Below are 115,343 nucleotides of genomic sequence, written 5' to 3' on the forward strand. Positions count from 1 at the left end.
GGGCGTCGCCACCATGATGGTCAACTCCGGCCAGACCTGCAGCGCCGGATCGCGCATGCTCGTTCCCAGCGAGCGCATGGCAGAAGCCATCGATGTCGCGGCGCAGACGCTGTCGCAGATCACCGTGGGCGACCCCGAGGGCGATTTCTCGATCGGGCCGGTGGTGTCCGAGGCACAGTTCGACAAGATCCAGTCGCTGATCCAGAAGGGCATCGACGAGGGCGCGACTCTCGTCGGCGGCGGTGTCGGGCGTCCGGACGGACTGAGCGTCGGGTACTACGTGCAGCCCACCGTCTTCGCGGACGTCAAGAACGACATGACGATCGCACGCGAAGAGATCTTCGGGCCGGTGCTCACGATCCTCGGCTACGACAGCATCGATCACGCCGTCGATATCGCCAACGACACCGACTACGGCCTCGCCGCATTCGTGGCCGGCGCGGACCTCGAGCAGGCCCGCAGCGTCGCACGTCGAATCCGCGCAGGCAACATCACCATCAACGGCGCATTCGATTTCGGTGCTCCGTTCGGTGGCTACAAGAAGAGCGGGAACGGGCGCGAGTGGGGCGAATTCGGCTTCCACGACTACCTCGAGATCAAGGCCGTGATCGGCTACGCGTCCGAGGACGGCCCGGAGTGAGCGAAGACCCCGACCTCGACGTGCTTCTCGCACACCATCGGGTCCGTGCGCGCGTCGTCGGACTCGCGCGCGGCGAGGATCGCCGAGACGGTGAGTCCGTCCGCGCCGCCTTCTGGCCGGACGCGACCGTGGATTTCGGCATCTTCGCGGGGTCGTTCGACGACTACCTCGCATGGGTCGTTCCGGGCTCGCCCGCCGTTCTGGTGACACAGCATCTGCTCGGCCAGACCCACATCGAACCGGCTGGTGATGCGTTGCTCGCTGAAACCCATGTCGTCGCCTACCACCGCGTCGACATGGGCACCGAGGAACGCGACACCGTCCTCGGCGGCCGCTACCTCGATCGATTCGCGCAGCGCGACGGACAGTGGCGGATCGCGGAACGCACGATGCTCTACGACTGGTTCCGCGACGACGGCGTCTCGGTCGACTGGTCGCAGGGCGTCATGGGCACGCCGTTCAGCGACGACCGGTTCACGGGCAAGGCCGCCGGAGATCACAGCGAAGCGTTCTTCGCCGCCGGCGACCTCGCCACACGGAAGTAGCTCGCCACAGCGGTAAGGAGTTGGAATGGGTGCGTTGTCGGGCAAAGTCGCTGTCGTCACCGGCGCCAGCCGCGGTATCGGCAAGGGTATCGCCCTGGCGCTGGCAGGCCAGGGTGCGACGGTGTACGTCACCGGCCGCACGAAAGCGCCCGGCACGCACCCACTTCCCGGCACCATCGGGGAGACGGCCGCGGAATGCGATCGACGTGGGGGCCGCGGCGTCGCCGTCCAGGTCGACCACGCGGACGACCAGCAGGTCGCCGGCCTCTTCGAGCGCGTCGGCAACGAACAGGGTCGCCTCGACATCCTCGTCAACAACGCGTTCTCGCTTCCCGACGATCTGACGGACCCCGATCCCTTCTGGGAGAAACCGTTGTCGAACTGGGAGATGGTGGATGTGGGGGTGCGATCGAACTTCGTGGCCGCCCGGCACGCCGCAACACTGATGGTTCCTCGAAGGTCCGGGCTCATCGTGGCGGTGTCCGGTTATACCGGCGTCGCCTATACCTACGGGGTCGTCTTCGGGACGGCCAAGTCCGCGGTGGACCGGATGGCCCGCGACATGGCGGTCGAACTCCAACCCCACGACGTGGCGTCGGTCTCGCTCTGGCAGGGGCTCACCTTCACCGAACGCGCGGAACGCAATCTTGCCGCCGTCCCGGGACTGGCGACGGGTTCCGCGACGCGTCCGGAAAACGGCTGTTCGCCGGAGTTTCCCGGTCTGGTAGTCGCGGCTCTGGCGAACGACCCGGCGGTGATGACCCACTCGGGCGGCACCTTCATCACCGCCGAACTCGCACAGCACTACGGCATCACAGACATCGACGGCAGAGAGATCCCGTCTCTCCGGGCGACGCGCGGCGAACCCATCTGGTCACCGATCGCGACGTCCGACTCCTCCCCCCGAATGCAACGGAGCGCACCATGACCACGCCGGTGACAGGACTTTCCGCAGACAGGATCGCCAGACTCGAGTCGGTCCTCGACCGCCAGGACATTCTCGATACGCTGACCCGATTCAGCCGGGCGATGGATCGCTTCGACCGCGATCTCTTCCTCTCCGCCTTCCACCCCGACGCGATCATCGCCGCGGGCAGCTTCGTCGGCGGACCGGTGGACCTGTACGACTGGTCCACCGACATGCACGCCCGGGGCCAGAAGGCCACCCACCACAATCTGCTCAACACACGTGCGATATCGACGGCGACACCGCACACACCGAGACCTACTACCTGTTCGCCGCCCGGAACCTCGACGACAGCAACTGGATTGCCGGCGGACGCTACATCGACCGGCTGGAACGCCGCGACGGCCAGTGGCGTATCGCTCTGCGCACCAACGCGATCGAGTGGTCGGGAATGGTTCCGTCGATGGAGATCCCGTTCGCCGACGTGCCCGGTGTCCACGACAACGGCGCACCGTCCCGCAGTACGAGCGACCCTTCGTACACCCGTCCGCTGACCAACGTCCGGGAGCCGAACATCCCGGGCTGACAGCAGGATTCGAATCTGCCGACGGTACCTGTCCGCGAACCCATGATCACAAGCGAGGAATGACGGATGCGCACACTCACCATAGAAAAGCTGAGCGAGAATGTCGGGGCCGAGATCCTCGACGTCGACGTCGATCGACTGCTCCACGACGAGGACTTGCCCGGCGCATGCCTGGACGCGCTCGAGCAGTACGGCGTCCTGTTGTTCCGCGAGCTGCACGCCGACGACGACGCGCAAGTGGAGTTCGGCCGTAAGCTCGGCCCCCTGCGCGCATTCCCTCATCTGCCTCCGGCAGCGGAGGAAGTCATGGAAATCAGTTTCGATCCCGCCAATGGGAACGCGGAGTACCTCGCCGCCAACGTCTTCTGGCATATCGACGGCCTGACCGACGACGTTGCCTCGAAAGCGTCGATGCTGAGCGCGCGAGTCATTCCCGGTGAAGGCGGTGAGACCGAGTTCGCCAGCACGTACGCCGCGTACGACGCGCTCACCGACGACGAGAAGGAGCGATTGGCCGGTCTTCACGCCGTCTACACCTTCGAAGCCATCCAGCGCCGGTCCTACCCGAACCCGACGCAGGCACAGCTGGACGAGTGGGCGTCGCGGACTCCGCGGGAGCACCCCTTGGTCTGGGAACACGATTCCGGGCGCCGCTCGCTGGTGATCGGGGCGTTCGCATCGCACATCGTGGGGATGGACTTCGAGGAGGGTCGGGCGTTGCTCGAGGATCTCGAGAAGCGTGCAACGACCCCCGATCGGGTGTATCGACACACCTGGTCGGTCGGTGACCTGGTTGTCTGGGACAACCACGGCCTGCTGCACCGAGCCTGCGCCTTCGACAGGTCGCAGCCGCGCGTGATGCACCGCTCGACCATCGCCGGACGGGAGCCGATCAAATGAGCAACCGCATCGCGATCGTGACCGGCGGAGGTTCCGGGATCGGCCGGGCCATCGGCCTGCGTCTCGCGTCCGACGGGAACATGGTGGCGATCTTCGATCTCGACGGCGATGCCGCAGCCGCCACGGCCGACACGATCGTCGAGGCCGGAGGAAAAGCACTCGGTGTGCAGGTCGATGTCACCGACCGAGCGAACATCGACGCCGGTGTCGCCGAGGTGCGCTCCCGTCTGGGCCGGCCGACCGTTCTCGTGAACAACGCCGGGCTTTCCCTCGACTCTCCTTTCCTCGACATCACCGCCGAGTTGTGGCAGAAGTCGCTGGCGGTCAACCTCACCGGCACATTCGACTGCTGCCAGGCCGTGCTTCCCGACATGCTCGACGAAGGCTGGGGCCGCATCGTCAACATCTCCTCCTCGAGTTTCCACAGCGGCTCCCCCGAGCTTGCGGGCTACGTGTCCGCCAAGTCCGGTGTCGTCGGACTGACCAAGGTGCTGGCCCTGGAATTCGGCAAGCACGGTGTCACCGTCAACACGATTCCACCCGGCTTCATCGACACACCCATGTTGCGCCGGACGGTCGAGAAGGGATTCGTCGACCTCGATCAGCAAACCGCGAAGACGCCCGTCGGGCGGATCGGGCAGCCCGAGGACATTGCGGCGACCTGTGCGTTCCTCGTCAGCGAGGAGGCCGGCTACATCACCGGCCAGGTCATCGGCGTCAACGGCGGACGCAACACCTGAGATCGGGCTCTGCCGAGCACTCATCTTCCCGACGAAAGGACACCGAACACGATGGTCCGGATTTCTCCTGCTCCCCAAGAGGATTGGACAGAGGAGATAGCAGCGTACGTCACCGGGTTCCGTTCCGCCGTCGCGAGCAACGCGCCCGAAGAGGACCGGCAACCGGGAACCAACCTGCTCGGCACGCTGGCCCGCCACCCGTCGCTGGCGATGGCGTTTCTGAGCTTCAACCGGCATTTGCTGGCGCAGTCCACACTGTCGATCCGGCAGCGGGAACTGATGGTTCTCCGAGTCGCCATACTCCGCCATTCCGACTACGAATGGGCCCAGCACGTCATCCTCGCGGACCGTGCCGGCATCGCGGCCGACGAGATCGCCCGCATCGCCGAAGGTCCCGCAGCGCCGGGCTGGTCCGATATCGACCGCGCACTGCTGGCGGCCACCGACGAACTGATCGGTGACGGCGCGGTGTCCGACGAAACGTGGCGTGTGCTCTCCGGCGAGTTCGGAGAGCAGCAACTCATGGACATCGTGTTCACGGTGGGGTGTTACGCGATGCTGGCGACCGCGTTGCGCTCGTTCGACGTGCAGCCCGAACCCGGCCTCGTGCCGTACCTCCCCGAACACACACTCGTCGCCCGATCTCTCACTTCCCGCGACTGATTCGAGAAAGTGGCACACCAATGAAGAAGCTCCACATCGGTGCGATCGCAGCAGTGGCCGCACTCACCGTGTCGGCGTGCGGTTCGAGCGGCAGCGAGGGGTCCGGAGACTCTGCCGCACCCACCGGCGCCCCCATCGTCATCGGCGCACAGGCACCGATCAAGGGTGCAACCGCCTACCCGCAAACCGCGTACGGGCTCGAAGCCGGTGTCCAGTACGTCAACGAAGTGCTCGGAGGCATCAACGGCCGTCCACTCGAAGTGGATGTGTGCGGCGGTGACGGCAGCCCCGAGACGGCCATCAACTGCGCCAACGGTTTCGTCTCGAAGAATGTGCCGCTCGTGATCGACGCGGTCGATCAGAGCATGGGAGCCGCAGTACCGATTCTCGGTTCGGCGGGCATCCCCATCATCGGAACGCTCGCCGGATCGTTCGTCGCCGACGCCGCCGAATACGGGCAGGCGTTCTACTTCACCGGCCCGGTGTCGTTCGCAGCGCTCGCCAGCATGTCGGCGCTCGACACCATGGGGAAGACGACAGCGTCTCTCGCGGTCAACGAATCGCCCACCTCCCATGCCTACGTCGACGATCTGATCATGCCGATCGCCGAGGGAATGGGGATCGATGTCAGCGTGCAGTATCCCCCGGCCTCGGGCGCGAATCTGAATGTCGTTGCCGCGACACAGCTTGCGGACAACCCCGACATGGCCGGTGTGATCGCTCTGCCCGAAGACGGCTGCACGAGCCTGTTCCAGGCCTTGCGCCGGCAAGGCTACGAGGACACCATCCTCGCGGGGTCGTGTTCCCAGTTCATCGACGATATGGGATCCGACGCCGCCGGTATCGTCACACAGCCGCGGTTGTGGGTGCCGCTGGCCAAGGAGTCGGCGCCCGCCGAGGTCCAGGAACAACTCGACGTCTTCGCCGACGCGATGGACGCGGTCGGTTACGGGGACGAACTGTCGTCACGGTCGATCTACACGTTCGCCGCGATCGTCAACATCGCGCAGATCCTGTCCGAACACGGCGGAGAGATCACAGCGGGCACGGTCACGGACGCGTTCAAGGCCGTGAAGGACTTCCCCTCGTTCGCAGGACCCACGGTGACGTGCGACGGGCAGCAATGGCCCGGGGTCGCCACCACCTGCAACGCGCAGGCCATCTTCTTCGAGGTCCAGGAGGACGGGACTCTCCGCTCGGTGGACGAAAGCGGATACATCGACCTCGATCCGTCGCTGATGCCCGCGTCCTGACGATCACCACATGACGACTGAGACGCACCGGAGCACACCATGAGCACCTACCTGCAGTTCATCGTCTTGGGGTTCGGCCTCGCAGCGGTGTACATCGGGCTGTCGGGCGGCCTGCTGCTCGTCTACCGGTCGACCGGCATCATCAACTTCGCCCAGGGCGCGACCGCGATGTGGGGGGCGTACGTCTTCGCGCAGTTGCGCCGCGACGGAACACTGGTTCTGCCGATCGGAAGTCTGGAGTTCGACGAGAAGCCGTCCACCCCGGTGGCGCTGGCCATCGGGCTGCTCATGGCACTGCTGCTCGGCCTTCTCACGCACTACCTGGTGTTCCGGCCCGTCCGGCGGGCACCGGCACTCGCGCAGGTGGTCGTCTCGGTCGCATTGATGCTCACCATCCAGGCGCTGGTGGTGCTTCGGTTCGGCCCGAACAACATTCCGATCGAGGCGATCGTCCCGGACGGCTCCCTCGACGTCTTCGGCACCACCGTCTCGTCCGCCGAGTTGATGATGGCGGGGATCATGGTGGTGCTCTCCGCACTGATCTGGGCATACTTCCGCTTCACGCGGGCCGGTGCGGCCACCCGGGCGGCCGCCGAGAACGAGCGGGGGGCGACGCTCATGGGATTCTCGGCGGACCGCCTCGCCGCACTCGCGATGGTGATGGCGTCGTTCGTCAGCACGATGGGTGTCGTCCTGGGAGCAAGTCTGACCGGGTTGAATCCGCTCAACTATTCGCTGCTCGTCGTGCCCGCTCTCGCGGTGCTCCTCGTCGCCCGGATGGAGTCCGTCGCGACGATCGTGATCGCCTCGCTCGCCCTCGGAGCATTCCAATCGGTGCTCAACCTTCTCACCGGTGAGAGCTGGTGGCCGGTGTGGGCGCAATCCGGCGTCGACCAGGTTGTGCCGTTCCTCGTGATCATCGTGATCCTCTTCGCGTTCGGCGGACGGATACCGTCCCGCGGTTCGCTCCAGACGGTCAAGCTGCCCGATGTGCGGATTCCGCGCTTCCGGCCGATCACCGCCACCGTAGTGGTCGTCGCGGCCGGGGTACTGCTGGCGGTCACCTCCGGCACGTACCGTTTCGGGTTGACCTATTCGGTCATCCTGATGCTGCTCGCCCTGTCGTACGTGGTGATCACCGGTTACCTCGGACAGATCTCGTTGGCGCAGGCGGCATTCGCCGGTGCGGCAGGTTTCATGCTGTCGAAGGTGACCACCGGCTGGGGTCTGCCTTTTCCGGTGGCACTGGTGTTCTGCTCACTCGTCGCGGCGGGGCTGGGAATGCTGGTCGCGTTGCCCGCCTTCAGAATTCGGGGCGCGCAACTCGCGATCGTCACCATCGCGGCCGCCCTGGCCATCGAACGGTTCGTCTTCAACAATTACAGCCTGACCCCTCCGTCGGGAAATCCCATCGCCAACCCCACGCTCTTCGGGATGAATCTCGGTGTGCGCGAAGGCAGCGAAATCGCGCGGCTGTCGTTCTCGCTCACCGTCCTGGTCGTCGCGGCCCTGGTCGTCTGGGGATTCATCCGGCTCGCGTCCGGCGACACGGGCCGGACGTTTCTGGCCGTGCGCGCCAACGAGCGCGCCGCCGCCGCGAGCGGCATCAACGTGCGGCTGACCAAGCTCGTCGGCTTCGGTCTCTCCGCCTTCATCGCCGGTGTCGCCGGTTGCCTCATCGGATACAGCGCAGGCCAGCTGTCGGCGGAGTCCTTCACGGTCTTCGTGGGATTGCAGGTGCTGGCGGTCGCGTACCTGGGCGGTATCACCTCGGTCGGCGGCGCGGTGATCGCCGGCGTGATCGGGCCGCTGGGCATCGTCTACGTGTTGTTGCACAACGTGTTCGATTTCGGTGACTACTACGCCCTGATCTCCGGACTGGCGCTGATCGCCACCGCGATCCTCAACCCCGTCGGCGTGGCGGGAGAAGCATCCCGGATAGGCGATCTCGTCCGCACCCGCCGGTCGCGGCCACCGGCCCCGGCGGGGAGCGACTCCGCTCCGAACGCCGATGACAGAAAGGTTGCGGTGAGTGATGCCGGATGAGAAGCCCGCGCGGTTGTCCGCGCGGAACGTGACCGTGACCTACGGAGGCGTCGTCGCCAACGACGACGTGTCGGTGACGGTGGACGCCGGAGAGATCGTCGGGCTGATCGGGCCGAACGGTGCGGGCAAGACCACGTTCGTCGACGCAGTCACGGGCTTCACCGAATACAGCGGTGAGATCACTCTCGGCGACACACGGCTCGACGGACGTGCGCCGCATCTGCGCAGACGCGCCGGACTCTCCCGCACATGGCAATCCGGTGAGCTCTTCGGCAACCTCACCGTTGCGCAGAATGTCGTCGCGGCGCTGCGTCCCGGCGGACCGGCCACGCTGTGGCGGGATCTGTTCGGCCGCCGCAAGACCGGCACGGACGAACTCGTAGCCTCGACGCTGCTCGCGGTGGGCCTCGGCGACCTCGGTGAGACCACGGCGCGCGATCTCACCCTCGGACAACAGAAACTCGTCGGCGTCGCACGTGCCCTCGTCGGGAACTGCCGCGTGCTCCTGCTCGACGAGCCCGCCGCAGGCCTCGACAGCCAGGAGAGCCTCGACTTCGCCGAGCGCATCCGCGCCGTGGCGCGGGGTGGCCCCGGGGTGTTGCTCATCGACCACGACATGTCGCTGGTTCTCGGTGTGTGCGACCGCATCTACGTCATGGAGTTCGGGAAGGTGATCTTTTCGGGCACACCGGAACAAGCGAGAAAGGACCCCGCCGTGATCGCTGCGTACCTCGGCACACCGATGGAGACCACTCATGGCTGACGTGGTGCTCACCGCCGAATCCATGACGTCCGGTTACAACGGTGTCGCCGCGGTCTCCGATGTGAACCTGACGGTCTCCGCCGGCGAGGTCGTCTCGATCCTGGGTTCCAACGGCGCGGGCAAAACCACAACGCTGCTGACACTCGCGGGACTGCTTCCGGCGATGGGCGGGCAGGTCACCGCCCTCGGTGCCCCGGTCGACCACCGGAAGCCGTACCGGATGGCGCGGCGCGGTGTCCGGCTCGTCTCCGACGACCGCGGACTGTTTTCGGCCATGACCGTGCGCGACCATTTTCGTCTCGCCCGACGTAAACCCGACCACGCACGGGAAGAACTTGTGCTCGACAGGTTTCCGGCTCTGGCCCGGTTGCAGTCGCGCACAGTCGGTCTCCTGTCCGGCGGTGAACAGCAGATGCTCGCGATCGCGGTCGCACTGCTGGCGGAACCGCGAATCCTCATGGTCGACGAGATGAGCCTCGGGCTGGCACCGCTCGTCGTGGAACAGATGCTGCCCGCCCTCCGGGATCTCGCTCGCGACGAGGACATCGCCGTCGTGCTGGTCGAGCAGCATGTCGAACTCGCGCTCGCCGTCTCGGACCGCGCGATCGTGCTCGGGCACGGCCGGGTGGTTCTCCAGGGCGACGCGGCGACATTGCTGGCCGACCGGGATCGCCTCGAGGCCGCGTACTTCGGCGCCGCGGACCTCGAGGCCGAGCGCCAGGATCGAGCAGTCTGAGCCGGCGGGGCGAGGAACAGCGCGGTGGACGTCGCACCGACAGCCACCGCGCCGTACTCGCGTGACGTTCCGGTATCAGCCTTCGGCAGCGAGCTGCCCGCACGCCGCGGCAATCTCCTGGCCGCGGGTGTCACGCACCGTGCACGAGACGCCCTGGGCCTGTACGCGCCGCACGAACTCGCGTTCGACGTGCTTGGGGCTTGCGTCCCACTCACTGCCCGGCGTCGGGTTGAGCGGAATCAGGTTGACGTGCACCAGCGCGCCGAGTGCCTTGTGCAGCTTCTTGCCCAGCAGGTCGGCACGCCACGGCTGATCGTTCACATCGCGAATCAGCGCGTACTCGATGGAAACCCGGCGACCGGTCTTGTCGGCGTAGTAACGCGCGGCGTCGAGCACCTCCTTCACCGACCAGCGGTTGTTCACCGGCACGAGGGTGTCGCGCAGCTCGTCGTCCGGGGTGTGCAGCGACACGGCAAGCGTCACGCTCAGCCCTTCGTCGGCCAGCTTGCGGATCGCGGGAGCCAATCCGACCGTCGAGACCGTGACCGAGCGCTGGGACAAACCGAGACCGTCGGGTGCCGGCGAGGTGATGCGACGGACCGCCGCGACGACCCGCTTGTAGTTCGCGAGCGGTTCGCCCATGCCCATGAACACGACGTTGGACAGTCGCCCCGGCCCGCCGGCCACGTCACCGTCGCGAAGCGCCGCCGCGGCCGCACGCACCTGGTCGACGATCTCCGCCGTCGTCAGGTTGCGGTCGAGACCGCCCTGGCCGGTCGCGCAGAAGGGGCACGCCATCCCGCATCCGGCCTGGCTCGAGATGCAGAGTGTCGCGCGGTCGGGGTAGCGCATCAGCACACTTTCGAGGAGTGTGCCGTCGTGGGCGCGCCACAGCGTCTTGCGGGTCTCGCCCTTGTCGCAGGCGATGTGCTTGACCGCGGTGAGCAGAGGCGGGAACAGTGCCGTGCCCACCGTGTCCCGCACCGTGGCGGGCAGGTCGGTCATCTTGGCCGGGTCCGCCTCGAGTCGCCCGTAGTACTGGCGAGCGAGTTGGTCGGCGCGAAACGCCGGCAGACCCAGCTCACGCACCGCCTCGCGTCGCTGCTCGGAATCGAGGTCGGCGAGGTGCCGCGGCGGCATGCCGCGCTTGGGTGCGTCGAATACCAGGGGCAGAGAAGAAGCCATAATGATCCATTCTCCCATGAACCGGAGCGGGCCGGACTCGTCGTTGCTGTGATGCTCGCCTACCGGCGGGGGACGATGGCTGTATGGCGGACGCCGTATGTCAACGCGGCGTCGAGTCCCAGCGCCGAGGACGTCGGATGGGCACGCCAGGTGATCGACGAACTGGACGAGGACGGCCACGGTGTGCACGACGGCAGCGACCTGCCCACACTGGCGAAAGCGAAGAAGATCACCGAACTGGCGAGGGCGTTCCACGTCGGCGTGTCGCGCTGAACGGGCACGACGCGGTCCGGCTCAGCGTATTTCGACGCCCGCCGGTTTGCGGCGGACGTGGAGGCGATAGCGAACGGTCAATGTCGTGCCGGGTGTTTCCCTGATCGCCCGGGACGCCACCTCGGGTCCGAATTCGATACCCAGCACGCGCTCGAGGGCTGCGCGGTCCGGAAAAACCCAATCCGTGTCGACGCGTCGCAGGTCGAATCCCTGGGCTCGGAAGAAGGCTTCGACGGCGGGAGGATCGTAGTGCGGGAGGTCGGCGCGCATCCACTCTCCGTACGGATGGGCGGTCGCGTCGAGATCGACGACGGCGAGCGCTCCCCCGGGCCGCAGCACGCGCATGGCCTCGAGGATGCCGGCCCCGCATCCGGGGCCGAAGAAGTAGGCGGTGCGGGCGTGGACGAGATCGGCGGAGCCGTCCGGCAACGGCAGGGCCGCGGCGGATCCTCGCAGAACCCGGACGGTCGACAGATTCTCGACGCGGCGCCGTGCTGCCGCCACGAGCGGCGGGTGGGGTTCCACACCGGTCACCGTGCGCGCCGCCCGGGCGAACATCGGCAGGTGGTAGCCGCTGCCGCATCCGACGTCGACGACATCACGGCCGGTCCAGTCGACCGACTCCCGCAGCGCCGCATAGACGGCGCCGCGGGAGTCCTGGGCCCGGTTCTCCTCTTCGTAGACCGCAGGCCAGCGCCAGATGTTGGGGCTCGCTATCACGCCCCGGCCCCGGCCGCTGTTGCCGACAGCCACTAGATGAAGGCGGTAAGGATCAGCCAGGTGACGAATGCGGACGGCAGGATCGAATCCAGCCGGTCCATGATGCCGCCGTGGCCCGGCAGGAGTGTGCCCATGTCCTTGATGCCGAGTTCCCGCTTGACCTGGGATTCGATCAGGTCGCCGGCCGTGGCCGTGAAGACCAGGACCACGCCGAGGACGGCACCGACCCACCACGGGCCTTCGAGCAGGAAGGTGACGGTGAGGATTCCCACCGCCACACAGGCGACCAGCGAACCTCCGAATCCTTCCCAGGACTTCTTCGGGCTGATTGCCGGGGCCATCGTGTGCTTACCGAACAGCACGCCCGCCGCGTAGCCCCCGATATCGGACGCCACGCACACCAGCATCAGGCAGAAGACGCGGGCGGCACCCTGATCTTCGAGAACCATCAACGTCGCGAACGAGGCGAGCAACGGCAACCACGCCGCGGTGAACACCGCTACCGCGGTGTCCCGGAGATAGTTGTGTGGCTGCGCCGCCAAGCCGCGATCGAACAGTCGCCACAGCATGGTGACCACCACGGTGCCCGCGAAGGCACCGAGTACGCCGGTGGTGCCGTACGGCCACCCCAGCCAGATGATCGCCTGCCCACCGAGGAGGAGAGGCACGCGCGGAACCGACACGTCGGCTTCACGGAGGCGCTTGGTGACCTCCCACGTTGCTATGGCGATCGCCGCCGCGACCACCGCAAGCCAGGCAGTCGGGGCGAACAGCAGAATTACGATGACAAGTCCGCCGAGCCCGGACCCCACCGCGATCGCGGCAGGGAGGTCTCGACCGGCACGGGAGGCCGGCTTCGCGGGTGCGGTACCGGATGTCGAGTCCGAGACTGCGGGGGTGGCACCGGAGTCGCCTGCGGCACCGAGTGGAAGCTGCGGGGTTGAAGACCCGTCGGCTCTGCCCACCGTCAGACCTCCATCAACTCGGCTTCCTTGTGCTTGATCAGTTCGTCGATCTGCGCCACGTACTTGGCCGTGGTCTTGTCGAGTTCCTTCTCCGCGCGGTTGACTTCGTCCTCGCCGGCTTCGCCGTCCTTCTGGATGCGCCCGAGTTCTTCCATCGCCTTGCGCCGGACGTTGCGCACGGCAACCTTCGCGTCCTCGCCTTTCGACTTGGACTGCTTGACGAGTTCGCGGCGACGTTCCTCGGTGAGCTGCGGCACCGAGATACGGATGATGTGCCCGTCGTTGCTCGGGTTCACGCCGAGATCGGAGTTGCGGATCGCAGTTTCGATCGCGCCGAGCTGCGACTGCTCGTACGGCTTGACGATGACCATGCGTGCCTCGGGCACACTGATGCTGGCAATCTGCGTGACAGGCGTCGGCGAGCCGTAATAGTCCACCACGATGCGGTTGAACATGCCGGGATTCGCGCGTCCGGTGCGGATGCCCCCGAGCTCGTCCTTGGCCACCGTGACGGCCTTGTCCATCTTCTCCTCGGCTTCGAAGAGGGCTTCATCGATCACGGCAGTTCCTCCATGTTCCGTTGTCCGTTCATGACCGTACGAGCGTTCCGATCTTCTCACCGTTGACGGCCCGGGCGATATTGCCCTTGGTCAGCAGGTTGAAGACCATGATCGGCATGGAGTTGTCCATGCACAGGCTGAAAGCGGTCGCGTCCGCGACCTTGAGGTCCTTCTCGATGACCTCGCGATGGGTGATCTCCTCGAACATCACCGCATCGGGAACCACCCGCGGGTCGGCGGAATAGACGCCGTCGACGGCTTTCGCCATCAGCACGACATCCGCTCCGATCTCGAGCGCGCGCTGCGCGGCGGTGGTGTCGGTCGAGAAGTACGGCATGCCCATGCCCGCACCGAAGATGACGACGCGACCCTTCTCGAGGTGCCGGCGGGCGCGAAGCGGGAGATACGGCTCGGCGACCTGACCCATCGTGATGGCGGTCTGCACGCGGGTGTCGATGCCCTGCTTTTCCAGGAAGTCCTGCAGAGCAAGGGAATTCATGACCGTGCCGAGCATGCCCATGTAGTCGGAGCGAGCGCGTTCGAGCCCGCGCTGTTGCAGTTCCGCGCCGCGGAAGAAGTTTCCGCCGCCGATCACCACGGCAACTTCCACACCGCTGCGCACGACCTCGGCGATCTGCTCTGCCACTGTGGTCACGACGTCGGGATCCAGCCCCACCTTGCCGGTGCCGCCGCCGAACATCTCGCCGCCGAGCTTGAGGAGCACCCGGCGGAAACCGGGCCGTTCGTGGGCGTGTTCGGACATGACTCTCCTCTGGTTGCGCATGAATCGGCCCTTTCATCCTGCCTCATCGACCCGGTAGAACCGAGACCGGGCGCGAGACGACACGCCTTGTTGTGTCCGTTCGCGCAGCGGCGGACCGTCCGTGCGGCGGCCGTGCGCGTGCCGGTGGGCGTGCCCTGACACACCTCGACCCCGCCGGCAGAGAGCCGGCGGGGTCGAGAAGCGGACATTCTAGCTGGCGCCGACCTCGAACCGCACGAAGCGGACGACGGTGGCTCCGGCCTCGTCGAGGATCGCCTTGACGGTCTTCTTCGAGTCGGTGACGGAGGCCTGCTCGGTGAGCACGACATCCTTGAAGAACCCGTTGACGCGGCCTTCGACGATCTTCGGGAGCGCACCCTCGGGCTTGCCCTCGGCCTTCGCGGTCTCCTCGGCGATACGACGCTCGTTGGCGACGATGTCCTCGGGGACCTCGTCACGGGTGACGTACTTGGCCTTGAGCGCAGCGATCTGCATCGCGGCGGCACGCGCGGCCTCGGCGGCTGCGTCGCCCTCACCGGTGTACTCGACGAGCACGCCGACCGACGGCGGCAGGTCCGACGCACGCTTGTGCAGGTAAACAGCCGACTGGCCGTCGAATGCAGCGACGCGGCGCAGTTCGAGCTTCTCACCGATCTTGGCGGACATCTCCTGCACGAGCGCGTCGACCGTCTTGCCGTCGACCTCGACGGCCTTGAGGGCGTCGACGTCGGCGGGACGCGCCTGCGCAGCCGCAGTGACGATCGTGTCGGCGAGAGCCTTGAACTCGTCGTTCTTGGCGACGAAGTCGGTCTCGGAGTTCAGCTCGACCAGCACGCCGTCCTTGGCCACGACGAGGCCCTCGGCGGTGGAGCGCTCGGCGCGCTTGCCCACGTCCTTGGCACCCTTGATGCGCAGCTGCTCGACGGCCTTGTCGAAGTCGCCGTCGTTGTCGGCGAGAGCATTCTTGCAGTCGAGCATTCCGGAGCCGGTGAGCTCACGGAGACGCTTGACGTCGGCGGCGGTGTAGTTCGCCATGGAAGCGAGCCTCCTGTGTCTGTGATGGAAAGTCTCGGAGTGCGGGCGGCGCAGCACATGTCCGGGCCGCTCGCGAACAGACGGCCCCGACCATGGATCTTGCGATCTACCGGTCGGGGCCGTCCATCGGGATCAGGCCTCGGGCGTTGCGTCCGCGGCAGGTGCCTCGGCGGCGGGAGCTTCCGCGGCGGGAGCCTCTGCAGCAGGGGCCTCGGCCTCGGCCTCGGCGGCCGGGGTGGCCTGCGAGAGCAGTTCCTGCTCCCACTCGGCGAGCGGCTCGGCGCCGGCCTCGGGCTTGGCGTCGGCGTCCGTGCTCTTGCCGGCGCGGGCCTGGAGGCCCTCGGCGACGGCGGAAGCGACAACCTTGGTCAGAAGCGCAGCCGAACGGATCGCGTCGTCGTTACCCGGGATCGGGTAGTCGACGAGGTCGGGATCGCAGTTCGTGTCCAGGATCGCGATGACCGGGATGTTGAGCTTGCGAGCCTCACCGACGGCGATGTGCTCCTTGTTGGTGTCGACGATCCACACGGCCGACGGAACCTTGGCCATATCGCGGATACCACCGAGGGTGCGATCCAGCTTGTTCATCTCACGCGTGAGCATGAGGATTTCCTTCTTGGTGCGACCCTCGAAGCCACCGGTCTGCTCCATGGCCTCCAGCTCCTTCAGGCGCTGCAGGCGCTTGTGGACGGTGGAGAAGTTGGTGAGCATGCCGCCGAGCCAGCGCTGGTTCACGTACGGCATTCCGACGCGAGTGGCCTCTTCGGCGATGGATTCCTGCGCCTGCTTCTTGGTGCCGACGAACAGGATCGTGCCACCGTGGGCGACGGTCTCCTTGACGAATTCGTACGCCTTGTCGATGTACGTCAGCGTCTGCTGCAAGTCGATGATGTAGATGCCGTTGCGGTCGGTGAAGATGAACCGCTTCATCTTCGGGTTCCAGCGTCGAGTCTGGTGACCGAAGTGGGCGCCGCTGTCGAGCAGCTGCCTCATGGTTACGACAGCCATGGCTGTTGTCTCTCTTTCGTGTCGGTTGATGCGGGCGATCTTTCGATCCCCGCCCTGGCGTCCACATGCCCGTCGAACCCTTGCGGGACCGAACGACGGCCATCGGGTGTACACCGTACGAACGGGTGACACCGTGCGCGGACGCGCGAAGTCGATCTGCGAACACAGACCGCCCGACAAGTGTACGTGCCCAGGTGCCGGATCACTAAACTCGCATGTCGTCCCTGTGGAGCAGTCCCGCTTTGTCCACAGGCCCCGGACCGGGTCTGTCGCGATGGCGGCGTCGGGCGGCACTCTTCCTGCATGAGAATCGCGACCGCCCGCCGGATCGTGTCCCGGAGCGCCTGCCTCGCGGTGCTGGTGTTCACCGCGGGGACCCTCCCGGCACACGGCGGCCCCCTCCAGACCGACCGGTCGCACGCCGGCCAGTCGTTCGGCTGGCCCCTCGATCCCCGACCCGCCGTCACTCGCGCCTTCGACCCGCCCGACCGGAATTGGCTGCCCGGTCACCGCGGCGTCGACCTGGCCGCGTCTCCCGGACAGGACGTCCAGTCGGCTGGTGACGGTGTGGTGGTGTTCGCAGGCACTGTCGCGGGGAAGCCTGTCGTGTCCGTCGACCATCCCGGTGGGCTGCGCACGACGTACGAACCCGTGGTCGCCGCGGTGGTGTCCGGGCGGCGCATCGGGCGCGGCGATCCGATCGGCACCGTCGAGAGCGGTCACGAGGGGTGCCCGGTCGCGGCGTGCCTGCATTGGGGACTGCGCCGGGACCGGGACGATTATCTCGATCCCCTCCCCCTCGTGGAGCGTCCGGTTATCCGCCTCCATCCGGTGTGACCGGTATAGAGGACGAGCAGTAGCCGGGAGCACCGCTGCCGATTCACCGATCATCGCCCGGGTAGATGCCGCAGACTCGGCCTATGCCTTCCGCGTCGACGGAACCATCCCCGATGCTGGCGCCCCTCGGCGTGTTGCCGGGGACGGCTGGGCCTTCGAGATGAAATGGGACGGAGTCGCTCGACGCCAAAGGAACTCCTGTTGCCGGCCTGAACCAGCAGCATGTCGACGCCTACCTCGACACGAGCCCCGCCAATCTCAACGCGTTGTTCACCTTCATCTCATGGATGGGCGCGCGCGGCCTCGTCGCCGGTATCGATATCGTCCGTCCCAAAAACTCTCTCCCACAAGAATTTCAGGGTGAGTAAGACCACGCCGAACAGCTGCGGCGATGCCTCACCGATGACTCTCTGCCGCTCGAGATTCGAGTAGTCGGCGCTCTGATCAGGCTCTATGCACTACCTGTAGTTCGCATCGTCGAACTCACCACCGACCGATTCCGTCGTGAGGATTCCGCGGCGTACCTGACGGTTGACGAGAATGCTGTCATAGTCCCGCCTTCGCCGGCTGTACTCATCGATGAACGAACTCCGAAAATCGACGGACAATGTTCGAAGCAGCAATACTCGGCACCCCGTCTACCTGTTTCCGGGGAGGACGCCGAGTCGACCCCGAAGTACCCAACTTCTGTGGCATCAGTTGAAACAAAACGGGTTGCCTACCCGCGCTGCCCGGAACACGGCCATGATCGCCAACGTCACCCATCTCGACGCCGTCGTGGTCAGCGATCTCTTCGGTGTTGCCCCTGAGACGGCACATAAATGGGCTCGGTATGCGAGCACCAGTTGGGCCACGTACCTAGCGGCGCAGGACAAGTCCAGGTAAGCAATCGAATTCGGCTATCAGCAGGGAGTCGATCGAAACACCTGGTTGCGCTTTCACAGACTTAGCCGACAAATGGGAGCGGGGTGAAAGGTCATGGCGAACGGCGCGGCGCGTTGTGGATTCGGGAACTAGCAGCTTCGAGGGCGAGTCGGCGAACCTCAACGATGGCTCGTTCGAGTATTACGGTTCCGATGAGCATCGTCTCGACGGCGGATGTCCGATCCTGCATGGCTCGGGCGTACTCCACTTCGATATGCGCAGTGCGCTCGATCATATCGGCGACACTGTCGAAGTCGGTGAGGGTTGTCGGGAAATCGAACCGGCGCAGCGTAGCGACAAGTTCGGCCAGCCGATGCGGCGCGGGAGCGTCCGGATCGATGTCCCAGCTCCTGGACGAAAGCCATTCCTGCACTTCGTCGTAGGCCGTCTGGATGTCGGTGGGCCGGGTCTCGGTGGGCACCTCGTCGAGGCCATGCATTACCGCCCCGAATGCGTCGTGCATGGGCGTCGATTCATCGTCAACCGCTGCGAGTGTGGCACGCACATGTGAAATCGAGAGGCCGCCGATATCGATCAGGGAGCGGATCAGCCGCAGTCGCCGAATGTGCTGTTCGCTGTACACGGCCTGGTTGGTGGCCGTCTGCACACCGCCTGTCAGCAGGCCCTCACGCAGGTAGTACTTGATGGAGGAAACCGACACCCCGCTGCGCTGACTGAGTTCAGAAACCTTCACTCGTCGTTCCTTGACTTCACAAGTAGATAGTAGCACTATCCACTATGGATAGGAGCACTATCCATACCGTGAATCGATCACGGGACCGACAACGAAGGGGGCGCTCCGATGGCCCGAAGTCGAGTCCAGACCGGCCGCTACACCGCAGAGATCGATGACGACTTCGTCGTCTTCCTCATCGGCATCCGCATCAACAAACTCTGGAAGATCCACAAGTGGATCGGCCCATTCTTCTCGATGCCTCGAATGCTGCGCGAGCTGCGCCGGCACCCAGACAAAGGCCTGTTAGGGGCTCGAATAGCGCTGGGCGGACGCACTTTCACCGTGGTGCAGTACTGGCGCAGCTTCGACCAACTCGAAGCGTTCGCAAAGAATCCGAACGATCCACACCTGCCGGCATGGAAAGCCTTCAACAAGAAGGTCGGCGCCAGCGGCGACGTCGGGGTCTACCACGAGACCTACCGCGTCGGCGCCGGTCAGCACGAGTCGATCTACTCGAATATGCCCGTCATGGGACTGGCCGCAGCCGGCAGGTCTGTCGTAGTGGGTAAGCGCAGCGAAACAGCGAGAGCCCGTATCGCGAGGCAATGAACCGAGCAGCGGGTTTGGGAGATCTCCGCACGTTGCGACTTGGCGAATCTCGGGCTGACTTTCGCTAGGTTCACCGCAGACGTCCGACGACGATCGCGAATCTCTACAGCCACGATGATCTGCGGTGTTTCTCGTAGGAGCAGGTGGCAGGGGTGATGCCCCGATAACGGCAAAGATTGAACGAATAGCGCAAGGTTCGAGTACCTACCGCCCACCGGTTTACGCAGGCGGGAGCCTTCGCCATCCGAGCTGGCAAGGACTACGGACCGACAAGTCACCGGCCGAGGTCGAGCTACCGGGCAAGCACTGAGGACGCGCCGCCACCCCTCGGCCGGCCCGGAAACGCCCGGATCGTCAGCCGCGGCCGGCATGCCGGCCGGACAACGGTGGAAAGTCGTCCGCCACGATCGCGGCGAGCTCGACGAAGGCGCGCCGGGTCGCAGGCCGTAACCGCTCGAGGTCGATCTCGGCTCCCTCCGCCAGATGTTCGTCGAACGGGACAACATGCAGTGCGCGGCACCGCGCCAGGAAATGCCGAGTCAGCGCATCCATGTCGATGGTCGACGTGCCCGGACGCGGCGCGCTGATCACCACGACCGTGCGGTCGACCAGATCGTGGTACCCGTGGGCCTGCAACCAGTCGAGGGTCGCGGCAGCGCTCCGCGCGCCGTCGAGCGCGGGCGACCCCACCAGCACGAGGGCATTCGCCAGATCGAGCACCCCTCGCATCGCGGAATGCATGATGCCGGTACCGCAGTCGGTGAGGATGATGTTGTAGAAGACCTGGAGGATGTCGACGACAGCGCGGTAGTCGTCCTCGCTGAACGCCTCCGACACCGCCGGGTCGCGTTCGCTCGCCAGCACCTCGAGCCGGCTCGGCGCCTGGGAGGTGTGCGCCCGGACATCGGAATAGCGCCGGATCGTGGGCGCTGCCGCGAGCAGGTCCCGGACGGTGGCGTCGATCTGCTGCGGGATGCGCTGCGCGAGCGTGCCGAAATCCGGATTCGCGTCGACAGCCACGACACAGTCGCCGCGCAACGAGGCGAATGTGGAGCCGAGTCCGATCGTCGTGGTCGTCTTGCCCACCCCGCCTTTGAGGGACAGCACCGCGATGCGGTAATCCCCCGAGATCGGTTGCCGGATCCGTTCCACGAGATGCTCGTGGCGAGCGCTCCCCGCGGGGTCGCCGGTCTCGAGGAGTCCCTTCGCGAACCGATGTACACCGCGGCGCCACCCGGCCGACGAAGAACGACGGGATCGTCGGACCAGCACGTCCGACGCGAGATCGACAGTGGACGGTTGGTGCTCGAACGCGTGCGGGAGGAACGCCGACGGATCGTGTTCACCGGCCTGGGGCGGCACCCACGGTTCCTCGGCCTCGATCACCGGATCGGGGTCGTCCTCGTCGGCCGCGTCCACCGGGGATGGATCGGAATCCGTGACGGCGGGCTCGGTCTCCTCGGCGCGCGTCTCCTCGGAGCGGGTGTCCTCGGAGCGTGGCGCTCCGGGCGCCCGGCCCGGCTTCTCTCCTGCGTCATCCGCCGAACCGGCCGGGGGCAGGAGTGGTGTTCCGAACGGGACCGACGCGACGGGGTGCTCGGCCGACTGCACAACGGTGGCAGCTGTCTCGAGCGTCTCACTCTTCGTTTCGGAGCCTGTCCCCTCCTGCCGGACCACCCGGCGGAAAGCCTTCCGTGCCGGTGGTGGCTCACTTGCGGCAGGTGGCTGGTCCCGCAGCCACGCGGGCAGAGCATGGCCCGGTTCGTCGCGTCTCATCTGATCCCCCCGAATTCGATGGTGCGGCGCGCACGCTATCAATCCGGGCGGGACTGTGCACGTCCGCACCGCTCGAACCCGTGCGCAGAGGACACTTCGCGCGGGCGACGAGGGCCGACGTTCCAGTCGTCAGGCCCGCGGGTGTGCTTGTTCGTGCACGGCACGCAGCCGCGCGACGGAGACGTGCGTGTAGAGCTGTGTGGTTGCGAGGCTCGAATGCCCGAGCACCTCCTGGACCACTCTCAGATCGGCGCCGCCCTCGAGGAGATGGGTCGCGGCACTGTGCCGGAGTCCGTGCGGTGCAAGATCGGGGGCTCCGGGTATCGCCGACACCGCGTCGTGCACGACCGTGCGGACCTGGCGCTGGTCGATGCGTCCGCCGCGCTTGCCGAGGAGCAGCGCATCGCCGGACGACGGCCGCACCAGATGCGGGCGGCCGTGACGGAGCCAGGCATCGAGCGCGTCGGCTGCCGGAACGCCGTAGGGCACCACCCGCTCCTTGTCACCCTTCCCGAGCACACGCAGTACGCGCCGGTCGTCGTCGACGTCGCCGAGGTCCATCCCGCACAGTTCGCCGACCCGAATGCCCGTCGCGTACAGGATCTCGAGGATGACCCGGTCGCGGAGTGCCATCGGATCGAGTTCCTGCGCACCCGATTTTGCGGCCTCCATGACCTCGATCGCCTGCTCGTCGTGCAGCACGGTGGGCAGGGTGCGATGTGCCCGCGCCGACGCGAGGCGCACTGCCGGATCATGGTCGAGCCGCCCGGTCCGAACCAGCCAGGCCGTGAACGCCCGCGCCGTCGACGTGCGTCTCGCGATCGTGGTCCGTGCCGCGCCGGCCTTGACCTGCCCCGCGAGCCACGATCGCAGCGTCTCGAGGTCGAGGTCCGTGATACGAGCGTTCGGGTTCGTTACAGCCAGGTGGGCGAGCAGGGAACGGACATCGGCGGAGTAGGCGCGGACGGTGTGGGCGGAGCGGTTGTTCTCGAGGGCGAGATGGTCGGCGAAATCGTCGAGGTGCACGGCGAGCGTGGGCGGCAGTTCTCTCGGACCGTCGGTTCGCATGCGTCTACCGTGCGCGGAGTCACCGCAGGGCGCAACGAGCCACGCCGTTACAGTTCGTTAGTGAGTAAAACAATCCCGTTGTCGATGCTCTGCGCGCTCGCGCTGCTGTCGGCGATCGCACCGCTTTCCACGGATATGTATCTTCCCGGCCTGCCCATCATGTCGGAGAGCCTCGGCACGACCACGGTCGGTGTGCAGCTCACCCTGACGACGTTCATGGCCGGTCTCGGTCTGGGACAACTCCTGATCGGTCCGCTCTCCGACGGCTGGGGACGACGCCGACTGCTGATCATCGGCACGCTCGTCCTGGTGGCGAGCAGCGCACTGTGCGCGCTGGCGCCGACGGTGGAGGTGCTGATCGCCGCGCGTCTGGTCCAGGGATTCAGCGGCGGAATCGGAATCGTCCTGGCGCGTGCGGTCATCGCCGACCGCGCGAGGGGCGACCAGGCTGCCAAGCTTTTCAGCATCATGATGATCATCGGCGGTATCGCGCCGGTGGCCGCGCCCCTGCTCGGCGGCGCGCTGCTCGGTCCGATCGGGTGGCGTGGCATCTTCTGGGTTCTCACGGCGCTGGCAGTCGCGATGACCGTCGCGGTGTTGTTCTTCGTCCCGGAAACCTTGCCGCCGGAGAAGCGGCATGGCGGTGGGTTCTCTGCCATGGCCGGCAACTTCGGGTACGTGCTGTCGCAGCGGCGGTTCGTCGGCTACGCCGCGACCTTCGCTCTCAGTTTCGGGGCGATGTTCTCCTATATCTCGGCGTCGCCGTTCGTGACGCAGGAGATCCTCGGACTCAGCCCGGGGCAGTTCTCGCTCGTCTTCGCCGTGAACTCGGTGGGTCTCGTCGGTGGCAACATCGTCAACAGCCGGCTGATCGGACGTTTCCCGACCCGGTCGCTGCTGCGCGCCGGCGTCACCACCCTTTTCTGCGGTGGAACACTCCTGCTGCTGTCGATCCTGGTCGTCGGGTACGCACCGTGGCTGATCCTCCCGCTGATGTTCGTGTGCGTCAGCAGCCTCAGCTTCATCCTGGGCAACGCCACCGCACTCGCCCAGTCGCAGGTCCCCAAGGCAGCCGGCACCGGTTCGGCGGTGATCGGCGCGTCCCAGTTCGGGCTCGCGGCACTGGTGTCGCCCCTCGTCGGACTCGGCGGCGAGGACACCGCGGTACCGATGGCGATCTCGATCCTCGTGTGCGGGGCCCTCGCGCTGACCGCGTTCACCGTGCTGACCAGGGAATCCCGCGTCGAGTCCGCCCGCGAGCCCGCGCACTGACGCGGGCGCACCCCGTCGTGACCGCGAGTGCGGCCCGGCTCCCTCACCGGGGATCCGGGCCGCACTCGTCGTGGATGCCGCTAGGACGCTTCGGTGGTCGCCAATTCCTGCTTCCAGGTGCGGAAGCCTTCTTCGGTACGACCACGACGCCAGTACCCGGAGATGGAGGCGCGCGCAGGACTCACGCCCCGGTCCTTTCGCAGGTACGGACGAAGATGCTTCATCACCGTCTCCGCCTCACCGTGCACGAACACGTGTACGTCCCCGGCCGGCCACGGAAGCGACTCGACCGCTGCGACGAGCGGAGCGTCACCGTCGATCCGGTCCTGCGGTGCGTCGCCCGCGGCCATCCCACGATGCACCCAGTGCACCTCGACACCCGCCGGAGCAGACAAGGGCAATTCGTCGGATGCGCCCGCCACCTCGACAAATACCGCGCCCCGAGCGTCGTCGGGCAGCGACTCGAGCGCAGCAGCGATCGCCGGGAGCGCCGTCTCGTCGCCCGCGAGCAGGTGAAAATCCGCAGCGGGATCGGGCCGGTATCCACCGCCCGGTCCGCGCACCACCACGTTGGTCCCGGGCTGCACGCTGCGCGCCCACGGTCCGGCGACACCCTCGTCGCCGTGCACGACGAAGTCGATCCAGATCTCGCGGGCAGCCTCGTCGACCCTGCGCACCGTGTAGGTGCGGACCGCTGTGTCCTCCCCCGCGGGAAGCTCGATCTTGACGTAGCTGTCGGTGTCGGCTCGCGCAGCGAAGTCGCCGAAGCCGTCCCCGCCGAGGACCACCCGGACGAAGTGTTCGGCGATCGTCTCCGTGCGCAGCACGGTGAGGGTCGTCGATGACGGAGATTTCCGGGCCACTGCGCCTCCTGGTAAGGGTTACCTATTTCGGCGCAACCGTACTCCGCGACGGGTCCAGCGGGGACGTCACCCCTCGGGACGCTCTAGGCTCGATACCCATGAGCACCACCGCGACCGAGATCGCCACCTGGATGACCGACATCATCACCACGGAACACAAGGTCACCCAGACCGACATGGTCGACGCGATCGAGGCCAAGTTCGGCCCCGAGTGGACCTACGTCAACGACAACGGTCACGTGTCGATCGATCGGGCAGTTCTCCGGGAGTTCCGCAAGGCCCACCGCGGTGGCGTGAAGTGGGACCGGGAGGATCGCGCCTGGTACGTGGACGACGCCGCCTCCGGTACCGAGGATGCCGGCACGGAGACGACCGAAGACTGAACGACGCCGCCCCGGCGAAGCACACCCGCCTGGGCTGATTCCGAGATACGTCGACTCCGGGACCGGCCGAAACGTCCGAACGACGACGCACGACAGACTCCGGTCGCCATACTGCCGAGTGTGGATCCTTCTCGATCGCCTGCGTTCGATCCCTTCACGGCCGCGCCGCTACGGTGCGGCCGGCGGTCGTAGCCACCCACCGGCCCTGGAGAGCGCATGGCGGAATCACGCGACGAAACGGACGAGCCGCCCGCAGTCGCGCGCGAACTCGCGATCGTCTGCCTGGTCGCTGCTGTTGCCGGCGCGCTCATCGGCTTCGTCGGAGGAGCGTTCCGCTGGTGTCTGCTGAGGGCTGACGCAGCACGGATCGATCTTCTGGGCTGGGCGCACGAGTTGCCCGGACCGGGATGGTTGATCCCGATGGCGGTGACCGCCGTCTGTGCCGCGATCGCGGCGGTGATAGTCCGCTGGGTGCCGTTTGCCTCCGGTAGCGGTATTCAGCATGTCGAGGCCGTCTCTCGCGGCGAGGTCGACCCACCGCAGTTCCGGATATTGCCTGCGACGTTGGTGGGTGGCGTCCTCAGCATCGGGTCGGGTCTCGTGCTCGGACGTGAAGGCCCCATCGTGCACATGGGCGCAGTCGCGGGGGCCGAGACTGCTCGCCGCGCGGGGATGGACGTCGATCACCAGCGACTCCTGCAGACGTCGGTATCCGGCGCGGGACTGGCGGTCGCGTTCAATGCGCCCATCGGTGGCGCGCTGTTCGTCTTCGAGGAAGTCATGCACTCGTTCCGGCTCCGGACTGTGGTGCCGGTTCTGGTGTCTGTCGCCGTCGGGGTCGCGTGCTCCCGTCTGATCGTCGGAGATTCGCCTGACTTCTCGGTCGGCCCGGTCGATCCCCCCTCGATCACCCTGCTCCCGGTGTTCGTCGTCTTCGGTCTCCTCACCGGAGTTCTCGGCGCTGCCTACAACCGTGCGGTGATGGGTTCACTCGCCGTCGTGGACGCTCTCCGCTCGGTCCCTTCGGTGGTGAAGGCCGCTGCGATCGGTGGCGCCATCGGCTTGCTCTCCGCGGCCTCACTTCCTGCTACCGGTGGTGGCGACTCCCTGGTGCAGCACGTGCTGTCGGGTGGTGCACTCGCGCTGCCGCTCGTCGCGTTGTACGTCGCACTGCGCTTCGCCACAGGGCCCGTCTCGTATGCCGCGGGCACTCCGGGAGGTCTGTTCGCTCCACTACTCGCGCTCGGTGCCCTGTGGGGCGTGCTCTACGCCGGGATCTGCCACGCAGTGATTCCCGGAATCGATTCCTCTGTTGCGGTGCCGATGGCAATCGTGGGAATGGCCTCGATGTTCAGTGCGACGGTGCGCGCACCCGTCACCGGCGCGGTCCTCGTCATGGAGATGACCGCGACGACCAGCGTCACCGTCCCGATGCTCGCAGCCGTCGCCGGGGCATTCGCCATCGCGCAGTTGATGGGATCCTCGCCGATCTACGACAGCCTGCGAGAACGCATGCTCGCGCAACTGCACCACCACCCGCGCGGAGGCTGACACCCGGACCTCGGGAGTTTCACGCCCGCCGCCACCCACCGTCCGTCAGGACAACGAGTCCGTCCAGTTCGAGAAGCGTCAACGCCGCCCGCACCTGCTCGACCGGAACCCCCGCCGACTCCGCCAAGACCGACGGCGTACAGGTACCCGAGGCCGGAAATGCCTCGTACACAATCGAACTCTCCCTCGACAGATCATCGAGATCTCGGTGGAACAATGCATCACGGCCGTCGTCGCGGGCAAGCAACGGACCGCATTCCTCCACGACCTCGTGCGCACTGCCCACCAGACGCGCCTCACCCTCCCGGATCATCCGGTGGCACCCCTGCGACGATGCGGAGGTCACCGGTCCCGGCACCGCCATCACGGGCTTACCGAGCCGTCGAGCCCACGTCGCCGTGTTGCGGGCACCGCTGCGCCATCCTGCTTCGACCACGACCGTGCCGGCAGAGAGCGCCGCGATCAGCCGATTACGCGCCAGGAATCGGTAGCGGGCAGGCGTGGTTCCCGGTGGATACTCGCTCACGACGAGGCCCGTTTCCGAGATCGAGCGCAGCAGCGCGGAGTGCGCTGCGGGATAAGCGCGGTCGACTCCACACGCGAGGACCGCGAGCGTCGTTCCCCCGACCCCCAGCGCCGCTCGGTGCGCTGCAGCATCGACTCCGAACGCCGCACCGGACACCACTGTCCACCCGTCGACAGCGAGATCCCCGGCGATCTGCGCGGTCACGTGTTCGCCGTACCCGCTCGCCGCGCGGGTACCCACGATGCCCACGGACCGGTCGGTCAGTTCGTCGATTCTCCGCTGCCCCCACACCCACAGCGCGAGAGGCGGCGCATCGGTGTCGGCGGTGGTGGTCAGCGACTCGAATCCGAGTAGGTGCCACGCCTGCCACTCCTCGTCGTCAGGTGTGACCAGGCGCCCTCCCGATCGAGCGAGCCTGTCGAGATCCTCCGCCGCCGTGTCGAGATGGACCCGCGCGGCAAGCCGGGACGACAGCCGTCCTCCGGTGGCGCCCTGTCGAACGGCCTCGGCCATCTCGACCACGCCGTGTTCCGCGATCGCCGCGGACAACGATCGGGACGCGCCCTGCGCCACCGTGGACAGATATGCCCAGGCGAGGCGTCTCTCATCCGCGGCGGTCACACCAGCCCCCTGTCGCGGAACTGCAACGCTGTGGCAACGTGGACCTCCGACGGCGAGGTCGCGCCCGCGAGATCGGCGAGCGACCACGCGACGCGCAAAGCCCTGTCGGCTCCTCTGGCGGTGATCGCACCCTTCCGCAGCGCTCGTTCGACGGGCCGCAGCGCCGTCGGAGCGAGCCGGAACTTCTGCCGCAGAGCAGGTCCGGGAACCTCCGCATTGGTGGACCACCCGTAGTCCGCCCACCGCTCCCGAGCGGCATCACGTGCGTTCGCGACCCGGGCGCGCACCTCGTCGGTACTCTCACCCGTCTCGTCCATCAACGCGCTCGTCGCGACGGATTCCATGCGGATGCGTAGGTCCACGCGGTCGAGCAACGGACCCGAAAGCCTCCCGAGATACCGGCGTCGCGCCGTGGGAGCACAGACGCAGTCGGCGTCGCGTGCGGGTGCGCACGGGCACGGATTTGCCGCCAGGATCAACTGGAACCGCGCCGGGTACCGTGCCACGCCGTCCCGCCGCGCAATCCGGACTTCACCGTCCTCGAGGGGCGTTCGCAGCGCTTCGAGTGTTTTCGTGCCCATCTCGGCGACTTCGTCGAGGAAGAGGATTCCGCGGTGCGCTCGGCTTACCGCACCCGGCTTCGCCATCCCCGTCCCACCCCCGATCAGCGAACTCACCGAGGCGGTGTGGTGCGGGGCGATGAAGGGAGGTTCCGTCACCAGAGGACGGTCGGCGGTGAGGGTACCTGCCACCGAGTGAATCGCGGTCACTTCGAGGGCGTGCTTTTCGGTGAGCACGGGAAGGATGCCCGGAAGCCGCTGCGCGAGCATCGTTTTCCCGATGCCCGGTGGACCGGTGAGCATGATGTGGTGCGCTCCCGCCGCGGCCACTTCGAGAGCCCGGCGTGCCTCGTACTGCCCGACGACTTCGCTCAGGTCCCCGCGCACCACACGTGGAGGGGCACGACGCTCGCCCGGACGCTCGAGGGCACCGTCACCCTGCAACCAGCGCACGAGGTCCGCGAGGGTATCGGCGCCGTAGATCTCGATCCCCTCCACCAGCGCGGCTTCGATCATCGTCGCGGTGGGCACCACCACCCTCCGCCACCCGTGGTTCATCGCGGTCACGACCGCCGGCAGCACTCCCCGGATCGGCCGCAGCCTGCCGTCGAGTGCGAGTTCACCGAGAAGGATGGTCTTCTCGAGCAGATCGAGGGGGACGACGTCGGCGGCGTTGAGCACCGCACACGCAAGACCCACGTCGTAGACGCTGCCCACTTTCGGCAGAGTCGCGGGCGACAACGCCAGCACGACTTTCGAATCCGGCCATGCGGCACCCGAATTGGACACCGCGGCTCGCACCCGATCGCGCGACTCCTGGAGTGCGGTGTCGGGCAGACCCACCATGGTCACGCCGGGTAGTCCCCGGCCGATATCCGCTTCTATCTCGACGACCTGCCCGTCGACACCCGAGACCGCCACCGACCAGGCTCTCCCCAGCGCCATCACAGCACCTGCCGCAAGTGGGTGATGACGGGCGCGTAGCCGCGCTGGAGCAGCACTGTCACGACATCCACCCGGATATGCGTCCACCGCCTGCTCTGCGCGGCGAGCCACATGCCCGCGAGACGCCGGATCCGTTCGGTTTTACCTCGGGTGACGGCTTCGGCGGGTGTCCCGTACCCGAGACCCGACCGGGTCTTGACCTCCACGAATACGAGGACCGCACCGTCCTGCGCGATCAGATCGAGTTCCCCGTACCGCGTGCGCCAATTACGTTCGAGCACCACCATTCCGGCGGACTCGAGGAATTCTGCGGCGAGGTCTTCGCCGCGTATCCCCAGATCCCGATTACGTCCCATGCCCGCTCCTCCCCTGCGTGCACCTACTGTGCAGCGGGGAGGTCGCGGGGCAACGGAAACAGAGGCGCCTCGGCGTGATCTGTGGATGAGGACGGGCCTTGTGGACAGACCGCCTCGGGCCGGCTATCCCAGCTTGTCGGGCAGCCTCAACTCAGGCTTGTCGAGTTCTTCGATGTTGACGTCCTTGAAGGTGATCACCCGGACGTGCTTGACGAACCGCGCGGGGCGGTACATGTCCCAGACCCAGGCGTCGGACATGCGTACCTCGAAGTACACCTCACCGCTCGCATTGTGCGGGAGCAACTCGACCGCGTTGGCGAGATAGAACCGTCGCTCGGTCTCCACGACGTACGCGAACTGACCGACGATGTCCCGATACTCCCGGTACAGCGAGAGCTCCATCTCGGTTTCGTACTTTTCGAGATCCTCGGCACTCATCGCTTTCGGTGTCCTCCCAGTCCGGTGTGTCCTGTCATCATCCCGCATCTGCCTCGTCGATGAACAATCGCCGCCGGAACGGGGTGTCGCCGGACACCGCCGCGACGTTTGCCCACGACCGTCGATGCTCGTGGCACGGGCCGCGTTCTCGCAGCGCCGCGATGTGGGCGGGTGTGTTGTAGCCCTTGTGTACCGCGAAACCGTACCCCGGTATCTCGCGATCGAGGTCCACCATGATCCGATCTCGCGTGACCTTGGCGAGAATACTGGCCGCCGCGATACACGCGGCCGCACCGTCTCCGCCGATGACCGGAAGCGATGGAACCGGCAGACCGGGCACCCGGAATCCGTCGGTGAGCACATAGCCGGGTGCAAGGGACAGGCCCGCGACGGCGCGTCGCATGCCTTCGATGTTGGCCACGTGAATACCGATCGCGTCGATCTCCGCGGCCGGCACCTCGACCACGTTCCACGCGAGGGCCCTGCGCGTGATGACCGCGTACAGCTCCTCGCGAGTCTTCTCGGTGAGCTTCTTCGAGTCGTCGAGCCGATCGAGCGACGGGTGCGGTTTCGGGCCGAGAATGCAGGCCGCGATGACCAGCGGGCCGGCGCATGGACCTCGCCCGGCCTCGTCGACGCCCGCCACGGGGCCGAGTCCGCACCGCACGAGGGCGGATTCCATCGTCCGCAGGCCTGCGGACCTGCGGATCACCGGCCGCGGGGGCCAATTGTCCAGAACGGTCACGAGGGAAGTATCTCCGGTGAATCGATCAGGCCCCACCGTCCGGGGGGCAGCACAATGAACTGGGCCTTGCCGATCACGTTGTCCAGGGGAACGGCGCCCTGGTATTCGTCGCCGACGTGATACCGAGAGTCTGCGGAGTTGCTGCGGTTGTCGCCCATGACCCATACCGCGTCCTCGGGGACGGTGATCGGTCCGAAGCAGCGGCCGGACGGTACTTCGGTGTCGCAGTCGACCACACCGGGCGTGAACGGGTAGTCCATCTGCACATAGGGCTCGTCGAGTGGTTTTCCGTCGACGAGGACGCGGCCCTGGTCGTCGCAGCACTCGACCGTCTGACCCCCGACTGCGATGACGCGCTTGACGAGATCGTTCTCGTCGGGCGGCACGACACCGATCAGTGAGCCGACCTCTTGGAGACCGCGGAGGACGACATTGTCGGAGCGGGTGGAGGTGTATCCCGCCGACCACGAGTCGGGTCCCTTGAACACGATGACGTCGCCCGGCCGGGGATCGGTGAAGCGGTAGCTGATCTTTTCGACGACGATCCGGTCGCCGGTGCACCCCGGGCATCCGTGGAGCGTGGGTTCCATCGACTCGGACGGGATGAGGTAGACGCGGGCGACGAAAGTCTGGAGCAGGAAGCTCAGTGCCAGCGCGACCACGATGAGGATCGGGAGTTCGCGCCAGAAGGACTTTTCCTTCTTCGTGTCCGTGTTGTCGTCCTTGCGGGAGAATCCACCGCCCGGATCGGTGTCGTCGCGCCGGTGGTGTGCACCGGAGGTTCGGTGGTTGCGGGCGACGGCGTCGTCGCTGTAACGGTGCGCACCCGGACCGGCCGGATCGTGCGGGGAATCTGCCACCACGACAGCCTAGCGTCTGTCCCCACGCTCTCCGAACGGCGACAACCCGGCACGGACGAATGTCCGTACCGGGTTGTCGAACGCTTGGTTCAGCGCGTGGAGATCAGCGCTTTTCCTTGATCTTCGCAGCCTTGCCGCGCAGGTCGCGCAGGTAGTACAGCTTGGCGCGGCGCACGTCACCGCGGGTGAGGACGTCGATCTTCGCAATGTTGGGGCTGTGTACCGGGAAGGTGCGCTCGACACCGACGCCGAACGACACCTTGCGCACGGTGAAGGTCTCGCGGACGCCGCCGCCCTGACGCCGGATCACGACGCCCTTGAAGACCTGCACGCGCTCCTTGGAGCCCTCGATAACCTTGACGTGCACGTCGAGCGTGTCGCCGGGACGGAAGTCCGGGATGTCGTCGCGCAGCGACTTTGCGTCCAGAAAGTCCAGGGTGTTCATCGGTTACATCCTCTTTTTTGCTCGAGCAGAGGAACCTGGCGGCGACCACCGTGAGGCGGGCTCGACCGGTTCATACCCAGGTCAGGTAGGCGTGCCCTAACGGGGCAACCCGTCAATTGTGCCAGACGACGCCGCCGGAGGCGAAATCGACGGCGGCGGCAGCGCAGGATGGACCTCCCGGTCGAGGACCTCCTCCTCGGCCACGACCTTCGAATTCTCCATGCTTCCGCGCACCGTCTCGAGTGTCGGAGCCCCCGCCACGTGGTTCTGCACGACGATCTTCGCGCGGATGATGGGGCGACGTACTTTCCGTTCCCGCGCGAGCGACCGAGTCATCTTGCGCGAGTCGGGCGCGTACCGCGTCCGTGCCCACGGTGCCGACGGACGCGACAACCGGAGCGCACCCACCCACAGCAGCGGAGCGAAGAACAACCCCACCGGCCCCGTCCAGATCTTCCCTTTGGACAGGACGACCATCGCCAGCAGCAGGTCGATCACCGCACCCACCACCAGCAGCCCGCGGCTGATCAGGTCGCCGGTGTCTTCGAAGTTGGCAGCGTCGCCGAGGTCAAGCGGCCGGAGTCCGACGAGCAACATGCCCGTGACGGCGACCGCAACGAACACCGCATCGACCGAGACGCGGCCTTCCTCATCCCAATAGACATCGTTGAGGTAGAAGATCAGCGCGAACTCGTCCAGGGTCAACGCGGCGCCGATCCCGAACAGTGTTGCGAACACGACACCGACTGCCCGGTTGCCGTCCTCGTAGAAGGCGATCAGGCCACCGCCGGCGATCACCATGGTCATCGCAGGTGCGGGGCCACGCCGCGGAACAACGTGACCCCGCACCGGGATACGAACTACTTTCCGAATCCGGCTCGTCGCAGCGCGTCGGCCATGGATCCCGTGGTGGGACTCTCGGATCGACGGCCCGCCGACTGCCCGTCGCGGTTCCGGCCGCCCTGTCCGTTGCCCCGGGGCTGGTTGTCGCCCTTGCCCTGGTTGTTGCCCCGGCCCTGGGCGCCGGCCGGTCCCCCGCGGCGTGCGCCGCCGCGGGACGGACGCCCGTCGGACGCATCGGGCGTGGTCGACGGCAGTTCGTCGTCGAGGCGGAGGGTCAGGGCGATGCGCTGTCTCGGCACATCGACCTCGAGGACCTTCACCTTGACCACTTCGCCGGATTTGACGACGTCGTGCGGATCCTTGACGAAGCTGCGCGACATCGCCGACACGTGCACCAGACCGTCCTGGTGCACTCCGACGTCGACGAACGCACCGAACGCGGCGACGTTGGTGACGACTCCTTCGAGCACCATCCCGGGCTTCAGGTCGCCCACCTTCTCGACGCCCACCGCGAAGGTGGCGGTCTTGAACTCCGGGCGGGGGTCGCGTCCGGGCTTTTCGAGTTCCCCGATGATATCGGTGACCGTCGGCAGCCCGAACTTGTCGTCGACGAAGTCGTCGGGACGCACTGCACGGAGCGTCGCGGTGTTGCCCAGCAGGTCGCGCACGGCTGTCCCACTGCGCTCGGCGATCCGTCGCACCACTGGGTAGGCCTCGGGGTGCACGGCGGACGCGTCGAGCGGGTCGTCACCGTTAGGGATGCGGAGGAATCCGGCGCACTGCTCGAACGCCTTGGGACCGAGCCGCGCGACGTCCTTGAGCGCCCTGCGGCTGGGGAAAGGACCGTTCTGGTCGCGGTGGGCCACGATGCTCTCGGCGAGCGACGACGTGACACCCGAGACGCGCGAGAGCAGCGGCACCGACGCCGTGTTGACATCGACCCCCACCGCGTTCACCGCATCTTCGACAACCGCTCCGAGGGACCGGGCGAGCATCGTCTCCGAGACGTCGTGCTGGTACTGCCCCACGCCAATGGACTTCGGATCGATCTTGACCAGTTCGGCGAGCGGATCCTGCAGCCGCCGGGCGATCGACACCGCACCGCGGATCGACACGTCGAGGTCGGGCAGTTCCTGTGAGGCGTACGCGGAGGCCGAGTACACCGAAGCCCCTGCCTCGGACACCACGATCTTCGTGAGGCCGGGCGTGCCGAGCTTCGCGATCAGTTCGGTGGCGAGCGCGTCGGTCTCCCGCGACGCCGTGCCGTTGCCGATCGCGATCAGTTCGACGCCGTGCTTCGCGACGAGTTGGGCGAGGGTCGCCAGCGACTGGTCCCGCTTGTTGTGGGGCTGGTGCGGGTAGATCGTGGCATGGTCGACGACCTTGCCGGTGGCGTCGACCACCGCGACCTTGGTGCCGGTGCGGAAGCCGGGGTCCAGGCCCATGGTGGGACGGGATCCGGCGGGGGCGGCGAGCAGAAGGTCCTTGAGGTTCGCAGCGAAGACGTCGACGGCGTCCTTCTCGGCGGACTGCTTGAGCCGCATCCGGAGGTCGACACCGAGCGAGACCTGCAGGCGGGTGCGCCACGCCCAGCGCACGGTGTCGAGCAACCAGCGGTCGGCTGCCCGGCCGCGGTCGGCGATTCCGAATCGTGCGGCGATGCGGCCCTCGAAGTACGACGGCTCCCCCGGCTCGGGTTCGTCGGCGTCGGGAACGAGCGTGAGAGAGAGCACCTCTTCCTTCTCGCCGCGCAGCATCGCGAGGATGCGGTGGGACGGGAGCTGGGTGAACGGCTCGGAGAATTCGAAGTAGTCCGCGAACTTCGCGCCGTCGGTCTCCTTGCCCGGGCGGACGGCCGCTTTCATGCAGCCGCGGCTCCACATCGCCTCGCGAAGTTCGCCGACGAGGTCGGGGTCCTCCGCGAAACGCTCGACGAGGATGGCACGTGCACCGTCGAGTTGCTCGGCGGAGAACCCGGTGGGATCGGTGGTCGGGTCCGAGTAGAGGGCATCGGCGACGGGTTCGTGGCCGGCTTCCCGGGCGATCTGCGCTTTCGTGCGCCGCTTGGGCTTGTAGGGCAGGTAGATGTCCTCGAGCCTGGCCTTGGTGTCCGCGAGGCGGATCTGGGCCCGCAGGTCGTCGTCGAGTTTGCCTTGTGCCTCGATCGATTCGAGGATCGCGGTGCGGCGCTCGTCGAGCTCACGCAGGTACCGCAGTCGCTCTTCGAGCGTGCGGAGCTGGGCATCGTCGAGTCCGCCGGTCGCTTCCTTGCGGTAGCGCGCGACGAACGGAACGGTCGCGCCGCCGTCGAGCAATCCCACCGCCGCAGCCACCTGGTGTTCGCGGACGTCGAGTTCGTCGGCGATTCGCCGGATCACGGTGTCGGGTTCGGTTGTCACGACGATCGACCCTACATTTATCCTTGCGAAGCTCCCCGGGCGCCACATCGGGTTCCGGACGACGGAGCATCGACGGCGGACGCGTGGACGCATGGTGCTGCGCGCCGCACAATGGCCTACAGGAGCAAACGATGAATCGGGGTCGCCGGACCGGTGCTCGGTCGTACGCAACGGTGCTGCTTGCAGCGGCAACGGTAGCTGCGTGCGGATCGCAGTCCGACGGGTCGAAAGAGATCGTGCCGGCTCTTGCCGCGCTGAACCCGGGTGTCACGGTTACCGACGGTGACGGGTACGCGGACCTCGCCCTGCAGATGGGTTCGTCCTCGCTCGACGTGGAGTCGCTCACCGACCGCATCGAAGCAGCGGCAACCCTCGCGGAACGCCGGGGTGCCCGGATGACCATCGCCGTGCTGGATCGCACCACCGGCGCACGCACGGTGGGCGGCATCGACGAACCCGTGGAAACCGCATCGGTGGTGAAACTGTTTCTCGCCGACGACCTGCTGTTCCGCGAGTCGACCGGCGAGGTGACACTCACCGAGGACGACTACGACCTCATCGAGAACATGCTCCGCTCGTCCGACGACACGGCCGCGAGTCTTCTGTGGGCGCAGCACGGTGGTTCGGAGATGGTCTTGCGGGTCGCGGAGCGGCACAACCTCACCGGGACCACGCCGCCGTTCTCATCGTGGTGGTGGAACACGACGACCACGGCATCGGACCTGCTCACCTGGTACGCCGATGTGCTCGGTGGTCGCGGCGGGCTCGACGACGAGGCGCGCGCCCGGATCATCGGATATCTGACCGATTTCACACCGACAGGATCGGACGGGTACGACCAGACGTTCGGCCTGCCCGAAGGGCTGCCGGGCATGACCGGTCTCGGGGTCAAGCAAGGCTGGATGTGCTGCCTCGACGGCGAGTGGGTGCACCTGTCCACCGGCTTCTTCGGCGAAGACCATCGTTATGTGGTCGCTGTGACGTCACAGGAAGAGGTCACCTACGAGGAGGGTGATCCCGAGTTCGGCACGGGAATCCTGCCGGATACGGCCCTCTACGATGTGACCTACGACGGAAGCGCCCGTCATGCGCGCGAGACGGTGTCGATGGCGGTGGAGACGATGCTGGGCAGCAGCGCCGACCGCTGAGCGGCACCGGGCAGGGCGGTCAGCTCTCGTCGGGCAGCAGGTCGGGTCGGCGTTCCCGGGTGCGGGCGAGCGATTGCTCTCGGCGCCAGGCGGCGACCTTCGCGTGGTCGCCCGAGAGCAGCACCGCCGGTACGTCCAGTCCACGCCAACTGGCGGGCCGCGTGTAGCTCGGTCCCTCGAGGAGTCCGTCGGAGAACGAATCCTCCTGGTGCGACTGCTGATTGCCGAGGACGCCGGGGAGCAACCTGACGACGGCCTCGACCATGACGAGTACCGCGACTTCCCCGCCGATCAGTACGTAGTCCCCGATGCTCACTTCCTCCACGCGCACGCGGCGGGCAGCGTCGTCGAAGACGCGTTGGTCGATACCTTCGTACCTCCCGCACGCGAAGACGATGCGCTTCTCCTGCGACCAGCGCTGGGCAGTGGCCTGGTCGAACGGCCGCCCCGCGGGGGTGGGGACGACGAGCAGGACGTCGGGGTCGGTGTCGCCGTCGGGACCGGCGAGCACATCGTCGAGGGCAGGCCCCCAGACGGTGGGTTTCATCACCATGCCGGGACCCCCGCCGTACGGCGAGTCGTCGACGGCCTTGTGGACGTCGTGCGTCCAGTCTCGGAGGTTGTGGATGTCCACGGAGATCAGGCCTTTGTCTATGGCCTTGCCGAGGAGGGCTGCACGCATCGGTGCAAGATATTCGGGAAAGATGGTGACGACATCGAGTCGCACGGAACTACCTGTCTCCCTTGCTGTTCCGCTGCGACGCCTTCGACGGCGGCTCCCCGAAGTCGGGGTCGAGCAGCCCTTCGGGCGGATCGATCTCGATGACACCGTCCGCGAGAGACACGGTCGGCACGATTGCGGTCACGAACGGGATCAGCAGTTCTGCGCGCTCGTCGTCGGCGGGACGGAGCGAGAGCAGTTCACCGGCGGCCGTGTGCAGCACCTCGCGCACGGTGCCCACCACGGTGCCGCCGTCGGGCCGGCCGGCGACGATGCGCACCGACAGCCCTTCGAGTTCGTGATCGTAGAATTCGTCGGGATCGTCGGAGGGCCCTAGGTCGTCGCTGTCGACGACGAACAGGGTTCCGCGCAGCGCGTCCGCCGTGCTGCGATCGTCCACCCCGTTCAAGCGCAGCAGAAGCCGCCCGGAATGCTCCCGGGCGGCTTCCACCGTGTAGTCCTGCAGGTTCTTCTCGCGGGGTTTGCGGCCACGCAGGACCGCACCCACAGCAAAGCGTTCCTCGGGTTCGTCGGTGCGAACCTCGACGACCACCTCACCCTTGATGCCGTGCGACTTCGCCACCCGGCCCACCACGAGCTCCACCTGCATGCGCCTATCGGTCGGTGTCGACGACGTCGACGCGAATGCCCCGGCCACCGATGCCCGTGACGAGGGTCCGCAGCGCGGTGGCGGTACGCCCACCACGGCCGATCACCTTGCCGAGATCGTCGGGGTTGACGTGAACCTCGACGGTGCGTCCCCGTCGGCCTGTGATCAGGTCGACGCGGACGTCATCGGGGTTGGCGACGATTCCACGAACAAGATGCTCGACGGCGTCGGCGACCACGGTGCTCATTACTCGGCGGCCTCGGTGGACTCGGCCTCGGTGGCCTCTTCCTTGGCAGCCTTCTTCTTCTTCGGGGTGGTCGCTGCGGCGGCCGGCTCGTTCTCGGCCTGCGCGAGAGCGGCCTGGAACAGCTCGAGCTTGGACGGCTTGGGCTCTGCGGTCTTCAGGGTGCCCTCGGTGCCCGGCAGGCCCTTGAACTTCTGCCAGTCACCGGTGATCTTCAGAAGGTTGAGGACGGGCTCGGTCGGCTGTGCGCCGACGCTCAGCCAGTACTGCGCGCGCTCCGAATCGATCTGGATCAGCGACGGCTCTTCCTTGGGGTGGTACTTACCGATCGTCTCGATCGCCCGGCCGTTGCGACGGGTACGCGAGTCCGCGATGACCACGCGGTACTGCGGGTTGCGAATCTTGCCGAGACGGGTGAGCTTGATCTTCACAGCCATGGCTGAGTTCTCCTTCGAAGCGCACAAGGCGCATGTCACGTGCAATTCGGACGGCGCACCCTTTTGGCACGCCCGGTTTTGCCTCTAACCTGTGACCGTCGCGCGGTACGTAACCGGATGCGACGACAGCGGTCCATTCTGCCAGATCGCCGAGCCAGGACGAAACCGGAGGTCACGCGAGTGACGCACTCCGCGTGACGACCGCACCGCGGAGGACGACGAGATCCGGACGTGCTGCTGCCGGGTCCCGGCGCGGGTCCTCGGCGTAGACGATGAAGTCGGCGGGAGTGCCCGGTTCGAGGCTGGGGTGCCCGAGCCACGCCCGGGCCGCCGACCCGGCCGCGGCGAACGCCTCGGTCGGGTCCAGACCCACCCGGCCGAGTGCCGCGATCTCGTCCGCGATCCGGCCGTGCCGGACGTGCCCACCGGCGTCCGTGCCGGCATAGATGGGGACCCCGGCGTCGTGGGCCGCGCCGATGGTGTCGGCGACGCGGGCGTGCAGGTCCCGCATATGCGCGGCGTACACCGGGAAACGCGTTGCGGAATCGGCGATTTCGGGAAAGTTGTCGATGTTGACCAACGTGGGGACAAGCGCGGTGCCCGCTGCCGCCATGATCGCGATCGTCTCGTCGGTCAGGCCGGTGCCGTGCTCGATGCAGTCGATCCCCGCGGCGAGCAGACCGGGCAACGCGTCTTCACCGAACACGTGCGCGGTGACGCGTGCGCCCTCGCGGTGTGCCGCGGCGATCGCCTCGGCGAGGATGGCATCGCTCCACAACGGCGCCAGGTCGCCGGTCCCCCGGTCGATCCAGTCGCCGATCAGTTTGACCCAGCCGTCACCGGCGCGCGCCTGCCTCACCACCTCCGCGGGAAGTTGCGATTCGTCGTCGAGTTCGACCGGCAGACCCCGGATGTACCGCTTCGGGAGTGCGATGTGACGGCCGGCGCGGACGATGCGCGGCAGAGCCGGATCGTCGTCGAAGCTGCGCGTGTCGGCGGGAGACCCGGCGTCGCGGAGCAGGAGGACCCCCGCGTCCCGTTCGACGATCGCCTGCGCACGTGCACCGGCGGCGTCTTCGATTCCCCCGCCGTAGCGAATGCCGACGTGGCAGTGCGCGTCGACGAGCCCGGGCAGAATCCAGCCGTCGGCCGAGATCGTCTCCGCGCCGGGTATCGGCTCGGACTCAAACATGCCATCCGAGCCGACCCACAGGTCGACGGGCTCACCGTCGAGCGTCTTTCCCCGAACCGCGAATGCCTCGGCGGTCCCCCCTGCCATCGGTCGCTACTTCTTCGGCATCTTGAACTGCGAGAAGTCGAATCCTTCGAGGCCCGGAGGCAGCTCGTCGAGCCCCTTCGGCATCTTCGACAGGTCGGGCATGCCACCCGGGAGCCCACCGGGCAGGCCTGGGAAGCCTCCGGGCAAGCCGCCCCGCAACTTCGGCTGGGTGGGGCCGCGTCCGCCCTTCTTGCCCTTCTTGCCCTTCTTCGACCGCTGGTTCTTGCGAGAACCCATGCCCATCTGCCCGGCCATCGCCGTCATCATCTTGCGGGCTTCGAAGAAGCGGTCGACCAGCTGGTTGACGTCGGAGACCTTCACGCCGGAACCGTTGGCGATGCGGAGACGACGCGAACCGTTGATGATCTTCGGGTTCGCCCGCTCGGCCGGGGTCATGCCGCGGATGATCGCCTGGATCCGGTCGAGCTGCTTCTCGTCGACGTTGGCCAGCGCGTCCTTCATCTGACCCGCGCCGGGCAGCATGCCCAGGAGGTTCGCGATCGGCCCCATCTTGCGGACGGCCATCATCTGGTCGAGGAAGTCCTCGAGCGTGAGCTCTCCCGAACCGATCCGGTTGGCGGTGGCTTCGGCCTGCTCGGCGTCGAAGACCTGCTCGGCCTGCTCGATGAGGGTGAGTACGTCGCCCATGCCGAGGATGCGGCTCGCCATGCGCTCGGGGTGGAAGACGTCGAAGTCTTCGAGCTTCTCACCGGTCGACGCGAACATGATCGGCCGGCCGGTCAGCTCGCGGACGCTCAGTGCGGCGCCACCGCGCGCATCGCCGTCCAGCTTGGTCAGCACGACGCCACTGAATCCGACGCCGGCGCGGAAGGCCTCGGCGGTGCTGACGGCATCCTGGCCGATCATCGCGTCGAGGACGAACAGCACCTCGTCGGGATTCACCGCGTCGCGGATCCCGGCGGCCTGAGCCATCAGTTCCTCGTCGATACCGAGACGACCGGCGGTGTCGACGATCACGACGTCGTACTGCTTGCTCCTCGCTTCGGCGATGCCCTGTTCGGCCACCGCGACGGGGTCCGCCGCCGTGATGCCCAGAGCGTTCTCGCCACCGCCGATGGACGTTCCCGGGTGGGGCGCGAACACCGAGACCCCGGCGCGTTCACCGACCACCTGAAGCTGCGTCACGGCACCGGGCCGCTGCAGGTCGCAGGCGACGAGCAGTGGCGTGTGGCCCTGATCCTTCAGCCACTTCGCCAGCTTGCCGGCGAGCGTCGTCTTACCGGCACCCTGCAGACCGGCGAGCATGATGACCGTCGGAGGGGTCTTCGCGAAGCGCAGCCGGCGCGTCTCACCGCCGAGGATCGTGACGAGTTCCTCGTTGACGATCTTGACGACCTGCTGCGCGGGGTTGAGCGCGCCGTGCACCTCGGCACCCTTGGCGCGTTCCTTGATCTTCTTGACGAACTCGCGCACAACGGGAAGGGCGACGTCGGCCTCGAGAAGCGCGAGGCGGATCTCGCGGCACGTCGTGTCGATGTCTGCGTCGGACAGGCGTCCCTTGCCCCGCAGGTCCTTCAGGACCCCTGTCAACCTGTCGGAAAGGGATTCGAACACCGAATGCGCTCCTGGGCTATGACGAAGATGCGGACAATTCTGCGAACCAGGGTAGCCGCTCCCGATACACGAGCATCGAGTGCGGCCACCCAGTCGGCAGGATCACGGTCGTTCAGGACTCCGTTGCGGGCTTCTTCGGCTCGGCCGTAGGCAGGACGGCGAGGAGTTCGCGCTCGAGGCGCTCCCGCGACGCTCGCGTGTCGAGCCCGGTCAGGTCCACTCCGAAGGCGTCGACCACGGTCGTGCCGAGCGTGGTCACCCGCGCCCAGAGCACGTCGGCGCCGACCCGTTCGAACACATCGGCCAGCCTGCACAACAGTCCGAGGCGGTCCTCCGCGCGCAGTTCGAGCACAACCTGTCCGGGCTCGGACGCGTCGAACCAGATCAAGCGCGGTGGCGCCTGCGCGTACATGCCGGGCACGGCGTGCTCGGCCCGCTCCGGAGTCCGCCCTTCCCTCGCGGCGCGGTCTTTCGCGTCCAGTTCGGAGAGCAGATCCAGGTCTCCGGATCGAGCTCGGCCGAGTTCCTGCCGGAGCAGGCTCGCCTCCGGTGGTCCACCGAATCGGGGCACCACCACGAAGGTGTTGACCGTGCTGCCGGCATGGCTGCCGATCGACGCGGACAGCACCCGGAGTCCGTGCAGGGCAAGGACACCCGCCTCGTCCGACAACACACCTCGTTCATCGGGAGCGATGAAGGTGGCCTCGTAGCTGCGGCCGTCCTCGCGCGGATCGAGCGCGACGTGCGTGGCGCCCTCCGCGGCCAGCGCCGCCAGTTCCGGATCGATGGGATCGGGAACGGGAAGCTCCTCACCGGCCATCATCATGCGGCACCGCCGCACCAGTTCCCGCATCAGCGACGCCTTCCAGTCACCCCACACCCCGGGGCCGGTGGCCTGTGAATCGGCTTCCGCAAGCGCGTGGAGCAGTTCGAGCAGGACGGGGTCACCGTCGAGTGCCTCGACCACAGACGCCACCGTCTCGGGGTCGTCGAGGTCACGCCGGGTCGCGGTGTGCGGCAGCAGCAGATGGTGCCGCACCATCGCGGTGAGCATGCCGAGATCCGACGGCCACAATCCCATGCGCCGGCCGATCTGTTGGGCCAATTCGGCCCCGACGACGCTGTGGTCGCCACCCCTTCCCTTCCCGATGTCGTGGAGGAGGGCGCCGAGGACGAGCAGGTCGGGACGCGCGACGCGCGTCGTCAGTTCGCTCGCGTACACCGCGGTTTCGACGAGGTGCCGGTCGACCGTCCACGTGTGGATCGCGTCGCGCGGCGGCAGATCGCGCACCGCGCCCCATTCGGGCAGCAGCCGGCCCCACAGACCCGTCCGGTCGAGCGACTCGATCACGTCCACGGCGCGTCGCCCGGAACCGAGCAGCACCAGCAGGTCGTTGAGCGCTTCCCGCGGCCACGGTTCACGGAGCTCGGGTGCGTTGTCCGCGAGCCTGGTCAGGGTGGCCGCGGAGATCGGCAGGCCGGACTGCGCCGCTGCGGCAGCGACCCGCGTGATCAGTCCCGGGTCGCGTCGCGGGTGTGCGTCCCGCGCGAGAGCCACCTCTCCCCCGTGCTCGACGACGCCCTCGTCGAGTGGCCTGCGCACCGGTCCGCGCCTCAACCTCGACAAGCCCTTCCGGGGCAGCGAGTTCGCGGCGGTCCGGAGCCCGACGTCCACCGAATAGCTCACCGTCCGTGCGGATTCGGTGAGTACACGCGCGAGGTCGAAGCGGTCGCCGATGCGGAGCGCCGCCCCGATCTCGTCGGCGTCCTGCGCGCGGAGCTGGTCGCGGCCGCGTGCCGCGACGCGGTGGAGTTCGGTACGCACGTCGAGGAGCCGGCGGTGCGCGGCGGCGAGACCACCGCCGGGCACGTCCGGACCGAGTCCCGGCATGCCGTCGGTGAGCTGCGCGACGGACAGGGCATTGAGCAGCTGTACGTCCCGCAGCCCTCCGCGACCGCTCTTGAGGTCGGGTTCGGCGCGGTGCGCGATCTGCCCGCTGCGCCGCCATCGGGTCTCTGTCATCTCGAGCAGCTCGTCGAAGCGGGAGCGGATCCCGGTACGCCACTGGCGCCGCACCCCGCCGATCAGCAGGTTGCTCAGCTCGACGTCACCGGCGATGTGCCGGGCCTCGAGCATCCCCAGCGCTGCCGTCAGGTCCGAGGAGAACACCTGCAGTGCCTGCGGGACCGTGCGCACACTGTGGTCGAGTTTGATGTGGGCGTCCCACAGCGGGTACCAGAGCTTGTCGGCGACCTGGGACACCACGGCGCTGTCCATGTCGTCGTGAAGGAGGATCAGGTCCAGATCCGAGTACGGCAGCATCTCGCGCCGGCCCAGACCACCCACCGCGACGATCGCGAATCCACAGTCGTGCTTGATGCCGAGCTCGGCACCCTTCGTGGTCAACCAGAATTCGTGCAGGTCGACCAGTGCGTGCCGGAGTGCGGGCGTATCGAGGCGCCGGTTTCGGGAGGTGCCGGCCAGGAGGGCATCGCGGGCGGCGGCGAGGTCGGCCGCTCCGGAATGTGTGGTGTTGTGGCCCGAAGACACCGAGGGCCCCGGTCCCGCCGCCGAAGCGGCGGGGCCAGGGCCTCGAGTTCCGGACCCGTTGGGGTCAGAGTGCATCCGTTCCTCGTTCTCCGGTACGAACTCGGACCACCGACTCGACGGGGGTGATCCACACCTTGCCGTCGCCGATCTTGCCGGTGCGAGAGGCCTCGACGATGGTCTCGACGACCTTCTCGACCGCCGAGTCGTCCACGACAACCTCGACGCGCACCTTGGGCACGAAATCCACGGAGTACTCGGCGCCGCGGTACACCTCGGTGTGACCCTTCTGGCGCCCGTATCCCTGCACCTCGCTGACGGTCATGCCGAGCACGCCCGCCTGTTCGAGACCCGCTTTGACATCCTCGAGCGTGAACGGCTTGATGATTGCCGTGATCAGCTTCATATCCTCATCCTTCCCAGTGCCCACTGGCTACTGCGATCACTGCCCGCTGTCTTGGTCTTCTTATCACTTCGGTGCGTTGGAGAAGTCGTTCACTTCAACGCGGTGGCGAAGTCGTATGCGGATTCCGCATGCTCGGCTTCGTCGATTCCGCGGGCTTCTTCCTCGTCCGTCACACGCCAGCCGAGCGGCTTGAGGGCGTATGCAATCACGAGCGTGACGACACCGGTGAACACCAGGGCGACGACCGCGATGACGATCTGGACCACGAGCTGCTTGTAGTCGCCACCGTAGAACAGGCCGGTCTCGGTTCCCAGGAATCCGATGGCGACGGTGCCCCACAGGCCGGAGACGAGGTGCACGCCGACGACGTCGAGCGAGTCGTCGTACCCGAACTTGTACTTCAGGCCGACGGCCAGAGCGGACAGCACACCGGCGATGACACCGAGGGCGATCGAGCCGACCGGGCTCAGCGAGCCGGCTGCCGGAGTGATGGCGACCAGGCCGGCGACGGCACCCGACGCGGCACCGAGGCTGGTGGCCTTGCCGTCACGCAGTCGTTCGGTGAGGAGCCAGCCGAGGATCGCGGCGGCGGTGGCGGTGGTGGTGTTGACCCAGGCGAGACCCGCGGTTCCGTCTGCGGCGAATGCCGAACCCGCGTTGAAGCCGAACCAGCCGAACCACAGCAGGGCGGCGCCGAGCATGACGAACGGGAGGTTGTGCGGGCGGAACGCGGTGCGTCCGAAGCCGGCGCGCTTGCCGACCACCAGCGCCAGCACGAGGGCTGCGACACCGGCGTTGATGTGGACCACGGTGCCACCGGCGAAGTCGATCGGGGAGACCGTGGCAACGAGCCCACCTTCACCGTCGTCCGACGTGCCGAACAACTTGGCCGCGAGTCCGTCTTCCGAACCGGAGAGCAGGCCGCCACCCCACACCATGTGGGCGAGCGGGAAGTAGGCGCAGGTGACCCAGATCGCCGCGAACGCCATCCAGGTACCGAACTTGACGCGCTCGGACAGAGCGCCGCTGATCAGCGCGGTGGTGATGATCGCGAAGGTCACCTGGAAGCCGATGTCGATGATCTGCGGGTAGTTGCCGAGACCGGGCAGGAACTCGCCGCTCTCGTCGTAGATCGCGCCCTGCAGACCGAAGTGCTGGAACGGGTTCGCGAAGATGCCGGCGATGTCTTGCGAGCCGTAGGACATCGACCAGCCCCACAGGACGTAGATGACGCCGATCACGGCCATCGCCCCGAACGACATCATCATCATGTTCAGGACGGATTTCGCCCGGGACATTCCGCCGTAGAAGAACGCCAGGCCCGGTGTCATCAACAGCACGAGCGACGCTGCCATCAGCATCCATGCTGCGTCCCCGGTGTTCACCACTTCCTCCACTTGCAACCTCCCTGTTGGTCGCGCCGGACGGCGCGTCGTCATCGAGGGAAAGCTTGGCGGCGACATGTTTCATCGGAAGCGCCGCACTGTTTCGGAGGTGTGAACGACGAACTGGACTGTGTTTCGTCTGTGTTTCGCCCGCGGAGAACAGCGGTGCGCGCATGGCAAATTCGCTTGTTTCGTCCGATTCACGCGCGGACGTGATATGCGAGTGGCCGCTCCCCTCTGTCGAGGGAAGCGGCCACATCGAGCGTCGCGGCGGTACCGTCAGCCGAGCAGAGCGTCCACGAATGCCTCCGGCTCGAACGGCGCGAGGTCGTCGGCGCCCTCTCCGAGACCGACGAGCTTGACCGGCACACCCAGCTCGTGCTGAACCTGGAACACGATGCCACCCTTGGCGGTGCCGTCCAGTTTGGTGAGGACGACACCGGTGATGTCGACGACGTCGGCGAACACCCGGGCCTGCATGAGACCGTTCTGGCCGATGGTCGCGTCGAGCACGAGCAATACCTCGTCGACCGCGGCCTTCTTCTCCACGACTCGCTTGACCTTGCCGAGCTCGTCCATCAGGCCGACCTTGGTGTGCAGGCGCCCCGCGGTGTCGATCAGGACCGCGTCGACACCGTTCTCGATCCCCTTCGCCACCGCATCGAACGCGACGGCGGCAGGGTCGGCGGAATCCTTGCCGCGCACCACTTCGGCGCCCACGCGTTCCGCCCAGGTCTGCAACTGATCTGCCGCAGCGGCACGGAAGGTGTCTGCGGCGCCGAGAAGCACCCGGCGGCCGTCGGCGACGAGCACGCGGGCGAGCTTGCCGGTGGTGGTCGTCTTTCCGGTGCCGTTGACGCCCACCACGAGCAGCACGGCCGGATGGTCCTTGTGCGGCAATGCGCGGATCGACCGGTCGAGTTCGGGCCGCAACTCGTCGACGAGGACGCTGCGCAGCAGGGCGCGCGCCTCCGCCTCGGTACGGACCGTGTTCAGTGCGATCTGTTCGCGCAGACGGTCGACGATCTTGGTCGTGGTCGCGGCACCGAGGTCTGCGACGAGCAGCGTGTCCTCGATCTCCTCCCACGAGTCCTCGTCGAGGTCGCCGCCGCCGAGCAGCCCGAGCAGGCTCTTGCCGACCGCGGACTGCGAGCGGGCGAGGCGTCCGCGCAGGCGGACGAGCCGTCCCGCGGTGGGTTCGATCTCGTCCAGGTCGGGCGCGGCCGGTGCGGCGGGCTCGACCGGTGCCGGCGCCAACTCCGTCTCGACGGTCGTCTCGGTCGTCGGCTGCGTCACGACGACGGGTGCGACGGGCTCCGTGGTCTCGGGAGCTGCCTCGGGCGCGGGAGCGGTCTCGGGCGCCGTCTCGGATGCGGGAGCAGTCTCGGGTGCGGGAGCAGTGTCGGGCGCAGTCTCAGGTGCGGGTGCGGTCTCGGGAGCTACTGCGGGCTCGGCCGGACCGGTTTCCGGCGGGGCGGCCGGCGGGGTCGGCTGCGCCGGAGCTTCGGTGACCTCCTCCGGCAACGGCACGGTGCGCGGTGCGGGTGCCTTGTCGGGCGCCGGCCGCTCGACAGGCTGTGGCGGCGCTGTGGCCGTGGGCCCCTGGGTGAAACTGAACCCGCTCTGCGCCGTGTAACCGCCGGAGCGGTCCTTGGTGTCGGCGGTGTCGAGCTCAGGCGTGTCCTTCACCTGGAGCGACACCTGTCGACGCCGGTACAGCGTCAGACCGACGACGAGCGCAACGAGAACAACCGCCAGGGCGGCCGCGATGATTATCCAAGCTCCGGTACTCACGCCCCCATACTGTCAGGCTTGCGCCTCTTCCTCCGGTCCGGGGACGGGTGTCGGGACGTTCTGGCCGCGCATGCGCTGGGAGATGACACGGGTGATGCCGTCGCCGCGCATGCTGACGCCGTAGAGCGCGTCGGCCACTTCCATCGTGGCCTTCTGGTGCGTGATCACGATCAACTGGGATTTCTCCCGCAACTGCTCGAACAGTCCGATCAGCCGCCGGAGATTGGTGTCGTCCAGTGCGGCCTCGACCTCGTCCATGACATAGAACGGGGACGGTCGGGCCCGGAAGATCGCGACGAGCATCGCCACCGCGGTCAGCGACTTCTCGCCACCGGACAGCAGCGACAACCGCTTGACCTTCTTGCCCGGGGGCCGTGCCTCGACCTCGATCCCCGTGGTGAGCATGTTGCCGGGCTCGGTGAGCACCAGCCGGCCTTCACCGCCGGGAAACAGCTTCGCGAACACCTGCTCGAATTCGCGTTCGACGTCCACCCACGCCTCGGTGAAGATCTGCAGGATCCGGGCGTCCACCTCGTCGACGACGGCCAAGAGGTCCTTGCGGGCGTTCTTGACGTCCTCGAGCTGAGTGGCCAGGAAGTTGTACCGCTCTTCGAGGGCGGCGAACTCTTCGAGTGCGAGGGGATTGACCTTGCCCAGCGTGGTGAGATCCTTCTCCGCGCGCTTGGCTCGCCGCTCCTGGGTCGTCCGGTCGTAGGGCATGGGTTGAGGCGCGACCACCTGCTCCCCCCGCTCACGAGCTTGCTCGTACTCCGCGATCTCCACCTCGCTCGGAGGCAGCGGCACATGGGGTCCGTATTCCGCGACCAGATCGTCGAGCGCGATGCCGTACTGCTCGAGAATCGTCTGCTCGAGCTGCTCGATCCGCAGCGCCGCCTGAGCACGGGCCACCTCGTCGCGGTGAACGGAGTCGGTGAGCTGATCGCGCTGCGTGGTGAGCTCCCGCACGAGTGCACGCGCGTGTTCCAGTTTCTCGGTGCATTCGGTGCGCAGGCGCGTGAGTTCCTCGCGGTGGGCGAGTGCCTCTGCGACAACTGTCCCGAGATGCGCCGAGACCCGGCCTCCCGCTTCCGCGACCGCCGCGGCGACCGCAGCGGCCTGTCGCCGGCTCCGGCGGGCACGCTCGGCCCGGGCGCGGGCCTCCCGTTCGGCCTGTGCGGCGCGCCGCAGAGAATCGGCTTTACCGCGAAGGGATTCCGCGCGTTCCTCGGCCGTACGAGCCGCGAGCCTGGCTTCGACCTCGACTGCACGCACCTCGGCCAGGGCCGCAGCAGTCATCTCACGCTCGGCCGCGGTCGAGTCGGTGCCGCTGCCGTCTCCAGTGCCGGACTGTTCGTCTTCTGCGAGCCGCAGCCGTTCTTCGAGCTCGACGAGTTTCTCCCGCGCGGTGTCGCGTTCCTTCTCTGCCGCCGAACGCTGAGCGGAGAGCCGTTCCGATTCGGCGTGCGCATTCCGCGCCACCTGCCCGAGCCGCCCCAGCTGCTCGTACACCGCCGACATCGCGGCATCCGACTCGTTGAGTGCGGCGAGGGTCTGCTCGACGTGCTCGGCGCGATCTTTCTGTTCGGTGAGCGCTCCGGCGAGCGCCGCCGCAAGTTCTTCGGACCGCCGGACCGCGCGGTCGAGACCGTCGCGAGAAGTATCGATCGCGGCCTGGATCTCGAGGGTGCTCGGCGCACGATCCGATCCGCCGATCACCCAGCCGGAACCGGCGAGATCTCCCCCGCGGGTCACCGCGCGCAGGTCGGGGCATTGAGCACACACCTCTGCCGCTGCGTCGAGATCGTCGACGACGACGGTGCGGGCAAGCAGTGCGTCGAGCGCTCCACGCAGGTCCGAGGGGCAGTCGACGACGTCCCGGACCCAGCGCGCGCCGCTCGGTGGGTCGCCCGCATCGCCGGGGCCGGACGCGTCCGCGGCGACAAACGCAACCCGTCCTTGGTCGGCTGCCGCGAGGGCGGCCACCGCATCGTTCGCGGACCGCACCGACGCCACCGCGAGGGCATCGGCGGCGGGTCCGAGCGCGGCCGCGACCGTGGCCTCGTACCCGGGCGTCACCCGCAAGCGCTCGGCGAGAGATCCGAGCAGTGCTCCTCCGGTGTCGTTGCCGAGCAACCAGGCAGCGCCGTCCTTACGTTCGAGTCCCATCGACAGTGCGTCGATGCGGGCCTCGAGCGAGGCGACCTCCTTGCCGGCTGCGCGTTCGGCTTCCTGCAGTTCGGTGACCCGCGCGTCGGCGAGGCGCTGCGCAGCGACCGCCCGTTCGTGTTGTGCGTCCGCGTCGATCTCCCCCGCGTCGAGGTCGGCGATACTGCGTTGCGCGGTTTCGAACTCCGCCTGAGCCTCGACGCCACGCAAGCGTGCTTCTTCGATCGCGACGGTCAGGCGCGCGATCTCCGAGTCGACGGAGTCGGCGCGGGTGCGGAACGTGTCGACCTGCCCGGCGAGGCGTGCGAGCCCCTCGCGCCGGTCGGCGATGGCACGCACCGCCGCCATGTGTGCCCGTTCGGCGGCGACTGCGAGTTCTTCCTGCGCGGCGAGTTGTTCCCGCGCGGCCTCGAGCGTTCCGTGCGCGATCTCGACAGCTTCGACGAGTTCGGCCTCCTCGGCGGCGATCCGGTCGGCGCGGGCCTCCATCTCGTCGGGGTCCTGCCCGGAGCGGTCCTCGGGTTCGCTGTGCAGGTGGCGGGCACGCTCCTGCGCGACCCGCACTGTCGCCGACACCCGTTCGGCGAGTGCGGACAGCCGGAACCAGGCCTGGGACGCGGCCTCCGCGCCCGGAGTGAGCTGCGCCAGCGACTGCTCGTGGTGGGCGAGTTCGATATTGGCGTCGTCGAGGGCGGCCAGGATGTGGTCGAGGCGTTCCCGGATCGTGCGTTCCTGCTCGTCCTGGCCGGCGAGTTCCGCGCGGCGGGTGACGAGGTCGTCGGCGGCGAGCCGCAGCCGCGCGTCGCGCAGATCGGCCTGGATGCTCTGTGCACGGCGTGCGACCTCCGCCTGCCGGCCCAGCGGTTTGAGCTGGCGGCGCAGTTCCGCGGTGAGGTCGGTGAGCCGGGCGAGGTTGGCCTGCATCGAGTCGAGCTTGCGGACGGCCTTTTCCTTGCGGCGGCGGTGTTTGAGAACACCGGCAGCCTCTTCGATGAAGGCGCGGCGATCTTCCGGGCGCGACTCGAGGATCGCGGCGAGGCGTCCCTGTCCGACGATGACATGCATCTCTCGCCCGATGCCGGAGTCGGAGAGCAATTCCTGCACGTCCATGAGGCGGCACGAGCTGCCGTTGATCTCGTATTCGCCGGCGCCGTCGCGGAACATGCGCCGGGTGATGGAGACTTCGGAGTATTCGATGGGAAGTGCGCCGTCGGCGTTGTCGATCGTGAGGGTCACTTCGGCGCGGCCGAGTGCCTGCCTGCCCGCGGTGCCCGCGAAGATGACGTCCTGCATCTTGCCGCCGCGAAGCGCCTTCGCGCCCTGCTCCCCCATGACCCAGGTCAGGGCATCGACGACGTTGGATTTGCCGGAGCCGTTCGGTCCGACGACGCAGGTGATACCGGGCTCGAAGCGCAGAGTCGTCGACGACGCGAAAGACTTGAAGCCCTTCAGCGTCAGACTCTTCAAGTGCATGGGAGAGAACCTTACCGGCGACTCAGCGCTCGACGAACCCGGTCAGCCCGCCCCGCGCAGGTTCCCAACTCTCGACGACAAGCCGGACCTCGCCCGGCGTCCCCGGCGAGCGGAGCAGATCGAGGAGGCGTTCCAGGTCTGCGAGCGGACCTTCGGCGATGACGAGGACCCGCCCGTCGGGGTGATTGGTGGCGTGACCGACCAGACCGAGTTCGAGTGCGCGCGCCCGCGTCCACCAGCGGAATCCGACGCCTTGCACGCGTCCGTGCACCCACGCGGTCAGGCGCTGCGGTGTCTCGGTCACGGTGCCCCTATGCGTCCGGAGTGATGGTCAGCGTCACCTGGGTGCCCCGCTCGAGAGTACGGCCGACGGTGCACACCTTGGCGATGGAACGCTCGACGAGTGCGATCAGTCGTTGCTGCGCGTCGGCGTCGAGTTCGGACATATCGACCTCGAGGTTCTCCGCCAGGTGCGGGTAGACCTCGTTCTCACGATCGGCGGCACCTGCGACGCGGATGGTGGCGTCGTAGTCGTCGCCGAGCCTGCGGGAGAGCGGAAAGTCCGAACTCATTCCCGAGCATGCGGCGAGTGCGATCTTGAGCAGTTCTCCGGGAGTGAACACACCTTCGACGCCCTCGGAACCGATGGCCACTTCGGCGCCGCGTGAACTGCGGCCGGTGTAGCGACGGGTGCCGGTGCGCTCCACCCACAACTCGGTGGGCGCGGTATCAGGAGTCGGGTCAGCCATACCGGGAATCCTGCCATGCGGGGCCGACACGGACCGCACGCAGGACCGCGTATCCGCTCACCGCCCGGCGCGCGGCCGCGGTTGGCACTTGGGGCAACTGTACGAAGAGCGGTTCATGAACTTCTCGCGCCGGATGGGCGCCCCGCACCGCCTGCACGGCAGGTTCTCCTGGCCGTACACGTTGAGCGACCGCTCGAAGTAGCCCGATTCACCGTTCACGTTGACGTACAGCGCATCGAAGGAGGTACCGCCCTGGTCGAGCGCCTCCCCCATCACTTCTCGCGCGGCTTCGAGGACCGACCTCAGTTTCGGTCCGGACAGGCTGTCGGTGAGGCGGTTGCCGTGGATCTTCGCGCGCCACAGCGCTTCGTCGGCGTAGATGTTCCCGATTCCGGACACCACCGTTTGATCGAGCAGTGCTCGCTTGATCTCGGTGTGCTTGCCGCGCAACACTTTTACGACCGCAGCCGGATCGAACCGCGGATCCATGGGGTCGCGCGCGATGTGCGCGACCGGCAGCGGGAGACGTTCTCCGTCGACGTCGAGCAGCGGCGCGAGCGCCCATCCCCCGAACGTGCGCTGGTCGACGAAGCGCAGTTCTGCACCGTTGTCGAGGACCGCCCGGATGCGTAAATGCTTCTCCTGCGGCACCGTCGGGGGTTGCACGAGCATCTGACCGCTCATCCCGAGGTGTACGACGAGTGCGATGTCGCCGGGCTCGAGCACGAGCCACATGTACTTACCGCGCCGCTCCGCCGCGGCGATGTGCTGCCCGGTCAGTTGCAGCGCGAGATCGCGCGGTCCCGGTTCGTGCCGGCGCACCGCGCGTGGATGCAGAACCTGAACGGACTCGATCGTCGCGCCGAGGACGTGCGCCTCGAGGCCCCGACGGACCACTTCCACCTCGGGGAGTTCGGGCACGTACTCAGGCGTCCTCGGAAGAAGCGTCCGTCTCTGCGGTCTCGCCGGTGGACTGATCGGAAAGGGCCTGCCACGCCGTGGCGGCCGCCTTCTGCTCGGCTTCCTTCTTGGTCCTGCCTGTGCCGACACCGAGCGGGGTACCGCCGATGATCGCGGTGGCGGTGAATTCCTTGTCGTGATCGGGGCCGGTCGCGGTGATCTCGTACACCGGAACACCGAGGCCTCGCTCCGCAGTGAGTTCCTGCAGGCTCGTCTTCCAGTCGAGACCGGCACCCAGACGCGGGCCGCGCTCGAGGAGATCACTGAACAGACGCAGCACCACCTCGCGGGCCACGTCGATGCCGTGCTGCAGATGCACGGCGCCGAGCAGGGATTCCATGCCGTCGGCGAGAATGCTCGCCTTGTCCTTGCCTCCGGTGAGTTCTTCACCCTTGCCGAGAAGCAGGTGTGCGCCGAGTCCGCCGGGGCCGAGCTTGCGCGCGACCTCCGCGAGAGCGTGCATGTTGACGACGCTCGCACGGATCTTCGCGAGCTCACCTTCGGACTTGTCCGGGTGGGTCAGATACAGCTTTTCCGTGACGGCGAGTCCGAGGACCGCGTCGCCGAGAAACTCGAGACGTTCGTTGGTGGGAAGACCGCCGTTCTCGTACGCGTACGAGCGGTGTGTCAACGCCAGGATCAATAATTCGGGTTCCAAAGTCACGCCGAGGGCGACGAGGAGAGGTGTGTACTCTTCCTCGTCGCCCACGGGTGGTGTATTGGTCGACTTGCTCGTCACGTGAATACCGTTACTAGACGGGCGCGGTCACCTGACGGCCGTTGTACGTACCGCACGACGGGCACGCCACGTGGGGCAGCTTCTTCTCGCCGCAGCCACGGTTCGGGCAGGTAACGAGCGTCGGCGCAGTGGTGTTCCACTGGCTGCGCCGCGACCGGGTATTGGAACGCGACATTCTGCGCTTGGGGACGGCCACGTCTACTTCTCCTCGTTGTTCATGCTGACGATTTCACTGCTGGATTTTTCGGAGCCTGCACCGAACTTGGCTGCCAACCCAGCCCAGCGAGGATCCATTATCTCATGCCCGTGCCCGGATTCCGCAATCGCCAGGCGAATGCCGCATTCGGGACACAAGCCCGCACAGTCGTCGCTGCACAGCGGCTGGAGCGGAAGCTCCAGACCCACCGCATCGACGAGGACGGGTTCGAGGTCGATCAGGTCGTCTTCGACCCGGTAGACCTCATCTTCGGCGGAAGTCTGATCCGTGATGCTGTTCGGGTAGGCGAACAACTCGGTGAGAAACAGATCGACAGGTTCGGTGAACTCCTCGAGACAACGCGAGCAGTCACCGACAGCCTCGGATCGAACTGTACCCGTGACCAGAACACCTTCGGACACCGCCTCCATCCGAAGATCGAGTGCGATATCGGTTCCGGGCTCGATCGCGATCAGATCGAGCCCGATCCGAGAGGGAGACGGAACGACGCGCTCTACCGTACGCATGGAGCCGGGGCGCCTGCCCAGGGAGAGCGTATCCAGAACCAGACCGCCCTCTCGATCGCGACGAGAAGCGTTGGTATGGCGGGAGGACACGAAAACTCACTTTCGGATAGACGGCACTGCCAAGTGATTGGGCAACCGTTCTATAATACGCGATCACGCCCTCGGCAGGAAACCGTCGGATACTCCGGTTCGCTACACCGGTCAGCGCCGGCGCACAGCGCGATGATCGGCTTCCGCGTAGTCGGGAACGCCGGAGGTACGCAACTGCTGACGTCCGCGGCCTACCGACCGCAGCGTGCCTCCGAGGAGTTCTTCGAACTCCGCGAGCTTGCTGTCGATGTACTCGTCGCATTCGGTGCGCAACCGGTCCGACTCGGCGTGGGCGGAGTCGATGACCCGGGCCGACTCCGCGTGCGCGGCCTGCACAACTTCGGTCTGCGACACCAGGCGTGCCTTCTCCGCCTCACCGTCGGCCACCGACCGCTCGTACGAGGCCTGCCCGGCCTCGGCCATACGTTCGGCGTCGGCGCGTGCCCTGCCGGTGAGAAGTTCGTACTGCTGCTTGCCGTCGGTGATGAGATCGTCCGCTTCGACCCGCGCGTCCTGCACCAGTTCGTCGGCGTGCGCACGCGCCTCCCCAACCATGCGATCGGCCTGTGCCTTCGCGTCCGCGAGCATCCGGTCGGCGTCGGCACGCGCGTTCTCGAGGAGGGTGCGGGCCTCCTCGTCGGCGTCGCCGACGGTCTTGTCGGCTTGCGCACGCGCGTCGTCGATCAGCTTGTCGCGATGGTCGAGGACGTCCTGTGCGTCGTCGAGTTCGGGCGGTAGTGCGTCGCGGACGTCGTCGAGAAGCTCGAGTACGTCACCGCGGGGAACCACACAGCTCGCGGTCATCGGGACGCTGCGCGCCTCTTCGACGATCGCGACCAGTTCGTCGAGTGCCTCGAATACCCGGTACACGTTCTACCCCAATCACTCGCTTCACCCGGCCGCTGCGACCGTGCTGCATCCAGTCTGCCGCAGCGCGGCCCCAGGCCGTGTTCCCGCGCCGGTGTGTCGAGAAACCACGAGAAACGGAAGAGAGTGTGAGAAGTCTCGCTCAGCGGCCGCCGTTGCGGGCAGCGGCCCGTTCGGCGATGCGGGCGAGCAGCCGTTCGTGGACGGTCGCCGGCAGCATGTCGTGCACGTCTCCCCCGTACGTCGCGACCTCTTTCACCAGTGAACTCGAGAGGTAACCGAACGCGGGATTGGTCGCCACGAACAGGGTGTCTACACCGGTGAGCTTGTGGTTCATCTGAGCCATCTGCAACTCGTAGTCGAAGTCGTTGGCGCCGCGCAGGCCCTTGACGATCGCGGAGATGTCGTTCGCTTTCGCGTAGTCGACGAGCAGGCCCTGCCACGAATCGACCGTCACGTTCCCCAGATGCGATGTCGCTTCGGCCAGCATGTCGAGTCGCTCCGGAACCGTGAACATCCCCTGTTTGTTCGGGTTGATCACCACCGTCACCACGACCTCGTCGAACTGGAGGGAAGTCCGTCCGATGACGTCGAGGTGCCCGTTGGTCACCGGGTCGAAGGATCCTGGGCAGACCGCGCGGCTCATGACCCAGCACCGTAGCAGGTAGCGATCTCGATCCTGCTCTCCCCATATCTGCGTGTACGTCCGGGCTCGAATGCGTCCGGCCACACCGTTTCCGGTGATCGTGACGACCGCTCGAGCACCACGACGGAGTCCTCCCCCACCCAGCCGCCGGCAAGGAGCGCGTCCAGTATCGCGGCGATCTGCTGCTCGTCCACGGCGTAGGGCGGGTCGGCGAGCACGAGGTCGTACACCCGATCGGCGGGAGCGGCGAGCACCGCCGCCACCGGTGCCGTACGCAAAACGGCTCCCGGCACCCGCACGGTCGCGATGTTCTCCCGGATCACAGCGGCCGCTTTCGCATCCGATTCGACGAGCAGGGCATGGGCAGCGCCCCTCGACAGTGCCTCGAGGCCGAGTGCGCCCGACCCGGCGAACAGGTCCAGCACCGCGGCGCCGTCGAGGTCCATTCGTGCTTCCAGCGAACTGAAAAGGGCCTCGCGCACCCGTTCCGAGGTGGGCCGGGTCCCGCGGGGCGGCACCTTCAGGCGCCGCCCCCCGGCCGTTCCGGCAACGATGCGTGTCACTCGGCGCTGTCCGCGGTGGACACCTCCACGAGCAGGTCGCCGCCTTCGACCTGCTGCACGGCACCGATCGAGACCCGCGCGACGCGGCCTCCACGAGGAGCGGTGATCGCCGCTTCCATCTTCATCGCCTCGATGGTCGCGACGGTGTCGCCGGCCGAGACGGTCTGGCCTTCGGACACCACCAGGGTCACCATTCCGGCGAACGGCGCCGCGACATGACCCGGGTGGGTCCGGTCGGCCTTCTCCGCCGCGGGCACGTCGGACGCGACGGAGCGGTCACGCACCGACACCGGGCGCAACTGCCCGTTGAGGATGCACATCACCGTGCGGAAACCGCGCTCGTCGGCGTCCGAGATCGCCTCGAGTCCGATGAGCAGTTCGACGCCCTTGTCCAGGCGCACCCGGTGTTCGTCACCCTGCCGCAGGCCGTAGAAGAACTGGTTCGCCGACAACTCGGTGGTGTCGCCGTACTGCTCGCGGTGGTTCTCGAACTCCTTGGCGGGGCCGGGGAACAGCAGCCTGTTGAGCGTGCGACGGCGTTCGGACGACGATCCGAGCAGGCCTTTTTCTTCGTCCGCGGTCAACGGCGTTTCCGGTTTCGCGTCGGCGCGGCCCGCCAGCGCCTTGCTGCGGAACGGCTCGGGCCATCCGCCCGCCGGCGTGCCCAGATCGCCGCGCAGGAATCCGATCACCGAATCCGGGATATCGAACTTGCCCGGGTCCGCCGCGAACTCGTCGACCGACACTCCCGCGCCGACGAGGTGCAGCGCGAGGTCGCCCACGACCTTCGACGACGGCGTGACCTTGATGAGCCGCCCGAGCAGGCGGTCGGCTCCGGCGTACGCCGCCTCGATGTCTTCGAAGCGGTCGCCCAGCCCCAGCGCGATCGCCTGCTGGCGCAGGTTCGACAGCTGACCGCCCGGAATCTCGTGTGTGTAGACGCGACCGGTCGGTGCCGGAAGGCCCGACTCGAACGGCTTGTAGACCTTGCGCAGCGCCTCCCAGTACGGCTCGAGGTCGCACACGGCCTGCAAATCCAGACCTGTGTCGAACTCGCTGTTCGCCGCCGCGGCCACGATCGCCGACAACGCCGGCTGGCTCGTGGTTCCGGCCAGGGCCGCCGACGCACCGTCGACCGCGTCGGCACCCGCGTGCCACGCCGCGAGGTAGGTCGCCAGCTGGCCACCCGCGGTGTCGTGGGTGTGCACCTGCACCGGCAGGTCGAAATTCTTGCGCAATGCCGACACCAGCGTGGCCGCGGCGGGTGCGCGCAGCAGTCCGGCCATGTCCTTGATGGCGAGCACGTGCGCGCCGGCCTCGACGATCTGCTCGGCCAGCTTCAGGTAGTAATCGAGGGTGTAGATCGTCTCGTTCGGGTTCGACAGATCACCGGTGTACGACAGGGCGACCTCGGCGATCGTCGTGCCGGTCTCCCGGACCGCGTCGATCGCGGGGCGCATCTGATCGACGTTGTTGAGTGCGTCGAAGATGCGGAAGATGTCGATGCCGGTGGCCGCGGCTTCCTGCACGAAGGCGCGGGTCACAGCCTCGGGGTACGGGGTGTAGCCGACCGTGTTGCGGCCCCGCAGGAGCATCTGGAGATTGATGTTCGGGATCGCTTCGCGCAGTGCGGCGAGCCGTTCCCACGGATCCTCGTGCAGGAAGCGCAGCGCCACGTCGTAGGTCGCGCCGCCCCAGGCCTCGATCGAGAGCAGCTCGGGCGTCATGCGGGCGACGTGCCCCGCAACGGTGAGCAGGTCCTTGCTGCGGACCCGCGTCGCGAGCAGCGACTGGTGCGCATCGCGGAAGGTGGTGTCGGTGACGCCGACCGCCTTCTGCTCACGCAGGGCGCGTGCGAACCCTTCCGGGCCGAGTTCGAGAAGCCGTTGCCGCGAGCCTGCCGGCGGCGGGGTGCTCAGATCGATGTCCGGCAGCTTGTCGTGCGGGTAGACCGTCGTCGGCCGCTCACCGTGCGGTTTGTTGACCGTGACATCGGCCAGGTAGGTGAGGATCTTCGTTCCGCGGTCCGCCGACGAGCGCAACGTCAGAAGCTGTGGGCGCTGCTCGATGAACGAGGTGTTGACACGTCCCGCCCGGAAGTCCTCGTCGACGAGGACGGCCTGGAGGAACGGAATGTTGGTGGAGACTCCGCGGATACGGAACTCGGCGACCGCGCGTCGGGCACGGGCCACTGCCGCGTCGAAATCGCGGCCCCGGCAGGTGAGCTTGACGAGCATGGAGTCGAAGTGCGCCGAGATCTCGGCGCCCACCGAGGTACCGCCGTCGAGGCGGATGCCCGCGCCGCCTGGTGTGCGGTACCCGGTGATGCGGCCGGTGTCGGGCCGGAACCCGTTGGCCGGATCCTCGGTGGTGATGCGGCACTGGAGGGCAGCACCCCGGATGGTGATCGAGTCCTGGCTCAGTCCGAGGTCTTCGAGGGATTCGCCGGCGGCGATGCGCAACTGCGCCTGCACCAGATCGACGTCGGTGATCTCCTCGGTGACCGTGTGCTCGACCTGGATGCGCGGGTTCATCTCGATGAACACGTGGTTGCCGCGCTCGTCGACGAGGAATTCGACCGTGCCGGCGCACTGGTAACCGATCTCCCTTGCGAACGCGACCGCGTCCGCACAGATGCGATCGCGGAGGGCGGGGTCGAGGTTCGGCGCGGGCGCCAACTCGATCACCTTCTGGTGGCGGCGCTGAAGCGAGCAGTCGCGCTCGTAGAGATGGATGACGTTGCCGTACTTGTCGGCGAGGATCTGCACCTCGATGTGCCGGGGGTTGATCACGGCCTGCTCGAGGAACACGGTCGGATCGCCGAAGGCGGCGTCGGCTTCACGCGACGCGGCTTCGATGGACTCCCGTAACTGCTCCGGCTCGGCGACGCGGCGCATGCCTCGTCCGCCACCACCGGCGACGGCCTTGACGAAGATCGGGAAATGCATGTTCTCGGACGCGACCACCAGTGCGTCGACGTCCGCGGACGGTTCCGACGACGCCAGCACCGGCAGACCGGCGGCTTTCGCCGCTTCGATCGCGCGCGCCTTGTTGCCGGTCAGCTCGAGGATCTCGGCGGGCGGGCCGACGAACGTGATGCCGGCGTTCGCACATGCCGCTGCCAGTTCGGGGTTCTCCGAGAGGAAGCCGTAACCGGGATAGATCGCGTCGGCACCGGCCGACACGGCGACGTCGACGATCCGGTCCACGGACAGGTACGTCCGGACGGGATGGCCTTCCTCGCCGATCTGGTACGCCTCGTCGGCTTTCAGACGGTGGAGCGAATTGCGGTCTTCGTACGGAAACACCGCGACAGTTCCGGCGCCCAGTTCGTAGGCGGCACGGAACGCCCGGATCGCGATCTCGCCACGGTTGGCGACAAGCACTTTGGAGAACATTGGACGACGGTACCGCGACGTAACAATCGATTCGCTGCCCCGGTTCCATATCCTGGGAAAGTGTGGCTACCTGTGACGACTGGAACAATTCAGACGTCTCAGAGGTAACACGCCGGCAATCCCCGCGGCCCTCTCGCCGTAACCTCTCGGCCGGCTGCCGGAGACGGTGCGCGAAACGTAACACCGGGATTCCGGCTCAGGACTTGTCCAGATACTCGATGCGCTCGGTGTCGAGCGCGGCCGTCACCATGCTCGCCAGACCCGGGTGCTCCCGTAGTCCCGGGTCCTGATCGGTGACGGTCCGCGCGAACGCCCGGGCGGCTTCGATGACGTCCGCGTCGTCGACGAGGGAAAGCAGGCGCAGCGTGGTCACCGTGCCCGACTGCGCCTTGCCCAGCACATCGCCCTCGCGGCGCAACTGCAAGTCGAGTTGCGCGAGTTCGAACCCGTCGGTTGTTCCCGCGACCGCCTGGAGGCGGGTCATCGTCGGGGATCCCGGCTTCGTGTCCGTCACCAGCAGGCACAAGCCCTGGTGACCGCCTCGGCCGACGCGTCCTCGCAGCTGGTGCAACTGGCTCACGCCGAATCGGTCGGCATCGACGATCACCATCACGGTCGCGTTCGGCACGTCGACGCCGACCTCGACGACGGTGGTGCAGACGAGCACGTCGACGGCACCGTCGTTGAACTCGCGCATGACGGCGTCCTTGTCGTCGGCGGGCAACCGGCCGTGGAGGAGCCCGACGTTCAGTTCGCGGAGTGGGCCCGCGGAGAGCATCTCGTGCAGGTCGAGCACGGAGGTCGTCTCGGGGGGCTCCTGCGCACCGGACGCGCGTGTGCGCTTGCCGGCCGGTGCGGTGCTCTGCTCGGCCGGGTCGACGGGAAGGTCCTCGTCGGTATCTCCGTCGCCGATCCTCGAGCACACCACGTAGGCCTGCCGGCCTTCCGCGACCTCTTCCCGGATGCGTTCCCAGGCACGATCGACCCACGTCGGATGCACTTTCGCCGGCACCACCCGGCTCACGATCGGTGAACGACCGCGCGGCAGTTCCCGGAGAGTGGAGACCTCGAGGTCGCCGAGAACCGTCATCGCGATGGTGCGCGGGATCGGTGTCGCCGTCATCACGAGCACGTGCGGGGACGCGCCGTCACGCCCGCGGGAACGCAGCGAATCACGCTGTTCGACGCCGAAGCGATGTTGCTCGTCGACGACCACCAGCCCCAGGTCGAAGAAGTTCACACCGTCCTGGATCAGCGCGTGCGTGCCGATGACGATCCCGGCGTCGCCGGTGACCGCCTCGTTGAGCGCCTTCCGCTTCCGGGCCGTGCTCATCGAGCCGGTCAGAAGAGTCACGCGGGTCGCGAGGTCGTGAGCTCCGAGTTCTCCGGCCGACGCCAGATCGCCGAGCATGGTGGTCAGTGACCGGGCGTGCTGCGCCGCGAGCACCTCGGTGGGTGCGAGCAACGCACACTGGTGTCCCGCGTCGATCACCTGCAGCATTGCCCGCAGCGCCACGATCGTCTTGCCGGAACCCACCTCGCCCTGTAGCAACCGGTTCATGGGGTGCGGACGCGACACGTCGGCGGAGATCTCTTCGGCGACGGCGAGCTGGCCCGCGGTCAGTTCGAAGGGCAGACGCCGATCGAACTCCTCGGCCAGTCCCCCGTCGCGGCGCGCGCACACCGGTGCCGAGCGCACCTCCACGTCGTGGCGTCGTTGCGCCAGCACCAGCTGCACGGCCGCGGCTTCGTCGAACTTGAGCCGGTCACGGGCGCGGTCGACCTCGTCCTTGGTGTCGGGAAGATGGATCGAGCGCAGCGCCTCGTCGAGGCCGATGAAACCCTGGGCGGCCAGCACCCAGTCGGGCAACGGATCCTCCACGGGATCGAGCTGGTCGAGGACTTGGCGCACACAGCGCATCACCGTCCACGACTCGACGTCGCGGGTCGCGGGGTACATCGGGATCAACGCGCGGTCGAACACCGACATGTCGACACCCGCCGCGTCCTGCGCGGTACGTGCGAGGTCGGCGAGCGCACCGGCACCGCGAACGCGCGCGGGGGCTGCGGAGACGAGGTCGTCGGCGGTGCGAGGTTCGGGCAGAACCACGTAGCTGGGGTGGGTCAGGCTCCACTTGTCGCGGAAGTACTTGACGGTGCCGGAGAACATCGCCCGGACGCCCGGTTTGATGTTGTGCTTGACCTTGTGGGGGTTGAAGAACGTGACGTCGATGGTGTGCCGGTCGGATCGCAGCCGGACCGCGAGTCGTTTGCCCGCGCGCGACTTCATCGGCACTTCCTGCGCGGATTCGACACGCGCGATGATCGTGATGTGCTGGCCTTCGACGGGCCGGCTCTCGCCCAGTTCCGCTCCCTGCGTTGCGTAACGGTGCGGGTAGTGCCGCAACAGATCCTCGACCGTGGTCATCCCGAACGCCTCGGACAGGGCATCCGCCGTCTTACGCCCGAGGAGATGATCGAGCCGGTCCGCGAGTGTCGCCACTGCCGTCCCTTCCGCATTCCGTGTGGTGGCCCTCGCGGCGCACCGACTACTCGACGCCGAGCTGCAGCAAGTCGCTGCACTGGCCGCCCCGGTACACCACAACCTCCAGCGCGGGATGACGGCGATCGAGGTGCTCGGTCAGCTGCTCGGCGAGCCCGTCGGGAGCGTCGGAGCCGACCAGCATCGTCACGAGCTCTCCGCCCGCGGCGAGGATCTTGTCGAGCAGAGACACTCCCGCTGCCACCAGATCATGCTCGATGACTACGACATCATGTCCCGACAAGCCGAGGCTGTCGCCCGGCTCGCACGTTCCCACCCAGGTCAGAGCCCGTTCCTCTGCTATTCGCAACGAACCCCACCGGACGGCGGCCGCGGCTTCGGACATCGCGAACGCGTCGTCGACCGTCGCGCGCCCGGGATCGTGGACGGCCAGCGCCGCCAGCCCCTGCACCATCGACGAACTCGGCAGGAACATCACGTTCCGGTTCTCGGACCGAGCCTGCACACCCACGGCGACGACGTCCTGCGCCGACAGTGAACCGTTCGGCAGCACGAGCACGTCACCGCTGGGCAGGGCGCGGATCGCCTCGAGGAGGAGCCGCGGACCGAAGTCCGTGTCCGCGTGCAACACCGAGGCACCTTCGGATTCGAACAATTCCCTCGTGCCGTGGCCGGCCACCACAGCGAGCACAGCCCGCGCCTCGGTACCCGCCGTCTCGAGCGGCACCACCGTGGCGGGAGTACCGGGCTGCGCCGAGCACGCGTGCCCTGTCGCGGCGTCCAGCGCGAAGCACGTGATGTCGATGCGGATCAGGGAACCGGCGGCGAGCCCGGCCTCCACCGCAGCGCCGGGATCACAGCAGTGCACATGGACCGACCAGGACCCGGCGCCGTCCCCGACGACCGCCACCGAGTCTCCGAGTGCGTCGAGCCGGACCCGGAGGACGTCGATGTCCTCGGTGTCGGCGCGCTCGACGACGTACATCACTTCGTAGTCCTGCTGCGTCTCGGTCCGCGGTGCACCGGACCGTTCGGACGCGGAACTCGCGGCCACCCGCACAGGTGGTCCGGTGACCTGGAAACGACGGCGGGGCCGCTGCCCGGTGGTGACTTCGACCAGGCAGTCGAGCAATATCACCAGTCCGAGGCCGCCGGCATCGACGACTCCTGCTTCGGCCAGAACGTCGAGTTGGGCGGGGGTGCGCTGCAGGGCGTCCGCCGCAGCGTCGGCGGCGGCGACCGTGACGTCGCAGACCGTGGCACCGGTGTCACGAGCCGCCCGTTCCGCACCTTCCGCCGCGGCGTCGAGGACGCTGACGATGGTGCCTTCGGCGGGCGTGCTCAGCGCTTTGATCACGAGTGTCGATGCCCGCGCCAGTGCGTCCGCGAGTCCGCGGCCGTCGACGGTGGTGTGCCCGGACACGGCGTCGGCGACTCCTCGCAGGGCCTGCGCGACGATGACTCCCGAGTTTCCCCGGGCGCCCAGGAATGCGCCGCGTGCCAAGCGCTCCGACACGTCCGAGGCGGTGAGCGCACCGTCGACGGGTCCACCGATGTTCTCGACGGCGGATTGGAGAGTCAGCACGAGGTTGGTGCCGGTATCGCCGTCCGGAACAGGGAAGACGTTGAGGGTGTTGATCTCGTGGCGGCGCTCTTCGAGGGCTTCGAGCGCGATCTCGGCCCATCGCCGCAGCGCGCGCCCGCCGACCGTGTCCCCGACCTCGAGCACCAGCTCACACCCCTCTACGTCGCTGTTCATCCTCTGCCCGAAAGAGTAACCGGGGGTCGTGCATACGTCCGGTTTGGTCATCCGCCGTAGAGTTCGCTAAGCTGATTGGGTTGCCTCGCACGGGTGACCCTGTTCCCCGTGTTTGTAGGACGCGAAGCAAGACCAGAGAAGATGCATTATCCACTAGACACACAAGGAGTTCGCGACATGGCTGCCGTCTGCGACGTATGCGCCAAGGGCCCCGGCTTCGGGAAGTCGGTCTCGCACTCGCACCGGCGTACCAATCGTCGCTGGAACCCGAACATCCAGAGCGTCCGCGCTCAGGTTGCCCCGGGCAACACCCGCAAGATCAACGTGTGCACCTCCTGCCTGAAGGCCGGCAAGGTTACGCGCTGACCTAGGTCGAGCTGCAGACGAAGGCCCCCGGCGCGAAAGCGCAGGGGGCCTTCGTCGTTCGCGTCGGGTGCCGGATAGTGTGCCGGAATGAGCGAAAACAATCAGTCCCTCGTGCAGATCGAGGACGGCGTGCTGCGGATCGCCGTGGCCACCGCCGAGCACGGCACTTCCCTGTCCCCCGCGGGGATGGAACAGGGCACCGCGGCTCTCCGGGCCGCCGGTCCCGAGATCGGTGCAGTCCTGCTCGTCGGTGAGGGCAGCAATTTCTGCGCGGGCGGCAACGTCCGTGGCTTCGCGGGTGCCGAGGACCGGGGCGCGCATCTGTTCGACATCGCGAACCTGTTCCACGATTTCATCCGGGAGATCGACGCGATCGGCGTTCCGGTCGTCGCAGCTGTGCACGGCTGGGCTGCCGGCGCCGGGATGAGCATCGTCCTGCATGCCGACATCGCGCTCGCCGGGCCCGGAACCAAGATGCGTGCCGCCTACCCGTCGATCGGGTTCTCCCCCGACGGCGGCATGTCGTGGACCTTGCCCCGGATCGTCGGTCCTGCACGCGCGCGGGAGATCATCATGACCGACGCGGTGATCAACGCCGATGAAGGTGTCCGGCTCGGACTGCTCAGCAGGTTGGTGGCCGACGACGAGATCGGGAGCGAGGCGCTTCGTATCGCCCGGACCCTCGCGCACGGTCCGACCCAGTCGTACGCGTCCATCCGGAAACTCGTCGCCGAGTCCGATTCCCGGTCGCTCTCCGATCACCTCGACGCCGAAGCCGCTGCTATCTCGGCAGCCGCGACCACACCCACGGGCATCGAAGGCGTGGACTCGTTCGTCGAGAAGCGCCGCCCCGACTGGTCCGCTGTGCGCGCTCGCTCCTGAGGCCGTGCGGTGCCGAGCCGGTGGTCAGGCCAGTCGCCAGTCCACCGGCTCCGCGCCCTGTTCGACGAGCAGCGCGTTGGCACGGCTGAACGGCCGCGATCCGAAGAATCCCCGCGACGCCGACAGCGGCGACGGATGCGCCGACTGCACCGTGGGCACATCGCCGAGCATCGGGACGAGAGTCCCGGCGTCGCGGCCCCACAGGATGGCGACGAGCGGTGCCCGACGAGCAACCAGTGCGCGGATCGCTTGCTCGGTGACTTTTTCCCAGCCCTTGCCCCGGTGTGAGGCGGCTTGTCCCGGAGCCACGGTGAGAACCCGATTGAGCAGCAGCACGCCGCGTTCGGTCCACGGTGAGAGATCACCGTTCGGGGGTAGCGGCAATCCGAGATCCTCGGTGTACTCGCGATAGATATTGGTCAGACTGCGCGGAATGGGCCGGACCGCCGGATCCACCGAAAAGCTCAGCCCCACAGCATGTCCCGGAGTCGGATACGGATCCTGTCCGACGATGAGCACGCGCACCTCGTCGAAGGGCTGGGTGAACGCCCGCAAGACATCGGCGCCGGCCGGAAGGTAGGAGCGCCCCGCTGCCAGTTCCGCCCGCAGGAACTGTCCCATCGAGGCGATGTCGTCGGCGACCGGAGCGAGCGCCTGCGCCCAGCCGGGCTCGATGATCTCGGACAACGGCTTGCTCACTCGGGCGGCCTGCTCTGTCACGTTCTCCTGCTCCTGATTCGTGCTGTTGTCGCGGGTCGTGCACTGCGGGATCCCGGACACGGGTTCCCCTGACACGACGGTGGCACCGGATCCTCCGGTCAGTCGAGTCGACGCAGCGCGGTGCGGTAGTACTCGGCGTTGGCCGCATACATCTTCGCGTTCGCGTCGAAGTGGCCCTCCGGGATCTCGACTCCGTCGCGGACCTTCGCGGGCACGCCCATGGCCATCCGGCGGGCGGGCAACTCGAATCGCGGTGGGATCAGTGCGCCGGCCGCGACCTGGGCACCCGCGCCGATCACCGAGCCGTTGAGCACGAGCGACCCGGATCCGATGAGCGCACCGTCACCGATGGTTGCGCCTTCGATGTGCACGTTGTGCCCCACCACGCATCGCGCGCCGATGACGGTGGCCTCGATTGCCGTGCAGTGGATGATCGTTCCGTCCTGGATGTTGGTTTCCTCACCGATGGTGATCGTCCCGTAATCCGCGCGCAGGACAGCGGTGGGCCATACCGACGCGCGGGGGCCGAGTGTCACGTTCCCGATCACGACTGCATCGGGATGAATCCAGGCATCGGGGTGGATATCGGGAACGCGATCACCGAGTGCATAGAGAGCCATGTCGCCCAACCTATCTCGAGGTACCGGGCGAAAAGCTGTGCCACCCTCCGGGACCGGCCGGAGGCCTGCCGTCGACGGTCACCCCGCGCCCCTGCCGCACTGTTCCGATGCGCCGCCAGCCGCTGGGCAGCACCACGTCGGGCGGGAAGCACGCTGCGAGCGCGTGATCCTCGCCGCCTGCGAGGACCCATTCCCACGGGTCCGCGCCCAACTCTGCCCCGGCAGCGAGGAGACGCTCGTCGGGCGCGATCGCCGCGCGATCCACATCGATCGCAACTTCCGACGCGGTGGCGATGTGCCCGAGGTCGGCGACGAGACCGTCGGAGATGTCGGTGCCCGCGCGGGCACCGGCATCGGCGGCGGCGGGGCCGGCGTCGTACGGGGGTGAGGGCACCCGATGCGCGTCGACGAGATCCCGATAGCCGTCGCGGCCGGCGACGAGCACGGCCAGACCTGCTGCCGACCGCCCCACATTCCCGGCGAGAGCCACGACGTCCCCGGGGCGGGCACCCGAGCGCAGCAGCGGCGCGCGCCCCTCCAGGTCACCGAGGACCGTGACCGACACGATCACCTCGCGCGCCTGGACGAGATCACCGCCGACGACTCCTGCTCCGAGCGCTTCGGCTGCTTCACCGAGACCTGCGGAGATCTCGTCGAGCACGGCGGCGGGCGTCTCCGGCGGGCAGCCGAGTCCCACGACGAACGCGACCGGCCGGGCCCCGATCGCGGCGACATCGGCACCGTTCTGCGCGACGGCTTTGCGTCCCACGTCGTGCGGACTCGACCAGTCGAAACGAAAGTGGCGGCCCTCCACGAGCATGTCGGTGGATACCGCGATTCTCCCGTCGGTCGCGGCGACGACCGCAGAGTCGTGGCCCGGTCCTACCAGGGTGGTACGGGGTTGCCTGCGCCCCGCGATCGCACGGGCGATGGCGGGAAACTCCCCGATGTCGGAGACGGTGGGGCCGGTCTGGTCTGCCACGGTGATGGGCGCCTCTTTCTCGGTCGGCAGCGGATACGGGCCGGTACGCCCCCTGCTACGTTCGTTCCACGCTACCGTTGCCGACATCATCCCTCCGACGCTGGACACCATGAACAACACACATTCTTCCGAGCAGGAACCCGGCGACCAGGGTCCTGACGAGCAGGAACCCGCCGACACCGCCGGGTCCGAGCAGACGACGACCCCCTCCGAACCGCGTCGCCATCCCGCGCTGATCGCGACTGCGATCGCGCTGCCGGTGGCACTGCTGGTGGGCGTGGTGGTTGCCGCCGTGTTCGTCGCGCGCACCCCGGTCAACTCTCCGGTCGGGCTGGGCCCCGTGCCCGCCCCCGACGCCGAGTCGGAATCCTGCACTTCATTGCTCGGCGCGCTGCCCGAGGACCTCGGCGACTACACGCGCGCCGAACTCGCCGATCCCGCACCGGTCGGCGCCGCAGCGTGGCAGTCCGCAGACGGCGGGGAGGTCGTGTTGCGATGCGGACTCGAGCGGCCCGCCGAATTCGATCAGGCCGCGGCGCTGCAGGTCATCGACCAGGTCCAGTGGTTCGAGATCTCGGGTGCGCAGCAGGGCATCGACGCGAGCACGTGGTTCGCCGTCGACCGTCCCGTCTACATCGCACTGACGGTACCCAACGGGTCGGGACCGACACCGCTGCAGGATATTTCGGCATCCATCGCCGAGACGCTCCCCCAGCAGGAGATCGATCCCGCCCCGATCGGCGGGCCCTGAACCGCCACCGGCTACCCGCGCGGCGGTGCCGTTACTGCTCGGCGCCGGCGCGCATGGTGCCGGTGCGCTGGAACCGGCTGTGGAACGAGAACGCCTCGTCGAGAAGATGCGGGGTCTGACCGGCCCCGGGCAACGCCTCGGCCCGATCGACGTAGTCGTGTAGTTCTGCCCGGAAATCGGGATGGGCACAACGCTCGATGACCACCCGGGACCGCCGGCGCGGCGACAGGCCGCGCACGTCGGCGAGGCCCTGTTCGGTGACGATCACCTGGACATCGTGTTCGGTGTGGTCGACGTGCGGCACCATCGGCACGATCGAGGAGATCGCACCGTTACGCGCGGTCGACGGGCTGAGGAACATCGAGAGGTAACCGTTGCGGGTGAAGTCACCCGAGCCGCCGATGCCGTTCATGATGCGCGTACCCATGACGTGGGTGGAGTTGACGTTGCCGTAGATGTCGGCCTCGAGCATCCCGTTCATGGCGATGATGCCGAGTCTGCGCACGATCTCGGGGTGGTTGCTGATCTCCTGGGGGCGCAGCACGATGTGGTTGCGGTAGAAGTCGATGTTGCGCACGAACTCGTCGAGGCCCGCCTCGGAGAGCGCGAGCGCGGTGGACGACGCGTAGCGCACCGTCCCGTTCGCGATGAGTTCCAGCATGCCGTCCTGGATGACTTCCGAGTAGCAGGTCAGCCCGCGGTACGGCCCGCTGGAGAGTCCGGCAAGGACCGCGTTGGCGACGTTGCCGACACCGGACTGCAGTGGCAGCAGAGTGTCGGCGGGGAGGCGCCCGGCCGCCACCTCGTGCGCGAAGAAGTCGAGCACGTGGCCGGCGATGGCCTGGCTGGTCGCGTCCGGCGCGGTCAGCGGGTTCGCGCTGTCGGACACATCGGTCTCGACCACCGCGACCACGCGCGCCGGGTCGACCCGGAAGGTCTGCTGCCCGATCCGGTCCTCGACATCGGTGAGGTGGATCGGGGTGCGGTGCGGCGGGAGCGCGGTGCCGTAGTAGATGTCGTGGACACCGGACATGGCGTCGGGGATCCAGGAATTGACCTCGAGCACGATCTTCTCGGCGACATCGAGCCACGTCTTGTTGTTTCCGACGGAGGTGGCCGGGATCAGTTCACCGGACTCGGTGATGCCGGAGACTTCGACGACCGCCACGTCGACGTGACCGTAGTAGCCCTCCCACACCTGCTGTGCCACGTGGGACAGGTGGATGTCGACGTAATCCATGCGGCCGTCGTTGATGCGTCCGCGCGCGGTGGGCTCGGCCTGGTACGGCATGCGCAGAGCGATGCCGTCCGCCTCGGCGAGCAACCGTTCGGTCTCGGTCGACACCGAGGCTCCGGTGAGAAGATTGATCGTGAAGTCGTCCCCGCCCGCCCGAGCGCGGCGGATGTGCTCGGCAAGTGCCGGGGTGACCCGCTTGGGGGTACCCGCGCTCGCGAAGCCACTGATCGCGACGGTGTCGCCGGAGCGAATGTGCCGCACCGCCTCCTCGGCGGAAACGATCTTGCGCCTGAAGGATTCGTTGCGGATGCGGCCCGCGGAGACGACTCCGGCGACTGTCTCCGCCTTCGACGGCGCAGAGGAGAGGGTGGATGCGTGCATGGCGATGAGAATAGAGGGGTCGAAAGGATCGCCGATCACACTCGCCGAACGGGCGCGATCCCGATCACGTTGCGGTCCGTGCCCCACGTCGTATCGTTTTACGCCACCTCGACGGGTAAAATACTGCGCGACAGTAGTTTTCAGATTTCCGAAGCACAGCTCCGAGGCGTCGCGAGCCGCGCGGACGGTGGCGCAGCGCAATCGACCGGAGGACAACCGTTGGGTGCGTTCGTCGCTCACTCTGCACCGCTCACCGAACGAACGCGCCACTCGTCGCGAAAAAACGTGTACCGGACCCGCCGACGGTGGGCTGCTCCGATCCGCAGTGCCACCGTACGAGTCGGTACCGTCGGGCACGATGGGGCAATGAGCATCCCCACCGAAGGTCTGCGCGACGACGCCGAACACCTCCTCCGAGAGCTTGCCGGACCGAACGCACGCTTGCGCGACGACCAGTGGACCGCGATCGAGGCGCTCGTCGTCCATCGCCGCCGGGCACTCGTGGTCCAGCGCACCGGCTGGGGAAAATCCGCCGTCTATTTCATCTCCGCCAAACTCCTGCGGGCGCACGGACACGGCCCCACGGTGATCGTGTCCCCACTGCTGGCACTGATGCGCAACCAGGTCGCCGCCGCCGAACGAGCAGGCGTGCGGGCCGCGACGATCAACTCCGGCAACATGACCGAGTGGGACGAGATCCACGAACGGATCCGGTCCGGTGACGTCGACGTCCTGCTGGTCAGTCCGGAACGGCTCAACAACCCCGACTTCCGCGATCAGGTGCTCCCCGCTCTCGCGCGCGACGCGGGTCTCGTCGTCGTCGACGAAGCGCATTGCGTATCCGACTGGGGTCACGATTTCCGTCCCGACTACCGGCGCATCCGCACACTCGTCGCCGACCTCGGCGACGGAGTGCCGGTACTGGCCACCACCGCGACCGCCAACGATCGAGTGGTCGCCGACGTCGCCGCGCAACTGGGGGTCGGCGGTCCCGCGCGGTCCGGTGCACCCGGAGAACCGGCGTCCTCGTCCGATGGAACGCTCGTCCTGCGTGGCGGGCTGGACCGGCCGTCACTGCACCTGTCGGTGGTCCGCATCGACGAGCCCGCTCGTCGCGCAGCCTGGCTTGCCCAGCATCTGGACGAGCTTCCGGGTTCGGGCATCGTCTACACGCTGACGGTGTCGGCCGCACGCGACCTCGCGGCACTGCTGTCGGACCACGGCTACGCCGTCGCCGCGTACACCGGTCAGACCGACCCGGCCGAGCGGGAGCAGCTCGAGTCGGACCTTCTGGCCAACCGCGTCAAGGCGCTGGTGGCCACGTCGGCGCTGGGCATGGGGTTCGACAAACCCGATCTGGGCTTCGTCGTCCACCTCGGGGCGCCGTCCTCGCCCATCTCCTATTACCAGCAGGTCGGCCGGGCCGGCCGCTCGACGGACCGCGCGGAGGTCGTGCTTCTCCCAGGCCCCGAGGACCGGCAGATCTGGCAGTGGTTCGCGTCCGTGGCCTTCCCGGAAGAGCCGCTGGTGCGTCGGGTCATCGACGCGCTCGACCCGGAGCGGCCGCTGTCGACCCAGGCATTGGAGCCGCGTGTCGATCTCAACCGGTCGCGTCTCGAGATGGTGCTCAAGGTGCTCGACGTGGACGGAGCGGTCCGCCGTGTGAAGGGTGGCTGGATCGCGACGGGACAACCGTGGGTGTACGACGCCGAGCGGTATGCCCGCCTCGAAGAAGCACGCACCGCCGAGCAGAACGCGATGATCGAATACGAGCGCACTGCCGAGTGCCGCATGGTGTTCCTTCGCTGCCAGCTCGACGATCCGGAACTCGCCGCAGACACCCCGGGGTGCGGACGGTGCGACAACTGCACGGGGTCGCGATGGTCCGACGCGGTGGACGAGGCAGAGGTGGCCAGGACGAAGGCTCGCCTCGAGCGCCCCGGCGTCGACCTCCCGCCGCGACGGCAATGGCCGACGGGCATGGCGACGCTCGGCGTGAAGCTCTCGGGGCGCATCACCGACGGCCCCGAGCCCGGGCGCGTTCTGGGAAGACTGTCCGATCTGGGCTGGGGTCCCCGCCTGCGTGCGCTCCTCGACGCACCGGACGGTCCCGCTCCCGACGCGGTGGTGCAGGCGTCGGTGGCGGTGCTCGCGTCGTGGGACTGGGCGCAACGACCCACCGCGGTGATGGCCGTCGAGTCCCCGGACCATCCGGTTCTCACCGCCTCGCTCGCGTCGCGTCTGTCACAACTGGGCCGACTTCAGGATTTAGGTGTATTACGGCGCCGAACGGGGCATCCCTCCGCGACGGCCGCGAATTCGGCATACCGGATCGCCGCGCTCGTCGATGCGTGGGAGACGCCCGACCTCAGCGGAGTGCGCGGTCCGATCCTTCTCGTCGATTCGGTGACCGACACCGGCTGGACGCTCACGATGGCGGCGAGGACTCTCGTCGCCGCGGGAGCCGACGCGGTGCTGCCGTTCGCGCTCGCGAGCCCGAAGTAATCGCTACGAGGAGACCAGACGCTACATGTTCGTGACCGGTATCACACCATATGCCCTACCTGCACGAAGCGCGGACTTTAGCACCCGAGCCAGGCGAAACGGGTGAATTCGACATCAAATCTTGTTAAGTTACGAGGACTTATGAAGCCCGTTACGGAGAGTAGTACCCCATCTGTAGAGCCGGCTGAATTGAGTTTCCGGAGTCCGCGCATCGCCGACGGAAAAAGGCTGTGGCAGATCGCCCGCGACTCCCAGGTACTCGATGTCAATTCCGGTTACGCGTATGTGTTGTGGTGCCGTGATTTCGCCGAATCTTCCGTGGTCGCCACCGACGAGCACGACCGCGCCGTCGGTTTCGTGACCGGATACCTGCGACCCGAGTCGCCACAGACGTTGTTCGTGTGGCAGGTCGCTGTCGACGCCGATCAGCGCGGTCGTGGCGTCGCAGGCCGCATGCTGGACACGCTGCTCGACAGGCTCGCGCCCCTCGGCGTCACCCGCCTCGAGACCACGGTGAGTCCCGACAACGCCGCGTCGATCGCGATGTTCACCGCATTGGCTCGCCGCCGCGGAACCCATATCACCCGGAGCGATTTGTTCGCGCCCGACGATTTTCCGGATTCTCATCTGGCTGAGGATCTTTACACGATCGGAGAGTGATCACCCGAGATTCGGGTATCGATCACTTCGAGTTTCTTATATATCGCAGGAGGACCACCACATGACCATCCTGGAACACAAGCCCGGCACGACGGGCGATACGGATATCTTCACGCATCTCGAGTCGGAAGTGCGCAGCTACAGCCGCACCTGGCCCACCGTATTCGAAAAGGCGTCCGGATCCTGGCTCCGCAGTGAAAGCGGCAAGGATTATCTCGACTTCTTCGCAGGCGCCGGCGCCCTCAATTACGGCCACAACAACCCGGTCCTCAAGTCCGCGCTCGTGGACTACATCATGAGCGACGGCATCACCCACGGCCTCGACATGAACACCGTCGCGAAGCGGCGACTGCTCGAGACGTTCGAACAGCTCGTGCTCAAGCCCCGAGGGCTCGACTACAAGGTCCAGTTCCCCGGTCCTACCGGCACGAACTCGGTCGAGGCCGCACTCAAGCTGGCCCGCAAGGTGACCGGGCGTGAGTCGGTCATCAACTTCACCAACGCCTTCCACGGTATGACGCTCGGTGCGCTGTCGGTTACGGGCAACTCCATGAAGCGCGCGGGTGCCGGTGTTCCGCTGGTGCACGCGACCCCGATGCCGTTCGACAACTACTTCAACGGAGTCACCGAGGACTTCCAGTGGTTCTCCCGCGTGCTCGACGACGCCGGCAGCGGACTCAACCGCCCCGCCGCGGTCATCGTCGAGACCGTTCAGGGTGAAGGCGGCGTCAATATCGCCCGGCCCGAATGGCTTCGCGCGCTAGCGGATCTGTGCCAGGAACGCGACATCCTGCTGATCGTCGACGACGTGCAGATGGGCTGCGGCCGCACCGGCCCGTTCTTCTCCTTCGAGATCGCAGGGATCACCCCCGACATCGTCACGTTGTCGAAGTCGATCGGTGGCTACGGCCTGCCTTTGGCACTGACACTGTTCAAGCGCGAACTCGACGTCTGGGGTCCCGGCGAGCACAACGGCACCTTCCGCGGGAACAACCCGGCGTTCGTCACCGCTACCGCTGCCCTCGAGCACTACTGGGCCGACGACAAGCTCGAGCGCGAAACGCTGCGCAAGGGCGAGCGCATCCGGCAGACATTCATGAACCTGTCCGACATGTTCGACGGCGTCTCCACGCGCGGTCGCGGTCTCGTCCAGGGACTGGTGTTCGAGAAGCACGAGAACGCACAGAAGGTCTGCGCGCTCGCCTTCGAGGAAGGTCTTCTCGCCGAGACCTCGGGACCGTCCGACGAGGTGGTCAAGCTCCTTCCGCCGCTGACCATCAGTGACGACGAACTGGAGTTCGGACTGAACATCCTCGCCGAGGCCACCGCCAAGGTGCAGGCCTGAGCGCAGTCCGCTCCCCTTCCCGAGAAACCCTCACCCTTAAGGATTTTCGACACCCATGATCGTTCGTACGACTGAAGAGATCACCGGTACCGATCGCGACGTCACGTCCGAAGACGGCAACTGGACCAGCAAGCGGATCGTGCTCGCCGGCGACAAGGTCGGTTTCTCGTTCCACGAGACCACCATCAAGGCGGGCACCGTCAACGAATTCCACTACGCGAACCACATCGAGGCGGTGTGGCTGGTGGAAGGCGAGGGCACCCTCCAGGATCTGGACAACGACGTGGAGTACGAGCTGGGTCCGGGTTCGATGTACCTGCTCAACGGCCACGAACGCCACCGCGTCCTGCCGCGCACGACGATGCGGATGATGTGCGTATTCAATCCCCCGGTGACGGGTCGCGAGGTCCACGACGAGAACGGTGTCTACCCGCTCGTCGAGGAACCTGCCTGATACCCACCGGGGTGGTCGCCGCGCGCGACGCGAGCACGTGACCAATTGCGGGGCGGACGCTTAGAGTCGGATCATGACTTTCGAGCGTTCGCCCCGCATTGCTGTCGGTCCGGCACCGGACGAGCGTTTCGTCCGGGCCGTCACCAGCGGCGGTGGGATCGTGTGCGGTCTCGAGGATGCTCCCGATGCGCTCGTCTGGACCGGAGACCCCGACTCGTTCCCCGACTCGCTCCCCCCGTCGGTGCGCTGGGTTCAGCTACCGGCCGCCGGGGTCGAGCGGTGGCTCTCGGAAGGGATCATCCGCGCCCATCCGCAGGTGACCTGGACCTCGGCTGCGGGTGCATATTCGGCCGCCGTGGCCGAGCACGCGCTCATGCTGCTGCTCGCCGGGGCGCGGGCACTGCCGGCTCACCTTGCGGCAACCTCCTGGAAGTCCGAGGCCTTCTTTCCCACGCTCGGGACGTTGCGAGGGTCCACCATCGGCATCATCGGTGCCGGTGGCATCGGCCGGGCGCTGATCCCCATGCTCGCGGCACTGGGCGCACGCGCCCTGGCCGTGACCCGCAGCGGCCGTCCCGTACCCGGCGCTGTCGAAACCTACCCCGTCGAGAGGATCGACGAGATCTGGCACCTCGCAGATCATTTCGTCGTCGCCGCACCGTCCACCACCGAGACGGAACAACTCGTCGGCGCCTCGGAACTCGCCGCCATGAAACCCACTGCGTGGGTGATCAACGTCGCCCGGGGACGCCTCATCGATACCGATGCACTGGTGGAGGCGCTACGACAGGGCACCATCGCGGGAGTGGGTCTGGATGTCACCGACCCGGAACCTCTCCCCGACGGTCACCCCCTCTGGTCGATGCCGAACGCGATGATCACGCCCCACGACTCCAACCCCCCGGCGGTACGCATCCCCGCCTACCTCGAGCACGTCACGGAGAACGTCACACGGTTCGCGTCCGGGCTCGATCTCGTCGCCGTGATCGACCCGAGCGCCGGGTACTGAGCGCCACCGACCGGTGCGGGTTCACGAACCGGCGCGACCGATGTTCCCGTTCTCTGCCTCGTCCCGGTCGGCCCATTCGAGAAGAGCGTCGAGCGAGAAGACGGCGTCGTCGATCCCCGCGTGCAGGTCCCCGTATTTCGCGAACCGGTCCGGGACGGTCGCGACGGTGAATTCCCGGGGGTCGACGTCGGGCACTTCGTCCCAGCTGACCGGCGTCGAGACACGGGCGTCGGCCACACCACGAATCGAATACGCGCTCGCGAGGGTGTGGTCGCGCGCGTTCTGGTTGTAATCGACGAACACGGCCGACTGGTCGCGGTCCTTACGCCACCACGTGGTCGTCACGTCCCGGGGCGCACGTCGTTCTACTTCGCGCGCGAATGCCCATGCGGCCCGGCGTACGTCGTCGAACCCCCATCGGGGCTCGATCCGGACGTAGACGTGCAGTCCCCGACCACCCGACGTCTTCGGCCAGCCGACCGCGCCCAGTTCGCCGAGGACTTCCTGTACCACCCCGGCCACGCGCACCACGCGATCGAATCCGCAGTCGGGCATCGGGTCCAGGTCGATACGCCACTCGTCGGGACGTTCGACATCGGCGCGGCGCGAGTTCCAGGGATGGAACTCGACCGTGGACATCTGGACGGCCCACACGACGTCGGCGACGCGGGTGACGCACAACTCGTCTGCATCGCGGTTGTAGCGCGGGAAGTGGACCCGGACGGTGTCCACCCAGTCCGGCGCGCCATGTGGAAGCCGCTTCTGATGCACCTTCTCCCCCTCGATGCCGGAGGGGAACCGATGCAGCATGCACGGCCGTTCCCGCAATGCGCGGACGACGCCGTCGCCCACGGCCAGGTAATAGTTCGCGATGTCGAGCTTGGTGACACCGACTTCGGGGAAATACACGCGCTCAGGATGCGACAGCCGAACCGCACGCCCGTCCACTTCGAGTTCGACGGCCTCCGACGAGTCCTTCCCCATGCGGTCCCTCCTCGTGTACCCACGGGCCACCGCGTGCGGCCCGCCGGCGTGCACCCATCCTCGCGCGCCGGACACCACGCCGCAGCACTTTCCGGTGCCGTGATCCCTGCCGCGCGTTACCGTCGAGCTGTGCTGCTCGAGAGCGTGGTCGAGACATCGAACGCAGTGGCGGGGACCCGGTCACGGCGCGCGAAGACCGAGGCGTTGCGCGCATTGCTCGTGCGCGCCGATCCGGCCGAAGTCGAATCGGTGGTGTCGTGGCTGTCCGGGGAGCTGGCCCAGGGACGGATCGGAGTCGGATTCCGCACGCTCGCGGGCCTCGATCTGTCGCCGGCCACCACGGCCACGCTCGAGGTCTCCGAGGTGGCCGCGACCCTCGACTCTCTCGCGACGATGTCGGGCCCGGGTTCGGCTGCGACACGTCGAGCACAGCTCGACGAGTTGTTCTCACGCGCAACCGCCGGCGAACAGCATTTCCTCGTTCGTCTACTCGGCGGCGATCTACGCCAGGGGGCGCTCGAAGGGGTGATGACCGATGCCGTGGCCGCGGCAGCAGGACTGCCCGTCGACGCGGTGCGGCGCGCCTTCATGCTCTCCGGACGGCTCAGCGGTACGGCGGCGGCCGCCTTCGAGGGCGGGCTCGACGCCCTCGCCGCGTTCCGGATCGAGGTGGGCCGACCGGTACGGCCCATGCTCGCCTCGCCGGCCGAGTCCCTCACCTCGGCGCTCACCGAACTCGGTGGCGAGGTGAGTGTGGAGTACAAACTCGACGGCGCACGGATCCAGGTGCATCGTGCGGGAGACGAGGTACGGGTCTTCACGCGTACGTTGCGCGATATCACCGGGTCCGTACCGGAACTGGTCGACCTCGTCGCGGGCCTGCCGTGCACCAGTGTGGTACTCGATGGGGAGACGCTCGCCCTGACCGATTCCGGCCGCCCCCGCCCCTTCCAGGAGACCATGAGCCGATTCGGCGCACGCAGCGAACGCGAACTGCTGCTGCATCCGTACTTCTTCGACTGCCTGCACCTCGACGGAGACGACCTTCTCGACGCTCCCCTGTCCGAACGACTCGCCGCCCTCGACCGCGTGGCCGCAGGACACCGGATACCTGCGGTGACGGCGCCCGACCCGGAGCGTGCGCAGGCGCACCTCGCGGCGTCGCTCGATCACGGGCACGAAGGCGTCATGGTGAAGTCCCTCACGTCGCCCTACAACGCGGGTCGACGCGGACGCGCGTGGCAGAAGGTCAAACCCGAGCACACACTCGATCTGGTGGTGCTGGCCGCCGAATGGGGTTATGGGCGCCGGACCGGATACCTGTCGAACCTGCATCTGGGCGCGCGCGATCCCGGCGGCGGCCCGCCGATCATGGTGGGAAAGACGTTCAAGGGTCTCACCGACGAGTTGCTGCGGTGGCAGACAGCCGAATTCCCGCTGCACGAGTCGCACCGGGACGAGCACACCGTCTATCTCGAACCGCGACTGGTGGTGGAGATCGAACTCGACGGGGCCCAGGTCAGCACGCGCTATCCGGGCGGGGTGGCGCTCAGATTCGCGCGGGTACTGCGTTACCGCCCGGACAAGTCCCCGGCAGAGGCAGACACGATCGACGCGGTGCGTGCACTGCTCCCCCGCTCGCCGGTCGGCAACGACGGCCTACCGTAGAAGGGGTGATCGACGTTCGACCTTCCCTCGACTCGCTGTGGTCCCTGGTGGACGGCAGACGGGTCGCCGTGCTCACCGGCGCCGGCGTCTCCACCGACTCGGGCATTCCGGACTACCGCGGGCCGGATTCTCCGCCGCGTAACCCGATGACGATCCAGCAGTTCGTCGGAGACCCGGTGTTCCGGCGCCGCTACTGGGCACGCAACCACGTGGGCTGGAAGCATATGGACGCGGCCCGCCCCAACCACGGTCACCGCGCTCTGGCTGCGCTCGAGCGCGCCGGGTGCGTCACCGGCGTGATCACCCAGAATGTCGATCTCCTGCACACCAAGGCGGGCAGTCGCCGCGTCATCGATCTGCACGGCACCTATGCCCAGGTTCGCTGCCTGGCCTGTCAGCACCGCATCTCCCGATTCACCCTCCACGAACGCCTCACGGGCGCCAACCCGGGTTTTGCCGAACGCGCCCGCGCGATCACGGGACTCGAGGTGGCGCCCGACGCGGACGCGGTCGTCGCCGACACCGACGGCTTCGTCGTGGTCGACTGCGAACGATGTGGCGGGATGCTGAAACCGGACATCGTGTACTTCGGCGAGATCGTGCCCCGGCCACGAGTTGACGACGCCTTCCAGGTGATCGATGAGGCCGACGCACTCGTCGTCGCCGGCAGTTCCCTGACCGTGCAGTCCGGGTTGCGGTTCGTGCGGCACGCCGTTGCACGCGACATTCCCGTGGTGATCATCAACCGGGGACCCACACGCGGCGACTCTCTCGCCGCACTCAAGATCGAGGCCGGAACGTCGGAATCGCTCGCGGCGTTGACATCCCGCGTCACCGAGCCGACACCGACTGCGTAACAGCTAGATTCGCACCAGATCGTCCGCGTGCACCACGGGACGATGCAAATCGGCCGGCAGGTTTCGGGTGGAGAAACCGATCATGAAATCGAGTTCGGCAACGTCGTAGGCGACCACGCCGCGGGCCACGGTGCGGCCGTCCGGAGCAATGAGGGCGACAACATCGCCGGCGTGGAAATTGCCACTGGTACCGGTGATTCCGGCGGGGAGCAACGACCTGCGGCGATCGACGACCGCACGGACCGCTCCCTCGTCGAGATGCAGCGCTCCGTGCGTGTCGGCGGCGTGCCGCACCCAGAACAGTCGAGCAGACAGACGATCGGGACGCGCCGAGAACGCCGTCCCGACATCCGCGGTGGTCAGTGCGCGGGCGGCGTCCGACGCCGCGGCAAGCAGCACCGGCACACCGGAGTCCGCGGCGAGCCGCGCAGCGGACAGCTTGGAGGCCATTCCCCCGGTGCCGAGTGCGCCGCCCGACCCCGCGACGACACCGTCGAGGTCTTCCGGACTGGTGACCTCCGGAATGAAGTGGGCCTCGCCCTTCCGTGGATCACCGTCGTACAGTCCGTCGACGTCGGACAACAGGATGAGCGCGTCCGCACCGACGAGATGCGCGACGAGAGCCGCGAGCCGGTCGTTGTCACCGAACCGCAGTTCCGCGGTCGCGACGGTGTCGTTCTCGTTCACGATCGGCACGGCCCCGAGGGCGCGCAGGCGATCGAGGGTGCGCTGGGCGTTCCGGTGCTGGGTGCGGCGGGCGATGTCGTCCGCGGTAAGAAGCACCTGCCCGACGGTCCGGTCGTACCGGGCGAACGACGTGCCCCACGCGTGAGCGAGGGCGAGCTGTCCGACGCTGGCCGCCGCCTGCTTCGTGGCCAGATCGCGGGGCCGCGTGGTGAGTCCCAGCGGCGCGAGCCCGGCACCGACTGCACCCGACGACACCACCACCACGCTCGAACCCGACCGCATCCGCGACTCGATCGCGTCGGCGAGCCGGTCGAGCCTGCCACGATCGAGGCCGCCCACCAGACTGGTGATCGCCGACGAGCCGATCTTGACCACCACGCTGCGTGCGTCGGAGATGACCTCTCGCGTGTCGCTCACAACTCTCCTCGAAAAGATCAGAAGTCGTCGTCGTCGGAAGCGAGACCCCGACGGACCTTCTTGGCATGGCGGCGTTCTTCGGCGCCGACACGATCGACCTGGTCCAGGCGGGCGTCGGTGCCTCGGCCGGTGCGCACGACGTCGACGCCGGCCGCGGTCTGCGGTTCCCAGTCGAAGCTGACGTCACCGATGGTGACCGAGGCTCCGGGCTCCGCACCCATCTTGACCAGCTTGGCCTCGACGCCGAGCCGTGCCAGCCGGTCGGCGAGATAGCCCACGGCTTCGTCGTTGTCGAATGCCGTCTGGCGGACCCAGCGCTCGGGGCGCTCGCCGCGGACGATGAATCCACCGGGAACTTCAGGATCGGGAACGACGGTGAAGCCGGTCTCGTTGCGCGCGATCGGGCGGAGCACCGGACGGGTGGGCTCCGCGGGCGGATGCGCCTCGCGGTATTCCTCGACCATCTTCGCCAGCGCGAACGTGAGGGGCCGCAGACCCTCGTGGGTCACCGCGGACACGGTGAACACCGGCCAGCCGCGCTTCTCGAACTCGGGCAGGACGAACTCGGCGAGTTCGGCGGCGTCGGGAACATCGGCCTTGTTGAGGACGACGATGCGGGGCCGATCCGCGAGGTCACCGAGGCTGTTGTCGCCGGACAGGGCGGGCTGGTACGCCGCGAGTTCGGCTTCGAGAGCATCGACGTCGGAGATCGGATCGCGGCCCGGGTCCATGGTCGCGCAGTCCACGACGTGCGCGAGCACCGCGCAGCGCTCGATGTGCCGGAGGAAATCGAGGCCGAGACCGCGGCCCTGGCTTGCGCCCGGGATCAGTCCGGGCACATCGGCGACGGTGAAGGTGGTGTCGCCGGACTGGACCACACCGAGGTTCGGAACGAGCGTGGTGAACGGGTAGTCGGCGATCTTGGGCTTGGCCGCGGACAGCACGGACACGAGCGACGACTTGCCTGCCGACGGGAACCCGACCAGACCGACATCCGCGACGGACTTCAGTTCCAGGACGAGTTCACGTTCTTCGCCCTCCTCGCCGAGCAGCGCGAAGCCGGGGGCCTTGCGTGCCTTGGAGGCCAGGGACGCGTTACCCAGGCCGCCCCGGCCGCCCTGCGCGGCGATGAACCGGCTGCCGACACCGACGAGGTCGGCGAGGACGTTGCCGTCGGTATCGAGCACGACGGTGCCGTCCGGGACCTCGAGCACCAAATCGTTGCCGTTGGCACCGCTGCGGTTGCCGCCGGCACCCTGCGTGCCGGCGGTGGCCTTCGCGTGCTGGTGGAAGTGGAAGTCGAGCAGCGTGTGGACGTTGCCGCTCACCTCGAGGACGACATCACCGCCGTTTCCTCCGTTGCCGCCGTCCGGGCCGCCGAGGGGCTTGAACTTCTCGCGATGGACGGAGGCACAACCGTTGCCACCCTTACCGGCGCTGACGTGCAGCACAACCCGGTCGATGAAGCGGGACATGGATGGACCTCTTTCCGTGCGAGAACTGGCGAAGCTTCCCGATAAGTACTGGCGAAACGTGCTGTGTGGAAAACCAACAAGGGCGGGACAGGGTGTGTGCGACCCTGGCCCGCCCCTATTGGGAGTATGTCGCGAGGAAACCCTCGCAGTGTCCTGTTCGGACGGCAGATCAGGCGTCTGCCGCGACCGGGACGATGTTGACCGTCTTGCGTCCACGCTTGGTGCCGAACTCGACAGCACCCGCCTCGAGGGCGAACAGCGTGTCGTCGCCGCCGCGTCCCACGTTCACACCGGGGTGGAAGTGGGTGCCGCGCTGACGCACCAGGATCTCACCGGCGCTGACGGACTGGCCGCCGAAACGCTTGACGCCGAGGCGCTGGGCGTTCGAATCGCGACCGTTACGGGAGCTTGATGCACCCTTCTTGTGTGCCATGACGAACCCTCCTGGGGGTTGAAGCTCGAAGCTCGAGTTACTTGATGCCGGTGACCTTGACGACCGTCAGCTTCTGACGGTGGCCCTGGCGCTTGTGGTACCCGGTCTTGTTCTTGAACTTGTGGATGTGGATCTTCGGGCCCTTGGTTTGCTCGACGATCTCGGCGGTGACCGATACCTTCGCCAGCTTGTCGGCGTCGGTGGTCAGCTCGGATCCGTCGACGACGAGGACCGGAGCAAGCGAGACAGCAGCGCCGGGCTCACCCTCGATCTTCTCGACCTTGACGAGGTCGCCTTCAGCGACCTTGTACTGCTTACCGCCGGTCTTGACGATCGCGTACGTTGCCATCGGACGGCTACCCCTTGCTTCTTCGAACGTGCTCGCGCCACAGTCTTGCGGTCGCGACTGGTCTGTATGGTGCTTACTCGGTCCCGCCGCCATCCTGAATCCAGGCGCGGCTGGGCAGTATCGCCGAGTAGCGACTGAACAAGATTACGGGAAAGTGGCGGCCAGGGTCAAACCGGGCCGAGCTCCCCGGACCGGCATCGGCCGGTCCGGGGAGTCCCGTCATGCTTCCGCGTCTACGGGCGGACCCGCAGGGCGTCCCGCAGCCCGCCGTGAACGTGTCCTGCGGACCACCTTGACGGCCGGTTCGTCGGCGCTCGGAGACGCGTCCTCGGGCGCGGACACCGGCGCGGCAGCCGGAGGTGTCACCGGCGTCGAGTCGGCGGCCGGGGCCGGCAGGACGATCACCGTCGCAGCGGCGTCCGCGTCCCCCGCAGGTGCTGCCGCGCGTGCCACACGGCGCGCACGACGACGACGGGGAGCGGGCTCCGTGTCCGATTCCGGTGCGGAAACCTTCTCCGCCTCAACGCTCTTCGGGGTCGCCTTCTCGACCGCAGCCTCGGCGGCAGCGATCTCCTCAGCGATCTCCTCCGGCTCGTCCGCAGGGGTCGTGACCGTGGTCGCGTCCTCTCCGGTGCCGGATTCGCTCCGGGCGACGTCGGCGATCCGGCCGGGATCGGCTGCCCGCAACGGCTCGGAGATCTTCACCGGGTCGGCATCCTGGTCGGCCGGTGTCTTCGCCGCCGGAGCGTCTGCTCCCCCGGTCGTCGCGTACTCGGCGACAGGAGCGTCCGCGGAGTCGGCGACAGGAGCGTCGGCGACAGGAGCGTCGGCGGACTCGGAATCGCTGTGCTCCGGATGGTGCGCGGCCATGGCGAGCGCCACAGGATGAGCCGCGCGCCTGGCCAGTTCCTCCTGCGAGGGTGCCGGGGCCGTGGTCTCTTCCACAACAACCTCGACGACGGGTTCCGGAGCACTCTTGTCGCGCCCACGCTTGCGCCGCGAACCACCGCTCTGCGAACGCGTCGATTCCTCGTGCGGCTTGGACTCGATCGGCTCCGAGTGCACGATGATGCCGCGTCCGTTGCAATGCTCACAGGTGGTGGAGAACGCCTCGACCAAACCGGTACCGAGACGCTTGCGCGTCATCTGCACCAGTCCCAGCGAGGTGACTTCCGACACCTGATGTCGGGTGCGGTCCCGTCCGAGGGCTTCGGTGAGACGGCGCAGCACCAGGTCGCGGTTGGACTCGAGGACCATGTCGATGAAGTCGACCACGATCATGCCGCCGATGTCGCGCAGCCGCATCTGGCGGACGACCTCTTCCGCCGCTTCGATGTTGTTGCGGGTGACGGTTTCCTCGAGGTTGCCGCCCGAGCCGGTGAACTTGCCCGTGTTGACGTCGACGACGGTCATTGCTTCGGTGCGGTCGATCACGAGCGTGCCGCCCGAGGGCAACCACACCTTGCGGTCGAGCGCCTTCGCCAGCTGTTCGTCGATGCGGTGGGCACCGAACACGTCCACCGAGTTGTTGGAGCGGTACCGCTCCGCGCGCGGCAGCAGGTCGGGTGCGACCGTGCGGATGTAGGACTCGACCGTGTTCCAGGCGTTGTCGCCCTCGATGACCAGCTTCGAGAAGTCCTCGTTGAACAGGTCGCGGACGACCTTCACAAGAAGGTCGGGCTCCTCGTACAGGGCCTTCGGCTGCCCGGAGGCTTCGGCCTGCACCTTGTCGGCCTGGGCGCTGATCGTGTCCCACTGCGACTGCAGACGGGTCACGTCGTGCGCCAGTTCGTCCTCGCTGACGCCTTCCGCAGCGGTGCGGATGATGACCCCGGCTTCTGCCGGAACGATCTCGCGGAGGATGTCCTTGAGCCGCTTGCGCTCGGTGTCCGGTAGCTTCCGGCTGATCCCGGTCGACGATCCACCCGGGACGTAGACGAGGAATCGGCCGGCCAGGCTGATCTGGGTGGTCAGACGCGCGCCCTTGTGGCCGACGGGGTCCTTGCTGACCTGGACCACCACCATGTCGCCCGGCTTGAGCGCCTGCTCGATCTTGCGGGAGTTTCCTCCCAGGCCGGCAGCCTCCCAGTTGACCTCACCGGCATAGAGCACGCCGTTGCGGCCGCGTCCGATGTCGATGAACGCCGCCTCCATGGACGGCAGCACGTTCTGCACGCGGCCGAGGTAGATGTTGCCGACCATCGACGCCGACCCGGAGGTCGTGACGAAGTGCTCGACGAGGATGCCGTCTTCGAGCACGGCGACCTGCGTCATTCCCGCATGGGCACCGGAGGTGCGCTCGCGCACCACCATGACCCGGTCCACGGACTCACGGCGTGCCAGGAACTCCGACTCGGTGAGGATCGGGGGACGGCGACGTCCGGCTTCCCGACCGTCCCGGCGACGCTGCCGCTTGGCTTCGAGGCGCGTCGAGCCGCTGATGCCCTGCACCTCGTCCTTGACGCGCGCCTTGGGCCGCGGCTCCCGCTCGTGCACGACGGTGGGAACTGCATCGTCGTCGTTGGGCGTGTCGGTGTCGGAATCGGCCGATCCGCGGCGACGCCGGCGGCGGCGACGACGACGCGACGTGCCGTCGCTGTGCTCGTCGTCATCGGAGTCGTCGTCCGAGTCGGCGTGGTCCGACTTGCTCTGGTCCGACTTGCTCTGGTCCGACGGCTCCTCGTCGGCCGCGGCCGGCTTGCCGTTCCGGTCGTCGTCCGAGTCGGCCGCGGGGCCGGTCTCGGTCCGGTCGTCGTCCTTGCCGCTCTTGTCCTCGTGCTCGGAGGAGGTGTCGTCGTGCTGATCGTTCTCGCCGCTGTCACCGCGTCCGCGGCCACGGCCCCGACGTCCACGGCGGCGGCGACGCGGATGCTCGTCCTGGTCGTCGTCGTCCGGACCCTGGGCCCGGCCGCCATCGGAGCCCGTGTCACCCGCGGGGACCTCGTCGGCCTGCTCGGCCGGCGCCTCGGCTCCGGCGACCTTGTCGGATGTGGTCTCGGGCGTCTTCCGGGAAGTCTTCTCAGCGGTTTTCTCGACGGTCTGCTCGTCGATGTCCTTCGCCGCTGCGCCTCGGCGGGCGCGGCGGCGGCGCGGACGGACCGGTTCGTCGTCGGCGTCCTCGTCCGCAGGCGCGGGTACGACCGGCTGCAGGAACAGCGGTGCGGCGACCGTGTCGGCTACCGGCTCCGGCGGCGCGAACAACGGGGTGTGCTGCTCCGGGGACGTGAACAGACCGGTGGGTCCACCGATCGACGTCTCCTGGACGGGCTCGTCCTTCTCCGCGACCTTCGGCTCCGGGGAGAGCACCGGCTCTGCGGTGTGAGCGAGGGTTGTGTCGTCCGGCGGCTCGGCGGCCGGAGCCTCGGGTGCGTGAGCCTCGGTGCGTCCCTCAGGAGCGGCCGGAGCGGCAGGCTCGGAAGCGCCGCTCAGTGCGGCGTACACCTCTCGGGCGACGTCGCGGTGCAGCGTGGCGTGCGCGCTGCTGAGGGCGGTCCCGAGCTCGGTGGCTTTCGCGATCACCTGCTTGCTGGTGAGTCCCAGCATCTTGGCGAGCGCGTGCACGCGAATTTTCGCGGGCAGGTTCGGTGCCTCGGTGCCGTCGGCGACGACGTCCGCGGATTCGATGGAATTGTTCTCCGGCGGCTCTTGATCGGCCACGTAAGTCTCCTAAGCCCCCGGGCGCGTCCATCACCGACTCGTGCGATGTGAGCGGCCACGCGAGGGCGCTGCTTGTATGCCCGCGCCTGGGGGCGCGAGATCATCCGGTCTCGCATCGCACGGTCGTCCGGTGCCCGTTATCACTGCACGGCCGAGCGATGCCTGGCTTGATCGCGGTTCGAGCGCCGGAACATCCAGCATGTCGCGGAGCGAGGTGGTTCCTTCGTCCTCGGCCACAGCGATGTCGGGCATCGATCCGTGATGTCGTTCGGTCGCCCCGGACGGGTTTCGCACGGTGCAACCTTCCCCAGTATCCCACACAGGGGTGCGCGGATACGCCAACGGCGCCCCGCGGGGCGCCGTCGGTCGATATCGGGAACGTTGATTCGTGTCGTCGCGGACGGTTTCCGCACGACACCGGGGCGGCAGCGGGACGGCCCGCCACCCGTCGGTGGGCTAGTTACCGGCGAGGGCCGGGAACCACAGTGCGATCTCGCGTTCGGCCGACTCGACGGAGTCGGATCCGTGGACGAGGTTCTCGCCCGGATCGAGACCGAGATCTCCCCGGATCGAGCCCGGAACAGCCTTCTCCACCGGATCGGTTCCGCCGGCGAGCTGACGGAACGCCGCGATTGCACGCGGGCCCTCGAGTACCGCGGCCACGAGAGGTCCGCCGGTGATGAACTCGATCAGCGAGTCGTAGAAGGGCTTGCCCTCGTGCTCCGCATAGTGGGCCGCCGCGACCTCGACAGGGGCGACACGCAGCTCGAGAGCCACGATGTCCAGTCCCTTGCGCTCGATTCGCGACAGGATTTCTCCGACGTGACGGCGGGCAACGCCGTCGGGCTTGATCAGTACCAGGGTGCGCTCAGTCACGCGACAAGCGTAGAGGTCAGCCTCGCTGGCCCGGCAGCAGACCCCTCGATTCGCGATCCTTGATGTCCTTGCGCAGGTAGAGCAGGTAGGCCCAGACCACACCGAAGAGCACGCCGACCGCGCCGAGCGCCGGATCGAGGAGGAAACCGAGCAGGACGAGACCTTGCAGCGTGAGGTTGAACGGAATCGCCCACGAGCGTCCCTGCACTCCCGCCCCGAGGATCATGAGCACCGCGAGCCCGACGACGTACCCGCCCGACAGCGCGGTCAGGCCGCCGCCGAGGGTCGCGATCACCGGAAGCACCAGCAGTACGACGATCGCTTCGAGAACGAGGGTCCCGGCCATCACGCCCCGGAAACCCTTCCAGGGGTCCTTGGTCGGCGGTCCGAACTCCGGTTCCGCCGGGTTCTGGTTGGTCACGCGGGTTCCTTTCCGAACAGACTGCGGGCAGCACCTGCGGTCACCACCGAGCCGGTCACCACGACGCCCGCACCCGATACTGCCTCACCGGGTTCGCCGACTTCCTCGGCGATCGCGATTGCGGTCTCGATCGCGTCGGGCAGTGTCCCCGCGGTCACGACCCGTTCGTCGCCGAACCGCGCGACAGCGATGTTCGCGAGATCCTCGACGTCCATCGCCCGGGGCGAGCCGTTGTGGGTGACGACGATTTCGTCGAAGACCGGCTCGAGCGCCTCGATGAGACCTGCCACATCCTTGTCGGCCATGACGCTGACCACGCCGACCAGTTTGCGGAAGTCGAACTCGTCGGCGAGCGCGGCCGCGAGCGCCTTCGCGCCGTGCGGATTGTGGGCCGCGTCGAGGAAGACGGTCGGTGCGTTGCGCACGCGCTCGAGGCGTCCGGGATTGACGACCGAGGCGAAGGCCTCGCGCACCGCCTCGACGTCGAGTTGCTTCTGCGGGCCGGCGCCGAAGAACGCTTCGACGGCAGCCAAGGCCACCACGGCGTTGTGCGCCTGGTGCTCACCGTGGAGCGGCAGAAAGATGTCGGTGTAGACCCCGCCGAGCCCCTGGAGGTCGAGTTGCTGTCCTCCCACGGCCACGGCACGTCGCGCCACCGCGAACTCGGAGCCTTCGCGAGCAACGGCGGCATCTGCTTCGACGGCCTGCCGGAGCAGGACGTCCATCGCCTCGGGCTCCTGTTGCGCGATGACGGCGACAGTGTCGCGCGGGACCAGATCGTCGCTCCGGGCCTTCTTGATGATTCCGGCCTTCTCCCCCGCGATCTCGGTGAGCGTCTCGCCGAGGTATCCGGTGTGGTCGATTCCGATCGGGGTGATCACCGCGACCTGACCGGTGACCACGTTGGTCGCGTCCCAGCGTCCCCCGAGGCCCACCTCCACGACCGCAACGTCGACCGGTGCGTCCGCGAACGCCGCGAACGCCATCGCGGTGGTCACCTCGAACTTGCTCATCTTGGGTCCGCCGGCCGCCTCGGATTGCTCGTCGACCATGCGCACATACGGTTCGATGTCGCGGTAGGTGTCGACATAGGTGCGCGGTGACACCGGCGCGCCGTCGATACTGATCCGCTCCGTCGCGAGTTGCAGGTGCGGGCTCGTAGTGCGGCCCACACGATGATGCATCCGGGTCAGCAGAGCGTCGATCATCCGGGCGACGGACGTTTTGCCGTTGGTGCCCGCCACGTGGATCGACGGATAGTTGTTCTGCGGCGAACCGAGAATGTCCATCAGCGCCGCGATCCGCGCCAGCGACGGTTCGATCTTGGTCTCGGGCCAGCGCTGGTCGAGTTCCGCCTCGACCAGCGCCAGTTCGGCGACGTCGACCGGGGACTGTCCCCCGGAATTGTCGGTGGTCACGCCTGGCCCAACTCCTTCAGTCGCGCGTCGATGCGAGCGATCTCTTCCTCGGCGACCTGCTTGCGCGCACGGATCTTCGCAACGACAGGCTCGGGCGCTTTCGCAAGGAACGCATCGTTGGACAGCTTGCCGGAGGTGGCCGCGAGATCCTTTTCCGCCGCGGCGAGATCCTTACGCAGACGTGCGATTTCGGCTCCGATGTCGATGCTGCCCGAGGTGTCGAGCTCGACGGTGACGGTCGCACGGGACAGACGGACCTCGATGGACGCCGTCGCTGCGAATCCGTCCTCGGGATCGGTGAGACGCGCCAGCGACCGCACCGCGGGAACCTGGGCGACGAGGTCCGCGCCGTCGATCCCCTCGAGCCTGGCCGCGACCTTCTGCGACGGCTTGAGGCCCTGGTCGCTGCGGAACCGGCGGATCTCCGTGATGAGCTTCTGCATGTCCTCGACGCGGCGCAGTGCGTCCGCGTCGGCGGGCACGCCACTCGCGACCGGCCAGGATGCGATCACCAGCGACTCGCCGCCGGTGAGCACCTTCCACAGTGTTTCGGTGACGAACGGGATGACCGGGTGCAGCATCCGCAGCAACTGGTCGAGCACGGTTCCGAGCACGGCCTTGGTGTGTGCGCTTCTGACGTCACCGTCCACGAACTGCACCTTGGCGAGCTCGAGGTACCAGTCGCACACCTCGTCCCACGCGAAGTGGTACAGCGCCTCGCACGCCTTGGAGAATTCGAACTTCTCGAAGGCCTCGTCGACCTCTGCGCGTACCTGGTCGAGCCGGTCGAGGATCCACCGGTCGGCGTCGGTGAGGTCGCCGCGCGCCGGGACCTCGCTCACCACAGCGCCGTTCATGAGCGCGAACTTGGTGGCGTTGAACAGCTTGTTCGCGAAGTTGCGGGAGGACTGTGCGTGATCCTCGCCGACGGAAAGGTCGGCACCCGGGTTCGCGCCGCGCGCGAGGGTGAAGCGCAGTGCGTCGGCGCCGAAACGGTCGACCCAGTCCAGTGGGTCGATGCCGTTGCCGCGCGACTTCGACATCTTCTTGCCGAACTGGTCGCGCACGAGTCCGTGCAGGAACAAATCTTTGAACGGCACCTTGCCGCCGTTCACCGCGTCGTCGCCGGCGACGTAGGTGCCGAACATCATCATGCGGGCGACCCAGAAGAACAGGATGTCGTAGCCGGTGACGAGAACGCTGGTGGGGTAGAACTTTTCGAGTTCAGGCGTCTTGTCGGGCCAGCCCATCGTCGAGAACGGCCACAGTCCGGAGGAGAACCAGGTGTCGAGGACGTCGGGGTCCTGCTCCCAGCCTTCGGGTGCGGTTTCGTCCGGACCGAAGCACTGCACTTCGCCGTCGGGGCCGTACCAGATCGGGATGCGATGACCCCACCACAACTGCCGCGAGATGCACCAGTCGTGCATGTTGTCGACCCAGGCGAACCAGCGCGGTTCCTGGCTCTTGGGGTGAATGACCATGTCGCCGTTACGCACTGCGTCGCCGGCGGCTCCGGCAAGCTTGTCGACCTTGACCCACCACTGCATCGACAGGCGCGGCTCGATGGTCTCGCCGGACCGCTCGGAGTGGCCGACGCTGTGGATGTACGGGCGCTTCTCGGCGACGACGCGGCCCTGTTCGGCGAGTTCCTCACGAATCTTCACACGTGCTTCGAAGCGGTCCATTCCGTCGAAACGTGTTCCGCTGTCTGCGATCTTGCCCGTCTTGTCCATGATGGTGGGCATCGGCAGGTTGTGTCGCAGCCCCATCTCGAAGTCGTTGGGATCGTGCGCGGGGGTGATCTTCACCGCACCGGTCCCGAATTCGGGATCGACGTACTCGTCGGCGATCACCGGGATCTGCCGTCCGGTGATCGGGTGGTAGATCGTGGTTCCCACGAGGTGCTTGTAGCGCTCGTCCTCGGGGTGCACCGCGACCGCGGTGTCACCGAGCATCGTCTCGACACGGGTGGTGGCGACGATGACGTGCGGCTCGGCGTCGTCGAGCGAGCCGTAGCGCAGCGACACGAGTTCGCCTTCGACCTCCTCGAACTTGACCTCGATGTCGGAGATCGCCGTCTGCAGCACCGGTGACCAGTTGACCAGGCGCTCGGCACGGTAGATCAGGCCGTCGTCGTACATGCGCTTGAAGATCGTCTGCACGGCGCGGGAGAGACCCTCGTCCATCGTGAAGCGATCACGCGACCAGTCGACGCCGTCGCCGATACGTCGCATCTGGCCCTGGATGGTGCCGCCGGATTCGCGCTTCCACTCCCACACCTTGTCGATGAACAGCTCGCGGCCGAAGTCTTCCTTCGTCTTGCCGTCGACGGCGAGTTGCTTCTCCACCACGGTCTGGGTCGCGATGCCCGCGTGGTCCATACCTGGGAGCCAGAGCACCTCACAGCCCTGCATGCGCTTGCGACGGGTCAGCGCGTCCATCAGGGTGTGGTCGAGCGCGTGACCCATGTGCAGGCTGCCCGTGACGTTCGGGGGCGGGAGCACGATGGAGTAGCCGGGCTTGTCGCTTCCCGGGTCCGCCTCGAAGTAACCGGCGTCCACCCACCCCTGATAGAGCTCGGCCTCGACAGCGCTGGGGTCCCAGCTCTTGGGGAGGGCATCTGCGGGATTCTGGGGGTTCTCTGGCGCACTGGTCACCAGCCAATCGTAAGCGTCGAGCACAAACCGGCTGGACACGGCCCGTCCGCCGCCGCCCGCGTCCGGGACCCGTCCGCACCAACCCTCAGCCCAGCATCTCCGGTAGTTCGACCGGCCGGCCCAGCACGTGCTCGGACAGGAAGGCTTCGACAACCCGGTACCAGAGCTTCGCGTGCTGGGGGCTGAGCACCCAGTGGTTCTCGGACGGGAAGTACAGGAACCGGTGCACCGTGGTTCCGTCGTCCTCCGCGGGCAGCCCCGACTCGTCGAGCAACTCGTACCAGAGACGCAGCGCCTCTCCGATGGGCACGCGATAGTCCTTGTCACCGTGGATGACCAGCATCGGTGTGACGATGTCCGCGACGAACAGGTGTGGGGAGTTCTCCACCGCCATCTCCGGGGTCATCTCCCGCTGCCAGTACCAGGCGACGTCGGTGGTGGGTGTGAACTGGTCGAGCGCCCACAAACCGGCGTGGGTGACGATCGCGCGGAACCGATCGGTGTGCCCGGCCACCCAGTTGGCCATGTAGCCGCCGAACGATCCGCCCATCGCCGCGGTGCGGTCGGAGTCGATGTCGGGACGTGCGACGGCCTCGTCTGTGATCGCCATGAGGTCGCTGTACGGTTCGCGCCCCCACCTTCCCCAGCCCCGCCGGATGAACTCCTCGCCGTACCCGGTGGACAGTGCGGGATCCGGGAGCAACACGGCGTATCCGCGCGCGACCAGCAGCCACGGATTCCATCGCCACGACCAGGTGTTCCAACTCCCCAGCGGTCCACCGTGAATCCACAGCAGCAGCGGGGCGGGCGTGCCCTCCGTCGCGTCGTGGGGCAGCACGAGCCATCCACGCAGCGCGGTTCCGTCGGCAGCGGTCGTGGTGATCTCGGTGTGCCGGCCGGGTAGGTCCGGTAGCTCGGTGGGTGCCTGCAACGGAGTCACGGTGCCGGCGTCGGGTCCCGTCAGGGCGATGCGGACGGGGTGCGGCGGCATGCGGTACGAGGCGCGCAGCGCGTAGAGAGCGGTGCCGTCGGGTGCGACACGCACATCGGTGTAGGCCTCGTCCCCGCCGGTGAGAGCGTCGGGGCGGTCGGCTCCCGAGCGGAGTACGAAGATGGGGGCGCGTCCGTGGTCGTCTGCGGTGAGGACGAGTCCGGACCCGTCGGGAAGCCATGCGATCGAGGTAGGCCAACGGTCCCATCCGGGTGCCGCGACGGTGGTGGTGCCGCCCGCGAGGTCGAGTATGCGCAACGTCGTCTTCAGGGGCGTGTCGGGATCGCTCGTCGCCTCGTGCAGGTAGGCGAGCCGGGTCTCGTCGGGCGAGATCGCGGGGTGGAGCGCTTCTCCGGTGGGATCGTCGACGAGCGGCGTGCGCAGCCCGGTGCCGAGGTCGATCCGCACGAGGGTGGTCCGCCGGGACGCGCGCGGGCCGGGCACGACCCAGGTCGACACGGCGAACGACCCGGTGGCGGCGACATCGAGTTGCGCGTCGCGCAGAGCACCGCGGATGCCGGGTGTCAGGTCGACGAGTTCTCCGCGTTCAGGCACGGTCAGCAGGTGGGGGCGGTCCGGTCCGAGATCGTGATCCCAGTACCGGACCGGATATCCGGTGTGCAGCATCGCGGTCACCTTCGCGTCGTCGCGGGCGGTGCGAATACGTTCGTCGTCGCTGTCCCGGTGCCCGAACACGCTCGCGGTGGCGACGATGCGATCCGCAGTTGTCGCGGCGTGCACCGTCGCGATGCCACCCTTGCGTGTGGCCACGGGTGCGGCTTCGCCTCCGGCCGCGGGGAGGCGCCACAGCGACGCCGGGTCGCCGTCCCCTCGGGATGCGATGAACAGCAGGTCGCCGTCGGCCGTGAACGTCGGGTTCGATTCGCCCGTCACGCCGTGCGTCAGCCGGCGGGCGGGTTCGCGGCCGGTGGGATCGACTTCCCACAGTGCCCCGGTGTACGCCGTGGCCTTCTCGTCGAGCACTGATTGCGCGAGTACCAGCCGGGTGCCGTCGGGTGACATCACGAGGCTTGTGGCACGCGGCAGCGCAAGGTAGTCGTCGAGATCGTCGAAGGCGGTCATGCCCGAAACCCTAACGTCGGGGACGCGCCCTGCGTGTGTGTCAGGCCGGAGGCGGGCACAGACCCTCGCGCGCACGATTCCAGAAGGGAAACAGCTCCGGGCTTCCCGCTTCCGGGTGCCAGACCCGGGCGAGATCGACGAACTCGAGCTGCGTTTGCCCCGGCTGACCGATCAGGCTGCACGCTTCGACGAGGAGTGCGGCCGTCTCGTCGAAGTCGATCGTTGCCACCCACGGACCGAGATCGGCTCCGCGCACGAATCCGTCGAGTCCGGGCGCGATCCGGTTGTACGTGGTCTGCATCGCCACGCTGCACGGTGTGCCGAACAGTTCACCGCACGTGGTGGGAGTGCCGTCGAGGAGCACCCGGGTGTCGTCGACGGTCCGCGTCGAATCGGAATCGGAGAGGCCGCGCAACGCGAAATAGAAACCGGCAGCGACGACTGCCACCAGCACCAGCATCACTCCGAAGAATCGTGTCATCATCCCCGCCTACGCCGTCACATGCCTCCATGCTGCCGGACGCGGACCGTACACATCGGGCGTTTCACCCGATGACCCCTGCGGGCCCCGCTGTCCCGGTTGTTAGGCTGGGACGCCTGCTACACGATCGCTGATGCATCCGCGATCATCCCAGCCGAACGGAGAACTCATCGTGGTCGATCTCGCCTTCGTCATCGCCGGATCGGAAGCCACCGGCGGTGCCGGGCTGCAGGTGGACCTCAAGACGTTCCAGCAACTCGGCGTGTACGGCGTCGGTGCCATCACCTGCATCGTGTCGTTCGACCCCGAGAACAACTGGGGTCACCGGTTCGTACCGATCGACCCGCAGGTCATCGCCGACCAGATCCAAGCTGCGACGGCAGCCCACGACCTCGACGTCGTGAAGATCGGCATGCTCGGAACTCCGGCAACAATCGACGTGGTTGCGGACACTCTCAGCAAGAAGAGCTGGCGGCATGTCGTGCTCGACCCGGTCCTGATCTGCAAAGGACAGGAACCCGGAGCGGCACTCGATACCGACAACGCGCTGCGCACCCAGATACTCCCCCACGCCACCGTGGTGACCCCCAACCTCTTCGAGGCCCGCACCCTGTCCGGCATGGACAGCATCGACTCGGTCGACGACCTGGTCGAAGCCGCGCGTCGCATCCACGACCTCGGCCCGCAGTACGTCGTCGCGAAGGGCGGCGTCGAACTCGCCGGTGACGACGCCGTCGACGTGCTGTTCGACGGCCGGGAGGTGACGCTGCTGTCGGCGCCCAAGATCGGCAGCGAGCGGGTCTCCGGTGCCGGGTGCACTCTCGCCGCCGCGATCACCGCGGAAATCGCGAAAGGCACCGACGTCACTCGCGCGGTACAGAACGCGAAGGACTTCGTCACCAAGGGCATCAAGGGCCGGGTTTCGGGGCACACGCCGTTCGACACCGTGTGGCAGGGTGCCTGAGCGCCGTAGTCACGGGGCGTAGTCGCTGCGCCCGCATCGCACAACCGATTCGATCTTGATACCCTGTCGCCGATGTCGCCGACCGGGGGGTCCGGCGTCGCCGACCGATCAGGGGGGATCGTCGTGACCTTGCCGTCGCATGCACTGCCACCGCTTCTGCAAATACCCTGTGCCCGAGCGCCGTACGACCGTGAGTACCGAGTCCGGGGCAACGGGAACACGCGGCGCCGGCAGGCGACGCGTTGAGCCTGCACGTCGATCCGAGCGAACTCCACCGCGCCGCAGCACGATACGAAGACTCCGCCCACGCCGCGGCGACCGTCCTCGATGCGCTCCCCGACACTGTGCAGGCAGGCGCGGCGACCGCCGCGCTCGTCGGAGTGCTCGGACGGGCTGCTGCGGATGTCGCCGGTCTCGTGCAGACCCTCGGAGTCACTGCGGGAATGCTGGCCGCGTGTGCCGACGCGTACCGCGACAGTGACGCCGACACCGCTGAGCGAATCGCCACTGCATGGCCCGACCGGGACGAGTGAGCCGTGCCGATCGATACCTACATCGACGGCGATCCCGCCGAGATCTCGCGCGTCGGCGACCTGATCCGCCACAACCTCGTTGCGGCCGTTGCAGCACTCGGGGACGACGTCGCCGCCGCGCGTCGCATCGCCGACGATGCATGGGACGGTGAAGCATCCGACCGGTACCTGCGCGAGGCATCTCGTGTCGTGCAGGCCATCGACGCGATGCACGCGAAAGTGCTCACCGCTGCCGACGACTTCGATCAGCTGTCCCTTGCGCTCGCTTCGGCTCTGGCCGAAATGTCCGACCTACGCGAACGTGCGGCGGGTGCCGGGCTTCCTGTCGTGTGCAACACCATCCTCGATCCCGGCCCGCAATCGGAGGATGCGCTTCGCATGTACGACGAGATCGCGGATGCCGCAACGGATGTGCACCGCCGGTGGGCGCGCGATATCGCAGAGGTCACCCACCGGTGGACGAGTCCCGCCTGGGCCGCATTGTTCACTACCACCACCGGGTTCGACTACCTGACTGCCGAACTACGCGAACGCGTCGAACGGTTGGCGAGGAGAGCGACCATGTGTCTCGAACATTCGGCGCGGTCCATGCAGGCGGTGCTCGACCTCGCACCGGGTACCCCGTACGACGAGGTGCGGCGCCTGTTCGGACAGGCGAAAGCATCCACCGACGATCTCGCCTCCACGATCGCGAAGCGCGGCGATCTGGCGCCCATCCCGACCGGGCTGGCAGTGGGACCGGCGCCGTGGGCCTTCTTGCCGGTGCGGGAATCGACTACTTCGCCGGTGAGCCTCTCGAGCAGGCTGTGGTATCGAATTCGGCCGGGCTCGCAGCATCCATTGCCGCGGGAGCCTTTCTGGGGTCGGCCTTGCCCGGAGCGGGAACGCTCTTCGGTGCACTCGCTGGAACAGCGGTTGGCATCGTGACTGCCGGCAGCGTCGACCACGTCTACGAGGATTCCTCCGCGACAATTCTCAGCACGCTCGATGCGGGACGCCGCGAAGCGGTCGAAGCAATAGATGCGTTGGTGGATCTCGGAAGAGCCGTGCGAGGTGGGCTTACCGATGGCACTTGAAGAGGTACCGCTGGACGCTGACGGCTCTGGCCGGCAGAAGGTGTACGGCACTCTGAAGACCTACGGCCTCTTTCTGGTCGGCAACGCCCTCATGGTTTTCGCCAACGCCGCTTTGGTTTCCGTCCTCTGGCAAGCATCGGCGGACCCCGGGCCATACAGGTTCGCACCCGGTCCGTCCTTCGTTGCCGATTCGCTCGGCGCTGCAATCGCGTTCGGGATCCTCACCGGCCTCGTCCCGATCTGCTTCGTGCTCATGCACAGCCCCCGAACCCGCCGTTCCGACATCCTCGTCGGAACAGACGAAGGCATACCGGCTCTCCTGCTCCGGAGATCGAGGTTGCTATTCAACCTTTCCATGTTCGTAGCACTCCCTGCTGTCACCGCCATGGTGGTGTTCCTGGTGAGAGCTGCCGAGTCGGGCCCCTCTCGATATCCCGCCGACAGGGATTTCGATCTGGGCACCTGGGCACTCGTTCTCCTCGTCACCTGCGGCTACCAAGCAGGCGTCGGTGCGCTGATCCTGCTCGGACGCATCCGCCCAGGCTACATCGCCGTCCGCCACGATGGACTCCACCTCCGGGGTTACGCTCTCGACGCGTGGATACCCTGGGACAGCCTCTCGATCGTCCAGGCCAATACCCACTGGAAATCCCTTCTCGTCTGGCTCAGACCCGACAACCAGGCAGTTCTTTCCTCGCGAGTTCCCCGCCTGTGGAGGGGCATCGACAAAACGGTCACCCAACTCCGCTCGCCAATCCACGGAGCGGTGGTGGTTGTGTTTGTCGACCGCAGGCCCTTCAGGATCTCTCCCGAGATCATCGACGCAGCGGTCGAGCACTACATGGAAAACCCCGACGCGCGTCGCGAATTGCGCGACCCCGAAGCCATCGCTCGCACTGTCGAAGTCCTGCGGTCGCACGCCACAACAGCATGGTGGCGCTCCCAGCGACGTCCGGTTCCCGTCCCCCGTCTCGTACCGGGTTCCACTGGCCGCGACGAGATCCTCCGGAAGTGGAGCTTATGACAGCGCGATCGAGTCCTCTGTCGCTCAGCGCGGATTCCGCCACATCGCCCACAGGGTGGGCCCCCCACGGGGAATCACAATCTCGCGGGTGACCTCGAATCCGAAGCGCTCGTAGTAACCGATGTTCACTTCCTTGCTGGATTCGAGATAGGCAGGCGCGTGCGTCGCGTCGCACCGGTCGAGTCGTGAGCGGAGTAGGGCGCCACCGAATCCCCCGCCGCGCGAGTGCGACGCGCTACCGAGCGTCGAGAGGTACCAGTGCGGTTCGGCGGGGTGAACGGCGTCGAGTGCAGCGCTGAATGCGATTCCGACGCGCGGATGAGTGCCGAGCGCGACCGCGAGCCGGGGCCACATGCGAAGCGACTGCCATACCGACGGCTTCCACGCACCGGGGGGCGCCCACAATGCGGCACCTCCGACGATCCCGTCCCTCTCCGCGATGTCGGCACCGCCGACCGGCACGGAATGAAATCGGGCTTCGGCAGCGAAGAATCGTCGTAGCCCATGCTCACGACGTCCTTCGTCGGGCCACATCCACGCCATCACCGGGTCGTCGAAGAACGCATCCGCCAGCACAGTTGCGATGGCAGGGACATCGGTCTTCGTCGCCGGACGCACAGTCACGCTCACATCATCGACGGTACCGGCCCAGGTTTTACATCGATGTGACACGCTGAGGTTCCGTTCCGTTTCTTCCTATGCAACTCTGTCTATTCTTACGAAACGCGCCTGAGTGTGGAGGACCCGATGACAGAGAGCGCCCGTGTAGTGATCGTCGGTGGCGGACTCGAAGGACTGGCCGCAGCCTGGTCACTGGCCGAACGTGGTGAATCCGACATCCTCGTTCTCGAGCGAAACACGCTGTGTTCCGGCATGACCGGGAAATCGAGCGGGATCGTCCGCTGCCACTACGGCGTGCGATCGCTCGCGGCGATGGCCTGGCACGGGGTTCAGGTCTTCTCGGCTGCCGACGAGATCTTCGGTACGGACATCGGCTTCCGGCAGACCGGGTACATCGTGGGAGTGGGTGCGAACAACGTCGCACCCTTGACGGCCAACACCGAGATGCACCGCGACCTGGGCGTACCCGTGGAGTCGATCGACGCCGACGAGGTCGCGCACATGTGGCCCGGTATCGCCCTCGCCGATTTCGCTGCGTTCGCCTACGAACCCCTCGGAGGGCACGGCGACGCGTATATGACGGGTATGGCCTACGCCGCGCAGGCACGACGGCTCGGGGTCCGAATCCGGCAGTCGACCGAGGTCACCTCCCTTCTACAGCGCGAGAACGGCGAGGTCTACGGTGTCCATCTCGCCGACGGATCCGAAATCCACTCGGACACAGTGGTGCTCGCGACGGGAGCATGGTCACCGACGCTCGGCGCCACCGCCGGCATCGACGTCCCCGTGCGAGTGCAACGCGAGTCGATTCTGCTCGTCGACCAGGGATCACCCACCCCGGATGTGCCCGCATTCTCGGATCTGGTGAATCTGCAGTACATCCGACGCGAACCGAACGGCGACCTGCTCGTCGGCAACAGTGACCACTCGACCCCCGAGTGGGCCGATCCGGACAGCTATTCCAACCGCGCCGACGACGACGTCGTTGCCACCGCGATCAGCAAACTGGACCGCCTGCTCCCCCATATGCCCGACCCGCGGCTGGCGTCGTCTTACGCCGGTTGTTACGACGTCACGCCCGACTACAACCCCATCATCGGCCCATCCCCCGCTCCCGGCCTGTTCCTGCTCGTCGGCTTCAGTGGCCACGGTTACAAGATCTCTCCCGCCGTCGGGCGATTGGCCGCCGATCTACTGCTCGACGGCATCTCCGGCACGCCCGAGGTGGACGGCGACGACTTCCGGTTTTCGCGATTCGGCGAGGGCAAGCCCTTGGCGAGTCTGCACCCCTACGCGGGCGCCGGTGAGATGCGCTAGACGGCTGCGGGTGAGGCCGCGCGCGCAACTCCACACGCATCTTGATGGTCGGCCTCAGCGCTTGTTACGGTGTCGGCAGTGATACGCATGCTGTCTCTGTGAGCCGAACCCACCGCGACGACTTCTCGTCGCTTCTCCGCGGTGTGGTGATTCCGTGTGTTTCGACAGGGAACCGGACGCTGGTTCCCCGCTCCCCGATTCGCACCCACATCACCTTCTGGAGCACCCATGCCCGTCACCATCCCGCTCTCCTCGGAACTCGAAGCCGACTGTTCGAACTGTTTCGCGCTGTGTTGTAACGCTTTCGGATTCTCGAGATCGGCGGACTTCCCCATCGACAAGCCTGCCGGTGTACCGTGCCCGAACCTCGAGCCGGACCATTCGTGCGGAATCCACAGGTCGTTGCACGCCAGGGGGTTCCGCGGGTGTGCGGCTTTCGACTGCTTCGGCGCCGGCCAAGCGGTCTCCCAACGCCTCTTCCACGGCACCGAGCCGGATCGGAACTTGCAGGATCGTCGCACGATGTTTGCCGCTTTCGCGGTCGTGCGGCAACTACACGAGATGCTCTGGCACCTCGCGGAGGCTCGGGCACGCACCTTCGATCCCGACGCAGCGCGAGCGGCGCAGCATCTCGCCGAACTCGTTGCGTGCACGGCGCGCGGAAACCTCGACGCGCTGTTGTCGACAGACGTGAACTCACTCCATGCCCGTGTCGCCCTAATGCTCCGGCAGATCAGCGAAGAAGTGCGCGCCGGGTATGGCGCAGACGCACGAGAAACCGTGTCCTACGCATATCCGGGTGCCGACCTGGCGGGCAGAGATCTGCGCGCGCGCAGCCTGTGCGGCGTCGATCTCAGAGGCGCGTGTCTGATCGCGGCAGATCTGCGGGGAAGCACCCCGGCCGGGGTCGATCTCCTCGGCGCCGACCTGCGGGACGCCCGGATCGAGGGCGCAGACCTTTCGACCGCGCTGTATGTGACGCAGCCACAGATTGCGGCCGCCCGGGGTAGTGCGGACACCGCGCTCCCGCACCGCCTCTCACCGCCGGCTCACTGGGGCAGCTAGCGCGTCGATATCCGGCCCGGGAACGGGGCGGAGCGTCACGAACGTTTCTCCGCTCCGTAACGCCTTCGTCATGCATGTTATGTTTCATTACATTCGACAGTGATTCACATCAGGAAACCCCGCCGCCGAATCCCAGGAGTTCCCATGACGCTCGAAGCCAGCGACCTCATCTCCCGGCGGTTGCAGTCGACGAACGGTCATCCGCACCCGAGTTCTGCGTCCGGCACCATCCCGGACCACGCCACAGATCTCGCGTCCCTCGCCCGCGCCACCGGCACCCGCTTCATCCTGGCCGTCTTCACGACCTTGTCCGGAAAGCCCTGTGCCAAGCTGGTTCCGGTCGAGTCGGCCGACGAACTCCAGAACGAGGGTGTCGGGTTCGCCGGCTACGCCGCAGGCTCCATCGGCCAGGTGCCGAAAGATCCCGACCTCGTCGCGATCCCCGATCTCTCCTCGTTCACGCCCATCCCCTTCATCCGCGACGGCCTCGCGCTCGTCCACTGCAACCCCCAGGTGGAAGGCGTGCCGTGGCCGTTCGCCCCACGAGTCGTTCTCGAGAAGGTCCTCGCCGACGCGGCGCGCAAGGGGCTGAGCGTCAAGATCGGCGCAGAGGTCGAGTACTTCCTCGTCCAACGAGACGAACAGGGCGCCCTGCGCACGGCAGATCTTCGAGACACGTCCCGGCAGCCGTGTTACGACGCGCGCGACGTGACGCGGATGTACGAACACCTCACGTCGATCTCGTCTGCGATGAACACTCTCGGATGGGGCAACTACGCCAACGACCACGAGGACGGCAACGGGCAGTTCGAACAGAACTTCAAGTTCGCCGACGCCCTGACCACCGCCGACCGCGTCATCACGCTGCGCTATCTCCTCTCCGTCCTCGCCGAACAGCGGGGCATGACCGCGACGTTCATGCCCAAACCGTTCGCCGACCGCACCGGAACTGGAATGCACATGCACATCTCGCTCTGGAACGGCGACACCGCCGCCTTCCCCGACGCCGCAGACCCGCGCGGGCTGGGACTGTCCGACCTGGCCTATTCCTTCATCGGCGGAATTCTCGATCACGCATGTGCCCTGCAGGGCGTGCTGGCACCGACGGTCAACTCCTACAAACGCACGGGGGCGACCGCAACGACATCCGGCGCTACATGGTCGCCGCGTCGTGCGACCTACGGCGGCAACGACCGCACGCACTATCTCCGGGTTCCGGACTCGCACCGCATCGAACTGCGGGGCGGTGACGGCTCCACCAATCCGTATCTTGCGATCGCTGCGACGGTGGCCGCCGGACTCGACGGTGTCGAACGCGGACTCGACCCGGGTGCGCCGGGTGCGGGCGTCGCCTCCGACGCATTGCCGATGACGCTCTTGCACGCGATGGACGCCCTCGCCGACGATCCCGTCGTCACCGCAGCACTCGATGCTGCCGGCCCCGGGGTCGCGGACTACTTCACCTCCCTCAAACGCGAGGAATTCTTCCAGTGGCACAACACCGTGACGCCGTGGGAGATCGACAACTACCTGACCGCTTTCTGATACCGACCAGGAGAAGACATGTGCGGAATTGTCGGGCTTCACCTCCGTGACGCCTCACTCGAACCACGTCTGGGCCACCTGCTGACAGGCATGCTGGGCCGAATGGTGGACCGCGGGCCGGACTCGGCGGGCGTCGCCATCTACGGAGATCCGACGTTCTCCCCCGCGGGACACTCCTCGGTCTCCGTTCTGGGAGCGTCGGCGAATCTTGCCGGCGCCCTGGGGAATGTGCTTGGCGCATCCGTCACCGGCATCGACGTCTCCCCCACCACCGTGGTCCATGCGCCGATTCCGGCCGCGGTGCTGGCCGATTCCGTTCGCCGGGTGGACCCGGGCGCGACCGTGATCGGTTTCGGCGACGAGGTCACCGTCCTCAAGGGAATGGGCAACCCGTTGCTGCTGGCCGAGCGGTTCGGGCTCCCCCGGGCGTCGGGTCGTCAGGGCGTCGGCCATACCCGCATGGCCACCGAATCCGCGGTGACCGCGGCGGGTTCCCATCCGTTCGCCGTGGGACCGGACCAGTGCCTGGTGCACAACGGCTCGTTTTCGAACCATCTTTCCGTCAAACGGGAACTGGAGGACGAGGGCGTGGTGTTCGACAGCGAGAACGACACCGAAGTAGGTGCACGCTTCGTGGCCAAGCAGCTCGCCGACGGAGCAGACCTCGACAAGGCGCTGCGTCTGCTCGGTGAGCGGTTCGACGGTTTCTACACGCTGCTCGTCTCGACGGCCGATTCGTTCGCGGTGGTGCGCGACCCGATCGCATGCAAACCTGCCGTCGTGGCGGAAACGGATTCCTATGTGGCGATGGCATCCGAATTCCGCGCTCTCGCACACCTTCCCGGAATTTCGGACGCACACATCTTCGAACCCGAACCCGAACGGGTCTACGTATGGCACCGCTGACCGGACCCGCCCTGCCGCTGCCCCTTCGACGCCGGAGAAACCCATGACCGCCGACACGCTGCCCACCGACACGCTGCCCACTACCGCCACCTACGACCTCGACGTGACCACCACCCGGGAACTCAACACGGCGCTCCAGGCGACCGAGGCACCCTCGACTGTGCACGTCACCGATCCGCAGGGGCAGCACGCACTGGCATGCGGACTGAACCGGCCCATCGATGTGCACATCTCCGGACACGTCGGCTACTACGCAGCCGGGATGAACCAGCACGCCCGCGTGACGATCGACGGCAACGCAGGCGTCGGCGTCGGGGAGAACATGATGTCGGGCACGGTGCGGGTGACCGGGGACGCGTCCCAGTCCGCCGGAGCCACCGCCCACGGCGGCTTGCTCGTAATCGAAGGGAACGCCGCCGCTCGCTGCGGGATCTCGATGAAAGGCGTCGACATCGTCGTGGGCGGCAACATCGGCCACATGAGCGCGTTCATGGGGCAGGCCGGACGACTGGTCGTATTGGGCGACGCGGGCGAGGCGCTCGGCGATTCGCTGTACGAAGCACGCATCTACGTACGTGGCACCGTCGCCTCCCTCGGAGCAGACTGCATCGCCAAACCGATGCGAGCCGAACATCTCGCGGAACTCCGGGAACTGCTCGACGCGGCCGGCTTCGACGTTGATCCCACCGAGTTCACCCGGTACGGCTCCGCCCGCACCCTCTACCACTTCCACGTGGACAACGCGTCCGCGTACTGATCCCGACCCGCTCGACAGCGAGGAGACTTCCATGACATTCCGGCCCGGTCTGCGCGAATCGGCGACCTTCGACCGCAACGTCATTCACGAGATCCAGCGTGCCGCCGACACCGGCATCTACGACATCCGTGGCTGGGGCGCCAAACGCAAGGTCCCGCACTTCGACGACCTGCTGTTCCTCGGTTCGTCGATGTCGCGATACCCACTGGAGGGGTACCGGGAGAAGTGCGAGACCGATGTCGTCCTCGGGGATCGTCATGCGAAGTACCCTCTTCACCTGGATATCCCCGTCACCATCGCCGGAATGAGTTTCGGCGCCCTCTCGGGCGGCGCGAAAGATGCGCTCGGACGCGGCGCGAGTGAGGTCGGCACCTCCACCACCACCGGAGACGGCGGCATGACACCGGAGGAACGCGGCCAATCCAAATATCTGGTGTACCAATACCTTCCGTCTCGGTACGGGATGAATCCCGACGACCTGCGCAAGGCCGACGCCATCGAAATCGTGCTCGGCCAGGGCGCCAAGCCCGGCGGCGGTGGAATGCTGCTCGGCCAGAAGATCACCGAGCGGGTGGCAGGAATGCGGACACTGCCCGTCGGTATCGACCAGCGCAGCGCGTGCCGGCACCCCGACTGGACCGGACCCGACGACCTCGCGATCAAAATCATCGAACTCCGGGAGATCACCGGCTGGGAGAAGCCGATCTACGTCAAGGTCGGCGCCACGCGCACGTACTACGACGTCAAACTCGCCGTGAAGGCCGGCGCGGACGTGATCGTCGTCGACGGCATGCAGGGCGGCACGGCCGCGACCCAGGATGTCTTCATCGAACACGTCGGGATCCCCACGCTCGCTGCCATCCCTCAGGCCGTGCAGGCGTTGCAGGAGATGGGCATGCACCGCACTCCGGGTGGTGTACAGCTCATCGTCTCCGGTGGTATCCGGTCGGGCGCCGACGTCGCGAAGGCGATGGCCCTCGGCGCCGACGCCGTCGCGATCGGGACGGCCGCGCTGATCGCACTCGGTGACAACGATCCGAAGTACCAGGCGGAGTACGCGAAACTGGGCTCGGCCGCAGGCTTCTACGACGACTTCCAGGACGGCAAGGATCCCGCGGGCATCACGACGCAGGACCCGGAACTGCAGCGCAATTTCGATCCGATCGAGGGTGGGCGGCGGCTCGCGAACTACCTGCGTGTCCTCACGATGGAGGCACAGACCATCGCCCGCGCGTGCGGCAAGTCGCACCTGCGCAATCTCGAACCGCAGGACCTGGTGGCCCTGACGATCGAATCCGCGGCGATGGCCCGCGTGCCCCTCGCGGGCACCGAATGGATTCCCGGACGAGCGTTCTGACCCTGCTTCCCCAACGGCACCTCCGATGCTCCGGTCGGAGGTGCCGTTGGCTGTCTACTGCCGGGAAACAGGTTGTAGTCTGCCGATATGACCACACCGGACCGCGCCATCCTCCACGACACCTCCGGCCGCGAGGTCCCCCGGGACACCCCCACGGGCGTCGATCTCGAACGGGCCATTGCACACCAGGTGCGGGCGCTGCGCCTGGCCAGTGGACTGTCCGTCGGTGACATGGCTACGAAGGTGGGCATCTCCAAGGCGATGCTCTCGAAGATCGAGAACGCTCAGACGTCGTGCAGTCTGTCCACCCTCGCACGGCTCGCCGCGGGTCTCGACGTGCCCGTCACCTCCCTCTTCCGGGGTGCCGACGCACACCGCGAGGCGGTGTTCACCAAGAGCGGCCAGGGCGCCGAGATCGTCGGACGCGGCACCCGCGCCGGCCATCATTACGAATTGCTCGGTGCGCTCCGCGGTCAGCACCAGCGTCTCGAACCGGTGCTCGTGACCCTCACCGACGCGAGCGACATCTTCCCTCTCTTCCAGCACCCCGGCACCGAATTGCTGTACATGCTCGAGGGTGAAATGGTCTACGGCCACGGCGATTCCGAGTACCGCCTCACGGCCGGCGATTCGCTGTTGCTCGACGGCGAGGGCGTGCACGGCCCGAACGAACTCGTCACACTGCCGATCCGCTTCCTCGCGGTGACGGCGTACCCGGACAACCACCAGGGATGACGAGGCCCCCGCCGGGGGAACCGGCGGGGGCGCATCATCCGTGCACGATCTCGTGGCGTGACCGTCAGGTCGTGGGAACGACGATGTCGCGGTCTTCCGCGAAGTCGGAGGGGCGCATCTTCGACGGCGTTCCGGCCGCGAAAGAATCCATCACGTACGCGGTTTCACCGTGCACCGGCACGTCGATACCGATCTTCTCGGTTTCGGCATCGACCCGGATACCCATGATCTTGTCGAGGATCTTGGCGATCAGGAAGGTCACGGCGAACGAGTACGCGAAGACCGCGGCCATCGCGACGATCTGGCGGCCGAGGAAATCGATGCCTCCACCGAAGAACAAGCCGTCGACGCCGGCCGGGGCAGCAGCCGTGGCAATGAACGCGATGAGTGTCGTGCCGACGACACCGCCCATCAGGTGGATCGCGACGACGTCGAGCGAGTCGTCGTAACCCATCTTGAACTTCCATCCCACCGCGAAGCAGCTGACCGCACCCGAGACCACACCGATCGCGAGGGCACCGAGTGGGGAGACGAGGCTCGCAGCGGGCGTGATGCCGACCAGGGCGGCAATCATGCCCGACACCGCGCCGAGTGTGGTGGCGTGCTTGTCCGTGATGCGTTCGACGAGGATCCAGCCCAGCAGTCCGGTGACGGCGGCAATCATGGTGTTGAGCACCACGACACCTGCGGTGTGGTTGGCACCGCCCGCGGAACCGCCGTTGAATCCGAACCATCCGAACATCAGGATGCCGCCGCCGAGCACGACCAGCGGAAGGTTGTGGGGGCGCGCCACGTGCGGGAAGCCCCGCCGGGCACCGAGCGCGAGTGCGACCGCGAGCGCTGCAACCCCGGCGTTCATATGCACGGCGGTGCCTCCGGCGAAGTCGTGCGCGCCGAGCGTATTCGCGATCCAGCCGCCTTTGGTACCGGCGTCCTCGTCGTCGAATGCGAACACCCAGTGCGCCACCGGGAAGTACACGAGGACCACCCAGACCCCGGAGAACACGAGCCACGCGGAGAACTTCATACGGTCCGCGACAGCGCCGGCGATGATCGCCACTGTGATTCCTGCGAACAGCAGATGGAATGCGGCTGTCAGGGCCGCCGGAATCCCACCGGCGGGGTCTTCTTCGAGCAGCGAGCCGAGTCCGATGTCGGTGAACGGATTACCGATGAGGCCGAGTCCGCCGACGCTGTCACCGAGCACAGCCGCGGGGCCGAAGAAAACCCACACCACGCCGGCGACGGCGAAGCCACCGAGCACCATCATGATCATGTTGAGCGCACTCTTGACGCCGAGCATGCCGCCGTAGAACAGCGCGAGGCCCGGGACCATCAGTGCGACGGCCGTGAACGCCGCCAGTATCCACGCGGTGTCCGCGGCAGCGAGTGCCTGTTCCATAGGTGTCCACCTTGTCCAGTCCTGAGGGATGACCTTTCGGCCGGTCGATCGGCGACTGTCTTACCTTGTTCATCACCGTTCCCCGAGAGTGGACGCAGCATGTAACCCTGTACGCCTCACGCCGTGAATATTTCGTTACGGTGCGGGGAGTCTGCCCGCGTCCACCGCAACGGGCGCTCGGGCGCGGAGCCGTACCGGCCGCCGCCTCACCAGCGCATCGTTCACATCGCACCGCGTGGGAGCGACGCGGCGACACGTTCCGTATCGTTGGAAGACGACCCCCGCCGGAGAGCTGCCGCTCACGGTGAGGGAACGAACCGAAGGCCTGACGCACGACCCGCGGACATGACTTCGAACAGCACTGCCAGCACTGCGACGACAGAGGTGCCGGAGTTCCCGGCACCGGCACCCGGAGGTGAACGATGGGACGTGTGACCGCCCGTCGACCCGTTCTTCGCATCACTGCCGACCGGGTGTCGCGGCGACCCGACACCCTCGCCGTCGAGGAACCGCTCGAGATACGACTCGGCGGCGACGCGCTGACCGTCACGATGCGGACCCCTGGACACGACATCGATCTGGTGCACGGATTTCTCCTGGCCGAAGGAATGATCGGACGGCGCGAGGACGTGGCCGCGGTCCGGTACTGCAACGGGGTAGACGAGAACGGCGCCAACACCTACAACGTCCTCGACGTCGCGCTGGCCCCCGGGGTCACGGTCGGCGAGGGGGTCGGCCGACGCTCCTTCGCGACCACCTCGGCGTGCGGCGTGTGCGGCAAGGAGTCGCTGGATCAGGTGCGCACGCGTACCCGCTTTCCGCTCACCGACGCGGAGTCACCCATGCTCGCGGCCGCGACCCTCACGACGATGCCCGACACCCTGCGCGGGAAGCAGCAGGTGTTCGCCTCCACCGGCGGCCTGCACGCCGCGGCGCTGTTCACTCCGGACGGCGAACTACTCGCTGTGCGTGAGGACGTCGGCCGGCACAACGCCGTCGACAAGGTGCTCGGCTGGGCCCTCACCGACGACCGGGTCCCGCTCTCCGACAGCGTGCTCATGGTGAGCGGGCGCGCGTCGTTCGAACTCGTCCAGAAAGCGGTCATGGCCGGGGTGCCGATGCTCGCGGCGGTCTCGGCACCGTCGTCCCTCGCGGTGGACCTTGCCGCCGAGTCGGGACTGACGCTCGTCGGTTTTCTTCGCGGCGACACGATGAACGTCTACACCGCGACCGAGCGCATCAAGGTCGATTGACGAGTTCGGTACCGGACAGACGACCTAGTCCACGTTCGGCGCCCACTGCACACCGTTGATGTGGCTGCCGCCGTCGACGAACAGCGTGTTGCCGGTCAGGTAGCGGGAGTCGTCGCTCGCGAGGAACGCCGCGACGGTGCCGATGTCGTCGAGTGGGTCACCGATCCGGCCCATCGGGTTCGCCGCGGCCTGGGTCGCTGCCATCTGCGGATCGGCCTCCGCAACCCGCCGGTATGCCGCACTTTGCGCGCCGGGGCATATGACGTTGCAACACACCTGTTTCGGCGCCCACTCACGCGCAGCGGTGCGAGTCATGCTGCGTAGCGCCTCCTTCGCGGCGTTGTACGCCACCGAGTACATGTGCGCGTTGACGCCGTTGAGACTGCACATGTTGATCACCCGCCCGGTTCCGTGCCGGGCCAACTCCGGGTATGCGCGCTGCATCGCCCAGAACGCGGCCATCACGCCCATGTCGAAGCCGGCCTGCATGCTGTCCTCCGGCGTCTTCTCCATTCGCGCGAAACCCAGTGAACGCCAAGCATTGTTGACCAGGATGTCGAGGCGGCCGAACTCCCGGACGGCCGTGTCCACCATGGCGTGCACCTGCTCACGGTCGGTGACGTCTGTGCGGACGAACTCCGCACGGACACCCCACCGTTCAGTGAGCAGGCGTGCGGTGTCGGCACCCGCCTCCGCGTCCACCTCGGCGACCAGGAGGGTCGCGCCTTCGCGCGCCAGCGCGCCCGCGACACCGCGGCCGATGCCCATGCCCGCTCCGGTGACGACTGCCACCCGTCCGTCCAGCTTCCCCATGCCGCTTCCTTCCAGATCTGTGATGTCGGTCTGTCGCTGCCGTCAGCGGGGACGGGGAACGGTCTTGTCGATGAAAAGTGCCTCCACGGAGACACATACGGCGCCGTCCGCGGTCTTGATCTCCCCGACCGTCTCGATCTTGCGACCGTCCTGCCGAACCAGCCGGCCGGTCACGGTCAGCGGTTCGAACAACGGGGTGGGGCGGTGGTACCTGACGTTGAGTTGCGCGGTCGCCCCGCTGCGTCCTGCCCAGGCATTCGCGACGCCGAGGGTGTGGTCGATGAGCAGCGCCGAGACACCGCCGTGCACGTGGCCGGGCGGACCCTGATACGGGAATGTCAGCGTGACAACCCCTTCCACCGATCCGTCCGCACGACCGGCGAGCACCAACGGCGGCGCCAGCGCATTCTCCGGCCCGGTGACGGGATCGTGCCGGGTGACACCCTCCCCGTGCCACATGTCGATCAGCCGCTCCTGCACTTCCGGGGCGTGCTCCTCGAGATGCTCGGCGATGTTGTCGAGCTCCTCCGCGACCCGCTCGAGATTCGCGTTGGTGCGATCGGTGCGCAGAAGTGCGTCCACCACGCGCCGAGCGGCGGCAGTGGCCCGATCGACGGCGGTGTCCTGCGGGGCCGACGTCAGAATCGTGCCGTCGGGCGCATTCCCGACGGTGGGGTGGACGTTCGGATCGACTCTCATCGGATCTCCATCGTGGCGTGGGTGAGCACCGGTTGCCCGTCGCGCTCGGGGCAGGTCGCGAGCACGGTGAGGGTGTCGCCGTCGCGCCACACCGCGGTCTCGATCGTCTCTCCGGGGTACAACGATCCGGCGAACCGCACCGAGAACGTCCGGACACGGGTGGGGTCTCCGTCGAGCACGCCGTCGACCACCGCCTTGCAGACGATGCCGTACGAGGCGAGCCCGTGCAGGATCGGCCGGTCGAAACCTGCCATCTTCGCGAATGCCGGGTCCGCGTGCAGAGGGTTCATGTCGGCACTGAGCCGGTACACCAGTGCCTGCTGCGTACTCGTCGGGGACACGAGGACCTTGTCCGCGCTCCGCTCCGGCACTGCGTTCGACGTATCAGGCCCGGCATCGCCACCGAAGCCGCCCTCGCCTCGCGCCCAGATCTGCATCGCTGTGGTCCACAACGGGTTTCCACCGGAGTCCTGCGCGGACTGCTCGAGCACGATCACCGCCGCTTTGCCCTTGTCCCACACGTCGGCGACACGCGACGAGATCGTCGCGGCGCCCGAGACCGGGATGGGGGCGTGCACGGTGAGGGACTGCCCGCCGTGAAGGATCTTGCGCAGGTCGATGTCGATTCCCGGCAGATTCAACCCGGCGGGTGTGACCGCGCCGGCCGAGACTCCTTGTCCCGCAACCATGGCGAATGTGGGAAGGACCCGCAGGTTCTTCTCGTAGACCCATCCCAGCTCGGCCGGGTCCAGCGAGTCGACACCCGCACCCAGACCGAGGTGGTAGAGGATCACGTCCCGCTCGGTCCAGCCGGCTTCGCGGACCGTGGGGGTGGCCGTCAGTGCGGCGTTCACGTCGATAGGCATGGTGCGTTCACTTTCCGGGTTCGGGATCGCGGGGCAGCCCGAGGATCCGCTCGCCGATGATGTTGAGCTGGACGTTCGTCGTACCCCCGGCAATGGACATGCACTGCACGTTGAGGAACATGTGCGTTGCGGACGAGCGATCCTGCTCACCGACCAGCGAGGCGGGACCGGCCCAGTCCATCGCGAGTTCCCAGACCTGCTGGATGTGTTCGACACCCATCAGCTTGGAGACCGACGACTCGGCACCCGGTTGGCCACCGCTCAAGGAGCGAATGGCGGCGCGCAGCCCCATCAGGCCACCGGACTGCGCGTCGCTCAGCACCTTGCCGAGGACGGTGAGCTGCTCGTCGTCCGGTCCTCCGGGCGCGTTCTCCGCCAGTGCAAGCAAGGCCTCGCCGCCCGCCCCGAACGTGGAGTCGTGCGAGAGGGACACCCGCTCGTTGGAGAGGGTGGTGCGTGCGAGCTTCCACCCGTCGCCGGGCTCACCGACCAGGCATTCGTCGGGCACGAACACGTCGTCGAAGAATACTTCGTTGAACAGTGCTTCACCGGTGATCTCCCGCAACGGCCGGATGTCGAGACCTTCGGTGTTCTTGATGTCGATCAGGAAGTAGGACAGACCCTTGTGCTTGGGTGCGGCCACGTCGGTGCGGGCGAGGCAGATGCCCCAGTCCGCGACCCGCGCCATCGATGTCCATACTTTCTGCCCGTTCAGCTTCCAGCCGCCGTCGACTTTGACGGCCTTGGTGGACAGGGACGCGAGGTCGGAGCCGGCACCGGGCTCGGAGAAGAGCTGGCACCACACGAGGTCGCCGCGCAACGACTGCGGGACGAACCGTTCGATCTGCTCGGCGTTGCCGTGCGCGATCAGTGTCGGTACCACCCAGTTGCCGATGATCATGTCGTGTGGTGTGAGCTTTGCTGCGCGCAACTCCTCGGCGATGACGAGTTGTGTGACGGCGTCGGCAGCCTTGCCCCACGGCTCGGGAAGGTGCGGTGTGGTGTAGCCCTTCTCCGCCAGATACGCCTTCTGCTTCACATCGTCGAGCAGGGTGGCAGGCTCGAGTTCGGCGCGGACGTCCGCTCGGATCTGCTCCGCCTCGGGTGGAAGTTCGACGGTGAGCACCCGGCGGGCACCTTCGCGCGTGAGAGCAGTCACCCGGCGACGCCAGGAAGCCGTGGAACCCAGCAGGATTCGCAGAGACTGAGCGCGCCGCATGTAGAGGTGGGCGGGGTGTTCCCAGGTGTAACCGATACCGCCGAGAACCTGGATGCAGCTCTTGGTGACCTGGAATGCCGCTTCCGGGGCGACGGACGCAGCGACGGCTACGGCGAGCGAGGCCTCGCCGGCAGAGATGTCCTCGCCCAGTGCGCGAGTGGCATCCCACGTCGTGACGCGGGCTTGCTCGGTGTGACAGAGCATTCGTGCGACGGTGTGCTTGACGCCTTGGAACTGGCCGATGACACGGCCGAACTGCCGGCGCACCCGCGCGTAGTCCGCCGCGGTGGTGGTGGCCCAGTCCGCGAGGCCGGCCGCCTCGGCTGCGAACAACGTTGCGGCGATGTCGAGTACCCGGTCGGGGTCCACGGTCAGCACGTCACCGTCGGCGAGGACAAGCCCGTCCGCGGTGATCTCGGCGTTGCGCCGCACCACGTCGTAGCTCGGCAGGTCCGTGACGCCGATGCGGTCACGAGCGACCACCACGAAGGCGCGCTCGCCGTCGTCGTCGGCGGCGAGCAGGAACACGTCGGCCACCTGGCCCCCGAGCACGACGCCCGATGTGCCGGACAAGCTGACCGAGCCTCCGTCGCGAACGATGCGCAGCCGGCCGGGCTGCAGCGACACCGCACCGAAGAGTGCACCGTTCGCCAGTCCCTCGAGTTCTGCTCGACGCCCCGACTCGTTCAGCACCGCGGACGTGATCACCGTCGGGAGGAACGGGCCGGGCACCATGGCGCGGCCCAATTCCTCGGCGACAACAGCGGTTTCGAGATAACCGAAGCCGGCGCCGCCGACGTCTTCCGGCAGATGCAGTCCCAGCATGCCGAGGTCGGCGAACGAACCCCAGAAGGACGGCCGGGTTTCTGCCTCGGCGTCGACAGCCGCGCGGATCACCTCGGGCGTCGCGTGTCGTGCTGCCCAGCCGCGTACGGAATCGCGAAGCTCGCGGTCCTCGTCACTCAATCCCAAAGTCATGAACGGGTCCCTTGATAGAAGATCACGGCGTCAGATGCGCTCGATGACGGTGGCGGTGGACAGTGCACCGCCTGCGCACATCGTGATCAGGGCCGTCGAGCGATTCGACCGCTCGAGCTCGTGCAGAGCACTGGTGATCAGTCGCGCTCCGGTGGAGCCGACCGGATGCCCGAGGGCGATGGCACCGCCGTTGACGTTGACCTTGCTCATGTCGGCCTTGTGCACCTGCGCCCAGGACAGCACGACCGAGGCGAATGCTTCGTTGATCTCGACGAGGTCGATGTCCGACAACGACATTCCGGTGCGGTCGAGTACCGCCCGGGTGGAGTCGATCGGTCCGTCGAGGTGGTAGTACGGGTCCGAGCCCACCAGGGTGGACGCAAGGATCCGGGCGCGTGGCCGCAACCCCGCCTCCCGTGCTTTGTCCTCGCTCATCAGCAGGACGGCGGCGGCACCGTCGCTGACCTGTGAGGAGTTGCCAGCGGTGTGAATGCCACCCTCGATCACGGGCTTCAAGCCCGCGAGGGCGTCTGCGGAGGTGTCGCGGAGACCGCCGTCGCGCGTCACGGTGGCGACCTCACCGGTGGATTCCCCGTCCTTGGTCACGACCGGTGCGTCGACCGGAACGATTTCACGGTCGAATCGTCCTTCGGCCCACGCGTTCGCGGCGCGACGCTGCGACTCCAGCCCGAAGGCGTCGACATCGGCGCGCGTGATGCCACGGTTGGCGGCGATCCGCTCCGCCGAGGTGAACTGGTCGCCCATGTCGATCGACCAGTCCGCCGGGTACGGGTTACCCGTGCCGGGTGCGTTGGCCTGCCCGAGGAAAACTCGGCTCATCACTTCGACGCCGCAGCCGATACCGGCGTCGATCTGCCCGGACGCGATCAGTCCCGCCACCATGTGCACCGCCTGTTGCGACGAACCGCACGCGCAGTCGATGGTGGTGGCGGCAGCCGTGTACGGGAGGCCGGCGTGCAGCCACGCCTGCCGGGTGACGTTGTTGGACTGTTCCCCCGCCTGCGTGACCGCGCCACCGACCAGCTGGCCGATCTGCCCGGCGGGGAGTCCGGTGCGGTCCAGCACTGCTTTCTGGGCGGCGCCCAGAAGCACTGCGGGGTGCACTCCGGCCAGCTGCCCGCGGCGGCGGCCGATCGGCGTACGTGCGGCCTCGACGATGACGACGTTGCTCATGCCACTCCTGAAGTGTCGGCGTTTCTGAAATTTATTCTATTTCTGTCGCCGGCCGGAGTTCCGGACTTGTCCCGCCAAGCGGGACTCGCAGTACGAGAGGAGGCTTTCTCGGGTGCCGCCGCAGCTCATCCGTTCGATCAGTGCCGGCCCACCGACAGATCCACCAGGAGCAGGTCGCAGGCGACGCGCAGGTCGGACTCGACTTCCGGGATGGAGGTCCGGCCGTTGAGTGCCCCCTGGACGAGACCGAACCACAGGGCGACCACCAGCCGCACCACCGTCGCGTCTCGCACCGTGGGCTCGGAGATACCCGCCGCCGCGAGGAGCAGTCGATCGAAGTGCTGATCGATTTTCGCGACATCGGGAATGGTGGCGGCATTCGACGACGATGCGGACCTGATCATGGCGTTCGCCAGCAGCGGCGTACGCACCAGCGCCCGGGTCGCCTGCAGCAACGCCTGGTAGACGGCATCGGACGGTGAGGCCGGAGCAGTGGGACGCCGGGACAGCTGGAGGCCCATGCGGTCGATCTGGTCGACCATCACCGCGACGAACAAGTGGGTCTTGGACGGGAAATAGCGGTAGAGCGTACCGATCGCGACCCCTGCCGCCTTGGCGACGTCCTGCATTTGTACGCGCTCGAGTTCTTTGTCCCCCGCCAGTCGTGCCGCAGCCGTCAGGATCCGGTCGTATCGCGCGTGCTGTTCCGTCGAGCTGGGCTCCGCCGCGTCGCGTGCCGCCCCGATCCTGGGCATCTCGAGTCCCCCTTCGTTCGCCTCGGACGAAGCAGAGCGTAGATCCTCCCCCCTACCGAACCGGGCGGTTCGGGTACCGGTCAGTGAGATCTCGCACCTCCTCGCCTCCACCGAAGCGACAGGAATGGAA

Annotated in this window: 108 protein-coding genes and 1 pseudogene (1 of these 109 only partly in view); 42 read left to right on the plus strand and 67 right to left on the minus strand. The window is 67.3% G+C overall.

Annotated elements, in window-relative coordinates:
• From ACFWU2_RS18525 to ACFWU2_RS18580, 12 genes and pseudogenes are all read left to right on the plus strand, one after another.
• On the plus strand, window positions 1-640 hold the final stretch of the coding sequence (locus ACFWU2_RS18525; protein ID WP_378609148.1) for an aldehyde dehydrogenase family protein. Its footprint begins 797 nt before the window's first position; the window shows 640 of its 1,437 coding nt (coding positions 798-1,437); its start codon lies off the left edge, out of view; it ends in the stop codon at window positions 638-640.
• Entirely contained in the window at window positions 637-1,185 is a 549-nt protein-coding gene (locus tag ACFWU2_RS18530) for a nuclear transport factor 2 family protein (RefSeq protein ID WP_378609151.1), read from the plus strand. The genes ACFWU2_RS18525 and ACFWU2_RS18530 overlap by 4 nt, the downstream gene beginning before the upstream one ends.
• A 25-nt stretch (window positions 1,186-1,210) precedes the next feature.
• On the plus strand, window positions 1,211-2,113 hold the full coding sequence (locus tag ACFWU2_RS18535) for an SDR family NAD(P)-dependent oxidoreductase (protein ID WP_378609154.1): 903 nt from the start codon (window positions 1,211-1,213) through the stop codon (window positions 2,111-2,113).
• Window positions 2,110-2,510, plus strand: a pseudogene (locus tag ACFWU2_RS18540) (nuclear transport factor 2 family protein); the annotation flags it as partial. The gene ACFWU2_RS18535 and the pseudogene ACFWU2_RS18540, both read left to right, overlap by 4 nt.
• A gap of 45 nt (window positions 2,511-2,555) precedes the next feature.
• Window positions 2,556-2,678, plus strand: coding sequence for a hypothetical protein (locus tag ACFWU2_RS18545; protein ID WP_378609537.1), 123 nt, complete (start codon window positions 2,556-2,558; stop codon window positions 2,676-2,678).
• 66 nt (window positions 2,679-2,744) lie between these two features.
• Window positions 2,745-3,578 carry a TauD/TfdA dioxygenase family protein gene (locus ACFWU2_RS18550; RefSeq protein WP_378609156.1) on the plus strand — a complete coding sequence of 278 codons (834 nt, stop codon included), beginning with the start codon at window positions 2,745-2,747 and terminating at the stop codon, window positions 3,576-3,578.
• Window positions 3,575-4,318: an SDR family NAD(P)-dependent oxidoreductase gene (locus ACFWU2_RS18555; protein WP_378609160.1), complete on the plus strand. Its 744-nt coding sequence runs from the start codon at window positions 3,575-3,577 to the stop codon at window positions 4,316-4,318. Before ACFWU2_RS18550 ends, ACFWU2_RS18555 begins: the two co-directional genes overlap by 4 nt.
• A 51-nt stretch (window positions 4,319-4,369) precedes the next feature.
• Window positions 4,370-4,981, plus strand: a complete 612-nt coding sequence (locus ACFWU2_RS18560; RefSeq protein WP_378609163.1) for a carboxymuconolactone decarboxylase family protein — start codon at window positions 4,370-4,372, stop codon at window positions 4,979-4,981.
• A 20-nt stretch (window positions 4,982-5,001) separates the two neighbouring features.
• Window positions 5,002-6,234 (plus strand): ABC transporter substrate-binding protein, encoded by a 1,233-nt coding sequence (locus tag ACFWU2_RS18565; protein WP_378609192.1) that lies wholly within the window; start codon window positions 5,002-5,004, stop codon window positions 6,232-6,234.
• Window positions 6,235-6,273: 39 nt separating this feature from the next.
• On the plus strand, window positions 6,274-8,280 hold the full coding sequence (locus ACFWU2_RS18570) for an ABC transporter permease (RefSeq protein ID WP_378609195.1): 2,007 nt from the start codon (window positions 6,274-6,276) through the stop codon (window positions 8,278-8,280).
• On the plus strand, window positions 8,270-9,043 hold the full coding sequence (locus ACFWU2_RS18575; RefSeq protein WP_378609198.1) for an ABC transporter ATP-binding protein: 774 nt from the start codon (window positions 8,270-8,272) through the stop codon (window positions 9,041-9,043). The genes ACFWU2_RS18570 and ACFWU2_RS18575 overlap by 11 nt, the downstream gene beginning before the upstream one ends.
• On the plus strand, window positions 9,036-9,779 hold the full coding sequence (locus tag ACFWU2_RS18580) for an ABC transporter ATP-binding protein (protein WP_378609201.1): 744 nt from the start codon (window positions 9,036-9,038) through the stop codon (window positions 9,777-9,779). The genes ACFWU2_RS18575 and ACFWU2_RS18580 overlap by 8 nt, the downstream gene beginning before the upstream one ends.
• Window positions 9,780-9,854: 75 nt before the next feature.
• Here ACFWU2_RS18580 and rlmN read toward each other — a convergent pair whose 3' ends face one another.
• Window positions 9,855-10,964 (minus strand): 23S rRNA (adenine(2503)-C(2))-methyltransferase RlmN, encoded by a 1,110-nt coding sequence (rlmN, locus tag ACFWU2_RS18585; RefSeq protein ID WP_072698613.1) that lies wholly within the window; start codon window positions 10,962-10,964, stop codon window positions 9,855-9,857.
• Between the two features lie 75 nt (window positions 10,965-11,039).
• Between rlmN and ACFWU2_RS18590 the strand changes: the two genes are divergently transcribed.
• Window positions 11,040-11,237, plus strand: a complete 198-nt coding sequence (locus tag ACFWU2_RS18590; protein WP_378609204.1) for a hypothetical protein — start codon at window positions 11,040-11,042, stop codon at window positions 11,235-11,237.
• Between the two features lie 21 nt (window positions 11,238-11,258).
• Here the strand turns inward: ACFWU2_RS18590 and ACFWU2_RS18595 are convergent, their stop codons facing one another.
• The 6 genes from ACFWU2_RS18595 to rpsB all read right to left on the minus strand — a co-directional run bounded on the left by ACFWU2_RS18595 (window position 11,259) and on the right by rpsB (window position 16,288).
• Window positions 11,259-11,957 (minus strand): class I SAM-dependent methyltransferase, encoded by a 699-nt coding sequence (locus tag ACFWU2_RS18595; RefSeq protein ID WP_378609207.1) that lies wholly within the window; start codon window positions 11,955-11,957, stop codon window positions 11,259-11,261.
• Between the two features lie 32 nt (window positions 11,958-11,989).
• The gene (locus tag ACFWU2_RS18600) at window positions 11,990-12,922 is read right to left on the minus strand and encodes a phosphatidate cytidylyltransferase (RefSeq protein ID WP_378609210.1); all 933 of its coding nucleotides are present in this window, start codon (window positions 12,920-12,922) and stop codon (window positions 11,990-11,992) included.
• A gap of 2 nt (window positions 12,923-12,924) precedes the next feature.
• A complete protein-coding gene (gene frr / locus ACFWU2_RS18605) occupies window positions 12,925-13,482 on the minus strand; it encodes a ribosome recycling factor (protein WP_072698615.1) in 558 nt (185 codons plus the stop codon).
• A 28-nt stretch (window positions 13,483-13,510) separates the two neighbouring features.
• A complete protein-coding gene (gene pyrH, locus ACFWU2_RS18610; RefSeq protein ID WP_072698616.1) occupies window positions 13,511-14,245 on the minus strand; it encodes a UMP kinase in 735 nt (244 codons plus the stop codon).
• A gap of 210 nt (window positions 14,246-14,455) precedes the next feature.
• Entirely contained in the window at window positions 14,456-15,280 is an 825-nt protein-coding gene (gene tsf / locus ACFWU2_RS18615) for a translation elongation factor Ts (protein WP_378609214.1), read from the minus strand.
• A 132-nt stretch (window positions 15,281-15,412) separates the two neighbouring features.
• Window positions 15,413-16,288 (minus strand): 30S ribosomal protein S2, encoded by an 876-nt coding sequence (rpsB, locus tag ACFWU2_RS18620; RefSeq protein ID WP_378609217.1) that lies wholly within the window; start codon window positions 16,286-16,288, stop codon window positions 15,413-15,415.
• A 303-nt stretch (window positions 16,289-16,591) separates the two neighbouring features.
• Here rpsB and ACFWU2_RS18625 point away from each other — a divergent pair, with 303 nt between their 5' ends.
• Window positions 16,592-17,125, plus strand: coding sequence for a M23 family metallopeptidase (locus ACFWU2_RS18625; protein ID WP_378609220.1), 534 nt, complete (start codon window positions 16,592-16,594; stop codon window positions 17,123-17,125).
• Between the two features lie 976 nt (window positions 17,126-18,101).
• Here the strand turns inward: ACFWU2_RS18625 and ACFWU2_RS18630 are convergent.
• Window positions 18,102-18,743 carry a MerR family transcriptional regulator gene (locus ACFWU2_RS18630; RefSeq protein ID WP_378609222.1) on the minus strand — a complete coding sequence of 214 codons (642 nt, stop codon included), beginning with the start codon at window positions 18,741-18,743 and terminating at the stop codon, window positions 18,102-18,104.
• 108 nt (window positions 18,744-18,851) lie between these two features.
• Here ACFWU2_RS18630 and ACFWU2_RS18635 point away from each other — a divergent pair, with 108 nt between their 5' ends.
• The gene (locus ACFWU2_RS18635; protein WP_378609225.1) at window positions 18,852-19,334 is read left to right on the plus strand and encodes a DUF4188 domain-containing protein; all 483 of its coding nucleotides are present in this window, start codon (window positions 18,852-18,854) and stop codon (window positions 19,332-19,334) included.
• Window positions 19,335-19,688: 354 nt separating this feature from the next.
• On the opposite strand, the gene ACFWU2_RS18640 is transcribed toward ACFWU2_RS18635, so the two are convergent.
• Window positions 19,689-21,110, minus strand: a complete 1,422-nt coding sequence (locus ACFWU2_RS18640) for a MinD/ParA family protein (RefSeq protein ID WP_378609227.1) — start codon at window positions 21,108-21,110, stop codon at window positions 19,689-19,691.
• Window positions 21,111-21,239: 129 nt separating this feature from the next.
• Window positions 21,240-22,154 (minus strand): tyrosine recombinase XerC, encoded by a 915-nt coding sequence (locus ACFWU2_RS18645; RefSeq protein WP_378609514.1) that lies wholly within the window; start codon window positions 22,152-22,154, stop codon window positions 21,240-21,242.
• 108 nt (window positions 22,155-22,262) lie between these two features.
• Between ACFWU2_RS18645 and ACFWU2_RS18650 the strand changes: the two genes are divergently transcribed.
• A complete protein-coding gene (locus tag ACFWU2_RS18650; protein ID WP_378609517.1) occupies window positions 22,263-23,450 on the plus strand; it encodes a multidrug effflux MFS transporter in 1,188 nt (395 codons plus the stop codon).
• 80 nt (window positions 23,451-23,530) lie between these two features.
• On the opposite strand, the gene ACFWU2_RS18655 is transcribed toward ACFWU2_RS18650, so the two are convergent.
• Window positions 23,531-24,313 carry a siderophore-interacting protein gene (locus ACFWU2_RS18655; RefSeq protein ID WP_378609229.1) on the minus strand — a complete coding sequence of 261 codons (783 nt, stop codon included), beginning with the start codon at window positions 24,311-24,313 and terminating at the stop codon, window positions 23,531-23,533.
• A gap of 98 nt (window positions 24,314-24,411) precedes the next feature.
• On the opposite strand from ACFWU2_RS18655, the gene ACFWU2_RS18660 reads away from it, so the two are divergent.
• On the plus strand, window positions 24,412-24,696 hold the full coding sequence (locus ACFWU2_RS18660; RefSeq protein WP_378609231.1) for a DUF6953 family protein: 285 nt from the start codon (window positions 24,412-24,414) through the stop codon (window positions 24,694-24,696).
• 216 nt (window positions 24,697-24,912) lie between these two features.
• Window positions 24,913-26,247 (plus strand): ClC family H(+)/Cl(-) exchange transporter, encoded by a 1,335-nt coding sequence (locus ACFWU2_RS18665; protein ID WP_378609234.1) that lies wholly within the window; start codon window positions 24,913-24,915, stop codon window positions 26,245-26,247.
• A 19-nt stretch (window positions 26,248-26,266) separates the two neighbouring features.
• Here the strand turns inward: ACFWU2_RS18665 and dprA are convergent, their stop codons facing one another.
• The 9 genes from dprA to ACFWU2_RS18710 form a co-directional block, all read right to left on the minus strand.
• Window positions 26,267-27,394, minus strand: a complete 1,128-nt coding sequence (gene dprA / locus ACFWU2_RS18670) for a DNA-processing protein DprA (RefSeq protein WP_378609237.1) — start codon at window positions 27,392-27,394, stop codon at window positions 26,267-26,269.
• Window positions 27,391-28,899, minus strand: coding sequence for a YifB family Mg chelatase-like AAA ATPase (locus ACFWU2_RS18675; protein ID WP_378609239.1), 1,509 nt, complete (start codon window positions 28,897-28,899; stop codon window positions 27,391-27,393). The genes dprA and ACFWU2_RS18675 overlap by 4 nt, the downstream gene beginning before the upstream one ends.
• Window positions 28,899-29,255, minus strand: coding sequence for a YraN family protein (locus ACFWU2_RS18680; protein WP_169620542.1), 357 nt, complete (start codon window positions 29,253-29,255; stop codon window positions 28,899-28,901). Before ACFWU2_RS18680 ends, ACFWU2_RS18675 begins: the two co-directional genes overlap by 1 nt.
• 123 nt (window positions 29,256-29,378) lie before the next feature.
• Window positions 29,379-29,693, minus strand: a complete 315-nt coding sequence (locus ACFWU2_RS18685; protein WP_072698634.1) for a DUF2469 domain-containing protein — start codon at window positions 29,691-29,693, stop codon at window positions 29,379-29,381.
• Window positions 29,694-29,730: 37 nt separating this feature from the next.
• On the minus strand, window positions 29,731-30,429 hold the full coding sequence (locus ACFWU2_RS18690) for a ribonuclease HII (RefSeq protein WP_378609520.1): 699 nt from the start codon (window positions 30,427-30,429) through the stop codon (window positions 29,731-29,733).
• A 5-nt stretch (window positions 30,430-30,434) separates the two neighbouring features.
• Window positions 30,435-31,298: a signal peptidase I gene (gene lepB, locus ACFWU2_RS18695; protein ID WP_378609243.1), complete on the minus strand. Its 864-nt coding sequence runs from the start codon at window positions 31,296-31,298 to the stop codon at window positions 30,435-30,437.
• 103 nt (window positions 31,299-31,401) lie between these two features.
• On the minus strand, window positions 31,402-31,743 hold the full coding sequence (gene rplS / locus ACFWU2_RS18700; RefSeq protein WP_072698636.1) for a 50S ribosomal protein L19: 342 nt from the start codon (window positions 31,741-31,743) through the stop codon (window positions 31,402-31,404).
• Between the two features lie 96 nt (window positions 31,744-31,839).
• Window positions 31,840-32,550: a hypothetical protein gene (locus ACFWU2_RS18705; protein WP_378609246.1), complete on the minus strand. Its 711-nt coding sequence runs from the start codon at window positions 32,548-32,550 to the stop codon at window positions 31,840-31,842.
• A gap of 53 nt (window positions 32,551-32,603) precedes the next feature.
• Window positions 32,604-34,985, minus strand: coding sequence for a Tex family protein (locus ACFWU2_RS18710; protein ID WP_378609249.1), 2,382 nt, complete (start codon window positions 34,983-34,985; stop codon window positions 32,604-32,606).
• 131 nt (window positions 34,986-35,116) lie between these two features.
• On the opposite strand from ACFWU2_RS18710, the gene ACFWU2_RS18715 reads away from it, so the two are divergent.
• The gene (locus ACFWU2_RS18715) at window positions 35,117-36,133 is read left to right on the plus strand and encodes a hypothetical protein (RefSeq protein WP_378609252.1); all 1,017 of its coding nucleotides are present in this window, start codon (window positions 35,117-35,119) and stop codon (window positions 36,131-36,133) included.
• A 19-nt stretch (window positions 36,134-36,152) separates the two neighbouring features.
• Here the strand turns inward: ACFWU2_RS18715 and trmD are convergent, their stop codons facing one another.
• From trmD to ACFWU2_RS18830, 23 genes are all read right to left on the minus strand, one after another.
• Window positions 36,153-36,860, minus strand: a complete 708-nt coding sequence (trmD, locus tag ACFWU2_RS18720; RefSeq protein WP_378609255.1) for a tRNA (guanosine(37)-N1)-methyltransferase TrmD — start codon at window positions 36,858-36,860, stop codon at window positions 36,153-36,155.
• A 4-nt stretch (window positions 36,861-36,864) separates the two neighbouring features.
• On the minus strand, window positions 36,865-37,458 hold the full coding sequence (rimM, locus tag ACFWU2_RS18725) for a ribosome maturation factor RimM (protein ID WP_378609523.1): 594 nt from the start codon (window positions 37,456-37,458) through the stop codon (window positions 36,865-36,867).
• A 10-nt stretch (window positions 37,459-37,468) separates the two neighbouring features.
• Entirely contained in the window at window positions 37,469-37,711 is a 243-nt protein-coding gene (locus tag ACFWU2_RS18730; RefSeq protein ID WP_072698641.1) for an RNA-binding protein, read from the minus strand.
• A complete protein-coding gene (rpsP, locus tag ACFWU2_RS18735; protein ID WP_169620536.1) occupies window positions 37,711-38,145 on the minus strand; it encodes a 30S ribosomal protein S16 in 435 nt (144 codons plus the stop codon). The genes ACFWU2_RS18730 and rpsP overlap by 1 nt, the downstream gene beginning before the upstream one ends.
• Window positions 38,146-38,317: 172 nt before the next feature.
• A complete protein-coding gene (locus tag ACFWU2_RS18740; RefSeq protein WP_378609259.1) occupies window positions 38,318-39,424 on the minus strand; it encodes an amidohydrolase family protein in 1,107 nt (368 codons plus the stop codon).
• A 6-nt stretch (window positions 39,425-39,430) separates the two neighbouring features.
• Window positions 39,431-40,999, minus strand: coding sequence for a signal recognition particle protein (gene ffh, locus ACFWU2_RS18745; protein WP_378609262.1), 1,569 nt, complete (start codon window positions 40,997-40,999; stop codon window positions 39,431-39,433).
• A gap of 112 nt (window positions 41,000-41,111) precedes the next feature.
• A complete protein-coding gene (locus ACFWU2_RS18750) occupies window positions 41,112-43,625 on the minus strand; it encodes a [protein-PII] uridylyltransferase (RefSeq protein WP_378609292.1) in 2,514 nt (837 codons plus the stop codon).
• Window positions 43,615-43,953, minus strand: a complete 339-nt coding sequence (locus ACFWU2_RS18755) for a P-II family nitrogen regulator (RefSeq protein WP_169620532.1) — start codon at window positions 43,951-43,953, stop codon at window positions 43,615-43,617. Before ACFWU2_RS18755 ends, ACFWU2_RS18750 begins: the two co-directional genes overlap by 11 nt.
• An 89-nt stretch (window positions 43,954-44,042) precedes the next feature.
• A complete protein-coding gene (locus ACFWU2_RS18760) occupies window positions 44,043-45,350 on the minus strand; it encodes an ammonium transporter (RefSeq protein WP_378609295.1) in 1,308 nt (435 codons plus the stop codon).
• Window positions 45,351-45,617: 267 nt separating this feature from the next.
• Entirely contained in the window at window positions 45,618-47,132 is a 1,515-nt protein-coding gene (ftsY, locus tag ACFWU2_RS18765) for a signal recognition particle-docking protein FtsY (protein ID WP_378609298.1), read from the minus strand.
• Window positions 47,133-47,144: 12 nt separating this feature from the next.
• Window positions 47,145-50,771, minus strand: a complete 3,627-nt coding sequence (smc, locus tag ACFWU2_RS18770) for a chromosome segregation protein SMC (RefSeq protein WP_378609301.1) — start codon at window positions 50,769-50,771, stop codon at window positions 47,145-47,147.
• 22 nt (window positions 50,772-50,793) lie between these two features.
• Window positions 50,794-51,075 (minus strand): acylphosphatase, encoded by a 282-nt coding sequence (locus ACFWU2_RS18775; RefSeq protein WP_169620528.1) that lies wholly within the window; start codon window positions 51,073-51,075, stop codon window positions 50,794-50,796.
• A 7-nt stretch (window positions 51,076-51,082) separates the two neighbouring features.
• Complete coding sequence (locus tag ACFWU2_RS18780; RefSeq protein ID WP_169620527.1) at window positions 51,083-51,520, minus strand: OsmC family protein; 438 nt, start codon at window positions 51,518-51,520, stop codon at window positions 51,083-51,085.
• 57 nt (window positions 51,521-51,577) lie between these two features.
• Window positions 51,578-52,441, minus strand: coding sequence for a bifunctional DNA-formamidopyrimidine glycosylase/DNA-(apurinic or apyrimidinic site) lyase (mutM, locus tag ACFWU2_RS18785; protein WP_378609306.1), 864 nt, complete (start codon window positions 52,439-52,441; stop codon window positions 51,578-51,580).
• A gap of 4 nt (window positions 52,442-52,445) precedes the next feature.
• The gene (gene rnc, locus ACFWU2_RS18790) at window positions 52,446-53,219 is read right to left on the minus strand and encodes a ribonuclease III (RefSeq protein WP_378609309.1); all 774 of its coding nucleotides are present in this window, start codon (window positions 53,217-53,219) and stop codon (window positions 52,446-52,448) included.
• A 13-nt stretch (window positions 53,220-53,232) separates the two neighbouring features.
• On the minus strand, window positions 53,233-53,415 hold the full coding sequence (rpmF, locus tag ACFWU2_RS18795; RefSeq protein ID WP_006551208.1) for a 50S ribosomal protein L32: 183 nt from the start codon (window positions 53,413-53,415) through the stop codon (window positions 53,233-53,235).
• Window positions 53,416-53,417: 2 nt separating this feature from the next.
• Window positions 53,418-53,942: a YceD family protein gene (locus ACFWU2_RS18800; RefSeq protein ID WP_378609311.1), complete on the minus strand. Its 525-nt coding sequence runs from the start codon at window positions 53,940-53,942 to the stop codon at window positions 53,418-53,420.
• A gap of 201 nt (window positions 53,943-54,143) precedes the next feature.
• Window positions 54,144-54,902: a DivIVA domain-containing protein gene (locus ACFWU2_RS18805; protein WP_378609314.1), complete on the minus strand. Its 759-nt coding sequence runs from the start codon at window positions 54,900-54,902 to the stop codon at window positions 54,144-54,146.
• A 139-nt stretch (window positions 54,903-55,041) separates the two neighbouring features.
• Window positions 55,042-55,545: a pantetheine-phosphate adenylyltransferase gene (gene coaD / locus ACFWU2_RS18810; protein WP_378609317.1), complete on the minus strand. Its 504-nt coding sequence runs from the start codon at window positions 55,543-55,545 to the stop codon at window positions 55,042-55,044.
• Window positions 55,542-56,108 carry a 16S rRNA (guanine(966)-N(2))-methyltransferase RsmD gene (gene rsmD / locus ACFWU2_RS18815; RefSeq protein ID WP_378527915.1) on the minus strand — a complete coding sequence of 189 codons (567 nt, stop codon included), beginning with the start codon at window positions 56,106-56,108 and terminating at the stop codon, window positions 55,542-55,544. The genes coaD and rsmD overlap by 4 nt, the downstream gene beginning before the upstream one ends.
• Window positions 56,105-59,506 (minus strand): pyruvate carboxylase, encoded by a 3,402-nt coding sequence (locus tag ACFWU2_RS18820; RefSeq protein WP_378609329.1) that lies wholly within the window; start codon window positions 59,504-59,506, stop codon window positions 56,105-56,107. The genes rsmD and ACFWU2_RS18820 overlap by 4 nt, the downstream gene beginning before the upstream one ends.
• Window positions 59,507-59,702: 196 nt before the next feature.
• Complete coding sequence (recG, locus tag ACFWU2_RS18825; RefSeq protein ID WP_378609332.1) at window positions 59,703-62,009, minus strand: ATP-dependent DNA helicase RecG; 2,307 nt, start codon at window positions 62,007-62,009, stop codon at window positions 59,703-59,705.
• A 46-nt stretch (window positions 62,010-62,055) separates the two neighbouring features.
• Complete coding sequence (locus ACFWU2_RS18830; protein WP_378609334.1) at window positions 62,056-63,768, minus strand: DAK2 domain-containing protein; 1,713 nt, start codon at window positions 63,766-63,768, stop codon at window positions 62,056-62,058.
• A gap of 177 nt (window positions 63,769-63,945) precedes the next feature.
• Between ACFWU2_RS18830 and rpmB the strand changes: the two genes are divergently transcribed.
• Both rpmB and ACFWU2_RS18840 read left to right on the plus strand, forming a co-directional pair.
• Entirely contained in the window at window positions 63,946-64,134 is a 189-nt protein-coding gene (rpmB, locus tag ACFWU2_RS18835) for a 50S ribosomal protein L28 (protein ID WP_072698660.1), read from the plus strand.
• A gap of 87 nt (window positions 64,135-64,221) precedes the next feature.
• Window positions 64,222-65,016 carry an enoyl-CoA hydratase/isomerase family protein gene (locus tag ACFWU2_RS18840; protein WP_378609337.1) on the plus strand — a complete coding sequence of 265 codons (795 nt, stop codon included), beginning with the start codon at window positions 64,222-64,224 and terminating at the stop codon, window positions 65,014-65,016.
• 24 nt (window positions 65,017-65,040) lie between these two features.
• On the opposite strand, the gene ACFWU2_RS18845 is transcribed toward ACFWU2_RS18840, so the two are convergent.
• The 3 genes from ACFWU2_RS18845 to ACFWU2_RS18855 form a co-directional block, all read right to left on the minus strand.
• On the minus strand, window positions 65,041-65,715 hold the full coding sequence (locus ACFWU2_RS18845) for a uracil-DNA glycosylase (RefSeq protein WP_378609526.1): 675 nt from the start codon (window positions 65,713-65,715) through the stop codon (window positions 65,041-65,043).
• Window positions 65,716-65,834: 119 nt separating this feature from the next.
• Window positions 65,835-66,356: a gamma carbonic anhydrase family protein gene (locus ACFWU2_RS18850; protein WP_378609340.1), complete on the minus strand. Its 522-nt coding sequence runs from the start codon at window positions 66,354-66,356 to the stop codon at window positions 65,835-65,837.
• A gap of 10 nt (window positions 66,357-66,366) precedes the next feature.
• On the minus strand, window positions 66,367-67,425 hold the full coding sequence (locus tag ACFWU2_RS18855) for a thiamine-phosphate kinase (protein ID WP_378609343.1): 1,059 nt from the start codon (window positions 67,423-67,425) through the stop codon (window positions 66,367-66,369).
• 22 nt (window positions 67,426-67,447) lie between these two features.
• Here ACFWU2_RS18855 and ACFWU2_RS18860 point away from each other — a divergent pair, with 22 nt between their 5' ends.
• Entirely contained in the window at window positions 67,448-68,089 is a 642-nt protein-coding gene (locus tag ACFWU2_RS18860; protein ID WP_378609346.1) for a DUF3515 domain-containing protein, read from the plus strand.
• Between the two features lie 31 nt (window positions 68,090-68,120).
• Here the strand turns inward: ACFWU2_RS18860 and ACFWU2_RS18865 are convergent, their stop codons facing one another.
• Window positions 68,121-69,707, minus strand: coding sequence for an acetyl-CoA hydrolase/transferase family protein (locus ACFWU2_RS18865; RefSeq protein ID WP_378609349.1), 1,587 nt, complete (start codon window positions 69,705-69,707; stop codon window positions 68,121-68,123).
• A 366-nt stretch (window positions 69,708-70,073) separates the two neighbouring features.
• On the opposite strand from ACFWU2_RS18865, the gene ACFWU2_RS18870 reads away from it, so the two are divergent.
• From ACFWU2_RS18870 to ACFWU2_RS18890, 5 genes are all read left to right on the plus strand, one after another.
• Window positions 70,074-72,212 carry a DEAD/DEAH box helicase gene (locus ACFWU2_RS18870; RefSeq protein ID WP_378609352.1) on the plus strand — a complete coding sequence of 713 codons (2,139 nt, stop codon included), beginning with the start codon at window positions 70,074-70,076 and terminating at the stop codon, window positions 72,210-72,212.
• A 141-nt stretch (window positions 72,213-72,353) separates the two neighbouring features.
• The gene (ectA, locus tag ACFWU2_RS18875; protein ID WP_169620512.1) at window positions 72,354-72,872 is read left to right on the plus strand and encodes a diaminobutyrate acetyltransferase; all 519 of its coding nucleotides are present in this window, start codon (window positions 72,354-72,356) and stop codon (window positions 72,870-72,872) included.
• Between the two features lie 61 nt (window positions 72,873-72,933).
• Complete coding sequence (ectB, locus tag ACFWU2_RS18880; RefSeq protein WP_378609355.1) at window positions 72,934-74,217, plus strand: diaminobutyrate--2-oxoglutarate transaminase; 1,284 nt, start codon at window positions 72,934-72,936, stop codon at window positions 74,215-74,217.
• Between the two features lie 55 nt (window positions 74,218-74,272).
• Window positions 74,273-74,671 (plus strand): ectoine synthase, encoded by a 399-nt coding sequence (locus ACFWU2_RS18885; protein WP_169620510.1) that lies wholly within the window; start codon window positions 74,273-74,275, stop codon window positions 74,669-74,671.
• A gap of 73 nt (window positions 74,672-74,744) precedes the next feature.
• Entirely contained in the window at window positions 74,745-75,680 is a 936-nt protein-coding gene (locus ACFWU2_RS18890) for a D-isomer specific 2-hydroxyacid dehydrogenase family protein (protein WP_378609357.1), read from the plus strand.
• Window positions 75,681-75,701: 21 nt separating this feature from the next.
• Here ACFWU2_RS18890 and ligD read toward each other — a convergent pair whose 3' ends face one another.
• Window positions 75,702-76,664, minus strand: coding sequence for a non-homologous end-joining DNA ligase (gene ligD, locus ACFWU2_RS18895; protein ID WP_378609360.1), 963 nt, complete (start codon window positions 76,662-76,664; stop codon window positions 75,702-75,704).
• 129 nt (window positions 76,665-76,793) lie between these two features.
• Between ligD and ACFWU2_RS18900 the strand changes: the two genes are divergently transcribed.
• Window positions 76,794-78,332, plus strand: a complete 1,539-nt coding sequence (locus tag ACFWU2_RS18900; RefSeq protein ID WP_378609363.1) for an ATP-dependent DNA ligase — start codon at window positions 76,794-76,796, stop codon at window positions 78,330-78,332.
• A 5-nt stretch (window positions 78,333-78,337) separates the two neighbouring features.
• Window positions 78,338-79,189: an NAD-dependent protein deacetylase gene (locus tag ACFWU2_RS18905; RefSeq protein WP_378609366.1), complete on the plus strand. Its 852-nt coding sequence runs from the start codon at window positions 78,338-78,340 to the stop codon at window positions 79,187-79,189.
• A 3-nt stretch (window positions 79,190-79,192) separates the two neighbouring features.
• Here ACFWU2_RS18905 and proB read toward each other — a convergent pair whose 3' ends face one another.
• From proB to ACFWU2_RS18960, 11 genes are all read right to left on the minus strand, one after another.
• On the minus strand, window positions 79,193-80,293 hold the full coding sequence (gene proB / locus ACFWU2_RS18910; RefSeq protein WP_378609368.1) for a glutamate 5-kinase: 1,101 nt from the start codon (window positions 80,291-80,293) through the stop codon (window positions 79,193-79,195).
• 17 nt (window positions 80,294-80,310) lie between these two features.
• A complete protein-coding gene (obgE, locus tag ACFWU2_RS18915; protein ID WP_378609371.1) occupies window positions 80,311-81,768 on the minus strand; it encodes a GTPase ObgE in 1,458 nt (485 codons plus the stop codon).
• 169 nt (window positions 81,769-81,937) lie between these two features.
• On the minus strand, window positions 81,938-82,201 hold the full coding sequence (rpmA, locus tag ACFWU2_RS18920; protein WP_169620503.1) for a 50S ribosomal protein L27: 264 nt from the start codon (window positions 82,199-82,201) through the stop codon (window positions 81,938-81,940).
• Between the two features lie 37 nt (window positions 82,202-82,238).
• Window positions 82,239-82,550, minus strand: a complete 312-nt coding sequence (gene rplU / locus ACFWU2_RS18925) for a 50S ribosomal protein L21 (RefSeq protein ID WP_072698676.1) — start codon at window positions 82,548-82,550, stop codon at window positions 82,239-82,241.
• Window positions 82,551-82,769: 219 nt separating this feature from the next.
• Complete coding sequence (locus ACFWU2_RS18930) at window positions 82,770-86,207, minus strand: translation initiation factor IF-2 N-terminal domain-containing protein (protein WP_378609374.1); 3,438 nt, start codon at window positions 86,205-86,207, stop codon at window positions 82,770-82,772.
• 456 nt (window positions 86,208-86,663) lie between these two features.
• Complete coding sequence (ndk, locus tag ACFWU2_RS18935; RefSeq protein ID WP_296550942.1) at window positions 86,664-87,083, minus strand: nucleoside-diphosphate kinase; 420 nt, start codon at window positions 87,081-87,083, stop codon at window positions 86,664-86,666.
• Window positions 87,084-87,099: 16 nt separating this feature from the next.
• Window positions 87,100-87,429 (minus strand): DUF4233 domain-containing protein, encoded by a 330-nt coding sequence (locus tag ACFWU2_RS18940; protein WP_378609529.1) that lies wholly within the window; start codon window positions 87,427-87,429, stop codon window positions 87,100-87,102.
• A 71-nt stretch (window positions 87,430-87,500) separates the two neighbouring features.
• Complete coding sequence (locus ACFWU2_RS18945; RefSeq protein ID WP_378609378.1) at window positions 87,501-88,922, minus strand: bifunctional folylpolyglutamate synthase/dihydrofolate synthase; 1,422 nt, start codon at window positions 88,920-88,922, stop codon at window positions 87,501-87,503.
• On the minus strand, window positions 88,919-91,582 hold the full coding sequence (locus ACFWU2_RS18950) for a valine--tRNA ligase (RefSeq protein ID WP_378609532.1): 2,664 nt from the start codon (window positions 91,580-91,582) through the stop codon (window positions 88,919-88,921). Before ACFWU2_RS18950 ends, ACFWU2_RS18945 begins: the two co-directional genes overlap by 4 nt.
• 82 nt (window positions 91,583-91,664) lie before the next feature.
• Entirely contained in the window at window positions 91,665-93,653 is a 1,989-nt protein-coding gene (locus ACFWU2_RS18955) for a S9 family peptidase (protein WP_378609381.1), read from the minus strand.
• 40 nt (window positions 93,654-93,693) lie between these two features.
• Complete coding sequence (locus tag ACFWU2_RS18960) at window positions 93,694-94,134, minus strand: hypothetical protein (RefSeq protein WP_378609384.1); 441 nt, start codon at window positions 94,132-94,134, stop codon at window positions 93,694-93,696.
• A gap of 172 nt (window positions 94,135-94,306) precedes the next feature.
• On the opposite strand from ACFWU2_RS18960, the gene thiD reads away from it, so the two are divergent.
• The 5 genes from thiD to ACFWU2_RS18985 all read left to right on the plus strand — a co-directional run bounded on the left by thiD (window position 94,307) and on the right by ACFWU2_RS18985 (window position 97,731).
• Window positions 94,307-95,098, plus strand: a complete 792-nt coding sequence (gene thiD / locus ACFWU2_RS18965; RefSeq protein ID WP_378609534.1) for a bifunctional hydroxymethylpyrimidine kinase/phosphomethylpyrimidine kinase — start codon at window positions 94,307-94,309, stop codon at window positions 95,096-95,098.
• A 242-nt stretch (window positions 95,099-95,340) separates the two neighbouring features.
• The gene (locus ACFWU2_RS18970) at window positions 95,341-95,631 is read left to right on the plus strand and encodes a hypothetical protein (RefSeq protein WP_378609387.1); all 291 of its coding nucleotides are present in this window, start codon (window positions 95,341-95,343) and stop codon (window positions 95,629-95,631) included.
• Window positions 95,632-95,634: 3 nt separating this feature from the next.
• Window positions 95,635-96,558, plus strand: coding sequence for a hypothetical protein (locus tag ACFWU2_RS18975; RefSeq protein WP_378609390.1), 924 nt, complete (start codon window positions 95,635-95,637; stop codon window positions 96,556-96,558).
• Window positions 96,555-96,707, plus strand: coding sequence for a hypothetical protein (locus tag ACFWU2_RS18980; RefSeq protein ID WP_378609393.1), 153 nt, complete (start codon window positions 96,555-96,557; stop codon window positions 96,705-96,707). The genes ACFWU2_RS18975 and ACFWU2_RS18980 overlap by 4 nt, the downstream gene beginning before the upstream one ends.
• Window positions 96,697-97,731 carry a hypothetical protein gene (locus tag ACFWU2_RS18985; RefSeq protein WP_378609395.1) on the plus strand — a complete coding sequence of 345 codons (1,035 nt, stop codon included), beginning with the start codon at window positions 96,697-96,699 and terminating at the stop codon, window positions 97,729-97,731. The genes ACFWU2_RS18980 and ACFWU2_RS18985 overlap by 11 nt, the downstream gene beginning before the upstream one ends.
• Window positions 97,732-97,755: 24 nt before the next feature.
• Here ACFWU2_RS18985 and ACFWU2_RS18990 read toward each other — a convergent pair whose 3' ends face one another.
• Window positions 97,756-98,361, minus strand: coding sequence for a GNAT family N-acetyltransferase (locus tag ACFWU2_RS18990; protein WP_378609398.1), 606 nt, complete (start codon window positions 98,359-98,361; stop codon window positions 97,756-97,758).
• 117 nt (window positions 98,362-98,478) lie between these two features.
• Here ACFWU2_RS18990 and ACFWU2_RS18995 point away from each other — a divergent pair, with 117 nt between their 5' ends.
• The 7 genes from ACFWU2_RS18995 to ACFWU2_RS19025 all read left to right on the plus strand — a co-directional run bounded on the left by ACFWU2_RS18995 (window position 98,479) and on the right by ACFWU2_RS19025 (window position 106,034).
• The gene (locus ACFWU2_RS18995) at window positions 98,479-99,669 is read left to right on the plus strand and encodes an NAD(P)/FAD-dependent oxidoreductase (protein WP_378609401.1); all 1,191 of its coding nucleotides are present in this window, start codon (window positions 98,479-98,481) and stop codon (window positions 99,667-99,669) included.
• 522 nt (window positions 99,670-100,191) lie between these two features.
• Window positions 100,192-100,734: a pentapeptide repeat-containing protein gene (locus tag ACFWU2_RS19000; protein ID WP_378609404.1), complete on the plus strand. Its 543-nt coding sequence runs from the start codon at window positions 100,192-100,194 to the stop codon at window positions 100,732-100,734.
• A 144-nt stretch (window positions 100,735-100,878) separates the two neighbouring features.
• A complete protein-coding gene (glnT, locus tag ACFWU2_RS19005; RefSeq protein WP_378609407.1) occupies window positions 100,879-102,279 on the plus strand; it encodes a type III glutamate--ammonia ligase in 1,401 nt (466 codons plus the stop codon).
• Between the two features lie 18 nt (window positions 102,280-102,297).
• Window positions 102,298-103,185 (plus strand): glutamine amidotransferase, encoded by an 888-nt coding sequence (locus ACFWU2_RS19010; protein ID WP_378609410.1) that lies wholly within the window; start codon window positions 102,298-102,300, stop codon window positions 103,183-103,185.
• A gap of 43 nt (window positions 103,186-103,228) precedes the next feature.
• Complete coding sequence (locus ACFWU2_RS19015; protein WP_378609413.1) at window positions 103,229-103,942, plus strand: protein glxC; 714 nt, start codon at window positions 103,229-103,231, stop codon at window positions 103,940-103,942.
• A 31-nt stretch (window positions 103,943-103,973) separates the two neighbouring features.
• Window positions 103,974-105,299, plus strand: coding sequence for an FMN-binding glutamate synthase family protein (locus tag ACFWU2_RS19020; RefSeq protein WP_378609416.1), 1,326 nt, complete (start codon window positions 103,974-103,976; stop codon window positions 105,297-105,299).
• 87 nt (window positions 105,300-105,386) lie between these two features.
• A complete protein-coding gene (locus ACFWU2_RS19025; RefSeq protein WP_378609418.1) occupies window positions 105,387-106,034 on the plus strand; it encodes a helix-turn-helix domain-containing protein in 648 nt (215 codons plus the stop codon).
• 64 nt (window positions 106,035-106,098) lie between these two features.
• On the opposite strand, the gene ACFWU2_RS19030 is transcribed toward ACFWU2_RS19025, so the two are convergent.
• Window positions 106,099-107,436 (minus strand): ammonium transporter, encoded by a 1,338-nt coding sequence (locus ACFWU2_RS19030; protein ID WP_378609421.1) that lies wholly within the window; start codon window positions 107,434-107,436, stop codon window positions 106,099-106,101.
• 422 nt (window positions 107,437-107,858) lie between these two features.
• Here ACFWU2_RS19030 and fdhD point away from each other — a divergent pair, with 422 nt between their 5' ends.
• Window positions 107,859-108,689, plus strand: coding sequence for a formate dehydrogenase accessory sulfurtransferase FdhD (gene fdhD / locus ACFWU2_RS19035; RefSeq protein WP_378609424.1), 831 nt, complete (start codon window positions 107,859-107,861; stop codon window positions 108,687-108,689).
• Between the two features lie 24 nt (window positions 108,690-108,713).
• Here fdhD and ACFWU2_RS19040 read toward each other — a convergent pair whose 3' ends face one another.
• From ACFWU2_RS19040 to ACFWU2_RS19065, 6 genes are all read right to left on the minus strand, one after another.
• Window positions 108,714-109,502 (minus strand): SDR family NAD(P)-dependent oxidoreductase, encoded by a 789-nt coding sequence (locus ACFWU2_RS19040; RefSeq protein WP_378609427.1) that lies wholly within the window; start codon window positions 109,500-109,502, stop codon window positions 108,714-108,716.
• 42 nt (window positions 109,503-109,544) lie between these two features.
• Entirely contained in the window at window positions 109,545-110,201 is a 657-nt protein-coding gene (locus ACFWU2_RS19045) for a PaaI family thioesterase (RefSeq protein WP_378609430.1), read from the minus strand.
• Window positions 110,198-111,067 carry a MaoC/PaaZ C-terminal domain-containing protein gene (locus tag ACFWU2_RS19050; RefSeq protein ID WP_378609433.1) on the minus strand — a complete coding sequence of 290 codons (870 nt, stop codon included), beginning with the start codon at window positions 111,065-111,067 and terminating at the stop codon, window positions 110,198-110,200. The genes ACFWU2_RS19045 and ACFWU2_RS19050 overlap by 4 nt, the downstream gene beginning before the upstream one ends.
• Window positions 111,068-111,074: 7 nt before the next feature.
• The gene (locus ACFWU2_RS19055; protein ID WP_378609436.1) at window positions 111,075-113,264 is read right to left on the minus strand and encodes an acyl-CoA dehydrogenase; all 2,190 of its coding nucleotides are present in this window, start codon (window positions 113,262-113,264) and stop codon (window positions 111,075-111,077) included.
• 30 nt (window positions 113,265-113,294) lie between these two features.
• Complete coding sequence (locus tag ACFWU2_RS19060; protein WP_378609439.1) at window positions 113,295-114,458, minus strand: steroid 3-ketoacyl-CoA thiolase; 1,164 nt, start codon at window positions 114,456-114,458, stop codon at window positions 113,295-113,297.
• A 137-nt stretch (window positions 114,459-114,595) separates the two neighbouring features.
• Window positions 114,596-115,213 carry a TetR family transcriptional regulator gene (locus ACFWU2_RS19065; RefSeq protein ID WP_378609442.1) on the minus strand — a complete coding sequence of 206 codons (618 nt, stop codon included), beginning with the start codon at window positions 115,211-115,213 and terminating at the stop codon, window positions 114,596-114,598.
• Window positions 115,214-115,343 lie beyond the last annotated feature (130 nt).

The organism is Rhodococcus sp. NPDC058639 (assembly GCF_042717545.1).
Lineage (GTDB): Bacteria > Actinomycetota > Actinomycetes > Mycobacteriales > Mycobacteriaceae > Rhodococcus.

Excerpts from the sequence above, each read along its gene's own strand:
- ACFWU2_RS18535 (WP_378609154.1), top strand. The coding sequence starts at position 1,211 with ATGGGTGCGTTGTCGGGCAAAGTCGCTGTCGTCACCGGCGCCAGCCGC.
- ACFWU2_RS18545 (WP_378609537.1), top strand. The coding sequence starts at position 2,556 with ATGGAGATCCCGTTCGCCGACGTGCCCGGTGTCCACGACAACGGCGCA.
- ACFWU2_RS18550 (WP_378609156.1), top strand. The coding sequence starts at position 2,745 with ATGCGCACACTCACCATAGAAAAGCTGAGCGAGAATGTCGGGGCCGAG.
- ACFWU2_RS18555 (WP_378609160.1), top strand. The coding sequence starts at position 3,575 with ATGAGCAACCGCATCGCGATCGTGACCGGCGGAGGTTCCGGGATCGGC.
- ACFWU2_RS18560 (WP_378609163.1), top strand. The coding sequence starts at position 4,370 with ATGGTCCGGATTTCTCCTGCTCCCCAAGAGGATTGGACAGAGGAGATA.
- ACFWU2_RS18565 (WP_378609192.1), top strand. The coding sequence starts at position 5,002 with ATGAAGAAGCTCCACATCGGTGCGATCGCAGCAGTGGCCGCACTCACC.
- ACFWU2_RS18570 (WP_378609195.1), top strand. The coding sequence starts at position 6,274 with ATGAGCACCTACCTGCAGTTCATCGTCTTGGGGTTCGGCCTCGCAGCG.
- ACFWU2_RS18575 (WP_378609198.1), top strand. The coding sequence starts at position 8,270 with ATGCCGGATGAGAAGCCCGCGCGGTTGTCCGCGCGGAACGTGACCGTG.
- ACFWU2_RS18580 (WP_378609201.1), top strand. The coding sequence starts at position 9,036 with ATGGCTGACGTGGTGCTCACCGCCGAATCCATGACGTCCGGTTACAAC.
- rlmN (WP_072698613.1), bottom strand. The coding sequence starts at position 10,964 with ATGGCTTCTTCTCTGCCCCTGGTATTCGACGCACCCAAGCGCGGCATG.
- ACFWU2_RS18590 (WP_378609204.1), top strand. The coding sequence starts at position 11,040 with ATGGCTGTATGGCGGACGCCGTATGTCAACGCGGCGTCGAGTCCCAGC.
- pyrH (WP_072698616.1), bottom strand. The coding sequence starts at position 14,245 with ATGTCCGAACACGCCCACGAACGGCCCGGTTTCCGCCGGGTGCTCCTC.
- tsf (WP_378609214.1), bottom strand. The coding sequence starts at position 15,280 with ATGGCGAACTACACCGCCGCCGACGTCAAGCGTCTCCGTGAGCTCACC.
- rpsB (WP_378609217.1), bottom strand. The coding sequence starts at position 16,288 with ATGGCTGTCGTAACCATGAGGCAGCTGCTCGACAGCGGCGCCCACTTC.
- ACFWU2_RS18625 (WP_378609220.1), top strand. The coding sequence starts at position 16,592 with ATGAGAATCGCGACCGCCCGCCGGATCGTGTCCCGGAGCGCCTGCCTC.
- ACFWU2_RS18635 (WP_378609225.1), top strand. The coding sequence starts at position 18,852 with ATGGCCCGAAGTCGAGTCCAGACCGGCCGCTACACCGCAGAGATCGAT.
- ACFWU2_RS18640 (WP_378609227.1), bottom strand. The coding sequence starts at position 21,110 with ATGAGACGCGACGAACCGGGCCATGCTCTGCCCGCGTGGCTGCGGGAC.
- ACFWU2_RS18650 (WP_378609517.1), top strand. The coding sequence starts at position 22,263 with ATGCTCTGCGCGCTCGCGCTGCTGTCGGCGATCGCACCGCTTTCCACG.
- ACFWU2_RS18660 (WP_378609231.1), top strand. The coding sequence starts at position 24,412 with ATGAGCACCACCGCGACCGAGATCGCCACCTGGATGACCGACATCATC.
- ACFWU2_RS18665 (WP_378609234.1), top strand. The coding sequence starts at position 24,913 with ATGGCGGAATCACGCGACGAAACGGACGAGCCGCCCGCAGTCGCGCGC.
- ACFWU2_RS18675 (WP_378609239.1), bottom strand. The coding sequence starts at position 28,899 with ATGGCGCTGGGGAGAGCCTGGTCGGTGGCGGTCTCGGGTGTCGACGGG.
- ACFWU2_RS18680 (WP_169620542.1), bottom strand. The coding sequence starts at position 29,255 with ATGGGACGTAATCGGGATCTGGGGATACGCGGCGAAGACCTCGCCGCA.
- ACFWU2_RS18685 (WP_072698634.1), bottom strand. The coding sequence starts at position 29,693 with ATGAGTGCCGAGGATCTCGAAAAGTACGAAACCGAGATGGAGCTCTCG.
- rplS (WP_072698636.1), bottom strand. The coding sequence starts at position 31,743 with ATGAACACCCTGGACTTTCTGGACGCAAAGTCGCTGCGCGACGACATC.
- ACFWU2_RS18705 (WP_378609246.1), bottom strand. The coding sequence starts at position 32,550 with ATGACCATGGTGATCGCCGGCGGTGGCCTGATCGCCTTCTACGAGGAC.
- ACFWU2_RS18715 (WP_378609252.1), top strand. The coding sequence starts at position 35,117 with ATGAATCGGGGTCGCCGGACCGGTGCTCGGTCGTACGCAACGGTGCTG.
- ACFWU2_RS18730 (WP_072698641.1), bottom strand. The coding sequence starts at position 37,711 with ATGAGCACCGTGGTCGCCGACGCCGTCGAGCATCTTGTTCGTGGAATC.
- rpsP (WP_169620536.1), bottom strand. The coding sequence starts at position 38,145 with ATGGCTGTGAAGATCAAGCTCACCCGTCTCGGCAAGATTCGCAACCCG.
- ACFWU2_RS18740 (WP_378609259.1), bottom strand. The coding sequence starts at position 39,424 with ATGGCAGGGGGGACCGCCGAGGCATTCGCGGTTCGGGGAAAGACGCTC.
- ACFWU2_RS18750 (WP_378609292.1), bottom strand. The coding sequence starts at position 43,625 with ATGCACTCTGACCCCAACGGGTCCGGAACTCGAGGCCCTGGCCCCGCC.
- ACFWU2_RS18755 (WP_169620532.1), bottom strand. The coding sequence starts at position 43,953 with ATGAAGCTGATCACGGCAATCATCAAGCCGTTCACGCTCGAGGATGTC.
- smc (WP_378609301.1), bottom strand. The coding sequence starts at position 50,771 with ATGCACTTGAAGAGTCTGACGCTGAAGGGCTTCAAGTCTTTCGCGTCG.
- ACFWU2_RS18780 (WP_169620527.1), bottom strand. The coding sequence starts at position 51,520 with ATGGCTGACCCGACTCCTGATACCGCGCCCACCGAGTTGTGGGTGGAG.
- ACFWU2_RS18800 (WP_378609311.1), bottom strand. The coding sequence starts at position 53,942 with ATGCGTACGGTAGAGCGCGTCGTTCCGTCTCCCTCTCGGATCGGGCTC.
- coaD (WP_378609317.1), bottom strand. The coding sequence starts at position 55,545 with ATGAGCCGCGCGGTCTGCCCAGGATCCTTCGACCCGGTGACCAACGGG.
- ACFWU2_RS18820 (WP_378609329.1), bottom strand. The coding sequence starts at position 59,506 with ATGTTCTCCAAAGTGCTTGTCGCCAACCGTGGCGAGATCGCGATCCGG.
- ACFWU2_RS18830 (WP_378609334.1), bottom strand. The coding sequence starts at position 63,768 with ATGAACAGCGACGTAGAGGGGTGTGAGCTGGTGCTCGAGGTCGGGGAC.
- rpmB (WP_072698660.1), top strand. The coding sequence starts at position 63,946 with ATGGCTGCCGTCTGCGACGTATGCGCCAAGGGCCCCGGCTTCGGGAAG.
- ACFWU2_RS18840 (WP_378609337.1), top strand. The coding sequence starts at position 64,222 with ATGAGCGAAAACAATCAGTCCCTCGTGCAGATCGAGGACGGCGTGCTG.
- ACFWU2_RS18850 (WP_378609340.1), bottom strand. The coding sequence starts at position 66,356 with ATGGCTCTCTATGCACTCGGTGATCGCGTTCCCGATATCCACCCCGAT.
- ACFWU2_RS18855 (WP_378609343.1), bottom strand. The coding sequence starts at position 67,425 with ATGTCGGCAACGGTAGCGTGGAACGAACGTAGCAGGGGGCGTACCGGC.
- ACFWU2_RS18860 (WP_378609346.1), top strand. The coding sequence starts at position 67,448 with ATGAACAACACACATTCTTCCGAGCAGGAACCCGGCGACCAGGGTCCT.
- ACFWU2_RS18865 (WP_378609349.1), bottom strand. The coding sequence starts at position 69,707 with ATGCACGCATCCACCCTCTCCTCTGCGCCGTCGAAGGCGGAGACAGTC.
- ACFWU2_RS18870 (WP_378609352.1), top strand. The coding sequence starts at position 70,074 with ATGAGCATCCCCACCGAAGGTCTGCGCGACGACGCCGAACACCTCCTC.
- ectA (WP_169620512.1), top strand. The coding sequence starts at position 72,354 with ATGAAGCCCGTTACGGAGAGTAGTACCCCATCTGTAGAGCCGGCTGAA.
- ectB (WP_378609355.1), top strand. The coding sequence starts at position 72,934 with ATGACCATCCTGGAACACAAGCCCGGCACGACGGGCGATACGGATATC.
- ACFWU2_RS18885 (WP_169620510.1), top strand. The coding sequence starts at position 74,273 with ATGATCGTTCGTACGACTGAAGAGATCACCGGTACCGATCGCGACGTC.
- ACFWU2_RS18890 (WP_378609357.1), top strand. The coding sequence starts at position 74,745 with ATGACTTTCGAGCGTTCGCCCCGCATTGCTGTCGGTCCGGCACCGGAC.
- ligD (WP_378609360.1), bottom strand. The coding sequence starts at position 76,664 with ATGGGGAAGGACTCGTCGGAGGCCGTCGAACTCGAAGTGGACGGGCGT.
- obgE (WP_378609371.1), bottom strand. The coding sequence starts at position 81,768 with ATGTCCCGCTTCATCGACCGGGTTGTGCTGCACGTCAGCGCCGGTAAG.
- rpmA (WP_169620503.1), bottom strand. The coding sequence starts at position 82,201 with ATGGCACACAAGAAGGGTGCATCAAGCTCCCGTAACGGTCGCGATTCG.
- rplU (WP_072698676.1), bottom strand. The coding sequence starts at position 82,550 with ATGGCAACGTACGCGATCGTCAAGACCGGCGGTAAGCAGTACAAGGTC.
- ACFWU2_RS18940 (WP_378609529.1), bottom strand. The coding sequence starts at position 87,429 with ATGGCCGGGACCCTCGTTCTCGAAGCGATCGTCGTACTGCTGGTGCTT.
- ACFWU2_RS18955 (WP_378609381.1), bottom strand. The coding sequence starts at position 93,653 with ATGACCGCCTTCGACGATCTCGACGACTACCTTGCGCTGCCGCGTGCC.
- ACFWU2_RS18960 (WP_378609384.1), bottom strand. The coding sequence starts at position 94,134 with ATGACACGATTCTTCGGAGTGATGCTGGTGCTGGTGGCAGTCGTCGCT.
- ACFWU2_RS18985 (WP_378609395.1), top strand. The coding sequence starts at position 96,697 with ATGGCACTTGAAGAGGTACCGCTGGACGCTGACGGCTCTGGCCGGCAG.
- ACFWU2_RS18995 (WP_378609401.1), top strand. The coding sequence starts at position 98,479 with ATGACAGAGAGCGCCCGTGTAGTGATCGTCGGTGGCGGACTCGAAGGA.
- ACFWU2_RS19000 (WP_378609404.1), top strand. The coding sequence starts at position 100,192 with ATGTTTGCCGCTTTCGCGGTCGTGCGGCAACTACACGAGATGCTCTGG.
- glnT (WP_378609407.1), top strand. The coding sequence starts at position 100,879 with ATGACGCTCGAAGCCAGCGACCTCATCTCCCGGCGGTTGCAGTCGACG.
- ACFWU2_RS19010 (WP_378609410.1), top strand. The coding sequence starts at position 102,298 with ATGTGCGGAATTGTCGGGCTTCACCTCCGTGACGCCTCACTCGAACCA.
- ACFWU2_RS19015 (WP_378609413.1), top strand. The coding sequence starts at position 103,229 with ATGACCGCCGACACGCTGCCCACCGACACGCTGCCCACTACCGCCACC.
- ACFWU2_RS19020 (WP_378609416.1), top strand. The coding sequence starts at position 103,974 with ATGACATTCCGGCCCGGTCTGCGCGAATCGGCGACCTTCGACCGCAAC.
- ACFWU2_RS19025 (WP_378609418.1), top strand. The coding sequence starts at position 105,387 with ATGACCACACCGGACCGCGCCATCCTCCACGACACCTCCGGCCGCGAG.
- ACFWU2_RS19030 (WP_378609421.1), bottom strand. The coding sequence starts at position 107,436 with ATGGAACAGGCACTCGCTGCCGCGGACACCGCGTGGATACTGGCGGCG.
- fdhD (WP_378609424.1), top strand. The coding sequence starts at position 107,859 with ATGGGACGTGTGACCGCCCGTCGACCCGTTCTTCGCATCACTGCCGAC.
- ACFWU2_RS19040 (WP_378609427.1), bottom strand. The coding sequence starts at position 109,502 with ATGGGGAAGCTGGACGGACGGGTGGCAGTCGTCACCGGAGCGGGCATG.
- ACFWU2_RS19045 (WP_378609430.1), bottom strand. The coding sequence starts at position 110,201 with ATGAGAGTCGATCCGAACGTCCACCCCACCGTCGGGAATGCGCCCGAC.
- ACFWU2_RS19050 (WP_378609433.1), bottom strand. The coding sequence starts at position 111,067 with ATGCCTATCGACGTGAACGCCGCACTGACGGCCACCCCCACGGTCCGC.
- ACFWU2_RS19055 (WP_378609436.1), bottom strand. The coding sequence starts at position 113,264 with ATGACTTTGGGATTGAGTGACGAGGACCGCGAGCTTCGCGATTCCGTA.
- ACFWU2_RS19060 (WP_378609439.1), bottom strand. The coding sequence starts at position 114,458 with ATGAGCAACGTCGTCATCGTCGAGGCCGCACGTACGCCGATCGGCCGC.
- ACFWU2_RS19065 (WP_378609442.1), bottom strand. The coding sequence starts at position 115,213 with ATGCCCAGGATCGGGGCGGCACGCGACGCGGCGGAGCCCAGCTCGACG.